This window comes from Mesobaculum littorinae (assembly GCF_004011175.1).
GTDB lineage: Bacteria > Pseudomonadota > Alphaproteobacteria > Rhodobacterales > Rhodobacteraceae > Tranquillimonas > Tranquillimonas littorinae.
The window spans coordinates 561,433-676,775 of sequence record NZ_RQXX01000001.1; the positions used below are offsets into that span (position 1 = coordinate 561,433).

Below are 115,343 nucleotides of genomic sequence, written 5' to 3' on the forward strand. Positions count from 1 at the left end.
GGCGATTGCTCAGTTTTCCATCGCTTCCAGTTCGTCGATCATGCCCGAGATCATCGACAGCCCCTTGTCCCAGAACGCGGGGTCCGAGGCATCGAGGCCGAAGGGCGCCAGAAGCTCCTTGTGGTGTTTCGATCCGCCGGCCTTCAGCATCTCGAAATACTTCTCCTGGAAGTCCGGGTTGCCCTCTTCGTAGACGGCATAAAGCGCGTTCACGAGGCCATCGCCGAAGGCATAGGCATAAACATAGAAGGGCGAGTGCACGAAGTGCGGGACATAGGCCCAGAACGTTTCGTACCCGTCCATGTAGCTGAACGCGGGGCCAAGGCTTTCGGCCTGCACGCTCATCCACAGGGCGTTGATGTCATCCGGCGTCAGCTCGCCGTTGCGGCGGGCGGCATGCAGCTTGCATTCGAAGTCGTAGAACGCGATCTGCCGAACGACCGTGTTGATCATGTCCTCGACCTTGCCGGCCAGCAGCACCTTGCGCTCGGCATCGTCCCTGGCATTGGCCAGAAGCTTGCGGAAGGTCAGCATCTCGCCGAAGACACTCGCCGTTTCGGCCAGGGTCAGGGGGGTCGAGGCCAGAAGCTCTCCCTGGCCCGCGGCCAGCACCTGGTGCACGCCATGGCCCAGCTCATGCGCCAGCGTCATCACGTCCCGCGGTTTGCCCAGATAGTTCAGCATCACGTAGGGATGCGCGTCCGACACCGTGGGATGCGCGAAGGCGCCCGGCGCCTTGCCCGGTTTCACGCCCGCGTCGATCCAGCCCTTGTCGAAAAAGGGCGTGGCGATGTCGGCCATGCGGGGCGAGAAATCGGTGTAGGCGTCCAGCACCATCTTGCGTGCCGAGTCCCATCCGATCGTGCGCGTCTCCTCCATCGGCAGCGGCGCGTTACGGTCCCAGATTTCCAGCGTGTCGAGGCCCAGCCACTTGCGCTTAAGCTCGTAGTAGCGGTGCGACAGCTTGGGGTAGGCCGCGACGACGGCATTGCGCAGAGCCTCGACAACCTCGGGTTCGACATGGTTCGACAGGTGGCGGCCGGTCTGTGGCGTCGGCATGCCGCGCCAGCGATCCTCGACCTCCTTTTCCTTGGCCAGCGTGTTGTGCACGCGGGAAAAGAGCGGAAGGCGGTCGGCAAAGACCCGGGCGAGTTCACGCGCGGCGGCCTCGCGCTTCGACCGGTCCTGTTCGGTGAGCAGGTTCAGCGTGCCCTCGATGCCCAGGATCTCGCCATCCACGTCGAATTCGAGACCCGCGATGGTCTCGTCGAAGAGCTTGTTCCAAGCCGTGGCACCGACCACCGACTGGTCGTGCAGGAATTTCTCAAGCTCGTCGGACAGCTGGTAGGGCCGCATCGCGCGCAGACGTTCAAAGATCGGGCGATAGCGGGCGAGCTCGGCGTTTGCCTCGAAATGCGTTTCGAGCCGGTCGTCGGGGATGCGGTTGATCTCGAGCGAGAAGAACACCAGCGGCGCGGTGTAGGTCGTGATCTTGTCCTGGCAGTCGGACATGAACTTGGCCCGCGCGGGGTCGGTCGTCTGCTGGTAATAGCGCAGCCCCGCGTAGGACATCAGCCGACCCGCCGTCAGGTCGATGCGCTCGTAGCGCAGGACGCAGTCCAGTAGGCCCGCCGCGTCGAGATCGGCCAGCTTGCCCTCGTAATCCGCGGCAAAGCGTTCGCAGGCCTCCTCGACCCAGTCCAGGTCGCGCTTGACCTCGGCCGCGTCGGGCGCGGGGTAAAGATCGCTCAGATCCCATTCGGGCAGATCGCCCAAGGGGCCGGCGCCTGTGTCGGTGGCGGCGTCGCGGGGCAGGTCACTGTCAGGGCGCGCGGGGCTGCGAAGCATACGGGATCTTTCCTGTTGTCGGTTGTCCCTGACATAGGTCTTGGATCGCCCCGCCTCAACCCGCGCGCGCTACCCCTCGGGGCCGTCCTGCGCCCCGAGCGCCCGGGCCTTTTCAAAGGTCGCCTGCGCTTCGGCGGCATCGTCGTTGCGCGGGGGGATGATCTCTTGGGCCGCATCCTGCCCTACGCAAAGGTCGACGCGGAAGGGGAAGTGGTCCGAACCCACGGGGTCCAGTACTGCGAAATCGGCCAGGGCAAGACCCGGCTGCCACAGGATCTGGTCGAGCGGCCAGAGCATCCAGCGGCTGGTCGCGCGGTAGGTGGGGTAGGGACCGCGCCCGGCGCGCGGATCGATCAGCCCGCCCAGCCGCAACGCGCGCCGGGCCGTGCGTTCCCATGGCGTCGCGTTGTAGTCGCCCGCGATCACGCTCGGCAGGTCGCCCTCGGCGGCGGTCAGCGCGGCTTCGAGCACGGTGGCGTCCCGGATGGTCGAGGGCTGACCCGACTGGTGCGGTGGGCGCGGGTGGACGCCGATGAACCGCAACGGGCCCGCGGGATGTTCGACCCGCGTCGTCACCATCGGCGCATCCGAGCCGTAGGGATGCCGCATATCCGTATTTTCCAGTGGGTGGCGGGAGAACAGATGCAAGCCGTAGAAAGTCGCATCTTCCGGAATGTCCTGAACGACATGGGGAAATGCGGCGTCGAGCGGCTGCAACGCCTCGTCCCACCAACCATTCGTCTCCATCACCAGAAACAGATCGGGTTCCTCGCTGCGGGCCAGGTCGATTACCTTCTGCGCGTCGCGGTTGCCGCGCTGGACATTGGCGATCAGAACCCGCAGCCGATTCTCGGAGGCGCATTGCGCGCCGCCCGGATCCATTACCTGCGCAAGCGGCTGGAAGGGCCAGAGCCGCCAGCCGTGGTAGCCCAGCGAGGCCAGCACCAGAAGGCCGGGCAGGATCAAGAGGCGTCCGCGCCGATGCTTGACCAGTGCATAGAGCGCGAAGACCACGATCAGCGCGACCGAGATCTGCATGCGCGGAAAGTCGAGGTAGCGGATCCACCACCGGTCGCTTTCCAAGAGCGGCAGAAGGGATGCCGCACAGAGCGCCAGCAGCACGGCGCCCAGGACCCAGGCCAGGATGGTGCGGATCATGGTGTGGCCCCGCCGTAGGCGGCGAGCATGTCTTTCAGATCGTCCAAGGTATTGGCCTCCTCGACCGGTTTGTCGTGGCGCCAACGGGACATGCGGGGAAAGCGCAACGCGACGCCCGACTTGTGCCGCGGGCTTTCCTGAATGCCTTCGAAGGCGATTTCAAAGACATGCTGCGGCGTGACCGATCGGACCGGGCCGAAGCGTTCCGTCGTGTTGCGCCGGACCCATGCGGTGATGCGGCGGAACTCTTCGTCGGTCAAGCCCGAATAGGCCTTGGTGAAGGGCACGAGCGCGTCGCCGTCGCGCACCGCGAAGGTGAAATCGGTGAACAGGTTGGCGCGGCGACCGTGTCCCTGCTGGGCGTAGATCAGCACCGCGTCGATCACCAGCGGATCGACCTTCCATTTCCACCAGTCGCCCTTGCGCCGCCCGTCGCGATAGGGGCTGTCCCGGCGTTTCAGCATCACGCCCTCGGCGTCCATTTCGCGCGATTTCGCACGCTCGGCCGCCAGATCCTCCCACGTGTCGAACTGCAGGAGAGGCGAGGCGCGCAGCGGTGCCTCGGTCGGCAGGGGGGCGATCAGGTCGTCGAGGATGGCGCGCCGCTCGGCAAAGGGCAGGGCGCGGATGTCCTGCCCTTCCCACTCAAGCAGATCATAGGCCATCAGCAGCACAGGTGCCTCGGTCAACAGCTTTTTCGGCACCGTCTTCCGCCCGATCCGCTTTTGCAGCGCGGCAAAGGCCATGGGCCTGTCGTTCTGGAACGCCAGCACCTCGCCGTCGATCACCGTGCCGGGCGGGACAAAGTCGATCAGGCGGGCGAACTCGGGGAACCGGTCGGTCATCAGTTCCTCGCCGCGCGACCAGAGGTGATGGGCGCCGCCGCGAAGGACGAGCTGGCCGCGGATCCCGTCCCACTTGCGCTCGGCCGCCCAGTCGGCGGGGGCGCCCAGGCTCTCGGGCGGATCGTCCAGCTGGTAGGCTAGGTAGAAGGGATAGGGCTTTGACAAATCCGCCGCCGGATCGTGTTCCAGGATCAGCGCGCGGAAACTGGTGCTTTCGGGGCTCCAGTCGCCCATCAGGCGGTGGGCGAGGTCGGGTTCGTCGATGCCCGTCGCCTGCGACAGCGCGCGGGTCATCAGTTTCTGGCTGACCCCCATGCGAAACCCGCCGGTGATGAGCTTGTTGAAGACGAAGCGTTCGGTTCGATCGAGCTGGTCCCAGGCGTCGAGAACCGCCGCCTTGCGCTCGGCCTCCTCAGCCTTTCCAAGGCCCCGCACAACGCCGATCCAGTCCGCGAGGCTGCGGTCGGATTGGCGGGACGGATCGGGCAGGATCAATGCGATGGTTTCGGCCAGGTCGCCCACGATCGGATAGGCTTCCTCGAACAGCCAAAGCGGGATGCCCGCCCGCTCGGCCGCCCAGGTGCGCAGAAGCGTCGAGGTGACCGTGCGTTTGGGCCGCCGACCGGAGAGGAGCGCAATGGTCCACAGGCGGTCGGGCTCGGGCGCCTCGCGGAAATACTCGGCCAGGGCAGCGACCTTGGCATTGGTCTTGGTCGTCTGGTCGAGCGCCGAGAACAGCGCGGCAAAGCGTTTCATCGCACCTCACCGGGCCGGGGGCGGGGCAGCGCCGGGGGGGCGGACGGGATCACGCCTCGGCCTCGTCGGTTTGGTCGAGGCTCTCGCCCTCCCAAGCCGTTTCCACGATGCCGGCGTCATAGCCCTGTTCGGCCAGCCAACGGCGAAAGATCGCGGTATAGCCGTGGGTGACGAAGATCCGCTCGGCCCCCGTATCCGCGATCGCCGCGTTCAGCCCGTCCCAATCGGCGTGGTCCGACATGACGAAGCCGCGGTCGGCGGCGCGCCGGCGACGCACGCCGCGCATCTGCATCCAGCCCGAGGCGAAGGCGGTGGAAACAGTGCCGAACCGCCGCATCCAGGTGCTTCCCAGTGCCGAGGGCGGCGCCACGACCAGGGCGCCCGGGTGGTCGCGTCCCTTGGTGTCCGGCGTCACCCGGATCGTCGGGGGCAGGGGATAGCCCTGGGCGCGCAGAACCTCGTTGACGTTCTCGACCGCGCCATGGGTCAGGATCGGCCCCGCCTCGGGGTCGAGCGTGGCGAGGACGCGCTGCGCCTTGCCCAAAGAATAGGCCCCCAACAGCGAAATTCGTCCCGCGGCGCGGTTGGCACGCCACCAGTCGTCGATCTGGGCGGCGATTTCCACCTGCGGGCGCCACTGGAAGACTGGCAGGCCGAAGGTGCATTCGCTGATGAAGGCGTGGCAACGCACGGGCTCGAAAGGTTCGCACAGGCCATCGGGTTCGGTCTTGTAATCGCCCGAGACGACCCAGACCTCGCCGGCCTTCTCGACCCGGATCTGGGCCGAGCCGGGCACGTGGCCCGCGGGATGGAACGACACGCGCACGCCACCCACGTCGCGCACCTCGCCGTAGGGAATGGTGTCGATGTCGATCTCGCCCAGCCGGTGGCGGATCACCGGCGCGGCGGCCTCGGTCGCCAGGTAGCGGCGATGCCCGGGGCGGGCGTGGTCGGCGTGGCCATGGGTGATCAGCGCACGATCCACCGGCCGCCACGGGTCGATATAGAAATCCCCCGCAGCGCAATAGATGCCCCGGTCGGTAAAGCTGAGAAGTGGATCGGCCATGGGTTGGGGTGTAGCGCGGCGCGCAGGCGCGACCAGCCTGAGCGACAGGGGCGCAGGGCACAGTCGATGCCCACGGTCGCGCCGTTCCAACGGAGGCATCTCGGAACCTCCGGCCTCACATAAGCTTTACCTTGCCAAGGTCATCGCGTTGAATGACCGTAAAAGACAAAAGCTGACACCAGCAGCCGGGGGGCTATGCCAGACTATTTCAACGAGATGTTCGACGGTTCCAACGTGCGCATGCCCTATCGCGGGCTCGACGATTGGTCCACGGAGATGCCGCTTGAGTTGCGCAACCTCAAGCAGTCCGAGGCCGAGGCGCTGTTTCGCCGCATCGGCATCACCTTCGCGGTCTACGGCGAGGGCGGCAGCCCGGACCGGCTGATCCCCTTCGACATGTTCCCGCGCGTCTTCGGCGCCGAGGAGTGGCGCAGGCTTGAGGCCGGGATCAAGCAGCGGGCCCGGGCCCTGAACGCATTCCTCGTCGACGTTTACGGCCGTGGCGAGATCGTCAAGGCGGGCCGCATCCCGGCCAAGCTGGTCTATTGCAACGAGGCGTATGAGACCGCCGTCGTGGGGTTCACCCCCCCGAAGGGCGTCTACAGCCAGATCGTGGGCATCGACCTAGTTCGGACCGGGCCGGACGAATTCTTCGTGCTCGAGGACAACTGCCGCACGCCCTCCGGCGTCTCCTACATGCTGGAAAACCGAGAGATCATGATGCGGATGTTCCCGCACCTGTTCCAGGCCCTCCGCGTGGCGCCGGTCGAAAACTACCCTGCGCTGCTGAAACGCACCTTTGCCAGCCTCGCGCCCGCGAAGTGCGAGGGCGAGCCGCGCATCGCGATCCTGACGCCGGGGCACTTCAACTCGGCCTATTATGAACACTCCTTCCTGGCCGACATGATGGGTGTCGAGCTGGTCGAGGGGAAAGATCTGTTCGTCGAGGGCGAGTATTGCTGGATGCGCACGACCGAGGGGCCGAAGCGGGTCGACGTGATCTATCGCCGGCTCGACGATGACTTCATCGATCCGTTGTGTTTCCGCCCCGATTCCATGCTGGGCGTGCCGGGTCTGATGAATGTCTACCGCTCGGGCGGGGTAAACATCTGTTCGGCGCCCGGCGCGGGCGTCGCCGACGACAAGGCGATCTATACCTACGTTCCGGACATGGTGCGCTTCTACCTGGGCGAGGAGCCCATGCTGAACAACGTACCCACATGGCAATGCGCGCGAGAGGACGACTGCAAGTACGTGCTCGATAACCTTCCCGACCTCGTCGTGAAAGAAGTGCACGGCTCGGGCGGCTACGGGATGCTTGTCGGCCCGAAATCCAGCAAGGAGCAGATCGCCGCCTTTGCCGACAAGATCCGTGCCGATCCCGACAACTACATCGCCCAGCCGACGCTGGCGCTGTCTACGGTGCCAACCTTCGTCGACGAAGGCGTGGCGCCGCGGCACGTGGACCTGCGGCCCTACTGCCTGGTGGGCGAGACGGTCGAACTGGTCCCCGGCGGGCTGACCCGCGTGGCGCTGACCGAAGGATCGCTGGTCGTGAACTCCTCCCAGGGTGGCGGGGTGAAGGACACCTGGGTCATGGCGGAGTAATCAGATGCTGAGCAGAACCGCCGAAAACCTTTTCTGGACCGCGCGCTATATCGAGCGGGCCGAAACCAATGCCCGCCTGCTGGAAGTGGGGGCGCGCAATTCGCTGATCCCCAATACCGGCGGCGGCTACCGCAACGAATGGGAAAGCGTGCTGCAGGCGGGTGGAACTGCCGGCGGCTTTGCCGAGAAATACGGCGACATGGTGCAGCGCAACGTCGAGACATGGATGTTCTTCGATCGCGACAACCCGTCTTCGGTCGCTTCCTGCATCGAGCAGGCGCGCGAGAACGGGCGCATCGTGCGCACCGCCCTGACCAGCCAAGTCTGGGACGCGCTGAATTCGGCCTCGCAGGACATCCGCGAGTTTGCCCGGACCGAGCGGTCGAAGCTGTCGGTCAGCGATCTTGTCGACTGGACCCTGCGGACCTGCGCTCTGATCCGCGGTGCCTCGCAGTCCACCCAGCTGCGCAACGACGGCTATGATTTCACCAACCTCGGCCATTGCCTGGAACGTGCCGACAGCACGGCGCGGCTGCTCGACGTTAAGTACTGGGTGCTGTTGCCGCAGGTGGCCTTTGTCGGCTCGGGCCTCGACAATTATCAATGGCGCACGATCCTGCGGTCGATGAGCGCACATCGCGCCTTCAACTGGGCCTATGGCGGCGAGATCACGCCGCGCAAGATCGTCGACTTTCTGGTGCTGAACCGTGCGTCACCGCGGTCGCTTCTTACATCGGTCGAAGGCGCGGCGGATCACCTCGACCGACTGGCCCGGGCCTATGGCCGGGCCACGCCGGCGCAGACCGCCGTGCGCGGCATGCTGGGCGAACTGGCCGAAGCGACGGTCGACGACGTGTTCGACGAGGGCCTTCACGAGTTCCTGACGCGCATGATCCTGGACACCTCGCGCCTGTCGGGCGTTATCTACGAGACCTACCTAAGCGGAGACGCGCGATGAGGCTTTCCGTCAGCCATGTCACCACCTACCGGTACGACCCGCCGCGGCGCGGGATGGTGCAAAGCCTCCGCCTGACGCCCGCGGTTTTCGAAGGGCAGCAGGCGATCGACTGGCGGGTCGACGTGCCCGGTGGCTTTCGCGGCGCGGCGTTTCGCGACGGCGCCGGCGACTGGGTAGAGACCGTGTCGCTGCAGGGTCCGATGCCCGAGGTCGCCGTGACCGTGCAGGGCGAGGTCGAGACGCGGGATCTGTCCGGGGTCCTGCGGGGCCACCGCGAAACCGTGCCGCCGGTCGCCTATCTGCGCACGACGAATAGCACCGAGCTCGACCCGCGCCTGCGCGAACTGGCGGGCGACGCGCTGGAGGGGGCGAGCTTGCAGGACCGGCTGGATCAGGCGCATCGCCTGACCTCGGCGGTGCGCGACGCGATCGAGTACCTTCCCGGCCGCACCCATACCGGAACCAGCGCCGCCGAGGCGCTGGAGCAGGGCCACGGTGTCTGCCAGGATCACACCCATGCCCTCATCTCGGTCGCCATCGCCAGCGGAATTCCGGCCCGCTACGTCACGGGCTACCTGTTCGTGGACGACGGCAATGGCCACGAGGCAAGCCATGCCTGGGCCGAGCTGCATATCGAGGGGATGGGCTGGATCGGTTTCGACGCGGCCAACCGCTGCTGCCCGGACGACCGGTATATCCGGCTGGGCTCGGGCCATGATGCGACCTATGCCGCGCCCATTCGCGGACTGGCCGAAGGCACGGGAAGCGAAACCCTGGAGGTCGCCGTGAAGGTTTCGGAGAGCAGCCAGCAGCAACAGCAGCAGTAGCGGCCGGGCTCTGCCTGAAAGGGACTGGCCGTTACGACCACGCGCGGCGTCCGAACCTACGGACTGCCTAATTCACACGGGCCCAGACCCGATCCGGGCGGATCGCGTCTGGGCCCTCAGTTCGGGTGGTTCAGGTTCGGGCGGGTCAGGTTCGGGCGGTGGGCGTCGGTTGCTGCGGGAAATCCGCGAACCACTCGACCAGATGCTTGACCAGTGCGGCGACGGCGGGGCGGCTGGCCTTGGTCCGTGGGACCATCGCCTTGAACCACAGCGGCGGGATCGGGAAATCCTGCATCACCGGAACCAGGCGGCCGGCCTCCAAGCTTTCGGCGACAAGGTGTTGCGGCACGATCGACAGGCCCAGCCCGGCCTCGGTCGCCGCGATCAACACGCGGCTGTCGTTCACCGTCATCCGGGCATGCACATCGACGCTGATCTGCGCGCGGTCGGACTGGAACACCCAGCTCAGCCCGATGGGTACGAAGGCAAGGCAATCGTGCTGGGCGATGTCCCCCGGCACCACCGGAGCGGGGTTGCGCTCGAGGTAAGCGGGCGCTCCGACCAGCATCCTTCGATAGGCACAAAGCGGCGTCTCTTCGACGCTCGCATAGGATTGGGGCAGGGCGCCGAGGGCGATATCCAACCCCTCCTCCAACGGGTTCACCCCCCGGTCCATCAACACGAATTCGATGGCGATGCCGGGGTGTTCGGACTGAAACGCCACCAATGCGGGGCCGACGTAGAGCGTGCCGATCGTGGTGGGCGCCTTGATGCGCAGCTGTCCTGTGATCCCCGCCGTCTGCGCCCCGTCGAGGGTAAGGTCGATTTCGCCCACCAGCTCCTGCAACCGGGGGCGAAGCCTTTCGCCTTCGGCCGTTAGCGACAGCTTGCGGGTCGAGCGGATGAAAAGCGGTGTTCCGACGCGCGTTTCAAGCCGGCCCACACGCTTGGTGATGACCGACGGCGCGACGCCGATACTGCGGGCGGCGCCGGAAAAGCTTCCGGCGCGCGCCGTTGCCAAGAAGGCCCGAACGTCCAGCAGCATCAGCCGATCACTGCTGCGCCGCAGCCCGTTCGAAGCTCTGCCCGTCCAGAAGCGGGCAGGCGCCTTCGCTGTCGTTGAGGGTGAAGCCCCATTCGGCGGAGTCGATACCGCACTGCATCGGGAACTCGGCCCAGCCGGTGTCACCTTTGCCTTCGATCAGCGTCAGGATGCCATCGGTGACCTCGTAGTTGCCCGAAACGGTTTCACCGGTCGACGTCTCCATGGTGAAGCTGCCGTCCTGCTGGAAGGTCGCAGCCACCGGACCCGCATCGTAACGACCGGGCTCAAGCTCGACCGCGGCGGTCTCGTCCTGGGTCGCGCTGTCTTCGCCGGAGGCCTCTTCGTCGGCGGCGCCCTCATCTGCCGCGCTGTCACCTTCGGGCGTGCTCTCGCCGGCCGTGTCCTCATCAGATGCGGAGGCGTCGGATTGGTCGGCGTCATCGGTCCCGGTCGGGGTGGCAGGCTGAGCCTCCTGCTCCTGGTCTCCCTCAGCGGCCTGCGGCTGCGAAGAGACGCCTTCGGCACCGGTCGCGGCGGCGTCGTCGGCCGCGGGTGCGTCCTGCGCCTGATCACCGCCCTGGTCGGCGCTATCGGCCTGCTGCGGCTCGGATCCTTCTCCGCCGTCGCTTGCGCTGTCCGCAGACGACGTCCCGGTTTCGGATGCGGCTTGCGACGCCGTGGAGGTGGTCGTGTCGGCCTCGGGGGTTGCCGACTGTTGCTGCGCGGTGATCCGACGCTCGACCTCGGCCAGCTGCTGCGACCGGCTCGCGACCTCTTCCGACAGCTGGGTTACGAGGCCCTGCAGTTCGTCACGCTGTTCACGAGCGGCACTGACATCCGAAGACAGGGCGTCGCGGCTTTCGGTCAGCGAGGCGACTTCGTCGGACAGGGCGTTCTGCTCTTCACGCAGGCTGGCGACCTCTTCCTGCGCGCTGGCCAGCGCGTCGCGCGACTGGGCTTCGGCTTCGCGCGCGTCCTGGGCGCGCTGCTCCGCCTCGGCGGCCTGCGACGTCAGGCCCGACATCTCCTGGCTGAGGTTCGCGACGTCCTCCTGAAGATCGGCCTCCTGCGTGCGGGCCTCTTCGAGGCGGCTGCCGACCTCGCTCAGCTCGTCAGAGCGGGCGGCGATCTGGTCCTCGATTTCGGACAGGCGCGTTTCAAGCTCCTGCAATTCCTGCTGGCCGGGCTCGATCTGGCTGTTCAGTTCGTCGATGCGGGCCTGCGCCTCGTCCCGGCGGGATTCGAGCGCGGCGACCTCCTCCTGAAGCTGGGTCAGCTGCGGCTGGGTCTCGTCGATCTCGCTCTGGATGCTGTCGCGGTCGGCGGTCAGCGTCTCGCTCTGGCCTTCCAGATCGCTGATCTGGGACTGAAGCTCCTCGACACGGCCCTGGGCCTCCTGCTGTTCGGCCAGCTGCGCCTCGGCCTCGGTCTGCGCGGTCTGGGCGCCTTCCAGCTGGCGGGCAAGCTCGTCACGTTCAGAGCCGGAGTTCACCCAGAGATAGGCGACGAAGAGCCACCCCACCACGGCGACGACGATCACCGCGATCATCCCGCCCCCCATCGAAGATTGTTTCGTGCTGTCGGCCATGTGGTCGTCCCCTTGGCATATCCCCTTGTGCCGGGGTCCGACCCGGACCCGGCTGTAAGGCAGACGCGGGAGGGGGCGGTTCGGTTCCCACGCCCGACTGCGCGCCCCGAAAGGCGCGGCCAGGGGCCGGGCGGGTCAGCCCCGGGCGCCGTCGGTGCCGGGGCGCCCGCGGTCACGCTCGGCGCGCGGCTCGGTCAGCATCAGCATGGCGGGGGTCACCACGAGGGTCAGGATCGTGGCCACGACCAGCCCGCCCGCGATGGCCGAGGAAAGTTCGGTCCACCACTGGGTCGACGGCGCGCCATAGACGACCTTGCGCTGGAAGAAGTCGAGGTTGACGCCGATCACCATGGGCAGAAGACCCAGCGCCGTGGTGATCGACGTCAGGAACACCGGGCGCAGACGCTGGGCCCCGGTGCGCAAGGCGGCCTCGAGCGGGGCTTGCCCGGCGCGGCGCAGGTCGTTGTAGGTGTCGATCAGAACGATGTTGTTGTTCACCACGATGCCGGCCAGCGCGATCACCCCGATCCCGCCCATCACCACGCCGAAGGGGCGGCCGGTGACGAGCAGCCCCAGAAGCACGCCGGCGACCGAGAAGATGATGGCCGACATCACGATCAGCGATTGGCGGAAGCTGTTGAATTGCACCAGCAGGATCGCGAACATCATCAGGATGGCCGAGGCGAAGGCCAGCCCCAGGAACGCCGACGCCTCGGCCTGGTCCTCGGCCTCGCCGCCGAAGGTCCAGGACACGTTGGGCGGCATCTCGGCCTGGTCGAGCGCGGCCGCCAGCGCGGTGATCTGGTCGTTGACCAGAAGGCCGGGGGCGACGTTGGCCTCGATCGTGATGACGCGCTGCTGGTCGATCCGCTTGATCGTGCCGGTCCGCGGCGCGGGGTTGAAGGATACGAAGTTCGACACCGGCACCAGCCCGGCCGAAGTGGGCACGCGCAGGCTTTCCAGCTCTTCCAGCGTCCGGTCGGACGCGGGGAAGCGGACGCGGATATCGACCGCACCCTCGGCATCGGTGGGGCGGTAGTCGGCGACCGTGATCCCCTGGGTCACGAGCTGCACCGCCTGTCCCAGAAGCGACACGTCCGCGCCAAAACGGGCGGCTTCGGACCGGTCGACCTCGACCCGCCACTCGACGCCGGGCAGGGGCCGGGTGTCGGTGACGTCGGTGAAGCCGCCGATGCGGTCCATCGCAGCGAGCGCGCCGTCGACCGCGGCATACTGGGCCACGCGGTCGTTCGAGGCCACGCGCAGAGTAACGGGCTTGCCCGAGCTTGGCCCGTCGTCCGAGGTCTGGACCTCGACCTCGATGCCGGGAATCTGGGCCATCTCGGCGCGGATGTCGGCGCCGATCTGCTCGGCGGGGCGGCGGCGGTCCCAGTCGATCAGCTCAAGCTGGATGGTGCCGATGACGTCCTCGCCAGACTGCCGGTCGGCCGAGGAGCGGGCGTAGACCGAGGCGATTTCGCGGTCGGCCAGCAGCCGCTCTTCGACATCGCGGACCAGCGCGTCGCGTTCGTAGATCGAGAAATCGTCACGCGCCCGAACCGTGACCTGCATGAAATCGGGTTCGATGCTGGGAAAGAAGGACAGCCCGTTGCCAAAGCTCGCATAGGCGGAAAACGCGCCCAGCAGCGTGGCGATGGCCAGGAGGAGCGTGGCGAGAGGGCGCAGGATCGCCCATTGCAGCAGCCGCACATAGGCCCCGGTCATCCCGCCCACATCGCGCGGGTCGCCCACCTCGGACGCATGCAGCGCGCGCTTGGCGGCCGCCGATTGCGGCTGGCGGCGACCGATGATGCCGCCCAGCACCGGGATGAACACCAGCGCCATGAGAAGCGAGGCGGTGAGCGTCAGGATCACGGTGATCGGCAGGAACTTCATGAACTCGCCGACCGTGCCTTCCCAGAACAGAAGCGGGAAGAACACCGACAGCGTCGTCGCGGTCGACGCGATGATCGGCCAGGACATGCGCTTGGCGGCGTGGGCATAGGCGGATTTCGGGTCGTCGCCCTCCTGCAGGCGGCGGTCGGCCAGTTCGACGGTGACGATGGCGCCGTCGACCAGCATGCCGACGACGAGGATCAGGGAGAACAGGACCACGATATTCATCGTGAACCCCATGAGATAGAGCGCCGCGACCCCGGTCAGGAACGCCCCCGGGATCGCCAGCCCGACCAGGATCGACGACCTGAAGCCCAGCGCCCAGACGATGACGATCATCACCAGCAGGATCGCCGCGATGACGTTGGATTCCAGGTCGCTGAGGGTCGTCTGAACCTCGACGCTCTGGTCCTGCTGGTAGTTGATCTGCAGGCTGGCGGGCCAGTCCTGCTGCGCCTGTGCCACGACCTTCTTGACCGCCGCGACCGTGTCGATGACGTTCGCGCCCGAGCTTTTCTTGATCTCCAGCGCGAGGGCGGGCTGGCCGTTGATCCGGGCAAAGCTGGTCGGATCCTCGTAGGTGCGCCGGACCGACGCGACGTCGCCGAAGGTGACGACGGTGTTGTCGCGCACCTTCACCGGCAGCTCCATCACGTCCGAGACGTCCTCGATCAAGCCGGGGACCTTGAGCACGATGCGCCCGGCCTCGGTCTCGATCGCGCCGGCGGCGATCAGGCGGTTGTTGCGGGTGATCTGGTTGATCAGCTCGTCGAAGGACAGGTTGTAGGTCTCGAACACCGTGGGGTCGATCACGACCTCCAGAAGATCGGTGCGGCTGCCGCCGATATCGACCTCGAGCACGCCTTCGACCGCCTCGATCCGGTCGGCCAGGTCGTCGGCGGTCTGGTTCAGCGTGCGTTCGGGCACCGGGCCGGACAGGATTGCCGTCAGGATAGGGAAGAGCGCGGTATTGACCTCATTCACCGAGGGTTCGCTGGCATCCTCGGGCAGGTCGGTCTTGGCGCGGTCGACCGCCTCGCGGACATCCTCCATCGCGGCGTCGGCGTCGAAACCGGCCTCGAAGTTAAGAGTGACCGAGGCGTAGCCTTCGCCGGCCGAACCGTCCATCTGATCCAGCCCGGTCAGCGAGCCCAGCTCGGTCTCCAGCGGTTCGACCAGCAGCCGTTCGGCATCTTCGGGCGAAATGCCGTCGAGCGTGGTGACCACGTATATGATCGGGATCGGGATCTCGGGCGAGCTTTCCTTGGGGATCGACACGTACGACACGATCCCGGTCGCCAGGATGCCCAGGAACACCAGCGCCACGAAGCGGCCGCGCAGGAAGGCCGCGTCGATCAGTCCGGTCATTGCCGTGCCTCCGCGGCGGGGGCGTCGGTTTCGCCAGAAGTATCGGCAGAGGTCCCGGTCGCGGCGTCGATCGGGGCGTCGGTCTCTGACCCCGCATCCGCGGCGCCATCCTCGGCCCCGGGGTCGGCTTCGGGGGCGGGCGTCGCAGCCGATGCGGCGCCGTTCGGGGCGGTCTCCGCACCCGGAGCGGCACCGCCGTCGCCGTTCAGCGGAGAGCGGCCGGGCGTGTCGGCCTCGGCATCCTCGACCGGCAGTCCGCCCTGCGGAGAGGGCATGCCGCCGGTGCCCAGCGCCTCGGCCGACAGCGAGGTGTCCAGTTCATCGGCGGCGCGGGGCGCGACCTCTTCGCCGTCGCGCACGAAGCCCTGTCCGACGGTGATGATCCGCGCCTCTTCCGGCAGGCCTTCGACCCAGATGCCGTCGGTCTGGGCGCTGACGATCTCGATGGCGTGGAACCGGGCGAGGTTCGCGTCGTCCACCGTCTTGACCCCCAGCGTCCCGTCCGAGCCCAGCGACAGCACGGCGGGCGAAAGGAAATGCGCCACAGTTTCGCCGACGGGGATGCTGACCTCGGCACTGATCCCCGCGGGAATAGCCAGATCCTCGTTCGCGACCTCGATCTCGGCAAGGAAGGTGCGGGTGTCGGTCGCGGCGTTGGTGCCGACAAAGGTGACCTCGCCCTGCACGACCTGCCCGGTGATAAAGGACACCTCGGCCGGCTGCCCGACGCCGATGCCGCCCAGCGATTGCTGCGGCACCTGCACGGCCACGGTCAGGGGCGTCGCATCGACGATCGAGGCGGCTTCGGCCCCGGCGCCGATATACTCGCCCACCTCGACCGTCAGATCCTCGAGCGTGCCTTCGAAAGGCGCCTCGATCACCGCGGCGTCCAGAGCCTCCTGCGCCGTGGTGAGACCCGAGCGCGCCTGCGCCAGTGCGGTGCGGGCCTGGCTGACGCGGTCGACGGTGCCCGACCCGCGGTCGAGCAGGGTCTGGGCGTTCTCGAAATCGCGCGCGGCGCCGCGGACCTCTTCCTCGGCCCGGGCGAGCGCGGCGCGCTGTTCGGTATCGTCGAGCCGGGCGATCACGGTGCCGCCCTTTATCCGGTCGCCCTTGGCGACCTCGACCGCCTCGATCGTGCCGCCGACCTCGGCGGCGACCAGGGCGGTGCGCTGCGGCAGGGCCTGACCCTCGGCCCTGAAATAGCGCGTGACGCTTTGCGCCGTCGACTGGCGCACGGCGACGGCGATGGCGCGTTCGGCCTCGGCCACCGGCTGTTCGGCGGGCGGCTCTTCGGCGGGTATCACGAAGCCCGACCCCATCCAGCCGACCACCGCCACCACCAGCGCGGCCGCCAGCCAGCGGGCCCGGGATTCGCCGGGATCCGTGTCGAACCTTAGCGGCCGGGGCGTGTCGTCATCTGTATTCGGCGCCACGCGGCGTCCTCCCGTTAGACAAATCAGTGGGGGCGGGGCGCCTCCGGTCACGCAATCACAACCCACGAGGCAGGCGGAACAGGCCCGCAAAACGGGGTCGGTCTGCGGGTTGGCTGACGAAATAGGGGGCAGGGGCCGATCCGAGAAGGTCTGCCGCCGCAGAAAACCCGAATGTGATTGAAAAATCGTCGACATCGGCGGGGATGGGCGCCCGGGGCCCGTGCCCTTTGCGCCGCACCGCGCTCCATCCGTGGCACAAGTCTTAACAAAACGTTAACTGCACGCCAGAGTGCCGCAAATCGTCGTGAGACCCCATGCCCTCGGAACTTCATTTCGCTGCGCTCTTCTGTGCCGCCCTCGCCGGTGGCGAGACGGAGGTTGCCCATGTCTATCACGCCGCGGGCGCGCCGCACCGCATCCGCGTGGACTGCGAAACGCCCGACGCGGTGATCGAGGTCGGGCTCGACAAGCGGTCGTCGCTGGACAGCGTGCAGCAGGCGCTGTTCGCCGCGGCGCTGACGGGCAAGACGCCGGTGGTGGCGATCGTCGACACCGACGCCACGGAGGGGCCTTACGAGCTGCGCATTCGTACGGCGGCGGCGATGGCGGGGGTGGAGTACCTGGCGCTGGCCGCCCGCGCGATGGCGCCCCCGGTGCCGCGTCCGCCGCATCGCGGCCTGCAGGCCGCCCTGCGCGACACGCAGGCGTCCCGCCTTGGCCGGCCCTGAGGGCCGCCAGAACCGCCGCGCGCGGGGCCGGTCGCGCCCGGCTCTGCCGCCCGCGCAGATCGGCAAGGTCGACAGCCATGTCAGATACGGGATAATCGCAGGGACGACAGGGCGTCTCGTCGGCCCGACGCCCCCAGGGAGGGACATTTTCATGCCGTTCAGACTTGCCTTCGGCTGCGCCGCCATCGCCATGTTGCAGGCCGCGCCCGCCTTGTCCGACAACCTGCGCTACGCGCACTTCATGTCGGGCAGCAGCTGGCAGAACCAGACCATCTTCGAAGACTGGGCCACCGCCGTCGCAGAGGCCTCGGACGGAGAGGCGGATGTCACGATCTTTCCGGCGCAGACGCTCGGCAAGGCCGCGGCGGGCTACGACAATGCGGTGAACGGCATCACCGATATCGCGTGGACGGTGCAGGGATACACCGCCGGACGCTTCCCCCTCAGCCAGATCATCGAGCTTCCGGGGCTGTTCGACACCGGCGCCGTGGGTTCCTGCGCGTTTCAGAAGCTCTACGACTCGGGCGCGCTGGACGCGGAGTACGAGGAGTCCCACGTGCTCTTCGTGCATACCCACGATCCGGGGCACCTGCACACCGCCGACGTGCCCGTCCGCAGCCTGGAGGACCTGGCCGGTCTGAAGCTGCGCCGCCCGACGACGGTGGTGGGCGACATGCTGGATCGCCTGGGGGCCGAACCCGTGGGCCTGCCCGCGCCCCAGACCTACGAGGCGCTGCAACGCGGTACCATCGACGGCTACATGCTGCCTTGGGAATCGGTCGACAGCTTCCGGTTGGACGAGTTGACGGGGTATCATACCGTCTTCGGTTTCTACGCGCTGGCCTTCGTCGCGACGATGAACAAGACGAGCTATGAGAACCTGTCGCCGGGCGTGAAGGCCGCTGTCGACGCGAACTCGGGCATGAAATGGGCGGTGATCGCGGGGCAAGGATACGACGATGCCGGCGCCGAGGTCCTGGCCCGTCTCGAGGACAGCTCGACCGTGATCGAACTCGATCCCGATGAGCGCGCCCGGTGGGAAGAGGCGACGGCCAAGACCACCGACACCTATATCCAGGAGTTGGACGACATGGGCCTGCCGGGGTCCGAGACCTACGACGCGGTTCTGGGCTATGTCGCCGACTGCGAGGACGAGCTGGGCCGCTAGTCCCGAACCACCGGGGTCACATCTCCGGGCCAGAACGACTGGCCCGCACTGCTGGGGCTGAACCCTCAGGCCAGCCCGGGGCGGTCCAGTCGCGGTCCTTGTCCTACACCCGCCGCGCTGCGCCCCGCCACCGGGGGCGCAGCCCGGCGCCGCATGAGGGGGCGGAATGCTCCGACACGATCGCCTTATTCTCTCTCGCGCGCGCCGGGGCCTTTCTCGTATCGCGGCAATGGCCGAGCGCGGGTGTCTCTGGATTGCGGGGGTCTTCACGGCCTATATGCTGATCGTCGTGGCCTTCAACGTGGTCGCGCGGATGCTCTTCGATGCGACCGGGGCGGCTTTGAACCTGATGATCCCGGGAGCCATCGAGCAGGCCTCCTACGCGCTGATCGTCATCGTCCTGGCCGCGATCGCCGCGTCGATGCGGGGCGGGATGATCACCGTGGACCTGTTCACCGGTCGCCTGCCGCGACGGGGGCAGAGGGCGCTGACCCGGGTCTGGTATCTGGTCATGGTGGTCTTTGCCCTGGTGCTGGCGCGGGCCTTCGGGGGCGAGACGGCGACGCTGCTGGCACGGGGGGACGTGACGCAGGATCTGGGCATGCCGCTTTGGACCGTCTACGCCGTCGTCACCGCCGAGACGCTGGCGCTGGCGCTGGTGTGCCTTGGCCACGGTCTGGGCGCCGTCGCGGGGGACCCCGCAGGCCCGGCAGACGACGGAAAGGCGGGGGCGGCCGCCTACCGCGACACGCTGGCATGACCCCGCTTGAGATCGGATACCTGACGATTGCCGGCCTCTTCGCCGCGGTCCTGCTGGGCTGTCCCATCGGGCTGGCCATGGTGCTGGGCGGCTTTGGTGGTTTTGCCGCCATCGTCGGCACCGGCCCGGCGCTGTCGGTGCTGCAGACTGCGACATTTGAGACTGCGACGACCTATTCCTTCACGCTGGTGCCTCTGTTCCTGCTGATGGGGTCACTGATTTCCGGGTCCGGTGTGGCGCGCGATCTCTTCGAGGGCGCGCAGCGGCTGACGCGGGGCTGGTCGGGCGGGCTGGCCGCCGCGGGCGTCACCGCCAGCGCCGTGTTCGCGACCGTTTCTGGATCGTCGCTGGCCACCGCCTCGACCATGACGCGCGTCGCCTACCCGGAGATGGAGGCGCATGGCTACGACCCGCGCCTCGCCACGGGGTCGCTCGCGGCGGGGGGCACGCTGGGCATCCTGATCCCGCCGTCGATAGCGTTGCTGCTTTACGCCCTGATCACCGAACAATCGGTGGGCGAGATGTTCCTGGCCGGGATCCTGCCGGGTGGCCTGGCCTTTGCCCTCTATCTGGTCGCCATCGTGGTCATGGCGCGGGTCTGGCGTGGACGGCCCGACCCTGCGCCGGCGCGCGCGGCCCGGGTCGCGGGGCAGGATGGCCCGCTGCACACGCTGAAGCTGTTCGCGCCTGCGCTGATCCTTTTCGGGCTGGTGATGGGCGGTCTCTACGGTGGCGTCTTCACCCCGACCGAGGCCGGCGGGGCGGGTGCAGGCCTCGCCCTGATCTTCGCGCTGGCCCGCGGAATGCGATGGGCGGGTCTCAAACAGGCCTTCGCCGAAACCGTCGTGACGACCGGCGCGATCTTCCTGATCCTGATCGGGGCCGAGGTCTTTGGTTTCGTGCTCTCGACCTCACAAATCTCCGTCGCGATGGTCGACTTCATCTCGGACAACGATTTCGCCCCATGGCAGGTGATGGCGCTGATCCTTGTCTTCTACGTGATCTTGGGCTGTTTCATGGAAAGCCTCGCCATGATCCTGCTGACGGTGCCGATCTTCTTTCCCGTCGTCATGGCCAACGGGTACGACCCGGTCTGGTTCGGCATCATCGCCGTCGTGACGGTCGAGCTGGGTCTGATTACGCCGCCCGTCGGCATGAACCTCTTCATGGTCAAGGGCGCGGCGCCGCAGCTGCAGCTTCGTACCGTGATGGTGGGGGTGCTGCCCTTCGTGGTCGTCGACCTTGTCCGGCTCGCGATCCTGCTGGCCTTTCCGTCGATCAGCCTGCTGCTGCCCGGACGGCTGTGATGCGGCGCCTGGACGGACCGGCTGAGCCAGAGCCAAGCTTTCGGGCACGGGTCACCGACAGGGAGGCGAGGGGGCAACAGGCTGCGTTGGAAAACGGCCGGTCCGCCCGAAGACCCGTCTTTCGCGATCCTCGTTTCAGGACCAACCGCCTGATCTGGCCTGTCGAGGCTGGCACGCCTTCGCCCGACGCGCTAGGTCATGATTTCGTGATCTTCCTGCCCGTGGCGCAACCGCGCCTGTCGGGCCGCCATCTGACCACGGTGCCCCGAGGGGAGCGCCGGGATTGTTACGGGATTTCTTGATGCCACATATCGTCATCGAACACTTCGCCGCGCTCGACGGGGTCGCGCAGGGGCAGGATCTGATGCGCGCCGCGCTCGATGCCGGGGTCGGCACAGGGCTGATGGCGCGCGACAACGTCAAGGTGCGGCTGGTCCCGGTCGAGGCGGCGCTGCTGGGCGACGGGCGCGAAAGCTTCATGCATGTCACGGTCAAGCTGCTGGTGGGGCGGACGGCCGCGCAGAAGGCGCAGATTGCCGAGGCTGTGCGCGATGCGATCGACACCGTCTGCCCGCGCGTGGCGGCGCTGTCGGTAGATATCCGCGACATGGATCCCGACAGTTACAGAAAGCGTCTGGTGTGATCACCGCGACGCTGCTGACGCCCGAGGTCTTTGCCCCCTATGGCCATGTCGGCCGGGCAGGGCAGGGCGTTGTCGCCGAGGTGCGCGAGGGGCAGGTGCGCACGACCCGGTCCGAGATTCCGTTCCCGCACGACCCCGAGGCCGTCGATCCGTCGCTTGATCTTCACGAGGTCGCACCGGCTGCCGCGCCGCTGAAGCTGCTCCACGCCCAGCGGCATCCCTACTCGACCCAGCTTTTCGTGCCGATGCAGGTGTCGCGCTGGCTGGTGGTGGTCTGGCCCGAAGGGCCCGCCGCGCCGCCGGTGGCCTTTGTCGCCGGACCGCAGGACACCGTCGTCTACGCGCCCGGGGTCTGGCACCACGGGATCCTCGCGCTCGACACGCCCGCGCTGTTCGCGGCCTTCATGTGGCGCACGGGGCGGGGCGACGAAACCGAATCCCTGCCGGTTCTGGACCCGGTGACGGTCGATTGGCCCGCCCCCTGATCCCAACCGATACGGGGGACGGCGTAACGGATACAATCGAAACAATGGCCGGAACAATGTGGATACGCTGCAATCATAGCCGGTACGGTCGGCTAAGCTGCTGCTGCTAGAAGGTAATTATTACGGTAGTGAGGTGATTGTACCATCGACACGGTTGCCGAAGTGAGTACGGGCGTACTGCTACGCTCGTAGTCGCCCGGGGCCTCGACCTTTGGATGGCCCCGGGCACGGAGGGTCAAAGATGACGGAACAGCCGGTTGTATATCTTCCGCGTGTGCCTCGCGCCCAGGGTTTCGGTGTCGAGGGTCTTGGGCTTCACCCGTTCCGCCGCGCTTCCGTTGTCGACGGGGATAAAGCTTTTACGTGCCCCCATGGGCTTGTGCGTGGCGCCCAGCACGACGACCTCGAACTCGTCTATCTGCGCTACGCTGTCGACATCGATGTGGTGCCGCATCCGTTCGACCATCTCCTGAAAGGTGCCCAGGCTGCGATACTTGCCGGATTCCAACGGCCCCTGAAGCGTGCTCTGCAACGGATCGGACAGGTCGGCCGGGTCGTATTCCTCGCGCTCGGTCAGAAAGACGTCATGGATATCGTCCTTCGTGTGCAGCCGCATCAGCACGTCGCGCACCTCGACCGGTTCGTAGCCGAGGTTCGTCAGAAGCAGATGCGCATCGTAGCCGCGCCCGCCCCCGCGACTTATACTCAGCGCAGGCCGGCGTTGGCGCAGTATACCTGACAAGAGAAGCTGCAGGTAGACGAGCCAAATCAGCGACGACACCATGGCCGCCACCGCCTGGATCAGGGTCGAGTTGTCGGCGAACCATGTCATCATGGGCGCACTCCTTCGCGGGTTGGAACCTCGGGGCCGCCGCGCTGGCCCATGGGGCGATGCGACAGGATGGGCCAGATGAGCGCGCCCGGCATCGCCGTCAACACGCGCGGCAGGGCGCCGCGCGCCCATGATAGAAGCACTTTAATGCAGGCGCGAAAAAAGGGCCCGGCGTTGCCGCCGGGCCCCCGTTTCGACCGTGATGGAGCGGGCGCCACGCAGGGGCGGCCCACCCGACCAGGCGCTCCTAGTCCGAAGCCCCTCAGTCCGGCAGGGCGTAGGAGATCACGGCGTCGCTGACACCCGTCTCCATGAAGTGGTGCCCGCCCGGCGCGATCAGAACGTATTGCTTGCCATCGACCTCGTAGGTGATGGGGTTCGCCTGGCCGCCCGCGGGCAGGGTGTCGGTCCACAGAACCTCGCCGGTTTCGATGTCGATTGCGCGGAAAAGGTTGTCCGTCGCGGCGCCGATGAAGACCAGGCCGCCCGCCGTCACGACCGACCCGCCGTTGTTCGGCGTGCCGATCTGGAAGGGCAGGTAGGACGGGATGCCCCATGGCCCGTTGCGCCGCGCGGTGCCGATGGGCTGGTCCCAGAGCGTTTCGCCGGTTTCCAGGTCGATCGCCCGGATGCCGCCATAGGGCGGCTGGGTGCAGGGCATGTTGGTAAGCGGCGACCGCCACCCCGCGTTGACGTCGATCGCGTAAGGCGCGCCGGCCTGCGGATCGCCCTCGCCTTCGGCCTTGGAGCCGCCGGACGCCGTTTGGGTTTCGTCGATCGGGCGCAGGCCGCGTTCGTCAGCCTCCTCCCGCGGGATCAGACGGTTGTGGTTGGGCACGTTGTTGTAGTTCGCGATCAGGATGCCACGCTCGGTGTCGACGGCGACCGACCCCCAGTCCGAGCCGCCGTTATAGCCGGGATACTGGATCCACGGCCGGTCCGAGGTCGGCGGCTGGTAAAAGCCCTGGTATTCGGAGCGGCGGAACTGGATGCGGCACCAGAGCTGGTCGATCGGCGACATGCCCCACATGTCGCGTTCGGTCAGCGGATCGAAGCGCAGCGTGTGATACCCCGACACCGGCTGGGTGGGCGACATGAACTCGGGCTCGACGCCGCTGTCGGTCGGCACCTCGATATCCTCGGCCGGGAACAGGCTTTCCCCGGTTGCGCGGTCGAGGATGTAGATGTCGCCCTGCTTCGAGGGCAGGATCACCGCGGGCCGCGTGCCTTCGTCGACCGGAAAATCCACCAGCGTTGCCTGGCTGCCCAGGTCGTAGTCCCAGACGTCGTGGCGCACGGTCTGGAAGGACCACGCGGGTTCGCCCGTCGTGACATCCAGCGCCACGAGCGAGGTCGCCCATTCGTTCTCGGCCTCGGACCGGTTCGAGCCGTAATAGTCGACCGAGGAGTTGCCCAGGGGCAGGTAGACATAGCCCAGCTCTTCGTCGGCCACGGCGGTGGTCCACATGTTGGGCGTGCCGCGGGTATAGACCTCGCCCTCGGGCGGGCCGTCGCGGTTTTCCTCGGGCGCGGCGAGGTCCCAGGCCCAGGTCAGCGCGCCGGTGCGGGCGTCGTAGCCGCGCACCACGCCCGAGGGCGCATCCTCGGCCTGGCCGTCCTTGACCTGCGCGCCGGTGACGACGACGCCGCGGACGATGGCAGGCGGCGCGGTGACGGCGTACCAGCCGGGCACGCGTTCGCCGATGTCCTGCCAAAGGTCAACGGTGCCGTTTTCGCCGAAGCCTTCGCAGGGCGCGCCGGTCTCGGCATCGACGGCGACAAGCTTGGCATCGATGGTGCCCTCGATCACCCGGGTGGCGCAGGCGTCGCTCGAAGCCGCGTCGGGATCGGTCCAGAGGCTGACACCCCGGCAGGAGGCCGAGTAGGGGATCGCCTCGTCCGGCACGCCGGGATCGAAGCGCCAGTTCTCTTCGCCGGTGGCCGCGTCGATCGAGATCAGCACGTTCTTGGCCGAACACATCAGCAGTGCGTCGCCATATTTCAGCGGCGTGGTTTCGGGGGCGTATTTGCCCTCGGCCTCGGCACTGGGCATGTCGCCGGTATTGTAGACGAAGGCCCGTTCAAGCTGGCCCACGTTTTCGGGCGTGATCTGCGACAGCGGCGAATAGCGCGTCGCATCCGCGTCGCCGCCCCAATAGGGCCAGTCGGCGCCGATCTCGTAATCCGCCTGCGCGGTTTCGGAGGGCGCCGTCTCCGCAGGTCCCGTCTCTGTGGGGGCCGTGTCTGTGGGGGCCGTGTCTGTGGCCTCCGTGTCAGCTGTGGCCGTGTCAGCGGGGGCCATATCGGTGGAGGGCGCCGTCGATGTCGTTCCGGTCGCTGCCGCGGCCGGTCCGCCGTCTTCCGTGCCACCTTCCTCTGCGCCATCATCCGCGTCCGCGTCCGCGTCCGCGTCCGCGTTGGCGGGGGCGTCGGCATCGGCAGGGGGCGGGGGCGGGGCGGAATCGTCCGCGCCGGCGGGCTGCGGCTCATCACCCGTGTCGGCTGCCGCCTCGGGCTCGGACGAGGTCGCAGTGGGCGCGTTTTCGGCGGGGGTCGGCTCGTCCGCCTGGTCCGTGTCTTCGGTGGGCGCGGTATCCTCGGCATTGGATCCGGGGGCGGCCGGGCTCTCTTCGGCGCCAGTGTCGGAGGTCGTGTCCGCATCGGACTCGGCGTCGGCATCCGTGCCCGCGTCGGTCTGCGGGTCCGAGCCGGTCTGGGTGTCCGTCTGCGCCTGGGCGTCGTTGCCGGGGGGAACCACGGTCACCTCGGGCTCGATCACCTCGACCCCGGTGTCGGGATCGGCGGGCGCGTCCTGGGCCAGGGCGGGCAGGGCGGCGGCAAGGCAGGTGGTCAGCAGGAGACCGCCAAGGCCGGTGCGGGTTGTGCGGGTCAGGGTCATCGGATTACGTCCTCCGGCGAAGCGAGAGCATGGGAAGGCAAAGCAGCAGGATTACAAGGATCACGGTCGGCGCGACCATCCGGGGCACCCAGGCCCACCAGTCGGTTCCGACCTCCCAGTAGGTCCAGATCAGCGTGCCGAGCCAGACGACGAGGTAGACCAGCACGCCCTGCGTCAGGTGCCGGAAGAGAGGCCAGGCCGTCAGCAGCAGTCCGATGCCCGCGATGGCGTAGTACCAGCTGCCCCCAAGCGTGATCAGCCAGATCCCCCCGGCCAGCAGCACGAGGCCGATCAGCGTCAGCACGGTGGCGACCCCCATCAGGATCCAGTGGCCCGCGCCGCGATGGGGCGTGGTGTATGTGGTGTGGTCCGCCACGAACTCTCTCCTATCGATTGATCTTGCGGGGGATCGGGGCATGTCCCGCATCGGCCCCCGACCGCCCCGAGACGGATAATGACTAAAAACCGGTCCTTTTGAACAAGCACTTTTTGTCCTCCCGCCGTCAACCCATCGGCCCCGGGTGCGCCGAGGTTCGGGGACGGTCGGGGGCTAGAGCGTCACTTCGATCAGAAGGCGCAGGGCGACGAGGGCCAGAAGGGTCAGGATCAGGCGGTCGAAGACCTGTTTCGACAGCCGCTTTGCCAGGGCCGCCCCGATCGGCATGCCGCCCAGGATCGGCAGAAGCGCCAGAAGGCTGAGCCCCAGCCGGTGCCAGTCGAGGAACCCGTACCACGCCAGAAGCGGGATCTGGATTGCCGCCATGGCGACGAAGAACACCGAGACGGTGCCGACAAAGGCGGCGCGTTCGGGCTTCATCGCGTTGAGGAAGGTGATCGAGACTGGCGCCGACACGCCGCCTGCACCCTGCATCATCCCCGCGAGCGTGCCCACGGGCCAGACGATCCGCCGCGCCAGCGAAAACGGAAGGAACCAGTCGGGCCGCGCGAGGCGGAAGCCGATGTAGACGAAGACCGACATCGCGACCAGCGCGACCAGCAGGTCCGACGGCACGTTGGCCAGGATCACCGTGCCCAGCCCCGCCCCGATCGCGCCTGCCACGGCGAAGCGCCATGTGAAGCCCTCGCCCATCTGGTGGTCGCGGTACTGCCAGCCCTGCCAGAGGTTCGACAAAAGGTTCGGGAAGGAAAACATCACGATGGCAAAGGGCACATCGTAAAGCAGTGCGATCACCGGCACCGCGATGATCGGAGCCCCGGCGCCGGTCGCACCCTTGAGGATACCGCCGGCCAGAAGCGCGATGAATGCCCAGATCATTTACGTGTCTCCGTCATGTGCTTCTGCCCTTGTCCGATGCGGCGGTGCGAAGGTCCAGCCGATAGATGACGAGGGGGATGCGATGTCCTCAGGGCAGGCGCGGACGGGCCGGGCAGGGGGCGTGGGCCCGGGGCGAGACGGGGCCACTCAAGGTTGAGCATTCGCCCGCGGTGTTGGCGAAAATCCCCGGTGACGACGTGTCATGACGACTTAACACTTGAAGGTCCGGCCGCTTTCTCTTCAAAAGAACGCTCTATTCTTTAACCAGAACAAGTTAGGCTCCGGATCGCCACCTCAGCGACAACCCTCCGGCCCGGTCTCGCCGCGCGGTCAACGCCGACCGCCCGGGGGACCACCAGCACGAAAGGTCCTTCGCCCATGCCTGCCGCCGCAGCTTTCCGCGACTCTCTTCTGCGTCACCTGACGTATTCCTTGGGCAAGGCGCCCGAAAACGCCGACATCACCGACTGGCGCATCGCACTGTCGCTGGCCGTGCGGGACCGCATGGTCGACCCTTGGTTCGCCTCGGCCAGGGCCACGCAGGAGGGCGGGCACAAGCGGGTCTACTACCTGTCGATGGAGTTCCTGATCGGCCGGCTTCTGGAGGATGCGGTGGTCAACCTCGGGCTGCTGGATGTCGCGGCCGACACGATGCACGAGCTGGGGCTCAGCCTGTCGGACGTGCTGGCCGACGAACCCGATGCCGCGCTGGGCAATGGCGGGCTGGGGCGGCTTGCGGCCTGCTTCCTCGAATCTCTGTCGACCATCGGCTGCCCGGCCGTGGGCTATGGCATCCGCTACGAACACGGGCTTTTCAAGCAGAGCTTCCGTGACGGGCGGCAGATCGAGTCGCCCGAGGACTGGTTGCAGCAGGACCACGCATGGGAGTTCGAGCGCAGCGGCGTGTCCTTCGACGTGGGCTTCGGCGGTGACGTGGTCGAACGCGGCGGCCACTGCGTCTGGCGCCCCGACGAGACGGTGATCGCCGCCGCCTATGACACGCCGGTCGTCGGCTGGCGCGGCAACTGGGCCAACACGCTGCGGCTGTGGTCGGCCAAGCCCACCACGATCTTCGACCTCGCCCGGTTCAACCGCGGCGAATATGCCGCCGCGGCCGAGCCCGAGACGCTGGCCCGCACGATCACCCGCGTGCTCTATCCCGACGACAGCACAGACGAGGGCAAGCGCCTGCGCCTGAAGCAGGAGTTCTTCTTCACCGCGGCCTCGCTGCGCGACATCCTGCGCCGCTTCGGCAGCGAATTCGACGATCTCAAGCAACTGCCCAAGAAGGCGGCGATCCAGCTGAACGACACCCACCCCGCGATCGCCGGGCCCGAGCTGGTGCGCCTGCTGCACGACGAACGCGGCATGTCGCTGGACTGTGCCATCAAGACGGCACAGGCGACGCTGAACTATACTAACCACACGCTGCTACCCGAAGCGCTCGAACGCTGGTCCGAGGGGCTGATGCGCGAGCTTCTGCCGCGCCACATGGCGCTGATCGAGCGGATCGACGACGCGCATCACCAGGCCTACCCGTCGCGCACCGTGTCGCTGGTCGAGAACGGCGACGTGAAGATGGGCGAGCTGGCTTTCGTCATGGCCAACCGCGTCAACGGCGTCTCGGCGCTGCACACCGACCTGATGAAGCAGACGGTGTTCAAGGACCTGCACGCCCTGCACCCCGAGCGTATCGTCAACGAAACCAACGGCGTGACCCCGCGCCGCTGGGTTCTTTCGGCGAACCCGCGGCTGTCGACCCTGCTGGCGGGTCGGATCGGGCTGGGCTGGGTCGACGATCTGCAACAGCTCGAGCGGATCGAGCCCATGGTCGATGACAAGGCGTTCCGCGACCAGTACGCCGCCGCCAAGCGGGCCAACAAGGCCGGGCTGTCGGACTGGCTGCGCGACACGCAGGACGTCTCGGTCGATCCGGACGCGATGTTCGACGTCCAGATCAAGCGAATCCACGAATACAAGCGTCAGCACCTCAACATCCTCGAGGCGATCGCGCTGTGGCAGGCGATTCACGACCAGCCCAATGCCGACTGGACGCCGCGGGTTAAGATCTTCGGCGGCAAGGCCGCGCCGGGCTACGTCTTTGCCAAGGAGATCATCTATCTGATCAATTCCGTGGCAAAGGTGCTTAATTCCGATCCGGTCACCTCGAAGTTCCTCAAGGTCATCTATCCGCCGAACTACAACGTCAGCCTGGCCGAACAGCTGATCCCCGCGACCGATCTGTCCGAGCAGATCTCGACCGCCGGGAAAGAGGCCTCGGGCACCGGGAACATGAAATTCGCCCTGAACGGGGCGCTGACCGTCGGCACGCTGGACGGCGCCAACGTCGAGATCCGCGATCTCGTCGGGCCTGAGAACTTCTTCCTCTTCGGGATGACCGCGCAGGAGGTGGTCGAGCGGCGCATGATCGAGGACCATGCCGCACAGGCGATCGGCGCCGACACCCGACTGGCCCGCGCGCTGGATGCGATCCGGTCCGGCGCCTTTTCAGGCGGCGACCGCGACACCTTTGCCAGCATCGTCGATAACCTTTCGGGGCCGGACTACTTCCTCGTCTGTTCGGATTTCACCGATTACTGGCGGGCACAGCGCGACGTCGACGCGGCCTTCCGCGACCGAGACGCGTGGATGCGGATGGCGATGCTCAACACGGCACGGTCAGGTTGGCTCTCGTCTGACCGCACGATCCGGGGTTACATGGCGGATATCTGGAAGGCCGACGCGGTTCACACCTAAGTTCCGGGAACGGGGGCGGGGACACGGCGGTTGAGAGATCGTCGCATCGATATAGGTTCCCGCCCATGACTGAGACCAAGCAGACCCCCCGCCCGCTTTCGGATGACGATGCCCGCCGCCTTGATGCCGGCCGGCATGCCGATCCGTTCTCTGTCCTCGGCCCGCACACGGCCGGCCGCAGCACATGGGTCACCGCGCTGGAACCGGGCGCGACCCGGGTTGCCGCGGTGGTCGATGGCAAGGAGCATCCGCTTGAGCGGGCAGGCGCGGGGCTGGTCGTCTTTACCGGCAAGATCCCCGCGGACAAGCCCTATACCCTGCGCGCCTGGGACGATGAGGGCGCTTCGTGGGAGCACGAGGATGCCTATCGCTTCGGCCCGGTGATCGGCGAGCAGGACGAGTACTACCTTGGCGAGGGCACCCACCAGCGCATCTGGAAGGTGCTGGGCGCCCATGTGACCGAGGTCGACGGCGTGTCTGGGACCCACTTCGCCGTCTGGGCGCCGAACGCCCAGCGGGTGTCCATCGTCGGCGGCTTCAATTTCTGGGACGGACGCCGCCACACGATGCGCAAGCGCGGCATGTCCGGCGTGTGGGAAATCTTCGTGCCCGCCGTGGGCGAGGGTGAGCCCTACAAGTACGAAATCGTCGGTCCCGACGGCGAGCTTCAGCCGCTGAAGGCCGACCCCGTGGGCTTCGGCTCGCAGCATCCGCCCGAGAATGCCAGCGTCGTGCGCGACATCCGCGGTTACGGCTGGGACGACGCGAAGTGGATGGAGGAAGAGCGGCAGGGACGCAATGCCCGCACCGCGCCGATCTCGGTTTACGAGGTGCACCTGGGCTCGTGGCGCCGCCGCTGGGCCGAAGGCGGGCGGTCGCTCTCCTACAAGGAGGCCGCCGCCGAGCTGGTCGATTACGCCCACGACATGGGCTTCACCCATATCGAGCTGATGCCGATCAGCGAATTTCCCTTCGACGGATCCTGGGGCTACCAGCCGGTCGGTCTTTTTGCGCCGACCGTGCGCCATGGCCCCCCGCATGAATTTCGCGATCTGGTCGAGGCCGTGCATAACAAGGGCATGGGCCTGATCCTGGACTGGGTTCCGGGCCATTTCCCGACCGACGCGCATGGCCTGGGCAAGTTCGACGGCACGCATCTATACGAGCACGCCGACCCGCGAGAGGGCTTCCATCAGGACTGGAACACCCTGATCTACAACTACGGCCGGACCGAGGTTGCCAATTTCCTCGTGTCCAACGCGCTCTACTGGCTTGAGGAATATCACGTCGACGGGCTGCGCGTGGATGCCGTGGCCTCGATGCTCTACCGCGACTATTCGCGAAAAGAGGGCGAGTGGGTCCCGAACAAGGATGGCGGACGCGAGAACTACGAAGCCATCGCCATGCTACAGAACACCAACACCATCACCTACGGCGCGATGCCGGGGATCATGACCGTGGCCGAGGAATCGACCTCGTTCCCCGGCGTGTCCCGTCCCGTCGATGCAGGCGGCCTGGGGTTCGGGTTCAAGTGGAACATGGGCTGGATGAACGACACGCTCGACTACATGAAGCATGATCCGATCCATCGCCGCTATCATCACCACCAGATGACCTTCGGCATACACTACGCGTTTTCCGAGAACTTCATCCTGCCGATCAGCCACGACGAGGTCGTGCATGGCAAGGGCACCGTGCTGACCCGGATGCCGGGCGACCAGGCCGAGAAGTTCGCCAACATGCGGGCCTATTACGGCTACATGTGGGGCCACCCGGGCAAGAAGCTTCTGTTCATGGGGCAGGAGTTCGCGCAGGAAAAGGAGTGGAACCACAACGCCGAGCTGGACTGGGCGTCGCTGGACAAGCCCGAGCATGCCGGGATGCAGCGGCTGGTGCGCGACCTCAACACGCTCTACCGCCAGTATCCCGCGCTGCACGTCAAGGACTGCGACCCGGCGGGGTTCCAGTGGATCGACGCGAACGACAGCGATGCCTCTGTCTATGCCTGGATCCGGCGCGGCGGACCGGACGACCCCGAGATCGTCGTGGTCTGCAACTTCACCCCGCTCGAACGCACAGGCTATCGCATCGGCATGCCGCAGCCCGGCCGCTGGCGCGAGGTGCTGAACACCGACGCGGGCATCTATGGCGGTGGCGACCGCGGCAACATGGGCGGGATCGATGCGGACGAGACCGGCCATCACGGCCAGCCCGCGGGCGCGGACGTGACGCTTCCGCCGCTGTCGACGCTGATCTTCGTCAGAGAGTCCTGAAGTAAGATCGGGGGCCCGCAGGCCGGGCCCCCGGTCCATACCCTTCGGGTCGCGGGGCTGCGATGCGAAGGGGGCACCCCCGCGTATGATCACATCGCGGGCAATAAACTGGGAGGGACAACGCAATGGTGCAACCGAACGACAGACTATCGCGCAAGAGCATGGCCTTCGTGCTGGCAGGGGGGCGAGGCAGCCGGCTGAAGGAACTGACCGACCGCCGGGCCAAGCCGGCCGTCTATTTCGGCGGCAAGACGCGGATCATCGACTTTGCCCTGTCGAACGCCCTGAACTCGGGCATCAAGAAGATGGCCATTGCGACGCAGTACAAGGCACACAGCCTGATCCGTCATTGCCAGCGCGGCTGGTCCTTCTTCCGCGCCGAGCGGAACGAGTACCTAGACATCCTGCCCGCCTCGCAGCGGGTTTCCGAGGATATGTGGTACCGCGGCACGGCCGATGCGGTGACGCAGAACATCGACATCGTCGACAGTTACGACGTCGATTACGTGCTGATCCTCGCCGGCGATCATATCTACAAGATGGATTACGAGGTGATGATCCAGCAGCATGTCGACAGCGGCGCCGACGTGACGGTGGGCTGCCTGACCGTGCCGCGGCAAGAGGCCTCGGCCTTCGGCGTGATGGCGATCGACGCGCAGGACCGCATCACCAGCTTTCTTGAAAAGCCGTCCGACCCGCCGGGCACGCCGGATGACCCGGACGTCACGCTGGCCTCGATGGGGATCTACGTCTTCAAGTGGTCGTTCCTGCGCGAACTGCTGATCGCGGATGCCGACAATCCCGACAGCAAGCATGATTTCGGCGGCGACATCATCCCCGACATCGTGAAGAACGGAAAGGCAATGGCGCACCGTTTCGAAAACAGCTGCGTGCGCCACTCGGGCGAGGCGCCCGCCTACTGGCGCGATGTCGGCACGGTCGATGCCTACTGGAAGGCGAACATCGACCTGACGAACTTCAACCCCGATCTGGACCTGTGGCACAAGGACTGGCCGATCTGGACCTATTCCGAAAGCGTGCCGCCCGCCAAGTTCATCCATGACGAGGACAAGCGGCGGGGCACCGCGGTGTCCTCGCTGGTCGCGGGGGGGTGCATCATCTCGGGCACTGAGGTGCGCAACTCGCTTCTCTTCACGCTCGTGCATACCAATTCCTACTCGGTGCTGGACCACTCCGTCGTGCTGCCGCAGGCCTATATCTCGCGCCACGCACGCCTGACGAAGTGCGTGGTCGATCACGGGGTCTGCATCCCCGAGGGGCTGATCGTCGGCGAGGATCCCGAAGAGGACGCCAAGTGGTTCCGGGTCTCGGACACGGGCGTCACGCTGATCACGCAGGACATGCTGGACCGGAGGAGCGCCGCGCAATGATCCGCGTTCTGTCGGTGGCATCCGAGATCGCTCCGCTGGTCAAGACCGGCGGTCTGGCCGACGTGACGGGGGCCTTGCCCCACGCGCTCGAAGCCGTGGATGTGGAGATGCGCACGCTCGTTCCGGGCTATCCGCAGATCCTCTCCGCCTGCGATCCCGGGCCGCCGCTGATGGAAGAGGCCGACCTGTTCGGCGGGCCCGCGCGGGTGCGGCCCGCCAAGGCCGGGGACCTGCGGTTGCTGGTTCTCGAGGCGCCGCACCTCTATGATCGCGACGGGACCATCTATCTCGCGCCCGACCGCAGCGACTGGGCCGATAATGCCGACCGCTTTGCAGCGCTGTCATGGATCGCGGCGCGCATCGGGGCCGAGGGCGCCGAGGGCTGGCAGCCCGACATCCTGCATTGCCACGACTGGCAGGCCGGCCTCGCGCCGCTTTACCTGCGCGCGATGGGGGCGGGGGACCGCGTCGCCTCGGTCCTGACGGTGCACAACATCGCGTTCAACGGCTGCTCGCCCGGCGAGCGGCGAGGGGATCTGCGCATCCCCGACTGGGCCTGGCATTCCGAGGGGGCCGAGTTCTGGGGGCAGGTCTCGTCGCTGAAGGCGGGGCTGGTCTATGCCGACCGCGTGACCACCGTCAGCCCGACATATGCGCTGGAACTGATGACGTCCGAATTCGGCATGGGGATGGAGGGCGTCCTGCGCGCCCGTCGCAAGGCGTTCTGCGGCATCCTGAACGGCATCGATACCGATCTTTGGGATCCGGCCCGCGACCGCGACATTGCCGGGCGGTTTAAAACGCCGCAGGGCAAGCTGCGCAACCGCGACGCCCTGCTGGCCGAGTTCGGGCTGGAGCCAGGCGATGGGCCGCTGGCCGTCGTCGTGTCGCGCCTGACACAGCAGAAGGGGCTCGATCTTCTGCTTGAGGCCCTTCCGCACTTCCTCGACCGTGGCGGTCGGCTGGCGCTTCTGGGCACCGGCGACGCTGCTCTGGAGGAGGCGTGGCGCCAGGCGGCCGCGCGCTATCGCGGCGTCGGCGTGTGCATCGGGTATGACGAGGCGATGTCCCACCGGATGATTGCCGGGGGCGACGCGATCCTCGTGCCGTCCCGGTTCGAGCCTTGTGGCCTGACCCAGCTTTATGGCCTGCGCTACGGCGCGATCCCGGTCGTGGCGCTGACCGGCGGGCTGGCCGATACCGTCATCGACGCCAATGATGCCGCGCAGAAGGCCGGCGTCGCCACCGGGATCCAGTTCGCCCCGGTGAATGCGCTGGCCCTGTCGGGTGCGCTGGACCGCCTGATCGACTTGCATGCCGACGCCGCCCAGTGGCGCCGGGTCCAGCGCAACGCGATGCGCCACCCCGTCGGCTGGGAAAGCTCCGCCCGCCAGTACGCCGACCTTTACGAAAGCATGACGACCCGCAGATGACAGCCAGATACCGGATGACTGCCGGCCGCGCCGCCCCCCTGGGCGCGACCTTCGACGGAGACGGGGTGAACTTTGCCGTGTTTTCGGAAAACGCGAGCCGGGTGACGCTTTGCCTGTTCTCCAAGGACGGCGAGACCGAGGTCGCGCGGCTGGACCTGCCCGAACGCGACGGCGACGTCTGGCACGGCTACGTCTCGGGCCTGCGCCCCGGCACGCTTTACGGATACCGCGCGCACGGGCCTTACCGGCCCGACGAGGGGCACAGGTTCAATCCCAACAAGCTGTTGCTGGATCCTTATGCCAAGCGGCTGACCGGTCACCCCGTGTGGCACGACGCCCTGATGGGGTACCGCGTGGGCGAGCGGGGGGGCGACCTGACCTTCGACACCCGCGACAGCGCGCCCTTCATGCCGCGCTGCGCGGTCGAAGATCCGACGTTTTCGTGGGGCGACGACCTGCATCCGCGCAGGCCCCATAAGGACAGCCTGATCTACGAGGCGCACGTCAAGGGGCTGACGATGCGCCACCCGGACGTCGCCGAACCGGGCACCTTTCTGGGGCTGTCGTCGGACCCGATGCTGGAATACCTGACCGATCTCGGCATCACCGCGGTCGAGCTTCTGCCCTCGCAGGCTTTCCTGAACGACCGGTTCCTGGTCGAGAAGGGGCTGACGAACTACTGGGGGTATCAGACCATCGGCTTTTTCGCGCCCGAGCCGCGCTACCTCGACCGTGCGCAGATCGCCGAGTTCCAGCAGATGGTGGCGCGCTTCCACTCTGCCGGGATCGAGGTGTTGATGGACGTGGTCTATAACCACACCGGCGAGGGCAGCGAACTGGGCCCGACGCTCAGCTTTCGCGGGCTCGACAACAAGAGCTACTACCGGCTGTCCCAGGACGCGCGCTACTACGTCAACGACACCGGAACGGGCAACACGCTGAACGTCGACCATCCGATGGTGCTGCGGATGATCATGGATTCGCTGCGCTACTGGGTCGAGGTGATGCATGTCGACGGGTTCCGCTTCGATCTGTGTTCGACGCTGGGGCGGGTCGGCAGCGGCGGGTTCGACCGGGGGGCCTCGTTCTTCGACGCGGTGCGGCAGGATCCGGTCCTGACCCAGGTCAAGCTGATCGCAGAGCCGTGGGATATCGGGCCGGGGGGCTACCAGCTGGGCGCCTTCCCGCCGCCCTTCATGGAGTGGAACGACAAGTATCGCGATACGCTGCGCCGGTTCTGGCGCGGCGATCCGGGGACCGTGCCGGCGCTGGCCGACCGGTTGACGGGCTCCGCTGTGCAGTTCGACCATTCCGGGCGACCCGCGACCTCGTCCGTGAACCTTCTGACGGCGCATGACGGCTTCACGCTCGAGGACGTGGTGTCCTACAACGAAAAGCACAACGACGCGAATGGCGAGCAGGGCAAGGACGGCCACGGCGAGAATTTCTCGCACAACCTGGGCGTCGAGGGACCGACGCGCGACAAGGCGATCCAGGCCGCGCGCGTCCGCCGCAAGCGCAACATGATGGCGTCGCTGCTGCTGAGCCAGGGGACGCCGATGATCCTTGCCGGCGACGAGATGGGGCATTCCCAGTCCGGCAACAACAATGCCTATTGCCAGGACAACGAGGTGTCCTGGATCGACTGGAGCGCCGCGGACCCCGAGTTTCTTGAGTTCACGCGCACGATGATCGCATTCCGCAAGGCCAACCCTATCCTCAGTCAGAAGCTGTTCCTGCACGCGCGCGAGCGGGCGCTGGACGGCAAGGAGGACCTGTTCTGGCGCAAGGCCGACGGCGCCACGATGCGGCAATCCGACTGGGAGGATCCGTCGCTGGCCTGCCTGTGCTGCGAATTGCGCACCGCGTCGGATTCGCCCGATTACGGGACCTCCGAGATGGCGGTATTCGCCGTCTTCAACACCGGGCCCGAGCAGATCATCACCGTGCCCGAGGCGTCCGCCGGACGTTACTGGGCGTGGCATATCGACACCGCCGACCCCGACCGCGACGTGACGCCGATCGAAGGCGCCACGGTGATCGTCCCCGACGACGCGGTCGCCGTCTTCGTTCTGGAAAGGCAAGCATCCGCATGACCACCGCCATCGCAACCCTGGGGCAGAAGCTGGGCATCCTGCCGGATTACCTCGACCAGGCGCAGGAAACCCGGGAAACCTCGGAGCAAACCTACGCCGCACTGCTGCGCGCGATGGGCACCGACCCCGACGCGGCCGAGAGTGCGCTCGACGCGCTGCAGGCCGAAGAGACTGCGCGCCCGCTGCCGCTGTGGCAGGTGATCGCCTGCGACAGCGAGGTCACGCTGGACGGCATCGCGGAAGGTGTCGAATGGCACCTCGACTTTGAGGACGGGGCCAAGCGGCGCGGGCAGGGGCCGCAGCTGGGCCGCCTTCCGCTGGGCATCCACCGCCTGTGGGTCGAGGACGTGTTCTGCTGGTTGCTGACCGCGCCCGAGACGCTGCCGCAGCCCGCGCGCGGCTGGGGCGTCACCCTCCCGCTCTACGGGCTGCGCACCGCCGCTCAGGGGGGCGTGGGCACCTACCACGATCTCGCCGCCGCGGTGGGTTCCCTGGGCGCCGGGGGCGCGGATTTCGCCGGGGTGAACCCGATCCACGCAGGATTCCCGCAAGATCCCCGCGCCTTCAGCCCCTATTCCCCCTCCAGCCGCCGCCGGTTCTCGACCCTGCATATCGCCGCCGGGGCCGAGACAACCGGCGACGACCTGATTGACTACGACACCGTCGTTCCCGCGCAGAACGCCGCGTTGGAGCGGCTTTGGTCCGATATGGCGCCCGATCCCGATTTCGAGGCCTGGCGCGAGGCCGAGGGTGCCTCGCTTCGCCGTTTCGCCCTGCACCAGGCGCTGAGCGAAGAGTTCGGGCCGGTCTGGACCCACTGGCCCGCGGCCTATCGCGACCCGACCCACCCCGAGGTGGCGAGCTTTGCCGAACGCAACGGCCACCGTATTGCCTACCACTCCTGGTTGCAGTGGCTGGCCGAAGGGCAGTTGGCCGATGTTCGACGCGCCGCGGCCGAGGCGGGGATGTCGCTTGGGCTTTACCTCGATCTTGCCGTCGGCACCCATCCCGGCGGCGCCGAGACCTGGGCCAACCCCGAGCTTTTCGCGCGTGGCGTTTCGCTGGGGTCGCCGCCCGACGGGTTTTCGCCGGACGGCCAAACCTGGGCGCTAGCGCCGATGCAGCCCGCCACGCTGGCGCAACAGGGGTTCCGCCCGCTGGCCGCGATCCTGCGGGCCGGGCTGCGCTATGCCAACGTCCTGCGCATCGACCATATCCTGGGCTTCGAACGGGCCTACTGGGTGCCCGAGGACGGCAAGACCCCCGGGGGCTACGTCTCCATGCCCAAGGCCGCGCTGCTGGCCGTCGCAAGGATCGAGGCGGCGCGCGCGGGGGCCGTGGTGATCGGCGAAGACCTGGGCAATATCCCCGAAGGCCTGCGTGCCGACCTCGATGCGTCGGGCGTGCTGGGCTGCCGGGTCGCGATGTTCGAACAGGACTGGGACGCGGGCGAGGGCGCCTTTCTGCCCGCCCGCGCCTATGACACCGGCGCGCTGACGTCGTTTTCCACCCACGACCTGCCGACGTGGGAGGGGTGGCGCGCCGGGCGCGATATCGACTGGCGGGAAAAGCTGGGCTCGCACGGTCCGGAGGCGGCCGACGAACAGCGCCGCCTGCGCGAGGTCGAGCGCGCGTCCCTCGAACGCCTTATCGGCGGCACCTCGGCGCGGGATCTGCACGCTTTCCTCGCGGCAACCCCGTCACGCCTTGTCGCCGTTCAGATCGAGGATATCCTTGGGCTGGAAGAACAGGCCAATCTGCCCGGTACGGTCTACGATCACCCCAACTGGCGGCGCAGGCTGCCCGTGGCGGCGGCGGATCTGGGACAGGTGCCGGGCCTGAAAGAGACTGCCGAGGTCATGGCAGCCGAAGAAAGATAATAGGACAGGACTTATGGAACGCCTGACAGTCAAGACCGCGCCGATCGAGGGCCAGAAGCCCGGCACCAGCGGCCTGCGCAAGAAGACCGAGGTCTTCATGGGGCAGCACTATCTCGAGAACTTCGTGCAGGCGATCTGGGAGGGGATCGGCGGCGCCCGCGGCAAGACGCTGGTCCTGGGCGGCGACGGGCGGTATTTCAACGAACGTGCCGCGCAGGTGATCCTGCGCATGGCCGCGGCCTCGGGCGTGGCAAAGGTGATCGTGGGGCAGAACGCGCTGCTGTCGACGCCTGCCGCCTCGCACCTGATCCGCACGCGCGGTACCGATGGCGGCATCATCATGTCGGCCAGCCACAACCCCGGCGGCCCGGACGAGGATTTCGGCATCAAGTTCAACACCCCCAACGGCGGCCCCGCGCCCGAAGAGGTGACGACCCGGATCTATGAGGCGACGAAGACGATCGAGGCCTACGAGATCCTCGAAACGCAGGACCTGGACCTGAACCGGCTCGGTGAAACGCACCTGGCCGACATGGAGGTCGAGGTTGTCGATCCCGTGGCCGATTATGCGCTGCTGATGGAGAACCTGTTCGACTTCGACGCCATCCGAAAACTTTTCGACGGTGGCTTCACCATGCGCTTCGACGCCATGCATGCCGTGACGGGGCCTTATGCCAAGGCGATCTTCGAAGATATCCTGGGCGCCCCGGCCGGCACCGTGATGAACGGCGAGCCCAAGGCCGATTTCGGCGGCGGCCACCCCGACCCCAACCCGCACTGGGCCAAGGCTCTTTTCAACACGCTGATGGACGAGGGCGGGCCCGATTTCGGCGCCGCCTCGGACGGCGACGGCGACCGCAACATGATCCTCGGTCGCGGGACCTACGTGTCGCCCTCAGACAGTCTTGCGGTGCTTGCCGCCAATGCTCACGTCGCCCCCGCCTACAGCGGCGGGCTGAAGGGCGTGGCGCGGTCGATGCCGACCTCGGGCGCGCTGGACCGCGTGGCCAAAAAGATGGGGCTCGACTGCTACGAGACGCCGACGGGCTGGAAGTTCTTCGGCAATCTGCTGGACGCCGGGCGGGCCACGATCTGTGGTGAGGAAAGCTTTGGCACCTCATCGGACCACGTGCGCGAGAAAGACGGGCTCTGGGCCGTCCTCCTGTGGCTCAACATCCTTGCCAAGACGGGCAGGTCGGTGCGCGAGATCATGCAGGATCACTGGGCCGAGTTCGGCCGGATCTTCTACACCCGCCACGATTACGAGGCGGTCGAAAGCGACGTGGCCAGCGACCTGATGGACGGGCTGCGCGCGCGGTTCGACGATCTGCCGGGGCAGAGCTTTGCCGGGCGGACGGTTATCGGGGCCGACGAATTCGCCTACGACGATCCGGTGGACGGCTCGCACGCGGCGGGGCAGGGGATCCGCATCCTTTTCGAGGACGGCGGACGGATCGTGTTCCGCCTGTCCGGCACCGGCACCGCCGGGGCGACGATCCGCGTCTACATCGAGGATGCGACGGATGATCCCGCGCGGTTTGGGGAGGATCCGCAAGAGGCTCTGGCCCCGATGATCGCCGCCGCCGACGAGGTTGCCGGACTGCATGCCCGCACCGGGCGCACCGGCCCGGACGTACGTAGCTGACCCATTAAAGACGGCCCCCCCCGCGGGGCGGGGCGGCGCCTTCAGGGGCCGCCCCTTTCGACGACAGATGCAAAGGATACTTCATGACGCTGAAGACGCGCGTGATCGCCGACAAGGACATCGCCGACGGTCTGGCCGACCGGTGCAGGCAGATTCTGACCACGGCCGAAAGCGCCTTTGCCGCGCATAGCCAGATCGGCCGGTTTTTGGGCGGACAGGTCGATGGCGACGTGGCGACCTTTGGTTTCTGGACGCCGGAGTTGCTGGATCACCGCATTCCCGACGGTGACGTGTTTCTCGAGGTGATGGCGCCGATCGATCCGCTGGACCTGACCCGCTCGAACCAGGAGGTCCGGTTCGAACGGATCTACCTGCCGGTGGCGCGGTATGAATCGCATGCCTTCGCCGCCGCGCGCGGCATGCGGGCCGGGCAGCGCGACCGGGGTGGCGATTTCTACGCCCTGGTCTGGCGTGACGGCGACAACGTCTGGCACCGCGTGCTGGACCCGCTGGCCGCGTCGCTGCCTTTCGGCGCCTTCGCCCCGGCCGAGCTATACGACATCGAGGCGATGCAGATGCATCGGGGCGACAGCGCGTATTTCGCCGGGTTCCAGACCGGTTCGGAGACGCCTTACAAGTTCGAGCCGCCCACGAACATCCTTCAGATCCACGTGCCCACCGCCACGGCGGGCGGCACGCTGGCCAGCCTGACGCGCCAGTACGCCCGCCTGTCCGAACGGCTTGAGGCCGGGCTGCCGCCCGATCCGCTGGACGAGATCTTTCTGGGCTATGATGCAGTGCAGCTTTTGCCCGTGGAACCCACGACGGTCTACGAGACGGGACCGTCCTTCTGGGCCGAAAGTCCCGGCGAGGACGAAGATCAGGTGTCGGTGACGTTGACGCGGCCCAACACGACGAACTGGGGCTATGACATCGTCATTTCGGGCATGGCGACGGTGAACCCGGTCCTGCTGGAGTCCGGGCGCCCGGACGAACTGGTCGATTTCGCCAGCGTCCTGCACAACTTCCCGCACAAGCCCAAGCGACTGATCCTCGACGTGGTGTTCGGCCATGCCGACAACCAGGGCCTCGACGCGCTGAACTCGCACTTTTTCGCGGGCCCGAACATGTACGGGCAGAACCTCGACTACAAGAACCCCGCGGTGCGGGCGATCCTTCTGGAAATGCAGCGGCGCAAGGTCAATTTCGGCGCCGATGGCGTGCGCGTCGATGGCGCGCAGGACTTCAAGTGGTGGGACTATACCAGCCAGGAGCTCAAGCACGACGACGAGTACCTGCAGCAGATGTCGTCGATCGTGCAGGAGGTCGCCGGCCTCAGCTACCGCCCCTGGTTCGTGTTCGAGGACGGACGCCCCTGGCCCCAGGAGGACTGGGAGCTGTCGTCGAACTACCGCGCGGTGATCGAGGGCCAGACCGACGACGACGTGTTCCAGTGGGGGCCGCTGACCTTCGCGCACAACACGCCGTTCATCTACGGCTTCTGGCTGTCGAAGTTCTGGCGCATCCGCGAGATGCTGGAAGTGGGCGAGAACTGGATCTCGGGCACCGCAAACCACGACACGCTGCGCCGTGGCACGCAGGTGAACCCCAAGCTGAACATCAACACGCGGCTTGGCGACACCAAGATGGAGATCCTTGAAAAGGCTTATGACAACCCGGCGGTGTCGATGCTGACCTACGCGGCGTTCCCGGGCGTGCCGATGGATTTCATCAACGCGACGTCGCGGTCGAACTGGGGCTTCATCCGCAACCAGGACGACAAGTATGGCGTGAAAGTCGTCGCCGAAGAGGCGATCAGCCTCAAGTGGCAGGTCGACGAATACTCCTACTCGGTCCCGGGCAATTTCCGGAGGTTGAAGGAGCTTGGCTTCGAGACGCGCGAGGATCTGGCGCGGTTCTTCGAATTCCTGCCGGCCCTGGTCGACGTGACCGACTACGACCTTGACCATATCGCCAAGCTGCTGAACGGGGTTGAGCCTCCGCTTGCGGGTCCCGGCACGATGACGGTCGGCGCGCTCAAGCGTATCGCGCGGGCGTGGATGGACGACATGCACGAATACTGTAACGTGTCGAACTCGGTCTCGATGCTCGATCCGCGGCAGACGGGCTACATGCATCGCCTGCGCGAATTCCGGCGTGAAAACCCTTGGCTGCGGCGCAATCTGGGGCCGGAAGATCACTTTGACTACGTACGTCCCGTGGATGGCCGGGTGCTGTTCACCTGTTACCGCAAGGGGCCGGACGGCAAGCAGGTCTATACCATCACGCACATGGAGGGTGGCGATACCAGCGACTTCGATCCGTTGCGCCTGCCCATCCAGGGGCTGGAGGGGGCCGGCTGGCGCTGCCGCCTAAGGACGCCCAATATCGGTGAGGACTACATCAGCGGACCCATCGTGATGCGCGATTCCATGGGACTGGTCTTCGAACGCGACGGCTGAGCCGCGCGCGCTCCGCGGCCGCCCGCATCCGGGCGGCCGGGTCGGGGCCTCGGGCCAGCTCTCGCCCAGCCTCAGGCCAGTCCGTCCAGATGACAGGCGCAGCCGGTAAGCGCGGCGTAATCGTCCTCGACAATCGAAACGCCGAAATTCCCCATGAACTGCGAAAACCGGCCCTTGTCGCGCAGGGCCTGCTCGAAACCGAACCGGCCGAGATAGGGCTGCATGGCGCGGGCGACGCCCCCGATCAGGTAGATCCCGCCGAAGGGCAGGTGGATCAGCGCCAGGTTGCCCACGACCGTCCCCAGCAGTCGGACGAAGACCTCGACCGCCTGCGCGGCGCGCGGGTCGCTGTCATCGATCATTCCCGCCATGATCTGGGTGGCACTGGCCGGGCGGGGATCGCCCGCCTCTTCGCCCAGCCAGGCATAGACACGCTCGAGCCCGCGGCCAGACAGAACGTCCTCGATCGAGGGGAAGCCATGCGCGGTTTCCACGAATCCGCACAGCCGCAGGTCGGCCTCGGTCCGGATCGGCAGGTTGATGTGTCCCGCCTCGGACGGCGGGACATAGCGGCCGGTATCGGTGCGGAACACGGGGCAGCAGTTGAACCCGGTGCCCACGCCGACCACCAGCTCGGCCGCGCGCGGGTTGCGGTCGTGGTTGATCACGACCTCGGCGATGTTCTCGGGCGCGATATGGTCCAGCGCGTGGCCCTGTGCCTGAAGGTCGTTCAGCAGGGCGACGTTTTCGGCGCGGGTGGCGCGCGCCAGCGTTTCGCGGTCGAGCGTCCAGTCAAGGTTGGTCATCGATGCGCAGCCATCATGCACGGGTCCCGCGACGGCGGCGCAGGCCCCCGCGAAATCGATGTCGCCGGTGTCGTCCAGGTAGCGCCGCAGGACGGCCTCGAGCCCCGGAAACTCGGCATTGCTATAGCGTTTGATGGTGTCGGTCAGAACCCGCGGGCCCTCGGCCAGGGCCACGCGGGTGTTGGTGCCGCCAATATCGGCGACAAGCGAATAGGTGTCTGCGGCAAATGCCATGTTGTCGTCTTCCTTAGCGGCCGAGAGCCTTGGCCATCTGGTGATACGAGGCCTTCGGCGTGCGTTTGAGGCTTTGGAAATCCACGTGCACCAGCCCGAAGCGCTTGTCGTATCCCAGCGACCATTCGTAGTTGTCCATGAGTGACCAGAGGTAATACCCCTTGACGGGGATACCCTCGTCTGCGGCGCGCTTCACACGTGCGACGTGGTCGTTGATGTAGTCGATGCGTTGCTGGTCGTGAACCTCGCCGCCCGATACCTTGTCATAGCTGGCAAGACCGTTTTCGGTGACGTAAAGCGGCAGGCCACGGGTATAGCCTTCGTGAACGCGCTTGAGGAAATGGTAAAGCCCGTCGGGATAGATCTCCCAGTCCATCGCGGTCTTGGGTAGCGGGCCTTCGACCTCTTCCAGCGCGGGCCAGGGGCCATCGGTGGGGGCGATGATCTTGCGGGTGTAGTAGTTGATGCCGCACCAGTCGACGGGCTGGCCGATGATGTCGAAATCGTCCTGGTAATTCTCGGGCATGTGGGGGCCGAGCCCTTCGAGCACGTCGGAGGGATAGCTCTTGTTGAACAGCCCCGAGATGAAGAAGCGGTTGTAGTAGCCGTCATAGGTGCGCGCGGCCTTCGCGGCCTCGGGGCTGTCGTCGACGGGGATGGCGTATTCGAAGTTGCACACGGCGCCCAGGTTCTTCATCCCCAGATCGCGCATCACGCCGATCGAGCGGCCATGCGCCAGCAGCACGTGATGCATCGCGCGGGCCGTGGCGCGGATATCGCGAAGGCCGGGGGCTTGCAGGCCCAGGAAGTGGCTCATGAAGGCCACGCACCAGGGTTCGTTGATGGGGGCTGCGGACCAGACGCGGTCGCCGATCCGCTCCATCACCACCTGCGTGAAATCGGCGAACCAGTCGCCGATGTCGCGGTTGGTCCAGCCGCCGCGGTCGGCCAGCTGCGAGGGCAGCTCCCAGTGATAAAGGGTCGCGGCGGGCTTGATCCCGCGCTCCAGCAGGCCGTCGACAAGGCGGTCGTAGAAATCCAGCCCCTCTTCGTTCACCGGGCCGCGTCCCTCGGGCAGTACCCGCGCCCAGGACGTGGAGAAACGGTAGACATCGACGCCAAGCCCCTTGAGCAGGTCGAGGTCCTCGTCCAGCCGGTTATAGTGGTCGCAGGCGATGCGCCCGTTTTCGGCCCGGGCGACATTACCCGGCGTCGCGGCGAAGGTGTCCCAATGCGTCTGCCCTGCGCCGCCCTGTCCGTGGCCTTCGATCTGGTAGCTCGAGGTGGCGGTTCCAAAGAGGAAATCCTCGGGGAAATCTGCGCGGGAGAACTTCATGCGACATGCCTTCCTGGATGTTGGTTCGGGCGTGAACTTAGCCGCAGGGCGCGCGGCGTCAAAGCGGTTGATCGGCGGTAACTGCCACTTGGGCGGGAAAAAATTCCCGCAGGACGCGAACCTTGCCAAGTCGGGAAGACAGGCTTTATTGATAAACAGCAGGCGGAGGAATTCCGCGGCCGACCCCCGGCGGCGGAGGATTCGCCGGAGGTCGGTAAACATCCAACGATGGCGGCCCCAAGGCTGCCGCACGACGGGAGGGACTACATGAAACGCGTATTCTATGCAGGTGCCGCGACGCTCGCGCTTACGGCCGGAATGGCGCCGGCCCAGGATCTGCAATTCCCCATCGGCGAGGGCGAATTCAACTGGCAAAGCTACGAGGATTTTGCCGCCGACCACGATTTTTCCGGCCAGTCGATGGACATGACGGGCCCCTGGACGGGCCGTGACGACGAACTCGTTTCGTCGGTCATCGCCTATTTCGAAGAGGCCACGGGCGCGACGGTGAACTACTCGGGCTCGGACAGCTTCGAGCAGGACATCGTGATCTCGACCGAGGCGAATTCGGCCCCCAACATCGCCGTCTTCCCGCAGCCCGGCCTCGCGGCGGATCTGGCGCGCCGCGGCGCGCTGACGCCACTGCAGGACGGTATCGGCGAGTGGATCGCCGAAAACTACGCGGCGGGCGACAGCTGGGTCGACCTGGGCACCTACGAGAATGCCGAAGGTGAAGAGACCCTGTTCGCCTTCCCCTACAAGATCGACCTGAAGTCGATCGTCTGGTACGTTCCCGAAGCCTTTGAAGAGGCGGGTTACGAGGTGCCCGAGACCTACGAGGATCTCAAGTCACTGACCGAGACCATCGCGGCCGACGGCGGCACGCCGTGGTGCATCGGCCTGGGGTCCGGCGCCGCGACTGGCTGGCCCGCGACCGACTGGGTCGAAGATCTGATGCTGCGCACGTCCGAGCCCGAGGTTTACGACCAGTGGGTGTCGAACGAGATCCCGTTCGACGATCCGGCCGTCGTCGCCGCTATTGAGGAGTTCGGCTGGTTCGCGAAGAACGACGATTACGTCTCGGGCGGGGCCAACGCGGTCGCGTCGACCGACTTCCGCGACAGCCCGGCCGGGCTCTTCGCCTTCCCGCCCGAATGCTACATGCACAAGGCCGCGACCTTTATCCCGACCTTCTTCCCCGAGGGGACCGAGGTGGGCACGGACGTGGATTTCTTCTACTTCCCCGCGCCTGAAAGCGGCGATCTGGGCACCCCGGTCCTGGGCGCCGGCACGCTGTTCGGCATCACCAACGACAGCGAGGTCGCGCACGGGTTCATCGAGTTCCTGCAGACCCCCATCGCGCACGAGATCTGGATGGCGCAGTCGGGCTTCCTGACGCCCTTCACCGAGGCCAACCCGGCTGTGTTCCCGTCGGACACGCAGCGGGCGCTGAACGACATCCTGACCAGCGCGACGACCTTCCGCTTCGACGCCTCGGACCTCATGCCGGGCGAAATCGGCGCGGGCGCCTTCTGGTCGGGCATGGTCGACTTCGTGACCGGTGACGACGCAGAAACCGTCGCCTCCGAGATCCAGTCGCGCTGGGACCAGATCCAGTAATCCGGGTGATGGCGGTGGCGCCATTGAATGCGCCGCCGCCCTCGCATCACCCCGCGGAGGGCGACGCGCTCGCCCTCCGGCTGGTCCTGACAGGGAAGGATACCGGAGATGAACCCGCTGCTTCAGGGCGCCGCGACGATTCTGATCGGCGTCGGGCTCTGCATCGCCTACTTCTACTTCTCGAACCTAATTCTGGATAAGGTGATCTTTCCGGCCCGCGGCAAAAATCCCGGCCGGAACATCAATCGCGCCAATGCGGTGCGTCCGTGGCTCTTCATGGGGCCCGCGATCTTTGCGCTGGGGCTCTACCTTGCCTACCCGGTCGTCGGGTCGTTCATCCGGTCGCTTTACAACCGGTCCGGCGACCAGTTCATCGGGTTCGGCAACTACACCAACCTGTTCGCGTCGCAGGGCTTTCAGACGGCGTTCTTCAACAACGTGCTCTGGATCATCTTCGTGCCCGCCGCCTCGACCTTCATCGGGTTGGTCGCGGCACAGCTGACCGACCGGTTGCGCTGGGGATCGGTCGCCAAGTCGCTGATCTTCATGCCGATGGCGATCAGCTTCGTCGGCGCTTCGCTGATCTGGAAATTCGTCTACGCCAATGATCCCGACATCGGCATCATCAACGCGGTGCGCGACAGCTTCGGACTGGCGCCGGTCGACGTCCTTCAGATCCCGTTCTGGAACAACTTCTTCCTGATGGTCATCCTGGTCTGGATCCAGACCGGCTTTGCCATGGTGATCCTCTCCGCGGCGCTGCGTGGCATCCCCGAAGAGACCATCGAGGCGGCGATCATCGACGGGGCGGGCCCGTTCCAGCTGTTCTTCAGGATCATGGTGCCGCAGATCATGGGCACGATCGTGGTGGTCTGGACGACGATCACAGTGCTCGTGCTCAAGGTTTTCGATATCGTCTATACCATGACGGGGGGGAACTTCGGCACTGATATCCTGCCCAGTTACATGATGACCTTCATGTTCCGCGACGACGGGCGCGCCACGGCGGTCGCCTTCGTCATCATGGTCGTGGTGCTGCCGGTGATGTGGTGGAACATCCGGCAGGCCCGCAAGGAAATGCGGTAGGGGGCACGGACATGGATAATATCGTCGGCAAGAAATCCGGGCTCACATGGGCGGTCAACATCACCGTCCTTCTGCTCGTCATCCTTTGGCTTATCCCTACCGTGGGACTGCTGGTCTCATCCTTCCGCGACCGCGACCAGATCTCGGAATCGGGATGGTGGCGGGCGCCGTTCCCGGTCGAGCTGACCGCGCGCGGACGCACCTCGGCCGAGGCTGCGGCGGATGGCGATGTCTTTGTCGTTACAGGCAACATCTACGATGACCCCGAGGCACAGAGCTTCTTTCCCTCGGGTGGTGGCGACGTCGTGGCGTTCGGGACCCGGGGCGTGAACCCGACGGAGTTCGAGGCCGGTGCGACGGCCGATCTGGGCGACGGCGAAAGCCTGACCGTCAACGGCGACGGCACCTATCGCTGGGTGACGCCCGAGGATCCGGGCGACCGCGGGCAGCGGGTCTATTTCGCGGCGGAAAGCCCGCCGCAATTCACCACGGCGAACTACGAGCAGGTGCTGACGGCGGACAACATGGACCGGGCGTTCATCAACACCCTGACCGTGTCGATCCCCGCCACGGTCATCCCGATCCTCATCGCAGCCTTTGCCGCCTATGCCCTGGCTTGGATGGAGTTTCCCGGACGGGGATTGTTGATCGCCGCGGTGGTCGGGCTGCTGGTGGTGCCTTTGCAGATCGGCCTCGTGCCGCTGCTTCGGCTGCACCAGAACATCGGCATCGGGCAAAGCTTCCTCGGCATCTGGCTGGCGCATACCGGCTACGGGCTGCCCCTGGCCGTCTACCTGTTGCGCAACTACATGGTCGGACTGCCCAAGGACATCATTGAAAGCGCGCGCGTGGACGGGGCGACCGATTTCCAGGTCTTCATGCGGATCATCCTGCCGCTCAGCTTTCCCGCGCTCGCGGCCTTTGCGATCTTCCAGTTTCTGTGGACCTGGAACGACCTGCTGGTGGCCAAGGTGTTCCTGCCGTCCGATGACTATTCCAAGGTGATGACCGTGAAGATCGCCGACGACCTTTTGGGGTCGCGCGGGGGCGACTGGGGGATCCTGGCCACCGCCGCCTTCGTCTCGATCGCGGTCCCGCTGGTTGTGTTCTTCGCGATGCAGAAATACCTCGTCCGGGGCCTCCTTGCGGGGTCGGTCAAGTAATATCGGGCAGGGCAGAATGACGGCACAGTCGCGAGAAGAGCAGAAAGTCACGCTGACGGTCGATGGCGACTGGTGGCGCGGCGCGGTGATCTACCAGATCTATCCGCGCAGCTTTCAGGATTCGAACGGGGACGGCATCGGCGATCTGGCGGGCATCATCCACCGTCTGCCGCATGTCGCCAAGCTGGGTGTCGACGCGATCTGGATTTCGCCCTTCTTCCGTTCACCGATGCTGGATTACGGCTATGACGTCTCGGATTATCGCGATGTCGATCCTCTGTTCGGAAGCCTTGGCGATTTCGATGCGCTTATCCAACGCGCCCACGAACTGGGGGTGCGGGTCCTGATCGACCTCGTCATCAGCCACACCAGTGAACAGCACGCCTGGTTCAAGGAAAGCCGCAAGAGCCGCGACAACGCCAAGTCGGACTGGTACGTCTGGGCCGAGGCCAAGCCCGACGGCTCTCCGCCCAACAACTGGCTGTCGATCTTCGGCGGCTCGGCGTGGGAGTGGGACGGCGAGCGGATGCAGTACTACATGCACAACTTCCTGTCCGAGCAGCCAGACCTCAACTTCCACAACATGGCCGTTCAGGACGAGCTTCTGGACATCGCGCGGTACTGGCTGGATCGCGGGGTCGACGGCTTCCGCCTCGACGTCGTGAACTTCTATTTCCATGACGAGCTGTTGCGCGACAACCCGCCGCTGGCGCCCGAGCATCGCAACGATAACACGGCACCCTCGGTGAACCCTTATAACTTTCAGGACCACCTCTACGACAAGACACAGCCCGAAAACCTTGCCTTCCTCCGGCGTCTGCGGGCGGTGATGGAGGAGTATCCCGCTATCACCAGCGTGGGCGAGGTGGGCGAAAGTCAGCGCGGCATGGAAACCCAGCGTGATTACACCGCGGGCGACGACCTGCTGCACATGGCCTATGACTTCGATTTCCTCGCCTCGGCCTATCCCTCGGGCAGCCGGATCCAGCACGTGCTGGAACGCTTCGACAGGATCGTCACCGAAGGCTGGGCCTGCTGGGCGTTTTCCAACCACGACGTGGTGCGCCATGCCTCGCGCTGGAACCTGGGCGAAGAGGCCCGGCGTCTCTACGCGGGGGTGCTGCTGTGCCTCAAGGGCACCGTGTGCCTCTACCAGGGCGAGGAGTTAGGCCTGACCGAAGCCTATGTCGCCTACGAGGATCTGCAGGATCCCTATGGCAAGCGGTTCTGGCCCAAGTTCAAGGGCCGCGACGGCTGCCGCACGCCGATGCCTTGGGAAAAGGGCTCGGTAAACGGCGGATTTTCGGATGCCAAGCCCTGGCTGCCCGTCGCTGTCGAACATCTCGACCGGGCGGTGGGCGTGCAGGAGGGGGCAGACGGGTCCACGCTGGCCTTTTACCGCGACATGATCGCCTTTCGGCGCACCCACCCGGCCTTGGTCAAGGGCGACATCACGGTGGTCGAGGCCAATGACCAGATGATCAGCCTGATCCGCGACGACGGGACGGAACAGGTCTTCGTCACCTTCAACCTGACCAACCAGGCGATCGCGGTCCGCCTGCCGGACGAGGGACACTGGCAGCAGGATACCGCCGCGCCATTTGTCACCAACAAGACCGCGCACGAAATCCAATTGCCGCCCTGGCAGGCCTATTTTGCAGTGGCCCAGCCAGACGAGGCGGCCGCATAAGACCCGGAACGAGGGGGAGGGATCATGGCCGATCTGACGATGACGGATGTCGCGAAGTCCTATGGCAGCGTCGAGGTGCTGTCCGACATCGACCTGGATATCAAGAAGGGCGAGCTGATCGTGTTCGTCGGCCCCTCGGGCTGCGGCAAGTCCACGCTTCTGCGGATGATCGCGGGGCTGGAAAAGATCACCCGTGGCGATCTGACGATCGATGGCGTCCGGGTGAACGAAATGCCGCCCGCGCAGCGGGGCATCGCGATGGTGTTCCAAAGCTACGCGTTGTATCCGCACATGACCGTGCGCGACAACATGGCGTTCGCCCTGAAGATCGCGAAGAAATCCAAGTATGAGATCGACGCCGCCATCAACAAGGCCGCGAAGATCCTGCAGCTCGAGCCCTATCTCGACCGGCTGCCCAAGGCGCTTTCGGGCGGGCAGCGGCAGCGGGTGGCCATCGGCCGGTCGATTGTGCGCGACCCCAAGGTCTATCTTTTCGACGAGCCGCTGTCGAACCTCGACGCCGCGCTGCGCGTGGCGACGCGGATCGAGATCGCCCAGCTGAAAGAGGCGATGCCGGAGTCGACGATGATCTATGTCACCCACGACCAGGTCGAGGCGATGACGCTGGCGACCCGCATCGTCGTGCTGGCGGGCGGCGGCATCAGCCAGGTCGGCACGCCGCTGGAGCTGTACCAGAAGCCGCGCAACGAGTTCGTGGCGCAATTCATCGGCTCGCCCGCCATGAACCTTTTTCCGGGTGAGGTGGTCGAGACCGGAGAGCGCACGCGCGTCGCCTTGGCCGGTGGCGGCATGGCCTGGTCCAACTATCCCACCGGGGCCGAGGACATGGGGCTCAAGGTCAATGTCGGCGTCCGGCCCGAGGACCTGACCGAAACCGACGGGGACGACCATCTCTATGCCGGCCGGGTCGACATCACCGAAGCCCTGGGCGAGGTCACTTTGCTTTACTTCACGCCGGAGGGCGACGCCGATCCGGTCATCGCCAAGCTGCCCGGCATCCATGCCGACCTGCGCCACAAGGACGTGCGCCTGATGGCCGCCCCCGAGGCGGTGCACCTCTTCGCGGACGGGCAGTCGCTGCTCTACCGCTAAGGCCCGGGCGGGCGTACGTCACAGCGCCGCACGCCCGCCGCGGGGTCTTTCCTTTCTTCCCGACCCGTGAAATAGGGAAGCGCCAAACGAATTCTTCGCCAAGGAGCCACCCCATGGAGATTCGCGAGGCCCTGACCTTCGATGACGTCCTACTCGTTCCCGCTGCCTCGACGGTGCTGCCGTCAACGGCGGATACCCGAACGAGGGCGACCCGCGACATCTCGATGAACATCCCGCTGCTGAGTTCTGCCATGGATACGGTGACGGAATCGCGCATGGCGATCACCATGGCCCAGGCCGGCGGGATCGGGGTGATCCACCGCAATCTCGATGTCGAGGCGCAGGCCAACGAGGTCCGGCGCGTCAAGCGGTTCGAAAGCGGCATCGTCTACAACCCGATCACCCTGTCCCCCGATCAGACGCTGGCCGACGCCAAGGCGCTGCAGGAGCGGTACCGTGTCACGGGCTTTCCCGTCGTCGACGAAGCGGGGCGCGTGGTCGGCATCGTCACCAACCGGGACATGCGCTTCGCCGAAGATGACCGCACGCCGGTGCGGGTGATGATGACGCATGACAACCTCGCCCTTCTGACCGAACCCGCGGATCTGGACGAGGCACGCAGCCTGATGAAGGCACGGCGCATCGAGAAACTGCTGGTCACGGACGGGCAGGGCAAGCTTACCGGCCTTCTGACGCTGAAGGACAGCGAACAGGCCGTGCTCAACCCGAACGCCTGCAAGGACCGGCTGGGTCGGTTGCGGGTCGCGGCGGCCACCACGGTCGGCGATGCCGGGTTCGAAAGGTCCGAGGCGCTGGTCGACGCCGGCTGCGACATCATCGTGATCGACACGGCGCACGGCCATTCCGCCGGCGTGGCCGAGGCGGTGCGCCGCGCCAAGAACCTGTCGAACGAAGTGCAGATCATGGCTGGCAACGTCGCCACGGCCGAGGCGACCCGCGCCCTGATCGACGCGGGCGCGGACGCGATCAAGGTGGGTATCGGCCCGGGCTCGATCTGTACCACCCGCGTCGTCGCCGGTGTGGGCGTGCCGCAGTTGACCGCTATCATGGACTGCGCCGCAAGCGCGGGCGATGTGCCGGTCATCGCCGATGGCGGCATCAAGTTCTCGGGCGACTTCGCCAAGGCGATCGCCGCGGGCGCGTCCTGCGCCATGGTCGGCTCGATGATTGCCGGCACGGATGAAAGCCCGGGAGAAGTCATTCTCTATCAGGGCCGTAGCTTCAAAAGCTATCGTGGCATGGGAAGCCTGGGCGCGATGGCCCGCGGTTCGGCCGACCGGTATTTTCAGAAAGACGCAGCTTCGGACAAGCTCGTGCCCGAGGGGATCGAGGGGCAGGTGCCCTACAAGGGGTCTGCCGGGGCCGTCGTGCATCAGCTGGTCGGCGGTCTGCGCGCGGCCATGGGCTATACCGGCTGTGCCACGGTCGAAGAGATGCGCCAGAACTGCAATTTCGTGCGGATCACCGGCGCGGGGCTTAAGGAAAGCCACGTCCACGACGTCGCCATCACCCGGGAAAGCCCGAACTACCGCGGCATCTGATGACCCCGGGTGCGCGCATCGCCGCGGCGATCGAGATCCTCGATGCCTGGCTGGCCGGAGAGCCGGCGGAAAAGGTGTTGACGACCTGGGGGCGACGCAATCGCTTCGCCGGGTCGAAGGATCGCGCCGCCATTCGGGATCATGTCTTCGATGCGATCCGCTGCAAACGCTCCTTCGCGGCGCTTGGCGGGGCGATGACGGGCCGTGGGCTCATGCTGGGCGCCTTGCGCGCGCAAGGAACGGATCCCTCGACGTTGTTCACCGGGACGGGCTACGCGCCCGAGCCACCCTTGGACACCGAGACGGGGCATGAGCCCGCCCGCGGCAGTGCCGAGGCGCTCGATTGTCCCGACTGGCTGTTCGACGATCTTTCGCGGTCGCTCGGGGCGGATTTCGCGGCGGTGATGGAGACGCTGCGCAGCCGCGCCCCTGTGTTCCTGAGGGTCAATACCCGCAAATCCGACGTCCACACGGCCATGCGCCGTCTGGCTGACGAGGGCGTAGATACCCGGTCGGGCCCATTGTCATCCACGGCAGTGGAGGTCGTTTCCGGCGCGCGACGGATCGCCGCCAGCCGCGCCTATGCGGATGGCCTTATCGAGCTGCAGGATGCCGCAAGCCAGGCGTTGGCGGATCGCCTGGCTATCGCTCCGGGCGCAAGGGTTCTGGACTACTGCGCCGGTGGCGGCGGCAAGAGTCTGTCGATGGCAGCCCGCGTCGATGCCGATTTCACCGCCCACGACATCTCGCCAGCCCGCATGCGCGACTTGCCCGAGCGCGCGCGAAGGGCAGGGGTCGAGATAGCGGTCACGACCGCCCTTGCGGAGGAGGACAGATTCGACGTCGTCCTCGTGGATGCGCCGTGTTCGGGAAGCGGCGCGTGGCGGCGATCCCCTGCCGGAAAATGGTCGCTGAATTCAGATGGTTTGCAAGGCGTGATGCAGGCGCAGGACGAGGTGCTTCGTCAGGCATCGCGCCATGTCGCTTCGGGTGGGGTACTCGCTTACGCGACGTGTTCGCTGCTGGATCTCGAAAACGGACAGCGGATCAAGGACTTCCTTGCAGAAGCTCAAGGCTGGACCACCGAGGATGCGGGCTCCTGGACGCCCCTGGACGGCGGGGATGGTTTTTATCTGTGCATACTGCGCCGTGAGGGTTAACCTTCTTGCGGGCGATTATCCCTCGGCACCGATGGATTTGCGTCGTTAACGCGGCATTTACCATCAATAGCTGACATCGTCCCAGTGAGTGTAGTGACGGGGACGATGGTGCAAGACAGTGCGGCGCAGAGCAAATCTAGATCGATTTTTCGTGACGCGGGAGCGAACGAAACAGTCGTGCTGCTGATCCTGGCGGGGGTCGTGACAGGTGCGGCCCTGTTGCTGCGACCGGCCGCACTGACGCCGACGCTCATCGGCGCCGGCGTGGGGCTTGCCCTGCTCGCGCTGTTGCGCCGCTGGCTTGCCATTCGGCGCTCAGGCGTATCTGGGCGCCTGATGCAGACCGTGACCGATCTGTTCGAAGCTGATCCGGCCACGATCTTCGTGACCGACGACGAGGGCCGCATCCTCCGTCAGAACCCCGCTGCACGCGGCCGGTTCGGCGATCGGGACGGTGCATCGCTGATCCGCGCGCTGTCGACGCTTTTCGCGTCCCCTTCTTCGATCATCTACCGTCTGCAGGAGAGGGCGAGCGCCTTCAACTACGCTGCCGAGGACGTTTCGCTGAAACGCGGGGTGGCGCGACTATCCACGCAACGTCTGGGGCACACCCTGTTTCTCTGGCGGCTGGAAGAGATCGGTCAGTCACTGCCGGCACAGGCCGCTCCGAATATAACGGTCCCGATGCTTGTCGCGGCCGAGGGGGACGCCGTCCTGGCGCAGAACGACGCGATGCGGGCCATGATCGGCGGCCGTGCGAGCGTGCTGGACGACGTGATCTCCGACCTGCCCCTGCGGCCCGGGCGGCTGCATCACCTGCGGCTGCGCCACGGCATCGGGCAGGGCGTGGTGGTCGAGAACGTGACCGACGGCGGCGCGCGGGAGATCTTCGTCCTGCCCCGCGGTGAAGAAGTTGCCTCGCCCGTCGCGATCACCTTCGAGACGCTTCCCGTACCGATCCTCCGCCTCAACGCGATGGGCGAGGTGCGCGAAGCCAATCGGCTCGCGCGCGAGATTCTCGGCTTCGAAGAGGTCGTGGATCACCCCCTGTCGTCCTTCATCGAGGGGCTGGGGCGGCCGATCAGCGACTGGCTGGCCGAATCGCGCAGTGGCGGGTTCCACCGGTCCGAGGTCGTGCGCGCCAAGCGACCCGATGCCGAACTCTTCGTTCAGATCACGGTCGGACCGGTCGAAGGCGGCTCGACCGACGAAATCGTGGCCGTGCTGCATGACGCGACCGAGCTCAAGACGCTCGAAGCTCAGTTTGTGCAAAGCCAGAAGATGCAGGCGATCGGTCAGCTGGCCGGGGGTGTCGCGCACGACTTCAACAACCTGCTGACGGCGATCAGCGGACACTGCGATCTTCTTCGGTTGCGCCACGATGACGAACGCGATCCCGATTATTCCGACCTCGAACAGATCAACCAAAACGCCAACAGAGCGGCGAGTCTCGTCGGGCAGCTTCTGGCCTTCTCGCGGAAACAGAACCTTCAGCCGGAACTTCTGGATCTGCGCGATATTCTGGCCGATCTTACACACCTGCTCAACCGCCTGGTGGGCGAGCGCATCACGCTCAGCTTCGACCACGATCCGGGGCTGAAGCTGGTGCGCGCCGACCGCCGCCAGCTTGAGCAGGTCATCATGAATCTCGTGGTCAATGCGCGCGACGCGATGCCCGATGGCGGCGTGATCGAGATCGAGACCCGGGGAGAGATCCTCAAGGTCCCCATGGTGCGCGACCGGGTCGAGATCCCGGCCGGGACCTATGTGAAGGTCAGGGTCAAGGATTCGGGTACCGGCATCCCCGCCGACAAGCTGCCGAAGATTTTCGAGCCCTTCTACACGACCAAGAAGCAGGGCGAGGGGACAGGCCTGGGACTTTCGACCGCTTACGGCATCGTCAAGCAGACCGGCGGCTTCATCTTCGCCGACAGCGTGGTCGGTCACGGCACCATCTTCTCGTTCTACTTCCCCGCGCATGAACGCCCGCTTCCTGTCCGGCGCGATCCAACTCCGTCCGCGGCTGTCCCTACCCCTGCGCTATCCCGAGACGAGGGCGTGATCCTTCTCGTCGAAGACGAGGCGCCGGTGCGGGCCTTTGCGGGCCGGGCCTTGCGTATGCGGGGATATACAGTGATCGAGGCCGCCAGCGCGGAGGAGGCCCTGGATATCGTGGAGGACGTCGACCTTCATATCGATGTCTTCGTGACCGATATCATCATGCCCGGCCTCGATGGGCCGACATGGGTGCAGAAGGCAATTGCCGACCGGCCCGGCGCCAGAGTGGTTTTTGTTTCGGGCTATGCCGAAGAAAGCTTTGCGGACGACCAGGCGAGAATTCCCAACTCGGTCTTCCTGCCCAAGCCGTTCTCGCTGTCCCAGCTGACCGAGACGGTCCAGCGCCAGATGCGCTGAGGCCGGCCGGCAGTAAGAGAAATTTAACCGTTTTCGTAGGAGGCTATTAACTGACAGTTGTAATGTTCTTCTTTTTCCCCCATAACCCAGTTGCGGAACATGAGGCGAACATACGCAGTCATTGCCGCCCCGTTACGGGTATGAAATAAGGAGCGCGACACACATGGCGACGGCAAACCTCCTCGATATGGCAGACAAGCGCACGGCAGATAAACAAAAGGCGCTGGATTCGGCGCTGGCCCAGATCGAACGTCAGTTCGGTAAAGGGTCGATCATGAAACTCGGCGGTGAAAACCAGATCGCCGAGATCGAATCGACATCGACAGGATCCCTTGGGCTCGACATCGCGCTCGGGATCGGCGGCCTGCCTAAGGGTCGGATCATCGAGATCTATGGGCCCGAAAGTTCGGGCAAGACCACGCTGACGCTGCATGTGGTCGCGGAAGAGCAGAAGAAGGGCGGCGTATGCGCCTTCGTAGACGCCGAGCATGCGCTCGATCCGCAATATGCCCGCAAGCTGGGCGTCAATCTGGATGAGCTGCTGATCTCGCAGCCCGATACGGGTGAGCAGGCGCTTGAAATCACCGACACGTTGGTGAGGTCGGGGGCGGTGAACCTCGTTGTCGTCGACTCGGTCGCGGCCCTGACGCCGAAAAGCGAGCTTGAAGGCGACATGGGCGATTCGAGTGTTGGCGTGCAGGCCCGCCTGATGAGCCAGGCGATGCGCAAGCTCACGGGCTCGATCCACCGGTCGAACTGCATGGTCGTGTTCATCAACCAGATCCGGATGAAGATCGGCGTGATGTTCGGCAGCCCCGAGACGACCACGGGCGGCAACGCGCTGAAGTTCTACTCGTCTGTCCGTCTCGATATCCGCCGCATCGGCTCGGTCAAGGACCGTGATGAGATCGTGGGCAACGCCACGCGGGTGAAGGTCGTCAAGAACAAGGTTGCGCCGCCGTTCAAGCAGGTGGAATTCGACATCATGTATGGCGAAGGCATCTCGAAGACCGGCGAGCTTCTGGACCTCGGGGTGAAGGCCGGCGTGGTGGACAAGTCCGGCTCGTGGTTCTCCTACGGGGACGAACGCATCGGGCAGGGGCGCGAGAACGCCAAGACGTTCCTCAAGGAAAACACTCAGATCGCGAACGAGATCGAGGACAAGATCCGGGCCGCCCACGGGCTGGACTTCGACATGTCCGGAAACGACGGAGAGGACGCGGTCCTCGACGACTAAGCTCATGCTGGGGCCGGACCTAGGGTTCGGCCCCTGTCGACGTCGTGCGCTACCTCTTTGGGGGGCGTCGTTTGCAGTCGCGTTCCTTCGAATTCCTATGGAAATTGCAGCGCAGTCCCCGCATCGGGCGGGACGGCATGGACAGAACCAGTGCAGGGTTCTAAAGGGTCATGACGCGCCGAACGCCCTAGAAGGACCTGCCGCACACCATGCCCAGCCTCAACGATATCCGCAGCACCTTCCTGAACTACTATGCTGCGAATGGACACCGCATCGTGCCGAGCTCGCCGCTCGTGCCGCGCAACGACCCATCGCTGATGTTCACTGCGGCCGGGATGGTCCAGTTCAAGAACCTTTTCACGGGCGTCGAGACACGGGATTACTCGCGCGCGACGACCGCCCAGAAATGCGTGCGCGCTGGCGGCAAGCACAACGATCTGGATAATGTCGGATATACGGCCCGGCATCACACCTTCTTTGAAATGCTGGGCAATTTCAGCTTTGGCGACTACTTCAAGGACGAGGCGATCCCCTTTGCCTGGGACCTGATCACCAAGGAGTTCGGCATCGACCCGAGCCGTCTGTTGGTGACCATTTACCACGATGATGACGAAGCCGCGCGGATCTGGAAGAAGCACGCGGGCCTGAGCGACGACCGCATCATCCGCATCGCGACCGACGACAATTTCTGGTCCATGGGCGCGACCGGCCCCTGCGGCCCCTGCACCGAGATTTTCTACGATCATGGCGACCACATTCCCGGCGGCCCTCCGGGCAGCCCGGACGAGGATGGCGACCGGTTCATCGAGATCTGGAACCTCGTCTTCATGCAGTTCGAGCAGTTCGAGGACGGCAGCCGCACGGCGCTGCCCAACCCCTCGATCGATACTGGCATGGGACTTGAGCGTATCGGCGCCTTGCTGCAGGGCAAGCATGACAACTACGACACCGACCTGTTCCGCGCGTTGATCGAGGCGTCGGCCCATGCGACCAATACCGATCCGGACGGCACGGGCAAGACGCATCACCGGGTCATCGCAGATCACCTGCGCTCGACCTCGTTCCTCATCGCCGACGGTGTGATGCCGTCGAACGAGGGGCGCGGCTACGTGCTGCGCCGGATCATGCGCCGCGCCATGCGCCACGCCCACCTGCTGGGCGCGCAGGATCCGCTGATGCATCGTCTGGTGCCCGAACTGGTACACCAGATGGGGCAGGCCTATCCCGAACTGGGCGAGGCGCGCCCGCTGATCGAAGAGACCTTGAAGCTTGAGGAGACGCGGTTCCTGCAGACCCTGGACCGGGGCCTGCGCCTGCTGGATGACGAACTTGACCGTCTGCCCGAGGGCGGCGCGCTACCGGGCGAAGTGGCGTTCAAGCTTTATGACACCTTCGGCTTCCCGCTCGACCTGACGCAGGACGCGCTGCGCGAACGCGGTCGCGAGGTGCAGATCGCGGGCTTCAACGCGGCGATGGACGAACAGAAGGCCAAGGCGCGCGCCGCCTGGGCCGGTTCGGGCGATACGGCCGATGCCGCGATCTGGTACGATCTGGCCGACCGCGAGGGCTCGACCGAGTTCCTGGGCTACGAGACGGAAACCGCAGAGGGCCAGATCCGGGCGCTGGTGCGGGACGGCGCCGAGGTGAAGGAAGCCGTGGCCGGAGAGCAGGTCATGATCGTTCTGAATCAGACCCCGTTCTATGCCGAGGCCGGGGGTCAGGTGGGCGATACCGGCACGCTGCGCACGCCCGAGGGGCGGGCGCAGATCACCGACACGCGCAAGGTCGCCAATGTCTGGATCCATGTGGCCGAGGTCGAAGAGGGCCGGATCGCACCGGGGCAGGGCGCCGAGCTGGCCGTGGACCATGTGCGCCGCGGGGCGATCCGGGCCAACCACTCGGCCACGCACCTGCTGCACGAGGCGCTGCGCGAGGCCCTGGGCGCCCATGTGGCGCAACGCGGCTCGCTCAACGCCCCCGACCGGTTGCGCTTCGACTTTTCCCACGCCAAGGCGCTGACGACCGAAGAGCTGGCCCGGGTCGAGGCCGAGGTCAACGATTACATCCGGCAGAACACGTCGGTCGAAACCCGCATCATGGCCCCCGACGACGCACGCGGGCTGGGCGCACAGGCGCTCTTCGGCGAAAAGTACGGCGACGAGGTCCGCGTGGTGTCGATGGGCCGCGCCCCGACCGGCAAGGGCGCGGACGGCCAGACCTATTCGATCGAGCTTTGCGGCGGTACACATGTCCGCCAGACCGGCGATATCGGGATCTTCACCCTTCTGGGCGACAGCGCCTCGTCCTCCGGCGTGCGCCGGATCGAGGCGCTGACCGGCGCTGCCGCCTATCGGCATCTGAGCGACCAGTCGCGGCGGATGGATGAGCTGGCCGGAACGCTCAAGGCACAACCGGAGGAGGTGGGAGCCCGCGTCAAGGCGCTGATGGACGAACGCAAGGCCCTGCAGGCTGAGGTTGCGCGGTTGCGGCGTGACGCGGCGATGGGCGGGACCACGGGCGATGGCCCGTCGGTGCGCGAGGTTGGTGGCATCTCCTTTGTCGGGCAGTTGTTGACCGGTGTCAGCGGCCGCGATCTGCCCGCCCTGATCGATGCCCAGAAGGACCGCCTTGGCTCGGGCGTGGTGCTGTTCATTGCCGAGGCCGGCGGCAAGGCCGCGGTGGCGGCCGGCGTGACCTCGGACCTCACGGGTAGTGTCTCGGCGGTGGATCTCGTCCGGGCGGCGGTGGCCGAGCTGGGCGGCAAGGGCGGCGGTGGCCGGCCCGACATGGCCCAGGGCGGCGGACCCGATGCCGCCAATGCCGAGGCGGCGATCGCCGCGGCCATCGGCGTGATCGAGGCGGCCACTGCATGAGCGCGCTTTGGATTTCGCATCTAGATGTGACGGATAGCGAAGAGTTCGCGAAGTATGCGGCACTCGCCGGCGACGCCATTGCGGCCTATGGCGGCGTCTTCCTCGCACGCAGGGGGCGGTTCGAGCAGCTTGAGGGGAAGGGCCGCGCCAGCCACGTGGTGATCCGGTTTCCGTCGCTTGAGGCCGCGCGCGACTGCTATGACTCGGCCGCTTACCAAGCGGCGCTGAAACATGCCGCCGTCGCGTCCGAGCGCGACCTCACTATCCTGGAAGAGCTCTGATCTGGAGCGGATGGCCGACCTGCTGGCGCGCCACGCCTTGACGGGCCGGGTCGACTGGATCGGCCTGCGTCCCGCTCGGCGGGCGCCCATGCGTGCCGTTCCGGAGTCAGAGGTGACCCATGATGGCCTTGTCGGCGATCATGGCCGTCCGGGGAAACGCGCGCTGACGCTGATCCAGGCCGAACACCTTCCGGTCATCGTGGCACTTTCAGGCGTGGCTGTGTCGCCCGACCTCTTGCGCCGCAATCTGCTGATCTCTCGGCTCAACCTGTCGGCCCTGCGTGGGCGGGAGATCGCGATCGGTGCGGTCCGGCTTCGCATCACCGGTCCCTGTGCGCCGTGTTCGCGGATGGAAGAGGCGTTGGGGCCGGGTGGCTACACCGCCGTCCGTGGCCATGGCGGGATCACAGCCGAGGTTCTGACGCCCGGAATGATCCGCACTGGGATGGCGGTTGAACCGCTCTAGCCCGCGATCTTCGCCCAGATCTCCGTGATCTCCTCGGGCGTCAGCGGCATCGCCAGCTGATCGCACAGGACCTCGGCGAGGTGATCTCGGTCCGGGATCCGGCTTTTCGTCGTCTCGGATCCTTCACGGGTGATCGCCCGGTCGAAGATTCCGATGCGCGTGTCACCCGACCATCCTGCGACGAAGAGGTGGGTCGAGAAAGGCTGTTCGTGCCAGGTCGCACAGAGATGGTTGGCTGCGCGGAGATCGATCTGGGCTACGTGCACCTCGTCGAATCCGTAGAGCTGCAGCCACCCATCCGGAGTCTGGCGTTCGACCACGTGTTCGCCGCCCACCGCATCCCAGGTCAGCCGATAGATGCCGTTCGGCGCCACCTGATCGCGGTCGGTATCCAGCCGAAGCGGGACCAGCGAGCCGGGCCCGCCGAAGCCCGCATCAACCAGCCAGCGCGTGCCGCTGCAGGTCACCAGCCAAGCGGCGTGGGTGCGCGGCCCGCGCGTCGGTCGGCCCATCCGCACGCGGCCAAGAACCGGCACGATGGAAAATCCCAGTGCGAGAAGCGCCTGCCCAAGCAGCGCGTTCTGTTCGAAGCAATATCCGCCGCGCTTGCGCCGGATAAGCTTGTCGCGCAGCGCGCTGGCCTTCAATGATGGGGTGCGTCCGAGCAGAGGATCGATGTTCTCAAACACGATCATCCGCATCTGGGCTGTCTGCAGACGCGCCAGCCCGTCGGCATCGGATGCGACGGCGGACAGGCCAAGTCGGGTCAGATAAGCCTGAAGGTCAATTTCGGACATGGCATCGCACATGGATGCGTCCCTTCTCCGGTTCGCGCCGAAGGGTGTCGCAGCCCGAACCGCCGGGTAAGCGGTTCGGACTGCCCGTTGGCTTAGGCCGAGGCGCGCGACTGGCGCTTGCGCTCATGCGGGTCGAGGAACCGTTTGCGCAGACGCACGGCGTTGGGCGTGACCTCGACCAGTTCGTCGTCGTCGATATAGGCGATGGCCTCTTCCAGCGACATCCGGACAGGGGTCGTCAGGCGGACGGCTTCGTCGGTGCCCGAGGCCCGCACGTTCGTCAGCTTCTTGCCCTTCAGCGGGTTCACCTCGAGATCGTTTTCGCGGCTGTGTTCGCCGATGATCATGCCCTCGTAGACGTTTTCCTGGGCACCGATGAACATCTTGCCGCGGTCTTCGAGGTTGAAGAGCGCGTAAGCCACGGACACGCCGTTCTCCATCGAGATCAGAACGCCCGCGCGCCGGCCCGGGATCGCTCCGCGATGCGGCGACCATTCATGGAAGACGCGGTTCAGGACGCCTGTGCCCCGTGTGTCGGTCAGGAACTCGCCGTGATAGCCGATCAGGCCGCGCGACGGTACATGCGCGATGATCCGCGTCTTACCGGTGCCCGCGGGCTTCATCTCGACCAGATCGCCCTTGCGCGCGCCGGTCAGTTTTTCGATCACCGCGCCGGAATAGTCGTCGTCGACGTCGATGGTGACCTCTTCCACGGGCTCCATCTGCTGGCCGTCGATATCGCGGAACAGCACCTGCGGACGCGAGATCGAGAGTTCGAACCCTTCGCGCCGCATGTTCTCGATCAGAACGCCCATCTGAAGTTCGCCGCGACCCGCGACCTCGAACGCTTCGCCACCGGGTGTGTCGGTGACGCGGATCGCGACATTGACCTCGGCCTCGCGCATCAGACGTTCGCGGATGACGCGCGACTGAACCTTTTTGCCGTCACGGCCGGCCAGCGGGCTGTCGTTGATCCCGAAGGTCACCGAGATCGTCGGAGGATCGATCGGCTGGGCGGGCAGGGGCGTATCCTCGGCCAGGGCCGAGATCGTGTCGGCCACCGTCGCCTTGGACATGCCGGCGAGTGTGACGATATCGCCCGCCACGGCCTCGTCGATGGGCTGCTGACCCAGGCCACGGAAGGCGAGGATTTTCGAGACGCGGAATTGTTCGATCTTCTCACCGTGCCGCGACAGGGCCTGCACCGTGGCGCCGGCCTTGAGCGTGCCGGATTCGACGCGGCCGGTCAGAATGCGGCCGATGAAGGGGTCGGCGCCAAGCGTCGTCGCCAGCATCTGGAACGGTGCGTCCTTTTTCGTCGTCTGACGCGGGCGCGGCACGTGGTTCACGACCAGCTGGAACAGCGCCGACAAGTCCTTTCGTGGACCGTCGAGTTCGCTGTCGGCCCAGCCCGACCGCCCCGAGGCGTAGAGATGCGGAAAGTCGAGCTGGTCGTCATCGGCGCCGAGGTTCGCGAAGAGGTCGAAGACCTCGTTCAGGGCGCGGTCGGGCTCGGCATCGGGCTTATCGACCTTGTTCAGCACGACAATGGGGCGAAGGCCGAGCGCCAGCGCCTTGGAGGTCACGAACTTGGTCTGCGGCATCGGACCTTCGGCCGCGTCGACCAGCAGCACCACGCCGTCGACCATCGACAGGATGCGCTCGACCTCGCCGCCGAAATCGGCGTGGCCCGGCGTGTCGACGATGTTGATCCGCGTGTCCTTCCACTCGACCGACGTCGCCTTGGCCAGGATCGTGATCCCGCGCTCGCGTTCCAGGTCGTTGGAATCCATCGCCCGTTCGGCGACGGCCTGATTTTCCCGGAACGCGCCGGATTGCTTGAGAAGCTCGTCGACGAGCGTGGTTTTGCCATGGTCGACGTGAGCAATGATGGCGATGTTTCGCAAATCCATGAGACAGCCTTTTCCGGGGTTGGGCAGCGATTACCGTGCAGTCGCAGAAAAGGCCAGCCTGAAACGGCCGGCCTGCTGAACGTCCCGGGGCGTCGTGGTTCAGTTACTGCGCTGGATCGGTGCGTCGGGCTGATTATCGTCGCCGAACTCGCGGTCATCGGAGTAGACATCCTCGCCGGTCGGGATGTGGCGGGCGCTTTGGCGGATGTTGGTGTTGTCCATGTGGTCGTCCATGCGGACGTCAGAGGGCACGGCGCCTTCCAGCCATTCGTCGATTTCCTCGCGTGCCTCGCTGCTGGTCAGCTCGCGCTTTTCCGAAAGGTACTGGGCAAACCGGGCCTTGTCGCCGTCGATGTCCATAAGCTCGGAGCTTTCGACCTCGGGCCAGCGTTGTTCGATGGCTTCGAAAAAGGCGGGCCAGTTCTGCTCTACGGTCTGCCACTGCATTCTGAAATCTCCTTATCGGCTGTCGTCGTCGCCTGTTCCGGGCGTCAATGCCGCGGCAAAGCACCGGGTTCCGCCAGCGTCGGGGATCGTGCCGTCATGCGCGGGGCCCCGCCTGCGCGCCCCCGAAGGAAATCTGACGGGAACAGGGTTAGCGCAAGGTTAAGACGGGCCGCTTTCGGGGATCTCCGGGTCCGGCGCAAAGGTCCGGATCACCGCGCCACCGGCGGCATCGACCGCCCGCACGGGTAGCCGCAGCAGGGCACAGCCGGGCAGCGTGGTCAGCATGGCAAGGCACAGGATCGCCATGCGTGGGGCCGTCATTCCTCGACCCACCAGACGTCGGGCAGGAACCCGATCCAGTCGCCATACATCGGCAGCCGGTCGGGATGCGTAAGCCGGGCGTCGTGGGCCAGCCGCGACACGTCGGAATACCAGACCGGGATCACGTATCGCCCAGCGGTCAGCACCCGGTCGAGCGCCTTGACCGCGGCAACATACTCCTCGCGGCTTTGCGAATTCAGCATGGCGTCGATCATCGCCTCGGCGGCAGGGCTCTTCATGCCCATCCAGTTGCGCGACCCGGGGGTGTCGGCGGCGTCCGAGGACCAGTAGAGGCGCTGTTCGTTCCCCGGCGACAGTGACAGGCCACGATAGTAGTACGCCATGTCGAAATCGAAATCGGTCGTCCGTTCGGTGTATTGTGCGGGGTCGATGTTGGTGATGCGGGGGCGGATCCCCACGCGTTCCAGGGCCGCGGCGAAGATGTCGACGATCTGGGTCACGTCGGTCGCGCCCTGGTTTTCGCTGGCCCCCTGGCTGAGCACGATCTCGAAGGTCATGGGCCGCCCCTTGGCATCCTTCATCTGTCCGTCCTGCACGGTCCATCCGGCCTCGGCCAGAAGATCGATGGCCCGGCGGAGGTTGCGGCGGTTCCTTTCGGTGCCGTCGCCCTCGGGCAGGGTGTAGCCGTCGAGCGTGCCGGGGGGCAGGTCGTCCGCGAAGGGGCTGAGCAGGTCGCGCACCCGCCCCTCGGCCGGGCCGGGATCCATGGCGAGGACCGAGTTCGAAAAATAGGATGAGATGCGCGGATCGCGCCCGCCGTTCAGCGTCTGGCTGATGAACTCGTAATTGAAGACATGCATCATAGCCGACCGCACGCGCCAGTCATCGAAGGGGGCGTGGCGTGTGTTCATCACCAGCCCCCGGATGCTGGATGGGCGTTGGTGCGGGATCTCGGCCTTCACGACCTCGCCTGACCGCACCCGGGGAAAATCATAGGCGATATCCCAGTGCGCGGCGTTGGTATCGCGATAGACGTCCACCGTGCCGGCCTTGAACGCCTCGAACAGGACGTCGCCGTCGCCGAAATAGTCGTAGCGCAGGGTCCCGATGTTGTGCTGGCCCTGCATGACCGGCACATCGGCACCCCACCAGTCGGGATTGCGATCCAACTCGATATACCGCCCGGGCTCGTAGTCGCCGATCACGTAGGGGCCCGATCCGATTGGCACAACGGAAAGCCCCGAGGCGCCGAAATCCTCCGCCTCCCACTGCGCCTTTTTCAGGACGGGGCGCAGCCCGAGAATGAGAGGAAGTTCGCGGTCTTGCGTCTTGAAGGTAAAGCGCACGCTGTCGGGTCCGGTCTGTTCGGCCGAGGATACCTGGTCATAGGCTGTCCGAAAGCTCGGGTGCCCTTCGGTTCCCAGGATCTCGTGGCTGAAGAGCACATCCGCGACCGTCACCTTGCTGCCGTCGGAAAACTTCGCCTCGGGCCGCAGCGTGAATTCCACCCATGACCGGTCGTCGGCCACTTCTACGGTTTCGGCCAAGAGCCCATAGAGAGTGAAGGGTTCATCCCAGGACCGCGCCATAAGCGATTCGAAAACATAGGCCCGTACGCCGTACGGGTAGCGACCTTTCAGGATGAACGGGTTGAGGCTGTCGAATCCCCCCACCTCGCCGAAGACGATTCGCCCCCCTTGGGGGGCATCGGGATTGGCGTAGGGCAGGGCGTCGAACCCGGGGGCGAGCGCCGGTTCACCATACATCGCGATACCGTGCCGTGGCTCGGCAAAAAGGGGGGAAACCGTGCAGGAGGCGGCCGCAAGCGCTGTTACAAAGGATTTTGCGTAGAAACTGAAGGTCATGCTTGCGGGGGTCCTTTGCGGCTGTCCGGGGGAGATTGTCGCCAGCCTATGGGGCTATGTGTGGGTTTTCAAACTTTTACGTTGGACAACGACGACGGGGGGTATATATAGGGCTTACTGCTCGATAGGTTTCTTGCCTGTATGAAACCTGCCTCAATAACTTGACGCCCGCCTTCGTGCGGGCGTTTTTTTTGGCCAGCCGTCCCGCTGGCCGAGCAGGCCCCTCCACGCAACCCGAGAAGCTGTTGAGGCGTTGCCTTTGCATGTGCAGCATGCACTGATCCCGGCAACAGCAGGAAAGGCAGAACCGATGAACCTGAAAGGCAAGACAGCGGTGGTCACGGGGTCCAATTCGGGGATCGGGCTAGGGGTCGCGACCGAGCTCGCCCGCGCCGGGGCCGACATCGTGCTGAACTCCTATACCGACCGGGAGGAAGACCACCAGCTGGCCGAGCGGCTATCGGCGGAACATGGCGTATCGGTGCGCTACATCGCCGCCGACCTGTCCAAGGGCGCGGCCGCCCGTGGCCTGATCGAAGAGGCCGGTGCCTGCGATATCCTGGTGAACAACGCGGGTATCCAGCATGTCGCCCCGATCGAGGAATTCCCGGTCGAGAAATGGGATGCGATCATCGCCATCATGCTGTCGGCCGTGTTCCACACCACGGCGGTGGCGCTGCCGATGATGCGCAAGGCGGGCTGGGGCAGGGTGGTCAACATCGCCTCGGCGCACGGGTTGACCGCGTCACCCTACAAATCCGCCTATGTCGCGGCCAAGCATGGCGTTGTGGGCATGACCAAGGTCGTCGCGCTGGAAACGGCGGAAGAGCCGATCACCGCGAACGCCATCTGCCCGGGCTACGTGATGACGCCCTTGGTCGAATCGCAAATCCCCGACACGATGAAGAAGTACGACATGGACCGCGAAACCGTGATCCGTGAGGTGATGCTGGAGCGGCAACCGTCGAAGCAGTTCGCGACGGTGGAAGAGCTGGGTGGCGTCGCCACGTTCCTCTGTTCGGACGCGGCGCGTCAGATCACCGGCACCACGATCAGCGTCGATGGCGGTTGGACCGCGCTTTGAGCGCGAAGCCGATCAACCTTGCCCTTCAGGGAGGTGGCGCGCATGGCGCCTTTACATGGGGCGTGCTCGACGCATTGCTGGAAAGCGGCGCGGTTGAAATTGTCGGCGTTTCGGCGACGTCGGCGGGTGCGCTGAATGCCGCCGCTCTGAAGGCGGGACTGGCCGCGGGGGGCGCATCCGCCGCCCGCGACAACCTCGACTGGCTGTGGGGGCAGGTGGGTGCGCTGGACGACATGCGGCTGGCGCATTGGATGACGGCGTTTTCGCCGGCCCCGGGCCTCGTGTCGAAAACACTGGAATACTCCCTGCCGTTCTCGATCGCAGATGCCATGAGCCGGTTGTTCAGCCCTTACGCCTACGGCCCATTCTACCAGAACCCGCTTGAGCGGATCGTGGAGCATTTCGACTTTGCGAACATCAGGACAGGGGCCGGCCCGGCCCTGTTCATCTGCGCCACGAACGTGCGCAGCGGCAAGATCCGCGTGTTCCGCGACGAGGAGATCGTGCCAGAGGCCATTCTTGCCTCTGCCTGCCTGCCCACCATGTTCCAGGCTGTCGAGATCCCGGACAAGGCAACCGGCCGCGTCGAGGCCTACTGGGACGGTGGTTATACCGGCAATCCGGCGTTGTTTCCCCTGTTTGACGCGGACCTGCCCGCCGACATCGTGATCGTCAACATCAACCCCCTGACACGACCGGATCTACCCACGACAGCACCGGAGATCCTCAATCGGATCAACGAGATCAGCTTCAACACGTCGCTTCTACGTGAGCTTCGTGCGATAAGTTTCGTGCAGGATCTGATGGCGTCGGGACGTATTCCCGAGGGGGCAATGAAGTTCTCACTTGTCCACATGATCGCCGACGATGACCTGATGCGTGACCTTAGCGTCGCGACGAAACTCGTTCCCACACCGTCGGTTCTGGCCGGGCTGAAAGCGTCGGGGCGACAGGCGGCCAAGTCATTTCTGGATAATCATCTCGAGGATATCGGCGAGCGCAGCAGCGTCGATCTGCCGACGATGTTCGGATAGGCGGCGGGCCTATTCCGCGGCCCTTGGCAGATCTGGCGCCGGGGCTTTCGTCGGCGGATAGACGAGGCCCGCGGAAATCACCAGTTTTGCGGCATCCTCGATCGTCATGTCCAGCTCGATCACTTCGCTTTCGGGCAGGAACAGCAGAAAGCCCGAGGTCGGGTTGGGCGTGGTCGGCAGAAACACCGTCAGCTTGCGGTCGCCCACCGGGATGGTTGCGTCGATCTCGCCCTTGGCGGCGGTCGAGATGAACCCGATCGACCAGATCCCGCGCCGCGGATATTCGATCAGGCACGCGCGGTCGAACGACGTCTCGGTCTGGGCGAATACAGTTTCCGCAAGCTGTTTCAGGGCGTTGTAGATCGATCTTACGACGGGGACAGAATCCACCACGCTTTCGCCCCAGCGCAAGAGCGACCGTCCGATCAGCCCCTTTGCCAGCCAGCCCACGATGACGGTGAAGAGCAGGCCAAAGATCACACCAACGCCGCGCAGGTTGATCCCGATATACTGCTCGGGCCGGAAGCGCAGCGGAACGAAGGGCATGACCCAAGAGTCGATCCAGCCGACCAGCGTCCAGAGCAGCCAGACGGTCAACGCGATGGGCGCAATGACCACGATGCCAGTCAGGAAGCTGGCGCGCAGCCCGCCCAGCAGCGTGTTGCGGCGGCGCCGCGGGTCGCGAGGATCGGTCCTGTGAGTGCTCATTGTCGCCGATGACTATTCCACGAGAGAAAGTCTAGGCCGGTGCGCGCCCGGCCACAACGTCCGCGCCACAGATGCCTAGGCCGTGCCGCGCTGTTTGACGATTTCCTGAGCGATCTCTGCGGCCAAGCGTGCATTGTTCAGCACCAGCGCGATGTTCGAGGTCAGCGACCGGCCCTCGGTCAGCTCGAAAATCCGCGACAGGAGGAAGGGCGTGACGTCCTTGCTCGCGATGCCCTGCGCCTCGGCCTCGCCGATGGCCTGCGCGATGACAGGGGCCAGCTCCTCCGCCGAGATCTCGTCCACCTCGGGGATCGGGTTGGCGATCAGTTGGCCGCCGGGAATACCCATCCGCCCCCGCATCAGATGTGCACCTGCGATGCCGCGTGCGGTGTCCACACGCAGCGGCGCCGGCATGCCCGAGCTGCGCGACCAGAACGCCGGAAACTCGTTCTGACCATAGGCGATGACCGGAACGCCAAGAGTTTCAAGAACCTCCAGGGTTTTCTTGAGGTCGAGGATGGCTTTTGCCCCAGCGGCCACGACGGTAACCGGGGTCTGGGCCAGCTCCTGCAAATCGGCAGAGATGTCAAAGCTCTGTTCGGCCCCGCGGTGCACGCCGCCGATGCCGCCCGTCGCAAAGACGTCGATCTCCGCCGCGCGGGCCGCGATCATCGTTGCGGCGACGGTGGTCGAGCCGGTGCCGCCGGCCGCGAGACAGGCCGCCAGATCCGCGCGGGACAGCTTTGCCACGTTCTCGGCCCGCGCAAGGTCGCGCAGCGTCTCGGCCGTCAGGCCGATCTTCAGCCGTCCGCCCATCACAGCCAGGGTGGCGGGAACGGCGCCTGCCGCGCGCACCGTCTCTTCGACCGCTTCGGCGGTTTCCACGTTCTGCGGCCAGGGCATTCCATGGGTGACAATCGTGGATTCCAACGCAACGATCGGGCGCCCGGTCGAGCGGGCTTCGGCGACCTCGGGCGAGAAATCGAGGGGCAGGGTCATGTGGCAACGTCTCCTGATACGTAGTCTGCCGCAGCGCCGAGCGCCGTGGCCAATGCCGCCTCACCTGTTTCGCCGCGCGTCTCCGCGGCGATATGGGCGGCCATGAAGGTGTCTCCGGCTCCGGTGACGCGGGTCACCATCACCTCGCGCGGGGCGGCTTCGATCACGCCCGTCGCGTCAGCCAGGGCGGCCATCTGCCCGCCATTGGTGACCAGAACGCGCTGCGCGCCCTGGTCGATAAGTGCCCGCGCGGCGGAACGCGATGTGTCGTGCGGGCGGTGCAGCAGCAGCCCGGCCTCCTCGAGGTTCACGTAAAGCGTGGCGCGGGGGTGGGCGAGCAGCGGCAAGAGGCGCTCGGCCTTGCCCGGCGAGGCGGGCGCGAGGCGAAGGTCTGTCGCGCGGAAGGCCGGGCTGTCCGCGATCTCGGACAGCAGCGCGAGCGTCAGATTGCCGTCGACGGCCGCAGGGCCCTGCCAGGGAGTTTCGGAAGTTCCAAGCGGCCCTTCGGCAAGTGCGCGCAGGATCTTTCCGCCGGCAGCCTCGAGCGAATGGGCATCGGCGACGGCGGCGATCAGGCCATTGGCGCCTTCGATCGCCATGTAGCGGTCGGTCGGCAGATCTTCGGAGCGGTAGACATGATCGGTGATCATCCCGCGCAGGCGACATTCCTCGATCAGCTCGTCGCCCACCGGATCGCGTCCAACGGCAGTCAGGAGCGCGGGCGTCAGGCCGAAGCGGCGCAGCGTCATCGCGATGTTCATCGCGACCCCGCCGGGAATGCGCGTGATCCGGCCCGGCACGTCCGAGCCCACGCGCATATGCGCATTGGCGCGACCGATCACGTCCCACAGGACCGACCCGATGCAGAGGATATCCGGCGTCGTCATGGTCGGGCTTTTGACAAGCCCGCGCGCCCGCGGCAAGGGGATATCGGCGCGATACCGGCGCCGGGACCCGAGGGCAGCGGCGGTGAGCGGATCCGCGGGGCAGGGCGGTCGGGCTTGCATCCCCGACCGGGGTGGTGTACTGGGCGCGCACTTCACAGGCAAAGCTTGGGCCCGGCGGGGAGACATCCCGCCCGCGTCCGCCGGTTGAACCAGCAGGTTCTCAAGGCTTTGCCGAGGCGCGAAACCGGAAAAGGATATGGACATGGCGCTCCCCGATTTCTCGATGCGTCAGCTTCTCGAGGCTGGCGTTCACTTTGGTCACCAGACCCAGCGGTGGAACCCCCGCATGGGCGAGTACATCTATGGTGACCGCAACGGCATCCACATTGTCGACCTGACGCAGACCGTCCCGATGCTGGACCAGGCGCTGCAGGTGATCCGCGACACCGTCGCCAAGGGCGGCCGGATCCTGATGGTCGGCACCAAGCGCCAGGCGCAGAAGCCGATCGCCGAGGCCGCCGAAAAATCGGCGCAGTTCTACATGAACCACCGCTGGCTCGGCGGCACGCTCACCAACTGGAAGACGGTGTCGCAGTCGATCAACCGTCTCAAGGAAATCGATGAGCGCATGGCCGAAGGCGCCGAGGGCCTGACCAAGCGCGAACGTCTTTCGATGGAGCGTGACCAGACCAAGCTGAACGCGTCGCTGGGCGGGATCCGCGAAATGGGCGGCGTGCCCGATCTTCTGTTTGTCATCGACGTGAACAAGGAAGACCTCGCCATCGCCGAAGCCAAGAAGCTCGGCATCCCGGTCGTCGCCGTTGTCGACACCAACTGCTCGCCCGACGGCGTGGACTTCATCATCCCGGGCAACGACGACGCTGCGCGCGCCATCTCGCTTTACTGCGATCTGGTCAGCCGCGCTGCGCTCGACGGGATGAGCGCCCAGCTGGGTGCCGCCGGTGTCGACCTCGGCGCTTTCGAAGAGGTCTCCGAGGAAGAGGCGACCGAGGAAGAGGTTGTCGAGACCCCGGCCAACGCCGAAGACACCGTCGCGGTGTCCGACGAAGCTGTGTCGAACGACGCGGTTGCGAAGGACGCGCCCTACGATCTTGATAACAAAGAGTGATTTCCTGAATGGCCGGCGGCCCCGCACCATGGGGCCGCTGCGCTGTCGGAAAACTGTTACCGGGGCCGCTTAAAGCGACCCGGACCCCCGGAATAATCGAGGAGAGCCAGGATCATGGCAATCACCGCCGCACAAGTGAAAGAGTTGCGCGACAAGACCGGCGCGGGCATGATGGACGCCAAGAAGGCGCTGACCGAGAATGACGGCGACATGGAAGCCGCCGTCGACTGGCTGCGCACGAAGGGTCTTGCCAAGGCCGCCAAGAAATCGGGCCGTACCGCCGCCGAAGGCCTCGTCGCCGTCAAGGTCGAAGGCAACAAGGGCGTTGTCGTCGAGGTGAACTCGGAAACCGACTTCGTCGCCAAGAACGCGGAATTCCAGACCATGGTCGGCCAGATCGCCGGCGCCGCTCTGGCAGCCGACGACGTGGCCGCCCTGGTCGAGTCGCAGATCGGCGACAAGAAGATCAAGGACGTGATCACCGACAAGATCGCCACCATCGGCGAAAACATGTCGGTCCGTCGGATGGCGTCGCTGAGCGGTGAAAACGTCGTGGCCTACGTCCACAACGCCGCCACCGACGGCATGGGCAAGATCGGCGTGCTGGTGTCCTACACCGGATCGGACGATGCCTTTGCGCGCCAGGTCGCGATGCATGTCGCCGCGGTCAACCCCGCGTCGCTGTCCGAGGCCGATCTGGATGCCGCCCTGGTCGAGCGTGAGAAAACGGTTCTGACCGAGCAGGCCCGCGAAAGCGGCAAGCCCGAGCAGGTGATCGAGAAGATGATCCAGGGCCGCATGCAGAAGTACTTCTCGGAAGTCACGCTGCTGAATCAGGCGTTCGTCGTGAACCCGGACCTGACGGTCGGCAACGCCGCCAAGGAAGCCGGCGTCGAGATCACCGGTTTCGTGCGCCTGGAAGTTGGCGAAGGCATCGAGAAAGTCGAAGAAGACTTCGCAGCCGAAGTCGCTAAGGCCGCCCAAGGCTGATCCTTCGGATACTCGGTAAAAGAACGGGCGGCCCAAGCGGGCCGCCCGTTTTCGTTTTAAAAGATGCCTTGGAACAACGACTTCTGAAGGCAGCCTCAGGTTCTGTTCGAACAGATCACCCTGACAAGAACCATCAAATATTTACATAATACAGATTATAAGACTTACGTATTAGCCATGAATGCTGTCCCCGCACGCCGAATCCGTTCGATCCCGTGCGCAAGCACATTCATCCCAGCGCGTAGCCGGCCCCGCGCACCGTGCGGATCGGATCACCGCCGCCGTGCACGCCAAGAGCCTTGCGCAGCCGTCCGATGTGAACGTCGACCGTGCGCGTGTCGACATAGATGTCGCGGCCCCAGACGCGGTCCAGCAGTTGCTCGCGGCTCCAAACCCTGCCGGGCTTCTCCATGAATGTCGCCAGCAGCCGAAACTCCGTCGGACCCAGCTTCAGCGGTTCGCCCTGTCGCATCACCCGGTGGCTTTCGCTGTCGAGCGTGATGTCGTCGAATTCAAGCTGCTGACCTACCGACGACGGCCGCGAACGCCGCAACTGCGTCCGCACGCGCGCCATCAGCTCGACCACGGAATACGGTTTGACGACGTAATCGTCGGCACCGGTTTCCAGTCCACGGACGCGATCAACCTCTTCCGAACGCGCGCTCAGCATGATGATCGGCACCGACCGGGTGTCCTGCCGCGTCTTCAGGCGTCGGCAAACCTCGATCCCCGAGACGCCGGGCAGCATCCAGTCCAGAACGATGATGTCGGGCGCATCCTCGTCCACCAGCAGCAAGGCGTCGTCGCCGGTCTCGGCGCGGCTGACGGCAAACCCCTCGGCCTCGAGGTTGTAGGCCAGAACTTCGCGCTGCGCGGGCTCATCCTCGACCAGCAGGACGCGGGGCTGATCTGCGGCCATGGTTACTGCTCCTCGACGATATAAGGTGTGCTGTCGCCCTTGGGCCGGTCATCGGTCGGCATCTTGCCCGAGACCAGATAGACGACCTGCTCGGCTATGGACGTCACGTGGTCGCCCATGCGCTCGATGTTCTTGGCGATGAAATGCAGATGCATGCAGGCGGTGATGTTGCGCGGGTCTTCCATCATGTGGGTCAGGAATTCGCGGAACAGCGCATTGTACATCTGGTCGACATCGGCGTCGCGCATGCGCACGTCCTCGGCCAGTTCGGCATCGCGCTGGATGTAGGCGTCCAGCGCGTCTTTCATCATCAGCTCGACCTCGCGCGCCATCCGGCGGATCGACCGCGGCGCACCGCCAACGGGCTGCATCTGCACCAGGACGCTGGTCCGCTTGGCCATGTTCTTGGCATAGTCGCCGCAGCGTTCCAGGTTGGCCGAAATCTTCAGGACCGACAGCACCGTGCGCAGGTCCGACGCGACGGGCCCGCGGATGGCGATGACACGCGCGCATTCCTCGTTCACCCGCTCTTCCAGATCGTCGATTTGAGCGTCGTTTTCACGGACCTTGCGCGCAAGATCGTCGTCACGCTCCTCAAGCGCCTTGGCTGCATCGAGGATCGCGGCCTCGGTCAGGCCGCCCATCTTCATGATCAGCGCCTGCACCGCTTCAAGATCGCGGTCGAAAGCACTGGAAATATGGCGATCATTCATGAAATTATCCAATCCGTCCGGTGATGTAGCTTTCGGTGCGGCTGTCGTGGGGGTTCTGGAAGATCTGGTCCGTCGTGCCGTACTCGACCAGGTTGCCGAGGTGAAAGAACGCCGTCTTCTGGGAGACGCGCGCCGCCTGCTGCATCGAGTGCGTGACAATCACCACCGAGTAGTTTTCTCGCAACTCGTGAATCAGGTTTTCAACCTGGTCCGTGGCAATGGGATCGAGCGCCGAGCAGGGTTCGTCCATCAACAGGATCTCGGGTTCGGTCGCGACGGCACGGGCGATGCACAGCCGCTGTTGTTGTCCCCCCGAGAGCCCGGTACCGGGCGCGTGCAGGCGGTCCTTGACCTCGTCCCAGATGGCCCCGCGGCGCAGCGCATTCTCGACGATGTCGTCGAGGTCGGCCTTGTTCTTGGCCAACCCGTGAATCTTGGGCCCGTAGGCCACGTTGTCGTAGATCGATTTCGGAAACGGGTTCGGCTTCTGGAAGACCATGCCGACCTTGGCGCGCAGCTGCACCGGATCGACCTTACGGTCATAGATATCCTCGTCATCGATCAGGATTTTCCCTTCGATACGGGCGACATCGATGGTGTCGTTCATGCGGTTCAGGCACCGCAGAAACGTCGATTTGCCGCAGCCCGACGGGCCGATGAAGGCGGTGACCGTCTTGTCCTTGATCTCGACGTCCACGTCCTTGATCGCGTGGTTGTCGCCGTAATAGACCTGCACGTTGCTGGCCTTGATCTTGGTGTCCTGCATCGTGGTGTCCCGTTCCTCTAGGCGTCCGTCTTTCATAATCTGTCCCTCCGTTACCAACGACGCTCGAAGCGGCGGCGCAGGACGATGGCAATGATGTTCATCACGAGCAGGAAGCCCAGCAGAACGATGATCGCACCTGACGCGCGTTCGACAAAGGCCGGGTCGGCCCGCTGGGTCCAGTTGTAGATCTGCACGGGCAGCGCGCTGGCTGGATCGAAAAAGCCTTCGGGCGGAGCGTCGGGAAATTCGCGTACGAAGGCGACCATGCCGATCAGCAGCAGCGGCGCGGTTTCTCCAAGCGCCTGAGCCAGGCCGATGATGGTGCCCGTCAGGATTCCCGGCATCGCCAGCGGCAGGACATGGTGGAACACCGCCTGCATCTTCGAGGCCCCTACCCCCAGCGCCGCATCGCGGATCGACGGAGGCACCGATTTCAGCGACGCGCGGGTCGAGATGATGATCGTGGGCAGCGTCATCAGCGTCAGCACGAGGCCCCCCACGATCGGCGCCGACTGCGGCAGCCCGAGGAAGTTGATGAAGATTGCTAGGCCCAGGATACCGAACACGATCGACGGCACGGCGGCGAGGTTCGAGATGTTGACCTCGATGATATCGGTCAGCCGGTTCGTCGGCGCGAATTCCTCGAGGTAGATAGACGCCGCGACGCCGATGGGCAGCGCAAGCACCAGCACGATCAGCATCATGTAGGCCGAGCCCAGGATCGCCACGCCCAGGCCCGCGACCTCGGGCCGGTTTTCCGAGGCGTCCGGTGCGGTCAGGAACCGCCAGTTCAGACGCTTCTCGAGCAGCCCGTTGCCCTCCATCACGCCCGCCAGCCGCAATTGATCCGGGGTGACGTTGCGGTCCAGCTCGGCCGAGGCCATGGTGACCCTGCCCTTGAGATAGCCGTCGATCCGGCCGCCGGCGAGGATTTCGACCGTCTCTTCGGTGCCGATCATCTTGGGGTCGGCCAGCACGCGGTCGCGCAACTGGGCGGCGGCGTCGTTCGACACCATCGCCGCGATCTCGGCGTCGGGCATGCCCTCTGGGCGCATGTTGCCTGCGTCCACCGCTTCGATCAGCGCCTCGCCGATCAAGGGCTTGTAGCTGAAGGTCGTGACCTTCTGCATCTCGGCGCGGTTGCGGTTGCCCTCGGGGTCCAGCGTCTCTTCGGCAAAGGCGACGGGGATCGTGATGTAGGTCTGGCTGAACGACGAAAGCCCGTTCGAGAGGATCGTCGTCAGCAGCCAGATCAGGGCGAAGACGCCGAAGGCGATGGCGGCCATTCCATACATCTCGAACCGCCTCTCGGCCGCGTTGCGCTTTCGCGTGCGCGCGGTCTGCCGCATGATCGAGCCGCCCTGGCGCGCGCCCGGGCCCTCGTGGTCGGGGGTGATGTCGGTCATTCGTACTGCTCCCGGTAGCGGCGCACGATGTAGAGTGCGAAGACATTGAGCCCGAGCGTCAGGACGAACAGCGTCAGGCCAAGGGCGAAGGCGACGAGCGTCTCGGGCGAATTGAAGTCGGTGTCACCGGTCAGCTGGCTGACGATCTTGACTGTGATCGTCGTCATCGCCTCGAACGGGTTGAGGTCCATCCGGGCCGAGGCCCCTGCCCCAAGCACCACGATCATCGTCTCGCCGATGGCGCGACTGGCGGCCAGCAGGACCGCGCCCACGATGCCCGGCAGGGCCGCGGGCAGGATCACCTGCCGGATGGTTTCGGATTTCGTGGCACCCAGCCCGAACGAGCCGTCGCGCAGCGACTGTGGCACCGCGTTGATGATGTCATCGCTGAGCGAGCTGACGAAGGGGATCAGCATGATCCCCATGACCAGCCCCGCGGTCATCACCGACGAGCCCGAGTTGCCCAGGCCCAGCGGCTGGGCGAACCAGTCGCGCAGCAGCGGCCCCACGGTGATCAGCGCGAAAAGACCGTAGACGATGGTGGGAATGCCGGCCAGGATCTCGATCATCGGCTTGGCCACGGCGCGGATCCGGCCGGTCGCGTATTCCGACAGGTAGATGGCCGAGAAAAGGCCCACCGGTACCGCCACGATCAGCGCGATGATGGAAATGTAGAGCGTGCCCCAGAGAAGCGGCAGGAACCCCAGGTCCGATCCGCCGCCGAAGCGCGGCTGCCAGTTCGTCGAGAAAAAGAACTCGGTCCACGGATACTGCGAGAAAAAGCGCCCCGTCTCGGTCAGCATCGACAGGACGATGCCGATCGTCGTCAGGATCGCGATCGAGGCGGCGCCCAGAAGCAGCAGCGACATACCGCGTTCGACGGCATTGCGGGCGCGAAATTCATGGGTGGTGCGGCGGTAGGCCAGCCCTGCCCCGGCAAGCGCGATCAGCACGACGATCACGTTGCGCGCCAGGTCGCCGCGGCCCGTCAGTAGACGATAGCGCTGCGCTGCGCGCAGGACCTCGGGCCGCACGTCCGAGCCGAGCGCCACGCCCACCTCGGCCATGCTGGCGCGGATGTCGTCGCTGTCGGTCGACAGGTCGCGGGCCTCCTGGGCGGACATCCGGCCGGCGTCGACCAGCGCGTCGAGCCCGTTCGACACGCGGCGCACGTCGGACATCACCAGGCCACGGTTCGACGCATCGGGAATGGCCTCGTCCGGGATCATCCGCGTCACGGTCGCGTCGACCAGCAGGGGCTGTGCAAGAAGCCAGACGAAAAGGACGATCAGCGCGGGCGCCAGCGACAGCATCGCCGCGTTCATGCCATAGTAGTTCGGCAGGGAATGCAGCTTCCGGACATCGCCTCCGGCCGAGGTCATGGCCCTGCGTCGGGTCATCCAGTAGCCCGCGACGGCGAGCGCCAGCAGGATCGCGAAGAGCCAGATCAATGACATGTGGGCCTCGGGCTGGGAAGGTATGTCAGGGTCGGAAAAGCGGCGCCCGTGGGGGCGCCGCCAAGTGTCGGAAGGACGTGTCTTACATCGTCTCTTCGTTTTCGATCATCGACTGGGTCGCGGCCAGTTCCGGATCGGGGACCAGGCCGTAGTTGGCCAGCGGGCCGCCGGCGCCGGCGATCTCGTCGGAGACGAAGAACGAGGCGTATTCCTTCAGGCCGGGGATGACGCCGATATGGGCCTTCTTGAGGTAGAAGTAGAGCGGACGCGACACCGGGTAGTCGCCCGCGGCGATGGTTTCGGTGGTGGGTTCGACGCCCGACATGGTCGCCACTTTCAGCGTGTCGGTGTTGTTTTCGTAGAAGGCCAGACCGAAGACGCCGACGCCGTTGGGGTTCTGGTTCAGACGATTCAGGGTCTCGGTGTAGTCGCCCTGGATCTCGACGGCGGCGCCGTCGTTGCGCACCGACATGCACGCCTCTTCGGTGGCGTCCTCGTCCATGCCCGCATCCATCATCGCCTGCATGGCGCCCGAGTCTTCGCAGCCCTGCAGCAGGACCTTTTCTTCGAAGACTTCACGCGTGCCGTGGTTGGTGGCGGGGATGAAGGCCAGGATCTCGGCGTCGGGCAGCGATTCGTCGATCTCCGACCAGTTCATCGCGTCGTTGGCGACCATCTCGCCGTCGACCATCTTCTCGGCGGCGAGGGCGTTGTACCACTGCTCGGGCTCGAAGGCGGTGAATTCGGGGCCGTCGATCTGGCTGGCGAAGACGATGCCGTCATAGCCGATGCGGACTTCGATGATCTCGTCCACGCCGTTTTCGGCGCAGGTTTCGACTTCGCTGTCACGGATCGCGCGCGAGGCGTTGGCGATGTCGATCTGGTTTTCACCGACACCCTCGCAGAACTGGGCGAGACCGGCCGACGAGCCGCCCGACTGGACGACGGGGGTGGGGAAATCGAAGTTTTCGCCAAAGGCTTCGGCGACGATCGAGGCGTAGGGCAGCACGGTCGACGAGCCGGCGATCTGAACCTGGTCGCGGCTTTGGGCATTGGCGCCCGTCGCGGAAACGGCAGCGATCGCCAGGGCAGAGGCGGTCAGTTTCACGGACATGGAATTCTCCTGAGTCTGGGTTGTGGCCGCGGCAGCGACCTCAGGTCCCGCTCCTAGTTCTCTCAGGCTTAGCTTTTGTGACAGGTCTGTAACGCTTTTATGACAGACGCCCGCCCGATGTGGTTCCGTAGGGGCAGCGGCCCTGCCCGGCCCCTGCGCCGCGGCTGCCGCCGTTACGCGCGCGGCAGGATCACCGAAAACGTCGTGCCCTCACCCGGCGTGCTGTCCACCCGCAGCCGCCCGCGGTGGCGGCTGATGATGTGCTTGACGATGGCCAGCCCCAGCCCCGTCCCGCCCAGGGCACGCGAGCGATGGCTGTCGACCCTGTAGAACCGCTCGGTCAGACGTGGCACGTGCAACGGGTCGATCCCCTCGCCCCGGTCCCAGACATCGACGCGCAAAGCCGGGCCGCGCAGGGCCGGATCACGCTCTTTCTGGATCACGCTCACACCGATGACCTTGCCGGTGCCGCCATACTTGATCGCGTTCTCGACAAGGTTGGTGAAGACCTGTCGCATCTGGTCGGGGTCGCCCGTTACCATCAGCCCCGGGTCGGTCCCCTCCGTCTCGATCGTGACGCCCGCCTCCGTGGCCAATTCCGAGAAGGTGTTGACGACCGAGTGCAGCAGCCCCCCGAGGTCGATCGCCTCGGTCGGGCGGATCCGTTCCTCGGACTCAACCCGGCTGAGCGACAGCAGGTCGGCGACAAGCCGGTTCATCCGCGCCGCCTCGCGCTCCATGATCTCGAGAAACCTCTCGCGGGCCACCGCATCATCGCGCGCCGCACCGCGCAGGGTTTCGATGAACCCGGACAGGGCCGTCAGGGGGGTGCGCAACTCGTGGCTGACATTGGCCACGAAATCGCGCCGCATCTGCCCGGCCTCAAGCATCGCGGTCGTGTCTTCGAGAGAGACCAGAACCCCCCGCCCGGCAGGCACCCCCAGCGGTGCGGCGTGGGCCTTCCAGATCGTATCGCGCCCCGATTCCGAGGTCTGGAAGGTCGTCGCGACCGGCTCGTCGCGAGCGAACGCCCCCTCTATCGCCTCCATCATCGCAGGCTGTCTCAGGACGGTCACGTAATGGCGATCCAGCATCGCGGCACCGAACAAGGCCCTTGCAGGACCGTTCGCCACCGTGATGCGTTCGCTTTCGTGGACGAAGAAGGCGGGACTGGCCAGGGCGCCCAGAACGGCGTCAAGCGTGGTGGAATCGTCTGTCACGGGCTGTCTGGCCTCCCCCTTTGATCGAAGCGTTCGGCCTAGATGACGACTCCACATATCAGCTTTATGACACCCGCCGCGTCAGAGCGTCGCCTGCACGGCGGTCGCGATCTCGTCGATTAGCACCTCCGCGGGTTCGACGCCGACCGAGATGCGAAACGTGCCCTCGGTGATCCCGAGCGCCGCCCGCGCCTCGGGGCTGAGCGCGCGGTGGGACGAGGTCGCCGGGTGGCTGATCGTCGTGCCGATGTCCCCCAGCGTCGGGGCAAAGGGAATGTCGCCCGCGGCCCGGACGAAGGCATTGGCCGCCTCGCGTCCGCCATCCAGCTCGAACGTCACCATGTTGCCGCAGCGCGACCCCAGCAGGATCTCGGCCCGCATGTGATCGGGATGGTCGGTCCGTCCGGGATAGAGCACGCGGGCAACGCCATCGAGCCCGGCCAGCGCGTCGGCCAGCTTCGCCGCCGTGGCCTCGGCCCGGTCGTAGCGCAGCTCGAAGGAATAAAGCCCGCGCTCGGCCAGCCAGCAATCGAAGGGGCTGGGCGTCAGGCCGGTCGTCACGGCGAAATCGCGGATCTTCTGGCGCAGGGCAGGATCCTGCGCCGCAACATAGCCCAGCGTCGCGTCCGAGTGCCCTGCCAGCAGCTTCGTGACGGAATGCAGGACGATGTCGGCGCCATGTTCGAACGGCCGGATCGCGCGCGGGGTGGTAAAGGTGTTGTCGACGACCAGAAGGATGCCCCGCTCGCGGGCCAGCCTTGCGATGCCCTCGATATCGGCGACCCGCAGCGTCGGGTTCGACACGACCTCCAGCAGGATCATCCGCGTCGTGGGCCGCAGTGCCGCGGCAAAACGCGCAGCGTCGGTCACGGGGGCGAACCCGGTGGTCACCCCGAACCGCGGCAGGTCCTGGGTCAGAAGCCGCAGCGACCGACCGTAAAGCTGATCGCCCCCGACCACGTGGTCGCCGCTCTTCAGCACGCCCATCAGCGCCGCCGTCACCGCCGCCATGCCCGAGCCCAGGACGATCCCGCCTTCGGCCCCTTCTAGCGCGTCGATCTTCTGCGCCAGGACGTCGGCGTTGGGATGGCCTTCGCGGGCGTAGGAATAGCCGCGTGTGCGGCCCTCGTACTGCGCGTCCAGCGCGTCGGGGCTTTCCGAGGCATAGACGACCGAAGGCTGCAGAGGCGTGCCAACCGGGCGGCTGGCCGTTTCAGGCCACGGGGTGCGGCGCACCAGTGTCTTGGGGTTTTTCATGCGCCCTGCCCTCCGTCCGTCAGCGTGTCGCCGAACCGTTTCGCATTGTCCTGGTAGTGCAGCGCGCTGGCAAGCAGCGCCTGCTTCTGCTGTTCGCTCAGTTCGCGCACGACCTTGCCCGGCGCTCCCATCACCAGCGATCCGTCGGGAATCTCCTTGCCCTCGGTCACCAGCGCGCCGGCGGCGATCAGGCAATTGCGGCCGATCCGGGCGCCGTTGAGGATCGTCGCCCCCATGCCGACCAGGCTTTCATCGCCGATGGTACAGCCGTGCAGCATCGCCTTATGCCCGATCGTGCAGTTCGCGCCGATCGTCAGCGGAAAGCCCATGTCGGTGTGACAGACGACGTTTTCCTGCAGGTTGGTCCCGGCGCCGACCTCGATCGCCTCGTTGTCGCCACGCAGGGTCGCGCCGAACCAGACCGAGCTGCGCGCGCCCAGGACCACGTTGCCGATCACGTTGGCATCGGGCGCAACCCAGGCCGAGCCGTCTTCGGGCAGGACGGGCGCAACATCGCCCAGACTGTAAAGGGTCATTGCCTCTCCTCGAATTCGTGGTTCAGCCGGCGCACCGTGTCCGACAGCGCGGGCTGCTGCGAAATGCGCAACCGCTCGGCCGTGACGATGGTCTTCAAGCGGTCCTCCGTCTCGTCGAGATCGTCGTTCACCAGGACATAGTCGTATTCCGGCCAGTGGCTGATCTCGTCGCGGCTTTTCCGCATCCGGGCCGCGATCACCTCGTCGCTATCCTGCCCGCGCGACCGCAGGCGGCGTTCGAGTTCGTGGATCGACGGCGGCAGGATGAAGATCGACAGCGTGTGCTTGCCCAGAAGCGAGGTGCGGATCTGCTGACCGCCCTGCCAGTCCACGTCGAACAGCACGTCGCGACCCGATGAGATCGCCGCCTCGACCGGCGCTATGGGCGAGCCGTAGAGCTGGCCGAAGACCTCGGCATGTTCCAGCATCTGCCCCGCATCGACCATGGCGCGGAACGCGTCATGGGTGCGGAAGAAGTACTCGCGCCCCTCCTCCTCGCCCGCGCGGGGCGCGCGGGTGGTGGCCGAGACCGAGAAGCTGAGCGCCGGGTCCCAGGCCATGAGCCGCCGGGCCAGCGTGGATTTTCCGGCCCCCGAGGGCGAGCTGAGAATGATAAGAAGACCGCGCCGCGCCAAGGGGTTACTCCACGTTCTGAATTTGCTCGCGCATCTGATCAATGACCGTCTTGAGGTCAAGCCCGAGCCGCGTCAGCTCAGCATTCTGCGCCTTGGAACACAAGGTGTTGGCTTCGCGGTTGAACTCTTGGCTGAGGAAATCCAGCTTGCGGCCCACCGCGCCGTCTTCGGCCAGAAGCGTGCGAGCCTGTGCGACATGCGCGCTCAGCCGGTCCAGCTCTTCGGTGACGTCGGCCTTGACCGCCAGCAGCGCCAGTTCCTGCGCCACCCGGTCGGGGTCGGCATCGGCCTGGTCCATTACCGCGGTTAGGTTAGCCTTCAGCTGGCCCGCACGTTCGGCGGTGCGCGCCTCGGCCAGCGCGCCGGCGTCGCGCGTCAGCCCGGCAATGGTGTCAAGCTGGCCCGAGAGGATCGCTGCGAGGGCCTGCCCCTCATGCGCGCGCATCTGCGCGAAGGCGTCCAGCAACGCGGGCAGATCGGCCAGGACGGCGCGCGCCATCGCCTCGGCATCGGCCTCTTCCGGCGCGGCATCCAGCACGCCGCGCATCGCCATCACCTCGGTCGCGGATACCGGCCGCAGCGCAAGGCCCTGCGCCGCGGCGTTGGCTTCGACCGTGCGGATCTGCTGCAGCACGGCGGTCAGGCGGTCGCCGTCGATCTCGGTCGCGGCGGGGCCGCCGCTTCGGGCCAGTCGCAGCGAGACGGTGACATTGCCGCGCCGTGCCACCTGGCCCACCGCCTTGCGCACGGGCTGGTCCAGCGCACCCAGCCAGTCAGGCACCCGCAGACGCAGATCCAGCCCGCGTCCGTTGACCGAGCGGATTTCCCATGTCCAGGCCCAGCCTTCGGTGCCGCCCTGAATTGTGGCAAAACCCGTCATGGAATGTGGCATGTCCGTTAACCCCTTTGCACATTTTTGCCAGATTTCCACCCTATGCCATGCTATGGCCGTAATCGGGGGCAGAGAGAGGCCGCATTCGGTTAGCAGCCCGTTAAGGTTGCTACAACAATGCGGCGAGATATGAGAGGGGTCCGGCCATGGACAGCGAAACCAAGGAGATGACGAACATCGTTTCGATCCTGACCCGGCAGCAGGTCGAGCCAGGGGACGCGTTCGTCGAGGTGGAAACCTACTGGCAGGCCCTGTGCGACGGCCGCCTGATGCCGCAGCGGTCCGAGGTCGATCCGCGGGGCATCGCCGGCGCGCTGGACCATGTGTTCCTGATCGAGCGGATTTCGCGTGGCGAGGCCAAGCTGAGGGTCGCCGGTGGTCACCTGACCGAGATTATCGGCCATGATTGCCGCGGTCTTCCGCTCAGCCTGCTGTTCGACACCGCGTCGCGCGCGGAGCTGGCGCAGGCGGTGGACGCGATGTTTTCGGGTCCTGCGCGTCTGGAATTCGGGCTGACCGGCCAGGCGCCGCGCTGGCGGGGCAAGGTGACGGGGCGGATGCTGCTGTTGCCGCTGCGCGACGAATGGGGCGAGACGACCCGGGCCATCGGCGTTCTTCGGCTTGAGGGCCCGGTGACCGCCCCACAGCGGCTTACCATCGCCGGGCAGTTGCGCCGCGGCCTGTCGGGCGGTCTGCCGGCCCCCGTGGCGTCGCCGTCGGCCGAGGCCGACCCGGTAGCTGCCGCTGCGCCTGCGGACCACCCGGTCGCCGACCGCGTGGTCGACCCCGTGCCGGCGGCGGAACGGGCAGAGGTGCCCCACCCCGCCGCCGACACGCCCTCGCGCCCTGCGGGACGGCCGCACCTGCGCCTCGTCCGGACCTCCGAGGACGCCTGACAGGCGTCGTCGAAGGTCCGGGCGCGATGACCGCATGTTCGCGCCCCGCCTGGCAGCGCGCTGGCTGTCGGTACAGAGCTTGTGACCGGGTCGTGGTGCGGCGGGCCGAACGGTCCCCAGACCTAACAGCCGTGTGCGCATCCGGGCGCCGGGCATAACCCCGGGATGCCCGCATCTGTCAGCCAGATAGGATCATTCCAAATGCAACGCGCCCCCGCAGGTCTCTGCGGGGGCGCGTTGCATTTGGTGGCGACTGCCGCCGACATCGCGTCGTGGCGGACCGGACCGACGTTTGGTGCCCGCGATCAGCCGACCGCGGATTGGCGTTGGGCGACCTGCCGTCCTGAAAGCTCTTCGGCAACGAGGAACGCCAGTTCGAGCGCCTGCGAGGCATTGAGCCGCGGATCGCAGGCCGTGTGGTAGCGGTCTGCCAGGTTCTCTTCGCTCACCGCGTGGACGCCGCCGGTGCATTCGGTCACGTCGCGGCCCGTCATCTCGAAATGCACGCCACCGGGGATCGTGCCCTCGGCGTTGTGGACGGCGAAGAACTCCTGCACCTCGCGCAGGACCGACTCGAAGGGCCGGGTCTTGTACCCCGTGGCCGACTTGATGGTGTTGCCGTGCATCGGATCACAGGTCCAGAGCACCTTCGCGCCCTCTTCCTCGACCGCACGGACCAGCTTGGGCAGGTGGTCGCCCACCGTTCCCGCGCCGAAGCGGGCGATCAGCGTCAGGCGCCCGGCCTCGTTCGACGGGTTGAGCTTGTCCAGCAATCGCTTGAGATCGTCGACCTCCATCGAGGGGCCGCATTTCAGGCCGATGGGGTTGGCCACGCCGCGGGCGAATTCGACATGCGCGCCGTCAGGCTGACGGGTGCGGTCGCCGATCCAGATCAGGTGGCCCGATCCCGCGATCGTCTGGCCGGTGGTCGAATCGATCCTGCACAGCGCCTCTTCGTATTCCAGCAAAAGCGCTTCGTGGCTGGTGTAGAAATCGACGGTGTTCAGCTCGTGGTTCGACTGGCTGGTCAGTCCCGCGGCGGACATGAAATCGAGCGAATCCTGGATCCGGTTCGCCATGTCGCGGTATTTCTCGGCCTCTTCCCGGTCAGTGAACCCCAGTGTCCAGGCGTGCACCCGGTGCAGATCGGCAAAACCGCCCTTCGAGAAGGCGCGCAGAAGGTTCAGCGTCGCCGCCGCCTGGGTGTAGGCTTCGAGCATACGCTCGGGCGCGGGAATGCGGGCCTCGGGCGTGAAGTCGAAGCCGTTGATGATGTCGCCGCGATAGGACGGCAGCTCGACATCACCGACCTTTTCGGTGGGGGCCGACCGCGGTTTGGCGAATTGCCCGGCCATGCGGCCGATCTTAACCGTCGGAACCTTGGCGCCGTAGGTCAGCACCATCGCCATCTGCAACAACACCTTGAAGGTGTCGCGGATGCCGTCGGCCGAAAATTCGGCAAAGCTTTCGGCGCAATCGCCGCCCTGCAGCAGAAAGGCCCGGCCCTCGGCCGCTTCGGCCAGCTCGGCCTTCAGCGTGCGTGTCTCACCGGCAAAGACGAGCGGCGGAAACTTGGCCAGTCGGGTTTCGACCGCGGCCAGCCGCTCGGCATCGGTATAGTCGGGCATCTGCACCCGCGGTTTCGCGCGCCATGCGGCCTTCGTCCAGTCGCTCATCACTCTCTTCTCCCCTGTCACGAGGTGAGCTTCGGTTATATGCAGGTATTGAGACCTTGGAAACCACCCTCGGTCGAATTCGGATCGCCATCTTGATCCACCTCGTCAAATTTGCTTCGCTCGCTCAATCAACCTGAGGGTGGCCGCCCATGAGCCCAAGTCGCCAGACGCCGAGCCCGGAGCTCACCGAGGTCAAGCCGCGTCGGTTCGTGTTCGTCCTGCTCGACAAGTTCACGTTGCTGTCGTTCTCCTGCGCGGTCGAGGCGCTGCGCTGTGCCAACCGTGTCGCCGGGCGCACGCTTTATACGTGGGTGCTGACGGGCGATGGCGAGGGGCGCAACGACGGGGATCCGGGGCGCGTCTTCTCCTCGGCCGGGCTGGGGGTCGAGCTGGACTGCGACCTGCCCGGGCTTGGGCGCGACGATACAATCCTAGTCTGCGGCGGGCTGGACGTGGGCGAGGCGTCGTCGAAGCGGATCGTGGGGTGGTTGCGTCGCGAGGCACGGCACGGGCCGGTGATCGGCGGGCTTTGCACCGCCGGCTGGACCCTCGCAAAGGCCGGGTTGCTGGACGGGCGCCGCGCGACCATCCACTGGGAGAATCACGACAGTTTCCTCGAGGAATTCGAAGAGGTGACGCTGACCAAGTCGGTCTTTGTCGTCGACGGCCCGCGGTATACCACGGCGGGCGGCACCTCCTCCGTGGACCTGCTTCTGAAGTTGATCGCCGACCATCATGGCGAGGATCTGGCGAACGCGGTGGCGGACCAGCTGATCTATTCCGCGATACGTACCGATCAGGATGTGCAGCGGCTGTCGGTGCCGACCCGGATCGGCGTGCGCCACCCCAAGCTTGCCCAGGTCATCCAGAAGATGGAGGCCTATATAGAAGAGCCGATCAGCCCCGCGATCCTGGCGCAGGACGTGGGGATGTCGACCCGCCAGCTGGAACGGCTGTTTCGCCGCTATCTCAGCCGCAGCCCCAAGCGGTACTACATGGAACTGAGGCTGCAGAAGGCGCGCAACCTGTTGATGCAGACGGACATGAGCGTGATCAACGTGGCGCTTGCCTGTGGTTTCACAAGCCCCTCGCATTTCTCGAAATGCTACCGCGCGCATTATGCCACGACGCCATATCGCGAACGCGGCTCCCACGCCGCCCGCGACGCGGTCTAGACCCTCGGCCCGCGGGCACGCTGCCCAGCCTTAGACAGTTGCCGCGATGGTCGGCTCCTGCGACCGGCAAGGAACGTGCAGTCCCGCCCCGTGCGATCCCGCCCCCTGCTCAACCGCGCGAGGTATGGCGCGCCGTAGCGTCGCCTGCCCTTCCCAATCCTTTCCACGCAATATAACGTCCCCCGCGGACGACGCGGCCGCTTTATGGACCGCCGTCGCAGACAGGGAGAGTTCAGAATGAAAAAACTGCTGCTTGCAGGCGCCGCAATCACCGCCGCCTCCGGTGCCCTCGCCCAATCCGGCGACCCGGTGAAGATCGGCGTGATCCTCGGCTACACGGGCCCGATCGAATCGCTGACGCCGAACATGGCAGACGCGGCCGAACTGGCGCTGAACGAAATCAACGACGCGGGCGGCATCCTCGACGGGCGCATGCTGGAATCCGTGCGCGCCGATTCGACCTGCATCGACAGTGCCGCGGCGACCGCCGCCGCCGAACGTCTGGTGACCTCGGACGGCGTGGCCGGCATCATGGGTGCCGACTGCTCGGGCGTGACCGGCGCGGTGCTGGCCAACGTCGCCGTGCCGAACGGCGTCGCGATGATCTCGCCCTCGGCGACTTCGCCGGCGCTTTCCTCGGCCGAGGACAATGACCTGTTCTTCCGCACCTCGCCCAGCGATGCGCGTCAGGGCGAAGTCATCGCCGAGGTCCTGAACGACAAGGGCATCGAAGAAGTCGCGGTCACCTATGTGAACGCCGACTACGGCAAGGGTCTTTCCGACGCCGTCACGCAAGCCTTCGAAAAGCTGGGTGGCACCGTGACGCTCGCCTCGCCGCACGAAGACGGCAAGGCCGACTATTCGGCAGAGATCGGCGCGCTGGCCTCGGCCGGCGGTGAGGCGCTGGTGGTGCTGGGCTACGCCGATGCCGGCGGCAAGGGCATGATCCAGTCCGCTCTCGACACCGGGGCCTTCGACACCTTCGTCATGGGCGACGGCATGTTCGCGCAGACCCTGATGGATGATCTGGGCGCCGACATGGAGGGCTCCTTCGGCACCGTGCCATGGTCGGAAGGCGAAGGCGCCGAGGCGTTCATGGCCGCGACCGAGGCCGCCGGCATCAACGGCGACAGCACCTTCACCCGCGAAAGCTATGACGCCGCCGCCCTGCTGGCCCTGGCGATGGAGGCTGCCGGATCGACCGACGCCGCCGACTACAAGGCCTCGATCACCGAGGTTGCGAACGCGCCGGGCGAACAGATCCTTCCGGGCGAACTGGCCAAGGCGCTGGAGATCCTCGCCGAGGGTGGCGACATCGACTATGTCGGCGCCACCAATGTCGAGCTGATCGGCCCGGGCGAAGCGGCCGGCACCTTCCGCGAATACGAGGTGACCGACGGCGCCTATTCGACGGTCAAGATGCACTGAACTTCGGGGCGTCGGCCCGGGCCTTCGGCCCCGGGCGGCGCCAGACGAAAAAAACAGCCCGGTGCGGGGATGAGGCACCGGGCTGCTCTTTCAAAACGACAGAAACCGCGGCCGGTCCGTTAGGCGGGGACGCTTGCCTGAAACCGGCGGCCTGTGGAGGGATGGGGATGATCGTCGTCGATGACGTCCACAAGCATTTCGGCGGCTTCCGTGCCGTTGATGGTGCAACACTGGAAATCCGCAAAGGTTCCATCACCGGTCTCGTCGGACCGAACGGGGCCGGCAAGACCACGCTGTTCAACGTGGTGGCGGGGGTTCTGCCGCCCACGTCGGGGCGCGTCGTCATGGATGGCGAGGACATCACCGGCCTGCCGCCGCATGCGCTGTTCTCAAAGGGGCTTCTGCGCACCTTTCAGATCGCACACGAGTTTTCGTCGATGACGGTGCGCGAGAACCTGATGATGGTGCCGGCCGATCAGTCGGGCGAGACGCTGTGGAACGCGTGGTTCGGCCGCGGCCGCATCGCCCAAGAGGAACGCGCGCTGGCTGCCAAGGCCGATGAAGTGCTCGATTTCCTGACCATCTCCCACCTGGCCGACGAACGCGCCGGCAACCTGTCTGGCGGGCAGAAGAAGCTGCTGGAACTCGGCCGGACGATGATGGTCGATGCCAAGATCGTGTTCCTCGACGAGGTGGGCGCGGGCGTGAACCGCACCCTGCTCAACACCATCGGCGATGCGATCCTGCGGCTGAACCGCGAACGCGGCTACACCTTCTGCATGATCGAGCACGACATGGATTTCATCGGCCGCCTCTGCGATCCGGTGATCGTCATGGCCGAAGGCCACGTGCTGGCGCAGGGCACCATTGACGAGATCAAGGCCAACGAGCAGGTGATCGAGGCCTATCTCGGCACCGGTCTGAAGAACAAGGTCGCCGAACCGGCCGTCTGACGGCCCGACACTGGTACGGTCCGGAACGACGCCCCGGCCTGCCCCGCCCTTTCGCAATATTCGCAAATTCCCGCAGGTGACGACATGGCCCAGACCTTCGCCCCCGAGACACCCCGCACCGTTGCTGCAGACCATGTTGGTGCAGCCTCTGCCGAAGCACCGGGCGCCGGAATCCCGGCGCTGATCGGCGACGCGATGACCGGCGGCTATGGCGGTGGTGGCGACATCCTGAACGGGTGCACGATCTCGATCGATCCGGGCCAGATCGCGGTGATCGTGGGCCCGAACGGCGCGGGCAAGTCGACGGCGATGAAGGCGGTTTTCGGCATGCTGTCGCTGCGCAAGGGCGCGGTTCGGCTGGCAGGGCGCGACATCACCGCCCTGACGCCGCAGGCGCGGGTTGCCCAGGGCATGGCCTTCGTGCCGCAGACCCACAACATCTTCACCTCGATGACGGTCGAAGAGAACCTCGAGATGGGGGCCTTTCTCCGGCGCGACGATATCGCGGACACGATGGCGCAGGTTTACGATCTGTTTCCGATCCTCAGGGACAAGCGGCGCCAGCCGGCCGGCGAATTGTCGGGCGGCCAGCGTCAGCAGGTGGCTGTCGGACGGGCGCTCATGACCCGCCCCACCGTCCTGATGCTGGACGAACCCACCGCCGGTGTCAGCCCCATCGTCATGGACGAGCTGTTCGATCGGATCATCGAAGTCGCGCGCACCGGCATCTCGATCCTGATGGTCGAACAGAACGCGCGCCAGGCGCTCGAGATCGCCGACCGCGGCTACGTGCTGGTGCAGGGACGCAATGCCTTTACCGATACAGGCCGCGCGCTGCTGAACGACCCCGACGTGCGCCGGTCCTTCCTTGGTGGGTAGGCCGGCCCCTACCCGCCGGAAGCGGCGCGGCGTGCAGTCCGGGGCGGACCCGCGGCCCTGCGACCACAGGGTGAGCCGCAGCGGCAGGTTCGCGTTGACCATGTGCCGGGGGAATGGCACCCCGCACGGACCGAAACATCAGATTTCGAAGGAACTTAGATGGACGCGCTGAACGCTCTGGTGGCGCTTGCAAATTTCGTCGTTATCCCGGCGACCGCCTATGGCGCACAGCTCAGCCTCGGCGCGCTCGGCGTCACGCTGATCTACGGCATCCTGCGGTTTTCGAACTTCGCCCACGGCGACACCATGGCCTTCGGCACCATGGCGACGATCCTGTTCACCTGGGTCCTGCAGGGCGCGGGCATCAGCTTCGGCCCATTGCCAACCGCCCTTCTGGCGCTGCCCGTAGGCATCGCGATCACCGCGCTTTACGTGCTGGCGACCGACCGGGTGGTCTATCGTTTCTACCGCAAGCAACGCGCGGCACCCGTGATCCTGGTCATCGTCTCGATGGGCGTAATGTTCGTCACCAATGGCGTGGTCCGCTTCATCATCGGGGTCGACGACCGTAACTTCGATGACGGCACGCGGTTCCTGATCTCGGCCCGCGACTTCCGCAACTGGACGGGGCTGGACGAGGGGCTTGCGCTGCGCTCCAGCCAGGCGATCACCGTGGTTACCGCGGTCCTGGTCGTGGCGTTGCTCTTCTGGTTCCTGACCTGCACCCGTACTGGCAAGTCGATGCGCGCGTTTTCGGATAACGAGGACCTGGCGCTTCTCTCGGGCATCAACCCCGAGCGTGTCGTCGCCATCACCTGGATCATCGTCGCGGCGCTGGCGACGGTGGCGGGCGTGCTCTACGGTCTCGACAAGTCGTTCAAGCCCTTCACCTATTTCCAGTTGCTGCTGCCCATCTTCGCCGCCGCCATCGTGGGGGGGCTAGGCTCGCCCCTGGGGGCCATCGCGGGCGGCTTCATCATCGCCTATTCCGAGGTTGCAGTGACCTACGCCTGGAAGAAGGTGGCGAACTACGCCCTGCCCGAGCGGTTCGAGATCGACGGTCTGGGGCAGCTTCTATCCACTGACTACAAGTTCGCGGTGTCCTTCGCGATCCTCGTGATCGTCCTGTTGTTCCGGCCCACGGGCCTTTTCCGGGGGAAATCGGTATGAGCAATTCCGTCCGGGCGCCGCTGTTCTTCGGTGTCGTCGTCGTGCTGTTCCTTCTGACCGGCGTCATGCAAAGCTGGAACGTCGCTCTGGGTGTGCTGAACATGGGGCTGATCTCGGCCATCATGGCGCTTGGCGTGAACATGCAGTGGGGCTACGCGGGCCTCTTTAACGTGGGCGTGATGGGCTTCGTCGCGCTTGGCGGGCTGGGCGCCGTTGTCGTATCGATGCCCCCGGTGGACGAGGCCTGGGCCGCGGGGGGCCTTCGGGTTCTGGCGGCCCTCGTCGTGGGCGCGCTGGCGATCGTCGCCGCAGTACAGACTTGGAAGCGGATGCCGCATGGCTGGGCGCGCAGCCTGTCGATGATCGCGATCCTGCTGGTGGGCTTCATCGCCTTCCGCTGGACCTTCGACGTGGCGGTCGAGGCGATCGAGGATGTCGATCCCTCGGCAACCGGATATCTGGGCGGGCTGGGCCTGCCGGTGCTGGTGGCATGGCCAATAGGCGGGCTTTTGGCGGCGGGCGCGGCGTGGATCGTGGGCAAGACGGCGCTTGGCCTGCGTTCGGACTATCTGGCCATCGCGACCCTCGGCATCGCCGAGATCATCATCGCCGTGATGAAGAACGAGGACTGGCTGAGCCGTGGCGTCAAGAACGTGATCGGATTGCCCCGCCCCGTTCCTTACGAGGTCGACCTGCAGAATTCGCAGGCCTTCGTGGATCGGGCGCAGGGGCTCGGGATCGATCCGGTCACGGCCTCGTCGCTGGCGGTCAAGCTGGCCTACACCGGGCTGTTTACCGTGGTCCTTCTGGTCGTTCTGTGGCTGGCGCAGGCCGCGCTGGCTTCGCCATGGGGACGCATGATGCGCGCGATCCGCGACAACGAGGTCGCGGCCGAGGCGATGGGCAAGGATGTCACCAAGCGGCACCTGCAGATCTTCATCATCGGCAGCGCGGTCTGCGGACTGGCGGGCGCGATGATGACCACGCTTGACGGTCAGCTTGTGACCTCTGCCTACCAGCCGCTACGCTTCACCTTCCTCGTCTGGGTGATGGTGATCGTCGGCGGGTCGGGCAATAACTGGGGCGCGGTGCTGGGCGGCTTCCTGATCTGGTTCCTCTGGGTTCAGGTCGAACCGCTGGGCCTGTGGCTGATGTCGGTCATCACCTCGGGCTTGCCCGAGGGGTCGGGCCTCAGATCGCACCTGATTGCCGGGGCTGCACATATGCGCCTTCTGACCATGGGGATCGTGCTGCTGGTCGTGCTGCGCTTCTCGCCGCGCGGGCTGATCCCGGAACGCTAGGGGCGCAGGGCTGCCTAGCAGGCGCAGCCCGGCCCCTTGCGGCAGGTATAATCGCGGCGAATGCAGCTGTTTCCGCAGGGCTTGCCCTTTGAGCAGACCTTGCAGCACGCGGCCGAAACGACGGGTCCCGCCGTTCCCCGCAACCGGTCGAGCATCTGGACAACCGCGGGGCTGGTACCTTGGGTGTCAACGGTGGCGGCAGACTGTGCCGCTGCGGCGTCAGCGAGGAGTGCGAGCGCAATACCGAGCCCAAAGGCGGTCAGCCGGGTTTGCAAGATGTCTGCTCCGCGAAGAGGTTAAGATATGGTTAAATCTAGGCTTCAAATTCGTCGCGCACCACAGCCTTTTCGTCCGCAGTTTTACCGCGCGGCAGTCGGGTGAGAGACAGGGTCGCCATCCTCCTCCTCGCCGCCGGGTTGTCGCGTCGGATGCGCGGACGAGACAAGCTGTTGGAGCTTGTGGCGGGGGCGCCGCTTCTGCGCTGTCTGGCCGAGAGGGCGCTTGGGGCGTCAGCGCCGGTCTATGTCACCCTGCCGCCCGAGGTGTTGCGCCCGGGCCGGCATGCCGCCCTCGACGGGGTGCCCGTGACGCGGGTGGTCGTGCCGGATCCGGCCGAGGGCATGGCGGCGTCCTTCCGGGCCGGTGTCGCCGCAATCGGGGATGACCCTTCCGGCCTGATGGTGATGCTGGCCGACATGCCCGAGATCGTGACCGCCGACCTGGCGCGGATGATAGCGGCCTTCGGCGCGGCGCCGAACCTGCCGTTGCGGGCGACGACGGCGGACGGCTTACCCGGGTTCCCGGTGATCTTTCCCCGCCGATTGTACCCGGCCCTGTCGCGCCTGTCGGGCGATGTCGGCGGAAAAGAGGTTCTGACAGGCGAGAGGGTCGCCACCCTGTCCCTGCCCGGCCAGCGCGCGCGACTGGACCTGGATACGCCAGAGGCCTGGGCGGCCTGGCGCGGAACGGAAAACGGCGCCCGCTAGGGACGCCGTTGACCGCAGTTCAGTAGCTCGGCCCTCCCGCAGGTGCTCAGACCAGCAGCCGCGCCTCGTGCCTTTTGAGGGTCTGGCGCGCCGCGGCAAAGCCCTGCGCCCCCTCCTGATCGGCCAGCTCGGGGAAAAGCATCAGGATCTCCTGCCGCTGCTCCGAGCCGATGCCGCGCAGGGAGTAGTCGCCCGGCTGGAAGCTTTCGGTCCAGGCTCCGTTGCCAAGGATGATTTCGTGCCGGTCGAAGAGGATATGGTGATAGGTGACCGATCCGGTGCGCACCTGATCGACCCCCTGCATCTCGGTCAGGTGCTTGGCGGCGGCCAGAACTTCGCGTTCGTCGAAATACATCGCGGCGCGGTCGGAATTGATCAGCATGCGATGGCAGGGCGACACCATCATGTCGCGCTCGGGCAGGCCGTTGCCGAGGGCGCCCGCCCGGATCAGCACGGGGTTCAGCCGCGCATCAGCCTCCAGATCCGCCGCAGCCAGGTTTTTCTTTCCGGCCCAGCGGATCCGCTGCACGCCGTTGTCGCGGGTGAAGACCCGGTCGCCTTCGCGCAGATCCTCGACCAGGCGCTCGCCCTGGGGCGTTGCGATGCTGGTGCCGGGCGTGAAGCAGATCACGACCTTCTCGATTTCCCTGAACTGCACGGTGCGGCTGAAGTTGCCCCAGTCGTCGCGCACCCGGAGCCACCCGCTTTCGCAGTGGGGGTCGTAGTGCAGGATGTAGTCGTCGGGCGACATGTTGCTCAGGTCGAGCGTGTCGAAATCGTCTCCTCCTTCGCCGCCCCAGATGTAGGCGTTGCCCGCGCCCTTCTGGATGACGAAGGTGTCGCGGTCGTCGTCACCGTAAAGATGGTCGCCGTCGGTCGCGCCGTAGATCGTGTCGTTGCCCGATCCGCCATGCACAATGTCCGGGTCTGCGCCGCCGGCCAGCAAATCATTGCCCGATCCGCCGTCAATGAAATCAGTCCCCTGGCCACCAAGGATCGTATCGTCGCCGCACCCGCCCAGCAGTGTGTCGACGCCATCGCCGCCGTCGATGTAGTCATTGCCGCTGCCGCCCTTGATGTAATCCTGCCCGCTGCCGCCGCTCAGGCTGTCGTGGCCGCTGCCCCCGTCGATGTAGTCGTCACCATCGCCACCCTCGATCGTGTCGTTCCCGCCCTTGCCGTACAGCTTGTCCTGCCCGTTGTAACCGCGGAGGGTATCGTCATCCTCGGTGCCGACGATCGTGTCGTTGTTCGAGGTACCATTGCGCGTCGCCATTCCAGTGCATCTCCAGACGGGCCCGGATTGGCCGGGTCGATTCACGTCGTATCCATACGCTCTTATGGATCTGACGTATAGGAAGCGGATTATCCCGCAGGGCTGTTCTAGAGCACAGCATTGGTGCGGGATGTGGCCCGGTAGGGCTTAAACAGCAGAAAAATCCGGGCATTGTTGTGGCAAGCAAGAATTAACCGCTTTTCAGGGCCGGACCGTATCCGTCTCAGGAACAAACGTCGCCGCTGCAGCGACGGGCTGTTTCCCCCCGCACCGGGGCCGATTCTGGGATCTCCGCGCCCGGACCGTGCCAGCGGTGGGGTGAGAAGGACAAAGGGCGAGGGCCGCCCCCGGCCCTCGCCCTTCCGTGTCGGACCCCGGGGCGGTCTTTGGCCGCCGCGGTTGTAGCCTTGGTCCGGATGCCCCCTTGCGCGATCAGTCGACCAGCAGCCGGGCCTCGTGCCGTTTCAGGGTGCGGCGGGCAGCGGCATAGTTCTCGATCCCCTCCGGCGCGTCCAGCTCGGGGAAAAGTTCGAGGATCTCGGCCCGCTGTGCATTGCCGATCCCACCCAGGGTGTAATCGCCCGGCTGGAAGCTTTCGGTCCAGGACCCGTCGGACAGCACGACCTCGTGCCGGTCGAACATGAAGTGGATGTAATGCGTGCCCAGTGTCTCGACGCTGCGGATGGTGTCGGCGTTGACCAGGTGCTTGGCAGCAACCAGCACCTCGCGCTCTTCGAAATAGAGCTGCGTGCGGTCGCTGGCGACCAGCACCCGGTGATTGGGGCTGACCAGCATGTCACGCTCGGGAAGGCCGTGACCAAGCGCCCCGGCCTTGATCAGGACCGGCTTCAGATGCCGGTTCTGTTGAAGCTCCTGATAGCCCAGCTGCTTTCGTCCGACCCAGCGGATCTCCTGGATGCCGTTGTCCCGGGTGATGATCCGGTCGCCTTCACGCAGATCCTCGACCAGACGTTCGCCCCGGGGCGTCGCGATGCGGGCGCCGGGGGTGAAGCAGGGGATGATCTCTTCGATGTTCTCGAAATGCAGGCGGCCGGTCTCGTTTCCGTGGTCGTCGAAATAGACGACGTCGCCATCGATGCCGTTGCCGTCGCTGTCCGTGGTGACCCCGTCCAACCGGTAGCTGTTGCCGCCGAGCGATCCGCTCAGGTCAAGCACATCGTGGTCCGCGGATCCCGCGTTGAAGCCCGAGCCGCCCAGGATTGTGTCGCCGGCATTGACCCCGCCGATATAGTCGGCGTCAAAGCCTGCATCGACATGGTCATTGCCACGTCCGGTCGTGATCCGGTCCTCGCCATCGCCGCCCAGGATCGTGTCATCGCCCGTGCCGCCATCGAGGCTGTCATTCCCCGCGCCACCGTCAATGTAGTCATCCGCGCTGTCGGCAATGATCGTGTCGTCGCCGTCTTCGCCATAAAGCTCGTCCGGCCCGGAGGCCCCGATCAGGCTGTCGTTGCCCGCGCCGCCATAGACGAAATCGCCGCCGCGCCCGGCCTCGATCGTGTCGTTGCCTTCATCGCCGTAGAGGTAGTCGAGCCCGTCGCCGCCGGTGATCTGGTCATCGCCGCAGCCACCGTGGATCGTGTCGATGTCCTGGCCGCCGATGATGGTGTCGTTGCCGTCGCCGCCCTCGATGCTGTCGCCGCCGTCTCCGCCATCGATCCAGTCATTTCCGGCACCACCATAGATGGTGTCGCTGTCGGCCCCGCCGGTGATGCTGTCGTCGCCTGCGCCGCCGTCGATCAGGTCGCGCCCGGCGCCGCCGTCAACGCTGTCGTTGCCACCGCCCGCATCGATGCTGTCAGCGCCCTCGCCGCCAAAAATCAGGTCGTCGCCGCCGACGCCCTCGATCGCGTCGTTGCCTGCGCCGCCGAGGATCGTGTCGTTGCCCTCGCCCCCGTCGAGCGTGTCGTCACCGTCGCCGCCGTCAATGTAGTCGTCGCCCAGCTCGCCCGCGATCAGGTCTCCGCCGTCGGCCGAATAGCCGGGCCCGCCGATGGTCGAGTCGTAATCGTAGTGGGCGTTGTCGAACCGCGCGCCCGAGTCGCCCAGGTTGATCGTCAGGCGGGCATCGTCGAAGTCGCGGTCGCCGCCGTACCTCAGGTCTTCGAACCCGATGTTGACCGACCCATCGGGGTTCACGCCCTCGCCGCGGGTGTGCAGCAGGCCATCGCGGTTCAGCCCAAGGTTATCGCCGTAGCCCGAGCTGTAGTAATGGTCGCCACGGTCAGTGACGATGCCCACACCGATCACCGCGCCGGGCGTCACGGAGACGCTGTAGCTTTCGCCGTTGTCGCGGCCCTCGGTGCCCAGCATCTGCACGTTGGAGATACGCCCGGTGTCGGGGTCGATCTCGTAGACGAAGACGTCGTTCGAATAGGCGCTGTTGCCGCCGTTGATGGTGATGGTGACCGGGCCGCCCTGCCCCAGATTGTCGGGTCCGCCGCCGATCAGCGTGTCATTCTGGTCGCCGCCGTCGATCGTGTCCGAGCCGCCGCCGCCATAGACCGTGTCGAAGCCTTCGGCCGAGTCGAGGTAGTCGTCGCCGGCGCCGCCGTAGATTTCGTCGTCGCCCGCGTCGGCAAAGACGGTGTCGTCGCCATCGCCCGCCAGCACCACGTCGTCATTGGGCGCGTCACCCGGCAGGATCGCGTCGTTCGCGTCGATGCGGTCGCCTTCGGGGTCGCCCAGGTAGGCGTCGTCGATCAGGTCGTCGCCGTCGGTCCCTTCGACATACCCGTCGAGATCGGCGCAGGCGCGGTCGAACGAGATGTCGGAGACGCCGATCGTCCCGGTATGCGACGCGGCGGAGCCGTCTTCGAACACGATCTCGAGGCTGGTGATCTCGCCCGGGATGGTCACGGTGACGCTGTCTGCCGCGCCAGGGCCGTCAACGCCGTAGCCGACAGCGCCGGTGGCATCGACCGTGCCGCCGTTGACGACGTGGTGCGACGCGAGGTCCGAGAACTTGACCTCGACCGGATTGCCGTGGGCATCCTTGGCGATGACCGTGACCCGCTCATCCCAGAGGCAGGGGCGCGAGTCGACGTCGAAAAGCTCGAAGCTGACGTTGTCCACCGGCTGGTCGAAGGTGATGCAGGCGCGCACCGGCTCGTCCACGCAGGAGGCCTTGAGCGCGTCGTCACAGTCCCACGCCCGGGCCGAGGCCTTCTCGAATTCGTCGCCGTCGTGGTTGCGCGGCGTGCTGACGGTGACGTTCACGTCCGATCCGTCATGCGACAGGGTGGTGGTTCCGTCCGCGCTCGCGTGCGTCCAATCGAGAAGGTAGTCCGACATCGTTACGTCTCCCGTTACCGTTGGCGCATGGCTGAGCTGTGCTCGCGCCCGGGCCCTGTTATCTTTTTCGACACCCGCCGCCGGATCCGGCGGCGCAAAGCGATGTCGTCCCGGCCCCTGGGAGCCGACCAATCCCTGTTGTCATGTCGGTGGAGTTCCCTCCCCCAGACCTCTTCGGGCGGCGTGGCCGTCGTGTAGCCCCGGTCGCGCCGCTCCGGTCGTCCCCCAACGACCGTGTCGCACCTTGTCGACAGGCTTAGGTAGCCATGCAGGGTGCCCTACGGGAAGCAAAAAGTGTCCGAAAAGCGGCGAAGATCAGACCGGCCGGTGGCGCGTTCGCGTCTGAGTTGCGGGGTGCCCGGATGGGGGAAGAATGGAGTGGTTGGCCACTTAGAAGAACTGCCGACCAAACGCAAGGCGCTGATTTCTTGAGAAAAACCGTGCTGATGCTGGTTGAGCTCAGGTAAGCTGAGTGGTCACCGAAGTTTCTATGATTCCCGGCAAATCGCGCAATCAGGGCTGCTACTGTCGGGGATTGGAAGACAATGCATGGCGCCATGAAAACGCAAATTTTATTGACCCTAGTGTCGCAATGACCGCGTTGGTTGTTCCCGTTTTCGGGCCAAACTACTGAAGGGAGACGTTCCGTTTCGCGTTATCGCAGGTCCGATGGCGAATCACTCACGAATCGGCGGGCGAATGCGGCGGAAATACGGCTGCGCGCGGCGTCGGCAGGGGGGCACGGCAGAAACTCGTTGCGGCGCGGGACACTCGAACGTTGCACGTCTTGCAATCGGGGTCACTCGGAGGGGCTTCGCGCCGCGGTCCGGGCCTGCGGTCTGCACCTCTGGGTGAGCCCCGGGGTGACGCGTAGGAGCCTTGCCGATCGGGTCTGGCGCTTGAGTTCGGCGCTGCCGTCCGCAAGGTCGGTTTGCCTGTCGAAAGGTCGGTGCGGCGACAGAAAGGCCGGGACGCGGCATCCCGCGTCCCGACCTGAAAATAGGCGCCCGGGTAACCGGGCGCCCGGGGCTTATTGCCAGGACTGGACGAGTTCGTCGTAGGACACCGTCTGGGGCTCTTCATCCTCGTTTTCGAGGGCGGGTTTCGGCGCGCCGGGCTGGTCGAACCAGTACTCCGCACTCTCCTCCTCGTTCAACGCCGGGCCCTGGTCACCCTGCACCCCGGCCCGTTCGAGACGCATCATCACGTCCTCCATGTCCGAACAGAGCTGGTCCAGCGCCTCCTGGCTGGATTTCGCACCGGACATGGCGTCGCCGATGTTCTGCCACCAGAGCTGCGCCAGCTTGGGGTAGTCCGGCACGTTGGTGCCAGTGGGCGACCACCGCACGCGGTCGGGCGAGCGGTAGAACTCGACCAGGCCGCCAAGACGCGGCGCACGTTCGGTGAAGTGTTCGGAGTTGATGGTGCTGTCGCGAATGAAGGTCAGTCCGACGTCGGCCTTCTTCACGTCCACGGTCTTGGAGGTGACGAACTGCGCGTAGAGCCAGGCGGCCTTGGCGCGGTCGGTGGGGGTGGACTTGAGGATCGTCCAGGATCCCACGTCCTGATAGCCGACCTTCATCCCCTCTTCCCAGTAGACGCCATGCGGCGACGGGGCCAGCCGCCACTTTGGCGTGCCGTCGTCGTTCATCACGGCGGGGCTGTCGACGAGCGGGGCCACGAAGGTCGTGTACATGAACATCTGCTGGGCGATGTCCCCCTGCCCCGGCACCGGGCCGGCCTCGGAGAAGGTCATGCCGGCGGCCTGCGGCGGCGAGTAGTTCTGCAGCCACTCGATCGCTTTGTCCACGGCATAGACGGCGGCGGGCGAGTTCGTCGCGCCGCCGCGGTCCACGCAGGCGCCGACGGGCTGGGACTGCTCGTTGACCCGGATGCCCCATTCGTCGACAGGCAGGCCGTTCGGCTCGCCCTTGTCGCCCATGCCGGCCATCGACATCCACGCGTCGGTGTAGCGCCAGCCGAGCGAGGGGTCCTTCTTGCCGTAGTCCATGTTGCCCCAGACCGACGTGGGCTCGCCTTCGATATAGCTCATGTCGCGGCCGGTGAAGAACGCGGCGATGTCCTCGTAGGCGGCCCAGTTCACCGGAACGCCCAGCTCGTAGCCGTATTCCTCCTGGAAATCGGCCTTGGTCTGTTCGTCGTTGAACCAGTCGTAACGGAACCAGTAGAGGTTCGCGAACTGCTGGTCGGGCAGCTGGTAGAGATTACCGTCGGGGCCCGTGGTGAACTGAGTTCCGATGAAGTCGTCGAGATCGAGCGTGGGCGAGGTGACGTCGGCGCCGTCGCCCGCCATCCACTCGGTCAGGTTGCGCGCCTGTCCGTACCGCCAGTGGGTGCCGATCAGGTCGCTGTCGTTGACGAAGGCGTCATAGACGTTCTGTCCCGATTGCATCTGCACCTGCAGACGCTCGACCACGTCGCCCTCGCCGATCAGGTCGTGGGTGAGGTTGATGCCGGTGATCGCGCTGAAGGCGGGGGCCAGCACCTGCGCCTCGTATTCATGGGTGGTGATGGTTTCGGACACCACGTTGATGTCCATGCCCTCGAACTCGGCCGCGGCATCGATGAACCACTGCATCTCGGCTTCCTGCTCCTCTCGGGTCAGGGTCGAGACGTCGCCGATCTCGGCGTCGAGGAAATCCTGCGCCGCCTGCATGTCGGCGAAGGCCGGGGCGGCCAGCCCCACCATCATCGACAGCGCGGTGGTCGATCTGAGTAACACGTTCATAAGTTCCTCCCTTATATGTCGAACGTCCGTCTTTTCGGGCCCCTCTGTCAGACGAGCCGGAAGATCGCCGCGGCCAGGATGGCGCAGGCCACCAGCGCGGCCCATTGCGGGCCAAGCCCGAGCGCCAGCCAGGCGAGGTTCACGAAGCCCGCGACCAGCAGCGCGATGAACAGGCGGTCGCCGCGCGTGGTCTCGATCCGCAGAATGCCCCGCCGGGGCGTTTCGGGGGCGCGGATCGCGAGGATCGAGAAAAGGACCAGCAGGCCGGCGACGATCCAGAAGAACAGCGCCGTCGGAAAGACCCAAGCCATCCATCCCCCGGGGTTGAGGCTTTGCGTCCAGGCAAAGGCGCTGTCCTCGCCGCTGGCGCGCAGCGCCGCCCAGAGGATGACGCCGCCGACCGCGAGCCATGGCGCGACCAGCCCGGCGATCAGCCCCGCGCCGCCACGTTTGTGCGAACTTTGCGCCATCACACCCTCCCCAGGGCAAAGCCCTTGGCGATGTAGTTGCGAACGAACCAGATCACGAGCGCGCCGGGAATGATCGTCAGCACGCCGGCCGCGGCCAGCACGCCCCAGTCCACTCCGGCCGCGCCCACCGTCCGCGTCATCGTGGCGGCGATCGGCTTGGCCTCGACCGAGGTCAGGGTGCGCGACAGCAGAAGTTCGACCCAGGAGAACATGAAGCAGAAGAAGGCCGCGACACCGACGCCGGACGAGATGAGCGGCATGAAGATCTTCACGAAGAAGCCGGGGAAGGAATAGCCGTCGATATAGGCGGTTTCGTCGATCTCCTTCGGAACGCCGCGCATGAAGCCTTCGAGGATCCAGACCGCAAGCGGCACGTTGAAAAGGCAATGCGCCAGCGCCACGGCGATATGCGTGTCGAAAAGGCCGACCGACGAGTAAAGCTGGAAGAACGGCAGCGCAAAGACCGCGGGCGGCGCCATGCGGTTCGTCAGAAGCCAGAAGAACAGGTGCTTGTCGCCCATGAAGCGGTAGCGCGAAAAGGCATAGGCCGCCGGCAGCGCCACGGCGATCGAGATCACCGTGTTCAGGACCACGTAGGTCAGCGAATTGATGTACCCCATGTACCACGACGGGTCGGTCAGGATCGTCTCGTAGTTCTGCAGCGTCGGCGCCTCGGGCCAGAGCGATACGCCGCCCAGGATCTCGCGGTTGGTCTTGAGGCTCATGTTGATGAGCCAGTAGATCGGCAGCATCAGGAACAGGATGTAAACCGTCATGACCACGGCCGAACCGCTGAACCGGCTACCGCGGCGCAGCCGGGTGTTCGCGTCCTCGTGGCTGACATCGCCGGGCAGGACGGCGGCGCCCGGCGCGCTGTCGGGCACCGTGGCTGTCCGGGTGGCTGTCCGGTCGGTCATTCCCCTCCCTCCTCTTTGTCGAGATTGGTCATGACGATGTAGAAGACGTAGGAGATCACCATGATGACCAGGAAATACATCAGCGAAAACGCGGCGGCGGGGCCAAGGTCGAACTGTCCCAGCGCCATCTTAACGAGGTCGATGGACAGGAAGGTCGTCGCATTGCCCGGGCCACCGCCCGTCAGCACGAAGGGTTCCGTGTAGATCTTGAAGCTGTCCATGAAGCGCAGAAGGATCGCGATGGTCAGCACGCCACGCATCTTGGGCAGCTCGATGTAGCGGAACACCGACCAGCGGCTGGCCTGGTCGATCTTCGCGGCCTGGTAATAGGCGTCGGGGATCGACTGCAGCCCCGCGTAGGCCAGAAGCGCCACGAGGGATGTCCAGTGCCACACGTCCATGACAATGACGGTGGCCCAAGCGGCGTAGAAGCCCTGCGTGTAGTTGTAGTCGACCCCGAGCGCATCCAGCGTGTAACCCAGAAGGCCGATGTCGACCCGGCCGAAGATCTGCCAGATCGTCCCCACCACGTTCCACGGGATCAGCAGCGGCAGCGCCATCAGGACGAGGCATACACTGGCCCAGACACCCTTCTTGGGCATGTTGCGCGCCACCAGCACGCCCAGCGGCACCTCGATGGCGAGGATGATTGACGAGAACACGATCTGCCGGCCAAGCGCGTTCCACATCCGCTCGGAATGCAGCATGTCGTCGAACCATGCGAGGCCGGCCCAGAAGAACTGGTTGTTCCCGAACGTATCCTGAACCGAGTAGTTGACGACCGTCATCAGCGGGATAACCGCCGAAAATGCGACGAGGATGAGCACCGGCAGGACGAGAAACCATGCCTTCTGGTTTTCGGTCTTCATTACGCGGCGTCCTCCCTGATCCGTCCGCCGGGGCGGTCGCCACCCTCGGGCGTGACGCGCCAGTCGTTTTCGTAGACGTTGACGCCGCCCTCGGCGAACTGCACATGCGTGGCCCCGTCGGGCACGCCTTGCCCCTCGCCCGCGATCGCCGCCACCGGGTGGCCGTCGACGTCAAGACGCACGATCTTGTGGCGACCGACATCCTCGACCCGGGTGACACGTGCGGGGATTCCGGTTTCGCCCATGCGGATGTATTCCGGACGCACCCCGATCTTGAGAGTGCCGCCTGACGTTGGATAGCGCGCCCCGAGTTCGACCCGCGTGCCCGCGATGCGGGCCGCAGTGCCCTCGATCTCGGCGTCGAACAGGTTCATGCCCGGCGAGCCGATGAAATAGCCGACGAAGGTATGCCCCGGCCTTTCGAACAACTCGTCCGGCGTCCCGATCTGGACGACGCGGCCGTCATACATCACCACCACCTTGTCGGCGAAGGTCAGCGCCTCGGTCTGGTCGTGGGTGACGTAGATCATCGTGTGGCCGAACTCGCGATGCAGCGTCTTCAGCTGGGTCCGAAGCTCCCACTTCATGTGCGGGTCGATCACCGTCAGCGGCTCGTCGAACAGCAGCGCGTTCACATCGTCGCGCACCATGCCGCGCCCCAGGCTGATCTTCTGCTTGGCATCCGCCGTCAGACCCGAGGCCCGCCGGTCCAGCGCATCCTCCATATCGATCATCCGCCCGACGCGGGCGACGCGATCGCGGATCTCGTCGGCCGGCAGGCCGCGGTTCTTCAGCGGAAAAGCCAGATTCTGGCGGACGGTCATCGTATCGTAGACGACCGGGAACTGGAACACCTGCGCGATATTGCGCTCGGCCGTGGGCAGATGCGTGACGTCCCGGCCGTCGAAGAGGACGCGCCCGTGGCTGGGGATCAGCAGGCCCGAGATGATGTTGAGAAGCGTGGACTTGCCGCATCCCGACGGACCCAGAAGCGCATAGGCCTCACCATCGGTCCAGTCGTGGTTCAGCTCCTTCAGGGCGAAATCCTCGGGCGATTGCGGCGCGTCGAGGTAACTATGGGCGAGAGTGTCGAGGGTGATCTTGGCCATCACGCGGCCTCCGCATAGGGGGCAGGCTGGACCAGCCGGCCGTCCGTGCCGAAGACGTAGACATGGCGTGGATCGATATGCACCCGAAGCGGCCTGCCGGCATCGAGGTCGCGCACGCCATGCACCAGCCCCACCCAGCGGGTGCCCTGATGGTCGACATGGACGAAGGTCTCCGACCCCGTGATTTCGGTCACCACGAGCGTCGTGTCGAAGTTTAGCGCGCCGTCCGCCCCTTCCAGCGTCATGTGATTGGGGCGGAAACCGGCGGTATAGGTGCCGTCGTCCAGATCCTGCCAGCGCGCGCCCGCGGCGACGTCGTCGCCGGTGCCGAAACGGATGCGATCGCCCGTCTTGTGGATCTCGATGAAGTTCATCGGCGGGTCCGAGAAGACGCGCGCCGTCGTCGCATCCGCGGGCTGGCGATAAACCGACGGCGTGGGCCCGAACTGCGTCACCCGTCCCTGCCAGAGCGTCGCGCAGTTGCCGCCAAGCAGCAGCGCCTCTTCTGGTTCCGTCGTGGCGTAGACGAAGATCGAGCCCGATTTTTCGAAGATGCGCGGGATCTCGGCGCGCAATTCCTCGCGCAGCTTGTAGTCGAGGTTCGCGAGCGGCTCGTCCAGCAGGACAAGCCCCGCGTTCTTTACAAGAGCCCGAGCGAGGGCGCAGCGCTGCTGCTGCCCGCCCGAGAGTTCAAGCGGGCGCCGCTCGATCTGGGGCGTCAGCTGCATCAGCTCGGCCGTTTCCCGTACGCGGGTGTCGATCGTGGCCTTGTCCAGTCCCATCAGCCGCAGGGGCGAGGCGATGTTGTCATAGACGCTCATCGACGGGTAGTTGATGAACTGCTGGTAGACCATCGCGACCTTGCGGTCCTGCACCCGCTGGCCGGTCACGTCTTCGCCCTGCCAAAGCACCTGGCCCGACGTCGGAACGTCAAGCCCGGCCATCAGCCGCATGAGTGTCGTCTTTCCCGCGTTCGTCGGGCCGAGAAGCACGTTCATCGTGCCTTTCTCAAGCGTCAGGTCGGTCGGATACACGTGGGTCCGGCCCCCGACGACCTTGGACACATCTTTAAGGGTAAGCGTCACAAGACCGGGCCTCCCCTCCCGCTGACCTCCTGCAAACGTGATGAGGTTAGGAGATTCGTAACTCCGTGGGAAGGACAGTTTTCGTTTATTTTCGTTTTCACGTTCCGCGAACGGGCGTTAAGTGTCCGTTAACCGGGAGGTAATGGGACGGCTTTCATGGAATGTCGCCCTTGCGCGGCCCGGCTTGCGGTTAACCGCACGATTGCGAACTGAAACCTGTTATAATCGAAAACCGAGGGCGCATTTTCGGCGCGGAGCATGATGTCGCAGACAATCAGACACCCCGAGATCATCGAGATTGCGCGCCGCGACGGCAAGGTGACGGTCGAGCGGTTGTCGGCGCATTTCGGTGTTACGCACCAGACGATTCGACGCGATCTGGCGGATCTGGCCGAGGCAGGGCGGCTTGAACGGGTGCATGGCGGGGCCGTGCTGCCCTCGGGCACCACGAATATCGGTTACGCGGATCGTCGCCAGATCAACGCCGCTGCCAAGGACGCGATCGCGGCCGCCTGTGCCGAAGCGATCCCGAACGAAAGCTCGGTCTTTCTCAATATCGGCACCACGCCCGAGGCCGTGGCGCGGCACATGCTGGCGCATCGCAACCTGCTGGTGGTCACGAACAACATGAACGTGGGTCAGATACTCGTCGCCAATCCCGACTGCGACGTCGTCGTCACGGGGGGCGCCCTGCGTCCCTCGGATGGCGGCCTGATCGGGGACGTCACCACGACGACAATCCGCCGGTTCAAGTTCGACGTCGCGGTGATCGGCTGTTCCGCGCTCGACGAGGACGGCGACCTTCTGGATTTCGACATGCAGGAGGTCGGGGTGACGCGGGCCATCCTGCAGCATGCCCGAAAGGTCTTCCTCGTCTCCGACGGCTCGAAGTTTCAGCGCAAGGCGCCGGTGCGCGTCGCCTCGGTGGCCGATCTCGATGCGTTCTTCACGGATGTCCCGCCTCCACCGGGCTTCGTCAGCCGCTGCAAGGACGAGGGCGTGGCCGTCACGGTCGCCGCGTGCGCTAACCCCGCCGACTAGTCCGACCGACGCTCCCCGTTCGGCGACGCAAGATCGCCGACCTTGAGAGGAGGTAAGGTGCAGTAAGGAAGACGGTAATCGGCTGGTCCATCCCCCCTGCCCCCACGTGCAAGCCTGACAACTGTCCGCTGCGTCGCACGAAGTTGTAGTCGCTGCCGCGGAGGGTGACCGGGGTGTTTGGCATCCGTGACCACGGACCCGCGAGCTCCCTTGCGACCATTTCCGGTTCGGCGCGGTTCCGTTTCGCGCTTAGACCACCGGCTTCCTCGCCAGGCCCTTGCCCAGGATCGGTCCGGTCGGAAGGTCGGTGGGGGATCCCCCGGCGGGCTCAACGGTGATCTCGTAAAGTTGCTGCGGATGCGGAGCGGGAAGCCCGTCGATCGTCAGCGTCTCGGACCGGCCGGTGGGGAGCAGCCCCAGTGAAACGGGTGGGCCGTCCTCGTCGGGTTTCGTCCAGACCTGCATCACCCGTTCCGTCGGAACCTCCGCCTGTTCGAGCAGGGTGACCAGCGTGGTGTTGTCGGGGCGTCCTTCGACCAACGCGATCGCCTCGCCGTCGTCGTTCAGCAGAACCGCAATCACTGCGGGGGCGACCGGGGTCAGGACCGACCATCCAAGGATCAGGGCCAGAAGGACCGTGGCCGCGATGCTTCCCAGCGCCATGCCGCGCCAGCGCGACATCGCCCGGCGGACCGTCGAAAGATCCACGATCTCGGCCGATGCCACGTGGCCGTCGACGGGCGCGTCATCCAGACCGGATTCGACCCGCGACCAGAACCCGTCAGGCAGGACGAGCGTTTCGGCGGTTTCGTCCAGGGCGAGGAAGCCATCGCGCGCCCGGGCCAGCTGAAAGGCCACATCCGGGTCCTGCGCGGCCATCGTTTCAAGCCGTGCAACCTCGGCATCGTCGGCAAGGCCCAGGATTACTTCGTCGATCAGGAGATGCAGGGAGCGTTCGGTCATGACAGGCATTCCCTCAGCTTGCCGAGCCCGCGCCGGACCCAGGATTTGACCGACCCGAGCGGCGCCCCCAGTCGCCCCGCGATTTCTCCGTGACTATGGCCCAGGACGTAGGACGAGACGATCGCACGCCGGGTTGGTTCGTCGAGCCCTGCAAGGCAGCGCCGCAGATCGGAACTGGCGGCCAGCCGATCGAAGGCCTGATCCACGACGATGCGATCCTCGGCTCGGTCGAACTCGGCGGGCTCGGTTGCCACCTCACGGTCCTCACGACGCAGAAGGGTCAGGCAGCGGTTGCGCAGGATGGTATAGATCCAACCCTTGGCGCTTCCCCGCGTCGGATCGAACTGGTCCGCGCGGCGCCATACCAACACAAGACATTCCTGAACCGCATCCTCGGCCAGATCGGCCCGACGCAGCATCCGCCGCGCCACGCCCAGCATGCGCCCGCCCTCGGCGTCCATCAACGCCCGCAACGCGGCGCGATCGCCGCCGGCACAGGATTTCAGCAGTCTTGCATGATCTGTCACGGTGCGGCCTGCCCGGGCGTCTCGGTCCCGTCCCGGCACCGCATCGCAGCACGTGCTAGGGATGCCTGCGACCGCTGTCAAATGCGGCGAGAGATCCAAGACAGCGGCGCGATGGTCCGAGAGCATTCTCATCGTGCGAAACTTCGGCTGGTGCGGCCCGAAGACCGCACCAGCCTGCTTTTATCCTTGGATCAGTCGGCGGTCATGAAGGTGATGTCGCGAAGGACGGCATCGCCGGCCTCCTTGATCTCCCAGCTTTCCTGGACCGAGCCGTCTTCCAGCGACACGGTGTGCAGCATCCCGCCGGCTGCGAGCCAGGCGGTATTGGTGCCATCGGCGTCGGTGGCGATGTCGAAGGCATAGGTGTCGGCCGCGTCGATGCCGAGCTTGCCGATCGCCGCCAGCGTTCCGTCATTGGGCGAGGTCTGCTGGATGACGGCGACGATGGTGCTGTCGATATCGTACATCGCCGTGCTTTCGGGCGATCCGTACGAGTTGATGTAGGCCGCGGCGGCAATCGCCGGGGTTTCGCCCGCATGCATGTCCGCCCCTTCGAAGGCGAGCGAGCCGTCGACGGTCACGGCGCCGGTTTCGATGTCGACGCGGTGATTGGTGGTGCCCGACATGAAGCGAAGCTTGTCCGCCATCGGGTTGAAATCGACAATCACGGGCGCGTCGGCCTCGATCGGCAGGTCCGTGTCCATGGCCGAGATGACGGTCGCGGCGCCGGACATCGGGTCGATCTCGACGATGTCGAAGCTGTCGGTCACGCCGATCAGCGTGCCGTCCGAAGGGCGCAGGTCGATCCCGAGCAGACGGTCGATGCCCTCGACCTCCATCGACGCGGTGACGGTCGCGGTGCCCGCATCGATCTGGTGCAGTGTCTTGTCGCCCGAGAGGCCGATGGCCATCAGGTCGGCGTCGTCCTGGGCCAGCGCACCGGCAGCAGGGACCATCAGGGCGACGGTGCTCAGGGCAGTCAGGGTCTTGGTCATGAAGTGTGTCCTTTCAGGTGCATGGCCGCGGATGCTCCGCAGCCTCGATACCCCTAGGACTCGGCCACGCAGCCGCTTGGATGCACGGACCCCCGAAAAAAGTTTAAAAAGCCTTTCCGAGCGGCCGATAGCCCCTGCCCGCCTTCCTTTCGAAAGGGTTGAACAGGGCCAGACCGGCATCCCTGGAACGCGGATTGTGGAAAGGGCTGTCGGCGTTGGCCGCAAACCGTGGGCCCCCGCCCAGCGTTGCTGAAGAGACCACGCCGAGGCACGGGGTGCATCGAGTTCGGTCGCCTTGTGCAGGCTACGGCGTCAAGGACGAAGCGGTAATACAAGCGATTTTTCAGGGAGTGCCACCGAGCCGATCGCGCCTTTGACCCCACCTTTGGCCGAAGTTGCAACGGATACTCCGGTATTGATGCGAGGGGGGGGGGCGTCCAGGCTCACGCCATTTCGTCGAAGTGGCTTAAGCAGGTTCACGTCACCCAAGGCCTGAGACGCTTGTCAGACAGTCCCAAGCCAGCGGATACGTCGAAGCGAGAGAGACATCCCTTCCCGCATGATCGCCGGGCTGACCGGCGCGCGTCTAAGGTATGTGACCCTGTCAGATGAGGTGGACCGGTACACGCCATGCGATCGCGAGCAAGCTGCCGAGGCGACGCGGCGTGGTACGCAATGGCGAGGTCCAGACGACACGCTGAAGGCCCGGGCGTTGGCGGCCGAGATCGTGAAGAGGCGATGCCATAGCAGGTCCATCGCGTCGTTGGCCGAGGTCAGGCTGTTGGCCAGCCGTTCANGCCATTTCGTCGAAGTGGCTTAAGCAGGTTCACGTCACCCAAGGCCTGAGACGCTTGTCAGACAGTCCCAAGCCAGCGGATACGTCGAAGCGAGAGAGACATCCCTTCCCGCATGATCGCCGGGCTGACCGGCGCGCGTCTAAGGTATGTGACCCTGTCAGATGAGGTGGACCGGTACACGCCATGCGATCGCGAGCAAGCTGCCGAGGCGACGCGGCGTGGTACGCAATGGCGAGGTCCAGACGACACGCTGAAGGCCCGGGCGTTGGCGGCCGAGATCGTGAAGAGGCGATGCCATAGCAGGTCCATCGCGTCGTTGGCCGAGGTCAGGCTGTTGGCCAGCCGTTCAAGTGTCGCCGCCGCGCCCTCGCCTTCGGCCGCGAAGGCGGCGAGCCCGGGGATCATCTCCGCCATGTCATCGGCGACGGCCAGCCCGATCACCGGAATGGCGGCGCCGAGCGTCGCGGCGAAGGGCGCCGTCTCGGCCCCGGCCAGCGCCACGTTCAAGACCGCCCAGATCGGCATCTGCCAGTGGACGGGATAGCCCAAGCTATCGACTGGGTGAACATGGCTGCCGGTCTTGTCCGGCTCGCCGTTGCGGTCTCTGGCCTGCTGCTCCAGCGCTTCCGCCAGTCGTGGGCAGGCTCGGTCGTTCACCCACAGGTCGCCCGGTGAAAAGGCGCAGTTGACCTGCAGGACGCGGTCCTTCACCGGCGGGTTGCTGTCCTTGGCGCGGACCGTGAAGCCCGCCTGCCGCAGCAGCGCTATATCCGACGTACTCGCGTTCACCTTCTTGCGGCCCATGCTGGTGGCGTCGGGGTGGATCGTGATCCGATGGCCGGGCCACTTCGATTGCACCGCCTCGATCAGGTCCGGCGGGTCCGTGATGCCGGCCAGCTCGGCCACCGCGTGCCAGCCGCTTGGCCGTTCGACCAGGATCTCGGACGCCATCTCGCCGACGTTGAAGTCCTGCCCGATGTGCAGCGCCCCGCCCGGGCGGATCGTTTCGGCCGTGCGAGACCGCTCGCGGCTGTAGTTGCGGCGGACCGTGTCGATCGCCGGGTTGACGAACTCGCCCGTCAGATAGGCGTCGATCAGTTACTGCGGGTATTGCAGGCGCGCATCCCGTTTCGCGTGCCGTGGTAACCGACTATCGGCAAGCCTACTGGCTGGGCGAGGTGCGCCACCAGATACCGTGGCTATTCTCACCGCCCGGGGGGCGGACGAGGCAGGCGGAAGCTTCTTTCTGATCAGGGTTAACCCGAAGGATTTCACGCCACGCTACGAAGCCGCAGGAGCTGATAGGGTGACGCTGATGAAGGCGACCGATAACGCTTTTGGGCAAAACGACGAGCCTCCTGCAGAGGTTTGCCAAGCCGACGACCTTGGAACTACTCTATGCTCGGAGCAGCACAGAGGGTTCGTCTAAGGGATCAGCGACAAAGCCGAGCATCTGCCTTCGGACCCGGCCTTGGTGCTTGAGCGCGCCCAAGTGATTTTCGACAGTTTCGTCGTTCCCTCGTGAGCCGTACCGCTGAGAATATCCGACGTCTTTCGTTGCGCCAGACTTTCCTACACCTCGCAGCCTTCGGTGCGATGGTCTCATAGCGGACCTTGCCGGCCGCCGCGACCACTGGGCATTCTCGCCTTGGTTTGCGAGATGCCGTCGGTCTCAGTCAAGAATTGCATCTGTGGTCGAGCGGTGTTTCTGCGGTTCTGGCCAATCGCCTCAAGTTGTGCTGCAAGGCTCTTGCCTTGAGCTGACCCGAAAATCGAAAGAGGCAGTTATGAAAACCCTTCCCTTTGCCCTCCTGGTCTTGATCGGAACACCTGCGGTAGCGCAGACTGGCCCCAGGGATGTCTCTGACTGCGAATGGTTGAAGGACGTGGCGACAGCGGCAATGGAGGCGCGCCAAGCTGGAGCAAGCTACTCGACTGTGACCGAGTCCATGGACGCGCGTCACGGACGGAATGCTACCCTTCATGCTATCGCACGCTCGGCGTTCACGGACTACGACTTCCCGGACCGTGACGGCGGTGACGAGATCATCGTGGCCTTCAGTTCCGACATAATGGACATGTGCATGATCGCGCTCGAGAAGGGTGCTGCACAGCCGGGCGAGAGAGAGTGAAAGCGCGAAAGCTGATTGTCGACGCCGCACCTTAGTTCATGAAACAGCTCGTTTCGACCCTCGCTAACCTTGGCGCTGAACGCGAGCGAGAGGGCGATCGGCCTGCGGCAGACCGCCACGTGTCTCGCCCACGCCGAAATGCAGCTTCGCCAAGAGGGGGCATTGCTACGCCCAAGCGGCATCCGCTATCTCGCGGAGGTCAGTTGTGCGGAGTTTACCGCCATTGAGATACCGCGTATCATGGCCCCATCAGAAACGGAGCCTTGATGCTGGAGATTGTAAGAAACCTGCGCCGCTGACGACTGCTGTCAGTGAAGCGCAAGCAGAACCGGCCTTGCGAACCGCGGGTCGGTTCGGTTCGTTACGTCTTCACGAAAGGCTCGATGATAAGCACCTTATTTACCTTCTCTTACCGCTCGGACGGCATCGAAGGATCTTCGGATGTCCTCTGAAAATTCCGCAGTCATGGAGGCAATGGTCGCGCTTCACGGCGCAATGGAGCGGCAGGGTCCGGGATCGGACGCCATTACGCGTCGTTTGCTGAACCGGCTTCCGCCACTTCCGTCCGAACCGAAGGTCGCCGACCTGGGATGCGGAACCGGTGCCTCAGCCCTTGTCCTCGCAGAAGCACTCGGCACACCGATTGACTGCGTCGATACCGCTCCCGCGTTCATAACGATCCTCAAGGACCGGGCCCAGGCACGTGGTCTGGATCACCTCATCCGAGGACATGTCGGCGATATGGCGCAGTATAGCCATGCTGACGGCCCATTGGACCTACTTTGGTCGGAAGGTGCGGCCTACAATCTGACCTTCGCCGGAGCCCTGTCTGCGTGGCGGCCTATCCTGAGGGCAGGCGGCCATGCCGTCATCTCGGAGTTGACTTGGTTCCAAGCGGAAAGGCCGCAGAAGGTCGAGGCGTTCTGGGCCGAAGCGTATCCGGAGCTCGCGGATGAGGCGGGCAATATCGCCACCGCCGAGACATGCGGTTTCGAGGTGCTCTTCACCGAACGTCTGCCCATTGAGGCGTGGCGCTCAGGCTACTACGCGCCACTAAAGGCTCGGGCGGATACCCTCTACGAGGACGCTTCCGACGCGATGCGGAGCGTGATCGAAGAAACCCGCCGCGAAATCACCCTGTTCGAGGAAGCCGACAATTCTCTCGGCTACACATTCTACGGAATGAGCGCGCTCTGAAATCGCGGGCGGCCGAGACCCGGCCGCCCGTTTGACCAGGAAGGGCTTGAAGCTGACCTGCGGCGACGCAGCGGGGCGTGCGCCAGGCATGCAGCAGCGGCCGTCGCTGACGGATCTTTTCGGACATTCGGCAAGCTGGCCCCCCTGCAGCGCAGCCGCCCCAAAGCGGACATCGGTGGCATTGTGCAGCATGATCGGCAGGCCAAGGTCAGCAATGCGGACGTACCAAGCTTTCGCTGCGCCCGCACGAACGTTCGGTTCAACTGGAAATACCGCTCCCGCCACGGCGAACGCAAAGCGCGGACCGCGTGGTCGTGCGTGTGGTCACTCCTGTCCCCATCTCGCCGCGCTTCCGCGGGAAGTTTCGTTCCTCCGAAGGCCCGATTCATGCACCGCCGGGAATGGCTGGCACCCGCCCCCGACGGATGCCGGCGACGCGGGCGTTCATCCAGTGGCGGATTGCGCGGCGGTAGAGGAGCCCGCGCACGATGCCGAATGCTTGGGTGTGCTCGGCGTAGAAGGCGTCCGGGTCGTCGTAGAGGCCGAGGTCTCGGTCGATGCCCATCCGCTGGATGTAGGTATCGGCGCCGGTCCACGCGACCGGAGGATCGGCCAGGCAATCGGTCCCCGCACCGTATGCGCAAAGCGACGCGCGGCTTTCAAACGCTGTCTGGAGCGCCGCCAGGAAGGGCGTATCAAGGATGAACCCTTCGAGGTTCACCCACGCTTCGTCCCGTTCCACCTCCACCCAGGAATGCAATATGCTGTCGGGCGCCAAGCGGTAGGCAATCTCGGGCACCACCCCGCGTTGGAGCGCCTTGTGGATTGTGAATCCGTGCAGGCGGCAGGGAATATCCAAAGAGCGCAACAGCGCCATGAGCAGCGTCGCCTTAGTGTTGCACTGCCCGTAG

Annotated in this window: 91 protein-coding genes (1 of these 91 running past the window's edge); 44 read left to right on the forward strand and 47 right to left on the reverse strand. The window is 65.8% G+C overall.

The genetic code is table 11. The features are described 5' to 3' along the window. Positions 1 to 9 precede the first annotated feature (9 nt). From EKE94_RS02610 to EKE94_RS02625, 4 genes are all read right to left on the reverse strand, one after another. Positions 10 to 1,848: a M3 family oligoendopeptidase gene (locus tag EKE94_RS02610; RefSeq protein ID WP_127905034.1), complete on the reverse strand. Its 1,839-nt coding sequence runs from the start codon at positions 1,846 to 1,848 to the stop codon at positions 10 to 12. A gap of 69 nt (positions 1,849 to 1,917) precedes the next feature. Beyond that, positions 1,918 to 3,006, reverse strand: a complete 1,089-nt coding sequence (locus tag EKE94_RS02615) for an endonuclease/exonuclease/phosphatase family protein (RefSeq protein ID WP_127905035.1) — start codon at positions 3,004 to 3,006, stop codon at positions 1,918 to 1,920. Further along, complete coding sequence (locus EKE94_RS02620) at positions 3,003 to 4,607, reverse strand: ATP-dependent DNA ligase (protein ID WP_127905036.1); 1,605 nt, start codon at positions 4,605 to 4,607, stop codon at positions 3,003 to 3,005. Before EKE94_RS02620 ends, EKE94_RS02615 begins: the two co-directional genes overlap by 4 nt. A 49-nt stretch (positions 4,608 to 4,656) precedes the next feature. Next, positions 4,657 to 5,673: a ligase-associated DNA damage response exonuclease gene (locus EKE94_RS02625; RefSeq protein ID WP_127905037.1), complete on the reverse strand. Its 1,017-nt coding sequence runs from the start codon at positions 5,671 to 5,673 to the stop codon at positions 4,657 to 4,659. Positions 5,674 to 5,868: 195 nt separating this feature from the next. Here EKE94_RS02625 and EKE94_RS02630 point away from each other — a divergent pair, with 195 nt between their 5' ends. Genes EKE94_RS02630 through EKE94_RS02640 form a run of 3 tightly spaced genes read left to right on the forward strand, consistent with a single transcriptional unit; the run spans position 5,869 to position 9,066 of the window. After that, complete coding sequence (locus EKE94_RS02630) at positions 5,869 to 7,281, forward strand: circularly permuted type 2 ATP-grasp protein (RefSeq protein ID WP_127905038.1); 1,413 nt, start codon at positions 5,869 to 5,871, stop codon at positions 7,279 to 7,281. A gap of 4 nt (positions 7,282 to 7,285) precedes the next feature. Further along, positions 7,286 to 8,239 carry an alpha-E domain-containing protein gene (locus EKE94_RS02635; protein WP_127905039.1) on the forward strand — a complete coding sequence of 318 codons (954 nt, stop codon included), beginning with the start codon at positions 7,286 to 7,288 and terminating at the stop codon, positions 8,237 to 8,239. Next, on the forward strand, positions 8,236 to 9,066 hold the full coding sequence (locus EKE94_RS02640) for a transglutaminase family protein (protein WP_127905040.1): 831 nt from the start codon (positions 8,236 to 8,238) through the stop codon (positions 9,064 to 9,066). Before EKE94_RS02635 ends, EKE94_RS02640 begins: the two co-directional genes overlap by 4 nt. Positions 9,067 to 9,211: 145 nt before the next feature. Here the strand turns inward: EKE94_RS02640 and EKE94_RS02645 are convergent, their stop codons facing one another. From EKE94_RS02645 to EKE94_RS02660, 4 genes are all read right to left on the reverse strand, one after another. Then, the gene (locus EKE94_RS02645; RefSeq protein ID WP_127905041.1) at positions 9,212 to 10,111 is read right to left on the reverse strand and encodes a LysR family transcriptional regulator; all 900 of its coding nucleotides are present in this window, start codon (positions 10,109 to 10,111) and stop codon (positions 9,212 to 9,214) included. A 7-nt stretch (positions 10,112 to 10,118) separates the two neighbouring features. Continuing rightward, a complete protein-coding gene (locus EKE94_RS02650; RefSeq protein ID WP_127905042.1) occupies positions 10,119 to 11,699 on the reverse strand; it encodes a hypothetical protein in 1,581 nt (526 codons plus the stop codon). 135 nt (positions 11,700 to 11,834) lie between these two features. Beyond that, positions 11,835 to 14,963: an efflux RND transporter permease subunit gene (locus tag EKE94_RS02655; RefSeq protein ID WP_127905043.1), complete on the reverse strand. Its 3,129-nt coding sequence runs from the start codon at positions 14,961 to 14,963 to the stop codon at positions 11,835 to 11,837. Further along, complete coding sequence (locus EKE94_RS02660; protein ID WP_235855869.1) at positions 14,960 to 16,399, reverse strand: efflux RND transporter periplasmic adaptor subunit; 1,440 nt, start codon at positions 16,397 to 16,399, stop codon at positions 14,960 to 14,962. The genes EKE94_RS02655 and EKE94_RS02660 overlap by 4 nt, the downstream gene beginning before the upstream one ends. Before the next feature lie 314 nt (positions 16,400 to 16,713). Here EKE94_RS02660 and EKE94_RS02665 point away from each other — a divergent pair, with 314 nt between their 5' ends. From EKE94_RS02665 to EKE94_RS18555, 6 genes are all read left to right on the forward strand, one after another. Then, positions 16,714 to 17,127 carry a hypothetical protein gene (locus EKE94_RS02665; RefSeq protein ID WP_235855870.1) on the forward strand — a complete coding sequence of 138 codons (414 nt, stop codon included), beginning with the start codon at positions 16,714 to 16,716 and terminating at the stop codon, positions 17,125 to 17,127. Between the two features lie 151 nt (positions 17,128 to 17,278). After that, a complete protein-coding gene (locus tag EKE94_RS02670) occupies positions 17,279 to 18,295 on the forward strand; it encodes a TRAP transporter substrate-binding protein (RefSeq protein ID WP_127905045.1) in 1,017 nt (338 codons plus the stop codon). A gap of 166 nt (positions 18,296 to 18,461) precedes the next feature. Next, positions 18,462 to 19,055, forward strand: coding sequence for a TRAP transporter small permease (locus EKE94_RS02675; protein ID WP_127905046.1), 594 nt, complete (start codon positions 18,462 to 18,464; stop codon positions 19,053 to 19,055). Further along, a complete protein-coding gene (locus EKE94_RS02680; protein WP_127905047.1) occupies positions 19,052 to 20,362 on the forward strand; it encodes a TRAP transporter large permease in 1,311 nt (436 codons plus the stop codon). Before EKE94_RS02675 ends, EKE94_RS02680 begins: the two co-directional genes overlap by 4 nt. A 301-nt stretch (positions 20,363 to 20,663) precedes the next feature. Next, complete coding sequence (locus EKE94_RS18550; protein WP_164870799.1) at positions 20,664 to 21,005, forward strand: 5-carboxymethyl-2-hydroxymuconate Delta-isomerase; 342 nt, start codon at positions 20,664 to 20,666, stop codon at positions 21,003 to 21,005. After that, complete coding sequence (locus tag EKE94_RS18555) at positions 21,002 to 21,490, forward strand: ureidoglycolate lyase (RefSeq protein WP_164870800.1); 489 nt, start codon at positions 21,002 to 21,004, stop codon at positions 21,488 to 21,490. Before EKE94_RS18550 ends, EKE94_RS18555 begins: the two co-directional genes overlap by 4 nt. A 235-nt stretch (positions 21,491 to 21,725) precedes the next feature. Here EKE94_RS18555 and EKE94_RS02690 read toward each other — a convergent pair whose 3' ends face one another. From EKE94_RS02690 to EKE94_RS02705, 4 genes are all read right to left on the reverse strand, one after another. Next, positions 21,726 to 22,325, reverse strand: coding sequence for a hypothetical protein (locus EKE94_RS02690; RefSeq protein WP_127905049.1), 600 nt, complete (start codon positions 22,323 to 22,325; stop codon positions 21,726 to 21,728). Positions 22,326 to 22,584: 259 nt separating this feature from the next. Further along, positions 22,585 to 25,221 carry a pyrroloquinoline quinone-dependent dehydrogenase gene (locus tag EKE94_RS02695; RefSeq protein ID WP_127905050.1) on the reverse strand — a complete coding sequence of 879 codons (2,637 nt, stop codon included), beginning with the start codon at positions 25,219 to 25,221 and terminating at the stop codon, positions 22,585 to 22,587. Between the two features lie 4 nt (positions 25,222 to 25,225). Then, positions 25,226 to 25,597 carry a glucose dehydrogenase gene (locus EKE94_RS02700; protein ID WP_235855871.1) on the reverse strand — a complete coding sequence of 124 codons (372 nt, stop codon included), beginning with the start codon at positions 25,595 to 25,597 and terminating at the stop codon, positions 25,226 to 25,228. 174 nt (positions 25,598 to 25,771) lie between these two features. Next, positions 25,772 to 26,497 (reverse strand): sulfite exporter TauE/SafE family protein, encoded by a 726-nt coding sequence (locus EKE94_RS02705; protein WP_127905051.1) that lies wholly within the window; start codon positions 26,495 to 26,497, stop codon positions 25,772 to 25,774. Between the two features lie 378 nt (positions 26,498 to 26,875). On the opposite strand from EKE94_RS02705, the gene EKE94_RS02710 reads away from it, so the two are divergent. From EKE94_RS02710 to gghA, 8 genes are all read left to right on the forward strand, one after another. After that, the gene (locus tag EKE94_RS02710; protein WP_127905052.1) at positions 26,876 to 29,254 is read left to right on the forward strand and encodes a glycogen/starch/alpha-glucan phosphorylase; all 2,379 of its coding nucleotides are present in this window, start codon (positions 26,876 to 26,878) and stop codon (positions 29,252 to 29,254) included. Between the two features lie 65 nt (positions 29,255 to 29,319). Then, on the forward strand, positions 29,320 to 31,527 hold the full coding sequence (gene glgB, locus EKE94_RS02715) for a 1,4-alpha-glucan branching protein GlgB (RefSeq protein ID WP_127905053.1): 2,208 nt from the start codon (positions 29,320 to 29,322) through the stop codon (positions 31,525 to 31,527). 125 nt (positions 31,528 to 31,652) lie between these two features. Continuing rightward, on the forward strand, positions 31,653 to 32,918 hold the full coding sequence (gene glgC, locus EKE94_RS02720; RefSeq protein ID WP_127905054.1) for a glucose-1-phosphate adenylyltransferase: 1,266 nt from the start codon (positions 31,653 to 31,655) through the stop codon (positions 32,916 to 32,918). Beyond that, positions 32,915 to 34,351, forward strand: coding sequence for a glycogen synthase GlgA (gene glgA, locus EKE94_RS02725; protein ID WP_127905055.1), 1,437 nt, complete (start codon positions 32,915 to 32,917; stop codon positions 34,349 to 34,351). The genes glgC and glgA overlap by 4 nt, the downstream gene beginning before the upstream one ends. Then, positions 34,348 to 36,447, forward strand: a complete 2,100-nt coding sequence (gene glgX / locus EKE94_RS02730) for a glycogen debranching protein GlgX (protein ID WP_235855872.1) — start codon at positions 34,348 to 34,350, stop codon at positions 36,445 to 36,447. The genes glgA and glgX overlap by 4 nt, the downstream gene beginning before the upstream one ends. Next, the gene (malQ, locus tag EKE94_RS02735; protein ID WP_127905056.1) at positions 36,444 to 38,327 is read left to right on the forward strand and encodes a 4-alpha-glucanotransferase; all 1,884 of its coding nucleotides are present in this window, start codon (positions 36,444 to 36,446) and stop codon (positions 38,325 to 38,327) included. The genes glgX and malQ overlap by 4 nt, the downstream gene beginning before the upstream one ends. A gap of 13 nt (positions 38,328 to 38,340) precedes the next feature. Then, on the forward strand, positions 38,341 to 39,972 hold the full coding sequence (locus EKE94_RS02740; RefSeq protein ID WP_127905057.1) for an alpha-D-glucose phosphate-specific phosphoglucomutase: 1,632 nt from the start codon (positions 38,341 to 38,343) through the stop codon (positions 39,970 to 39,972). Positions 39,973 to 40,055: 83 nt separating this feature from the next. Then, positions 40,056 to 42,434: a glucosylglycerol hydrolase gene (gene gghA / locus EKE94_RS02745; protein ID WP_127905058.1), complete on the forward strand. Its 2,379-nt coding sequence runs from the start codon at positions 40,056 to 40,058 to the stop codon at positions 42,432 to 42,434. 71 nt (positions 42,435 to 42,505) lie between these two features. Here gghA and EKE94_RS02750 read toward each other — a convergent pair whose 3' ends face one another. Continuing rightward, positions 42,506 to 43,474, reverse strand: a complete 969-nt coding sequence (locus tag EKE94_RS02750; RefSeq protein ID WP_127905059.1) for a glucokinase — start codon at positions 43,472 to 43,474, stop codon at positions 42,506 to 42,508. A 13-nt stretch (positions 43,475 to 43,487) separates the two neighbouring features. Further along, a complete protein-coding gene (locus tag EKE94_RS02755) occupies positions 43,488 to 44,810 on the reverse strand; it encodes a GH1 family beta-glucosidase (RefSeq protein ID WP_127905060.1) in 1,323 nt (440 codons plus the stop codon). Positions 44,811 to 45,077: 267 nt separating this feature from the next. Between EKE94_RS02755 and EKE94_RS02760 the strand changes: the two genes are divergently transcribed. The 12 genes from EKE94_RS02760 to EKE94_RS02815 all read left to right on the forward strand — a co-directional run bounded on the left by EKE94_RS02760 (position 45,078) and on the right by EKE94_RS02815 (position 61,476). Then, on the forward strand, positions 45,078 to 46,430 hold the full coding sequence (locus EKE94_RS02760; protein WP_127905061.1) for an ABC transporter substrate-binding protein: 1,353 nt from the start codon (positions 45,078 to 45,080) through the stop codon (positions 46,428 to 46,430). Positions 46,431 to 46,538: 108 nt separating this feature from the next. Continuing rightward, complete coding sequence (locus tag EKE94_RS02765; protein WP_127905062.1) at positions 46,539 to 47,516, forward strand: carbohydrate ABC transporter permease; 978 nt, start codon at positions 46,539 to 46,541, stop codon at positions 47,514 to 47,516. Between the two features lie 11 nt (positions 47,517 to 47,527). Next, complete coding sequence (locus EKE94_RS02770) at positions 47,528 to 48,679, forward strand: carbohydrate ABC transporter permease (RefSeq protein ID WP_127905063.1); 1,152 nt, start codon at positions 47,528 to 47,530, stop codon at positions 48,677 to 48,679. Between the two features lie 16 nt (positions 48,680 to 48,695). Continuing rightward, positions 48,696 to 50,369, forward strand: a complete 1,674-nt coding sequence (locus EKE94_RS02775) for an alpha-amylase family glycosyl hydrolase (RefSeq protein ID WP_127905064.1) — start codon at positions 48,696 to 48,698, stop codon at positions 50,367 to 50,369. 24 nt (positions 50,370 to 50,393) lie between these two features. Next, positions 50,394 to 51,482 carry an ABC transporter ATP-binding protein gene (locus EKE94_RS02780; protein WP_127905065.1) on the forward strand — a complete coding sequence of 363 codons (1,089 nt, stop codon included), beginning with the start codon at positions 50,394 to 50,396 and terminating at the stop codon, positions 51,480 to 51,482. 113 nt (positions 51,483 to 51,595) lie between these two features. Further along, positions 51,596 to 53,044: an IMP dehydrogenase gene (guaB, locus tag EKE94_RS02785; RefSeq protein ID WP_127905066.1), complete on the forward strand. Its 1,449-nt coding sequence runs from the start codon at positions 51,596 to 51,598 to the stop codon at positions 53,042 to 53,044. Beyond that, positions 53,044 to 54,204 carry an RsmB/NOP family class I SAM-dependent RNA methyltransferase gene (locus EKE94_RS02790; protein WP_127905067.1) on the forward strand — a complete coding sequence of 387 codons (1,161 nt, stop codon included), beginning with the start codon at positions 53,044 to 53,046 and terminating at the stop codon, positions 54,202 to 54,204. Before guaB ends, EKE94_RS02790 begins: the two co-directional genes overlap by 1 nt. A gap of 177 nt (positions 54,205 to 54,381) precedes the next feature. After that, positions 54,382 to 56,619, forward strand: a complete 2,238-nt coding sequence (locus tag EKE94_RS02795; protein WP_235855873.1) for an ATP-binding protein — start codon at positions 54,382 to 54,384, stop codon at positions 56,617 to 56,619. Positions 56,620 to 56,782: 163 nt separating this feature from the next. After that, positions 56,783 to 57,856: a recombinase RecA gene (gene recA / locus EKE94_RS02800; protein WP_127905069.1), complete on the forward strand. Its 1,074-nt coding sequence runs from the start codon at positions 56,783 to 56,785 to the stop codon at positions 57,854 to 57,856. Between the two features lie 209 nt (positions 57,857 to 58,065). Next, the gene (gene alaS / locus EKE94_RS02805) at positions 58,066 to 60,729 is read left to right on the forward strand and encodes an alanine--tRNA ligase (protein ID WP_127905070.1); all 2,664 of its coding nucleotides are present in this window, start codon (positions 58,066 to 58,068) and stop codon (positions 60,727 to 60,729) included. Next, positions 60,726 to 61,010 (forward strand): DUF1330 domain-containing protein, encoded by a 285-nt coding sequence (locus tag EKE94_RS02810; protein WP_127905071.1) that lies wholly within the window; start codon positions 60,726 to 60,728, stop codon positions 61,008 to 61,010. The genes alaS and EKE94_RS02810 overlap by 4 nt, the downstream gene beginning before the upstream one ends. 10 nt (positions 61,011 to 61,020) lie before the next feature. Further along, a complete protein-coding gene (locus EKE94_RS02815) occupies positions 61,021 to 61,476 on the forward strand; it encodes an MOSC domain-containing protein (protein ID WP_127905072.1) in 456 nt (151 codons plus the stop codon). Here the strand turns inward: EKE94_RS02815 and EKE94_RS02820 are convergent. The 5 genes from EKE94_RS02820 to EKE94_RS02835 all read right to left on the reverse strand — a co-directional run bounded on the left by EKE94_RS02820 (position 61,473) and on the right by EKE94_RS02835 (position 66,780). After that, positions 61,473 to 62,285 carry an arylamine N-acetyltransferase family protein gene (locus EKE94_RS02820; protein WP_127905073.1) on the reverse strand — a complete coding sequence of 271 codons (813 nt, stop codon included), beginning with the start codon at positions 62,283 to 62,285 and terminating at the stop codon, positions 61,473 to 61,475. The genes EKE94_RS02815 and EKE94_RS02820 overlap by 4 nt on opposite strands. A gap of 80 nt (positions 62,286 to 62,365) precedes the next feature. Continuing rightward, a complete protein-coding gene (gene typA / locus EKE94_RS02825) occupies positions 62,366 to 64,186 on the reverse strand; it encodes a translational GTPase TypA (protein ID WP_127905074.1) in 1,821 nt (606 codons plus the stop codon). 99 nt (positions 64,187 to 64,285) lie between these two features. Further along, a complete protein-coding gene (locus tag EKE94_RS02830) occupies positions 64,286 to 64,633 on the reverse strand; it encodes a hypothetical protein (protein ID WP_127905075.1) in 348 nt (115 codons plus the stop codon). A gap of 159 nt (positions 64,634 to 64,792) precedes the next feature. Continuing rightward, positions 64,793 to 64,954 (reverse strand): hypothetical protein, encoded by a 162-nt coding sequence (locus EKE94_RS18560; protein WP_164870801.1) that lies wholly within the window; start codon positions 64,952 to 64,954, stop codon positions 64,793 to 64,795. Next, on the reverse strand, positions 64,951 to 66,780 hold the full coding sequence (locus EKE94_RS02835; RefSeq protein WP_127905076.1) for an extracellular solute-binding protein: 1,830 nt from the start codon (positions 66,778 to 66,780) through the stop codon (positions 64,951 to 64,953). Before EKE94_RS02835 ends, EKE94_RS18560 begins: the two co-directional genes overlap by 4 nt. A gap of 310 nt (positions 66,781 to 67,090) precedes the next feature. Here EKE94_RS02835 and EKE94_RS02840 point away from each other — a divergent pair, with 310 nt between their 5' ends. Then, complete coding sequence (locus tag EKE94_RS02840; protein ID WP_127905077.1) at positions 67,091 to 67,864, forward strand: 3-hydroxybutyrate dehydrogenase; 774 nt, start codon at positions 67,091 to 67,093, stop codon at positions 67,862 to 67,864. Beyond that, a complete protein-coding gene (locus EKE94_RS02845; RefSeq protein ID WP_127905078.1) occupies positions 67,861 to 68,898 on the forward strand; it encodes a patatin-like phospholipase family protein in 1,038 nt (345 codons plus the stop codon). Before EKE94_RS02840 ends, EKE94_RS02845 begins: the two co-directional genes overlap by 4 nt. Before the next feature lie 9 nt (positions 68,899 to 68,907). On the opposite strand, the gene EKE94_RS02850 is transcribed toward EKE94_RS02845, so the two are convergent. From EKE94_RS02850 to EKE94_RS02860, 3 genes are all read right to left on the reverse strand, one after another. Continuing rightward, positions 68,908 to 69,606 (reverse strand): DUF502 domain-containing protein, encoded by a 699-nt coding sequence (locus EKE94_RS02850; protein ID WP_127905079.1) that lies wholly within the window; start codon positions 69,604 to 69,606, stop codon positions 68,908 to 68,910. Positions 69,607 to 69,681: 75 nt separating this feature from the next. Further along, positions 69,682 to 70,605 carry a pseudouridine-5'-phosphate glycosidase gene (locus tag EKE94_RS02855; RefSeq protein WP_127905080.1) on the reverse strand — a complete coding sequence of 308 codons (924 nt, stop codon included), beginning with the start codon at positions 70,603 to 70,605 and terminating at the stop codon, positions 69,682 to 69,684. Further along, positions 70,602 to 71,492 carry a PfkB family carbohydrate kinase gene (locus EKE94_RS02860; RefSeq protein WP_127905081.1) on the reverse strand — a complete coding sequence of 297 codons (891 nt, stop codon included), beginning with the start codon at positions 71,490 to 71,492 and terminating at the stop codon, positions 70,602 to 70,604. The genes EKE94_RS02855 and EKE94_RS02860 overlap by 4 nt, the downstream gene beginning before the upstream one ends. A gap of 262 nt (positions 71,493 to 71,754) precedes the next feature. Here EKE94_RS02860 and rpsB point away from each other — a divergent pair, with 262 nt between their 5' ends. Then, on the forward strand, positions 71,755 to 72,621 hold the full coding sequence (gene rpsB, locus EKE94_RS02865; RefSeq protein ID WP_127905082.1) for a 30S ribosomal protein S2: 867 nt from the start codon (positions 71,755 to 71,757) through the stop codon (positions 72,619 to 72,621). 114 nt (positions 72,622 to 72,735) lie between these two features. After that, positions 72,736 to 73,611, forward strand: coding sequence for a translation elongation factor Ts (gene tsf / locus EKE94_RS02870; protein WP_127905083.1), 876 nt, complete (start codon positions 72,736 to 72,738; stop codon positions 73,609 to 73,611). A 229-nt stretch (positions 73,612 to 73,840) separates the two neighbouring features. Here the strand turns inward: tsf and phoB are convergent, their stop codons facing one another. From phoB to EKE94_RS02925, 11 genes are all read right to left on the reverse strand, one after another. Then, positions 73,841 to 74,530, reverse strand: coding sequence for a phosphate regulon transcriptional regulator PhoB (gene phoB, locus EKE94_RS02875; protein ID WP_127905084.1), 690 nt, complete (start codon positions 74,528 to 74,530; stop codon positions 73,841 to 73,843). Between the two features lie 2 nt (positions 74,531 to 74,532). Further along, positions 74,533 to 75,243, reverse strand: coding sequence for a phosphate signaling complex protein PhoU (gene phoU / locus EKE94_RS02880; RefSeq protein WP_127905085.1), 711 nt, complete (start codon positions 75,241 to 75,243; stop codon positions 74,533 to 74,535). 4 nt (positions 75,244 to 75,247) lie between these two features. Beyond that, the gene (pstB, locus tag EKE94_RS02885) at positions 75,248 to 76,045 is read right to left on the reverse strand and encodes a phosphate ABC transporter ATP-binding protein PstB (protein ID WP_127905086.1); all 798 of its coding nucleotides are present in this window, start codon (positions 76,043 to 76,045) and stop codon (positions 75,248 to 75,250) included. A gap of 14 nt (positions 76,046 to 76,059) precedes the next feature. Further along, entirely contained in the window at positions 76,060 to 77,415 is a 1,356-nt protein-coding gene (gene pstA / locus EKE94_RS02890) for a phosphate ABC transporter permease PstA (protein WP_127905087.1), read from the reverse strand. Further along, a complete protein-coding gene (gene pstC, locus EKE94_RS02895; RefSeq protein ID WP_127905088.1) occupies positions 77,412 to 78,872 on the reverse strand; it encodes a phosphate ABC transporter permease subunit PstC in 1,461 nt (486 codons plus the stop codon). Before pstC ends, pstA begins: the two co-directional genes overlap by 4 nt. 82 nt (positions 78,873 to 78,954) lie before the next feature. Continuing rightward, the gene (locus EKE94_RS02900; protein ID WP_127905089.1) at positions 78,955 to 79,986 is read right to left on the reverse strand and encodes a PstS family phosphate ABC transporter substrate-binding protein; all 1,032 of its coding nucleotides are present in this window, start codon (positions 79,984 to 79,986) and stop codon (positions 78,955 to 78,957) included. Positions 79,987 to 80,159: 173 nt separating this feature from the next. After that, positions 80,160 to 81,206 carry a sensor histidine kinase gene (locus EKE94_RS02905; protein ID WP_235855874.1) on the reverse strand — a complete coding sequence of 349 codons (1,047 nt, stop codon included), beginning with the start codon at positions 81,204 to 81,206 and terminating at the stop codon, positions 80,160 to 80,162. An 81-nt stretch (positions 81,207 to 81,287) separates the two neighbouring features. Beyond that, entirely contained in the window at positions 81,288 to 82,463 is a 1,176-nt protein-coding gene (locus tag EKE94_RS02910; protein ID WP_127905091.1) for a trans-sulfuration enzyme family protein, read from the reverse strand. Next, entirely contained in the window at positions 82,460 to 82,999 is a 540-nt protein-coding gene (locus EKE94_RS02915; RefSeq protein ID WP_127905092.1) for a gamma carbonic anhydrase family protein, read from the reverse strand. Before EKE94_RS02915 ends, EKE94_RS02910 begins: the two co-directional genes overlap by 4 nt. Then, positions 82,996 to 83,634, reverse strand: coding sequence for a guanylate kinase (gmk, locus tag EKE94_RS02920; protein ID WP_127905093.1), 639 nt, complete (start codon positions 83,632 to 83,634; stop codon positions 82,996 to 82,998). The genes EKE94_RS02915 and gmk overlap by 4 nt, the downstream gene beginning before the upstream one ends. 4 nt (positions 83,635 to 83,638) lie before the next feature. Continuing rightward, positions 83,639 to 84,526 carry a YicC/YloC family endoribonuclease gene (locus EKE94_RS02925; RefSeq protein ID WP_127905094.1) on the reverse strand — a complete coding sequence of 296 codons (888 nt, stop codon included), beginning with the start codon at positions 84,524 to 84,526 and terminating at the stop codon, positions 83,639 to 83,641. A 146-nt stretch (positions 84,527 to 84,672) separates the two neighbouring features. Between EKE94_RS02925 and EKE94_RS02930 the strand changes: the two genes are divergently transcribed. Beyond that, positions 84,673 to 85,422: a PAS domain-containing protein gene (locus EKE94_RS02930; RefSeq protein WP_127905095.1), complete on the forward strand. Its 750-nt coding sequence runs from the start codon at positions 84,673 to 84,675 to the stop codon at positions 85,420 to 85,422. Positions 85,423 to 85,727: 305 nt separating this feature from the next. Here EKE94_RS02930 and EKE94_RS02935 read toward each other — a convergent pair whose 3' ends face one another. Beyond that, on the reverse strand, positions 85,728 to 87,098 hold the full coding sequence (locus tag EKE94_RS02935) for a class II 3-deoxy-7-phosphoheptulonate synthase (protein ID WP_164870802.1): 1,371 nt from the start codon (positions 87,096 to 87,098) through the stop codon (positions 85,728 to 85,730). 149 nt (positions 87,099 to 87,247) lie between these two features. Here EKE94_RS02935 and EKE94_RS02940 point away from each other — a divergent pair, with 149 nt between their 5' ends. The 7 genes from EKE94_RS02940 to EKE94_RS02970 all read left to right on the forward strand — a co-directional run bounded on the left by EKE94_RS02940 (position 87,248) and on the right by EKE94_RS02970 (position 94,990). Beyond that, positions 87,248 to 88,273 (forward strand): GlxA family transcriptional regulator, encoded by a 1,026-nt coding sequence (locus EKE94_RS02940; protein ID WP_127905097.1) that lies wholly within the window; start codon positions 87,248 to 87,250, stop codon positions 88,271 to 88,273. A 237-nt stretch (positions 88,274 to 88,510) separates the two neighbouring features. Beyond that, positions 88,511 to 89,701, forward strand: coding sequence for an ABC transporter substrate-binding protein (locus tag EKE94_RS02945; protein ID WP_127905098.1), 1,191 nt, complete (start codon positions 88,511 to 88,513; stop codon positions 89,699 to 89,701). Between the two features lie 167 nt (positions 89,702 to 89,868). Beyond that, on the forward strand, positions 89,869 to 90,654 hold the full coding sequence (locus EKE94_RS02950) for an ABC transporter ATP-binding protein (RefSeq protein ID WP_127905099.1): 786 nt from the start codon (positions 89,869 to 89,871) through the stop codon (positions 90,652 to 90,654). Positions 90,655 to 90,849: 195 nt separating this feature from the next. After that, a complete protein-coding gene (locus EKE94_RS02955; protein ID WP_127905451.1) occupies positions 90,850 to 91,533 on the forward strand; it encodes an ABC transporter ATP-binding protein in 684 nt (227 codons plus the stop codon). A 159-nt stretch (positions 91,534 to 91,692) separates the two neighbouring features. Beyond that, positions 91,693 to 92,703, forward strand: coding sequence for a branched-chain amino acid ABC transporter permease (locus EKE94_RS02960; RefSeq protein ID WP_127905100.1), 1,011 nt, complete (start codon positions 91,693 to 91,695; stop codon positions 92,701 to 92,703). Next, positions 92,700 to 94,004, forward strand: a complete 1,305-nt coding sequence (locus tag EKE94_RS02965) for a branched-chain amino acid ABC transporter permease (protein ID WP_127905101.1) — start codon at positions 92,700 to 92,702, stop codon at positions 94,002 to 94,004. The genes EKE94_RS02960 and EKE94_RS02965 overlap by 4 nt, the downstream gene beginning before the upstream one ends. A gap of 377 nt (positions 94,005 to 94,381) precedes the next feature. Beyond that, the gene (locus tag EKE94_RS02970; RefSeq protein WP_268878269.1) at positions 94,382 to 94,990 is read left to right on the forward strand and encodes a nucleotidyltransferase family protein; all 609 of its coding nucleotides are present in this window, start codon (positions 94,382 to 94,384) and stop codon (positions 94,988 to 94,990) included. Between the two features lie 46 nt (positions 94,991 to 95,036). Here the strand turns inward: EKE94_RS02970 and EKE94_RS02975 are convergent, their stop codons facing one another. The 8 genes from EKE94_RS02975 to EKE94_RS03010 all read right to left on the reverse strand — a co-directional run bounded on the left by EKE94_RS02975 (position 95,037) and on the right by EKE94_RS03010 (position 106,780). Continuing rightward, the gene (locus EKE94_RS02975) at positions 95,037 to 96,266 is read right to left on the reverse strand and encodes a Hint domain-containing protein (protein ID WP_127905103.1); all 1,230 of its coding nucleotides are present in this window, start codon (positions 96,264 to 96,266) and stop codon (positions 95,037 to 95,039) included. Positions 96,267 to 96,698: 432 nt separating this feature from the next. Continuing rightward, entirely contained in the window at positions 96,699 to 99,581 is a 2,883-nt protein-coding gene (locus tag EKE94_RS02980) for a Hint domain-containing protein (protein WP_127905104.1), read from the reverse strand. Between the two features lie 1,030 nt (positions 99,582 to 100,611). After that, positions 100,612 to 102,330, reverse strand: a complete 1,719-nt coding sequence (locus EKE94_RS02985; RefSeq protein ID WP_127905105.1) for an ABC transporter substrate-binding protein — start codon at positions 102,328 to 102,330, stop codon at positions 100,612 to 100,614. A gap of 47 nt (positions 102,331 to 102,377) precedes the next feature. Further along, positions 102,378 to 102,800: a DUF2160 domain-containing protein gene (locus tag EKE94_RS02990; protein ID WP_127905106.1), complete on the reverse strand. Its 423-nt coding sequence runs from the start codon at positions 102,798 to 102,800 to the stop codon at positions 102,378 to 102,380. Further along, the gene (locus EKE94_RS02995; RefSeq protein WP_127905107.1) at positions 102,800 to 103,717 is read right to left on the reverse strand and encodes a carbohydrate ABC transporter permease; all 918 of its coding nucleotides are present in this window, start codon (positions 103,715 to 103,717) and stop codon (positions 102,800 to 102,802) included. The genes EKE94_RS02990 and EKE94_RS02995 overlap by 1 nt, the downstream gene beginning before the upstream one ends. Then, positions 103,714 to 104,586, reverse strand: a complete 873-nt coding sequence (locus EKE94_RS03000; RefSeq protein ID WP_127905108.1) for a carbohydrate ABC transporter permease — start codon at positions 104,584 to 104,586, stop codon at positions 103,714 to 103,716. Before EKE94_RS03000 ends, EKE94_RS02995 begins: the two co-directional genes overlap by 4 nt. Continuing rightward, positions 104,586 to 105,695 carry an ABC transporter ATP-binding protein gene (locus EKE94_RS03005; RefSeq protein ID WP_127905109.1) on the reverse strand — a complete coding sequence of 370 codons (1,110 nt, stop codon included), beginning with the start codon at positions 105,693 to 105,695 and terminating at the stop codon, positions 104,586 to 104,588. The genes EKE94_RS03000 and EKE94_RS03005 overlap by 1 nt, the downstream gene beginning before the upstream one ends. Continuing rightward, entirely contained in the window at positions 105,695 to 106,780 is a 1,086-nt protein-coding gene (locus tag EKE94_RS03010; RefSeq protein WP_127905110.1) for an ABC transporter ATP-binding protein, read from the reverse strand. Before EKE94_RS03010 ends, EKE94_RS03005 begins: the two co-directional genes overlap by 1 nt. Positions 106,781 to 107,041: 261 nt before the next feature. Here EKE94_RS03010 and EKE94_RS03015 point away from each other — a divergent pair, with 261 nt between their 5' ends. Next, the gene (locus tag EKE94_RS03015) at positions 107,042 to 107,821 is read left to right on the forward strand and encodes a DeoR/GlpR family DNA-binding transcription regulator (protein WP_127905452.1); all 780 of its coding nucleotides are present in this window, start codon (positions 107,042 to 107,044) and stop codon (positions 107,819 to 107,821) included. A gap of 249 nt (positions 107,822 to 108,070) precedes the next feature. On the opposite strand, the gene EKE94_RS03020 is transcribed toward EKE94_RS03015, so the two are convergent. The 4 genes from EKE94_RS03020 to EKE94_RS03035 all read right to left on the reverse strand — a co-directional run bounded on the left by EKE94_RS03020 (position 108,071) and on the right by EKE94_RS03035 (position 112,054). Further along, on the reverse strand, positions 108,071 to 108,784 hold the full coding sequence (locus tag EKE94_RS03020) for an anti-sigma factor (protein WP_127905111.1): 714 nt from the start codon (positions 108,782 to 108,784) through the stop codon (positions 108,071 to 108,073). After that, positions 108,781 to 109,311 (reverse strand): sigma-70 family RNA polymerase sigma factor, encoded by a 531-nt coding sequence (locus tag EKE94_RS03025; RefSeq protein ID WP_127905112.1) that lies wholly within the window; start codon positions 109,309 to 109,311, stop codon positions 108,781 to 108,783. The genes EKE94_RS03020 and EKE94_RS03025 overlap by 4 nt, the downstream gene beginning before the upstream one ends. Positions 109,312 to 109,502: 191 nt before the next feature. Beyond that, complete coding sequence (locus EKE94_RS03030) at positions 109,503 to 110,306, reverse strand: DUF4394 domain-containing protein (RefSeq protein ID WP_127905113.1); 804 nt, start codon at positions 110,304 to 110,306, stop codon at positions 109,503 to 109,505. 854 nt (positions 110,307 to 111,160) lie between these two features. Continuing rightward, entirely contained in the window at positions 111,161 to 112,054 is an 894-nt protein-coding gene (locus EKE94_RS03035) for a phage terminase large subunit family protein (RefSeq protein WP_127905114.1), read from the reverse strand. A gap of 836 nt (positions 112,055 to 112,890) precedes the next feature. On the opposite strand from EKE94_RS03035, the gene EKE94_RS03040 reads away from it, so the two are divergent. Both EKE94_RS03040 and EKE94_RS03045 read left to right on the forward strand, forming a co-directional pair. Then, the gene (locus tag EKE94_RS03040; RefSeq protein ID WP_127905115.1) at positions 112,891 to 113,235 is read left to right on the forward strand and encodes a hypothetical protein; all 345 of its coding nucleotides are present in this window, start codon (positions 112,891 to 112,893) and stop codon (positions 113,233 to 113,235) included. Positions 113,236 to 113,676: 441 nt separating this feature from the next. Then, on the forward strand, positions 113,677 to 114,432 hold the full coding sequence (locus tag EKE94_RS03045) for a class I SAM-dependent methyltransferase (protein ID WP_127905116.1): 756 nt from the start codon (positions 113,677 to 113,679) through the stop codon (positions 114,430 to 114,432). 385 nt (positions 114,433 to 114,817) lie between these two features. Here EKE94_RS03045 and EKE94_RS03050 read toward each other — a convergent pair whose 3' ends face one another. Further along, positions 114,818 to 115,343: the 3' portion of a transglutaminase-like domain-containing protein gene (locus EKE94_RS03050; RefSeq protein WP_127905117.1), read on the reverse strand. It continues 200 nt past the right edge of the window; 526 of the gene's 726 nt are visible here — the last part of the coding sequence; its start codon lies off the right edge, out of view — the gene reads right to left on this strand; its stop codon occupies positions 114,818 to 114,820.

Excerpts from the sequence above, each read along its gene's own strand:
- EKE94_RS02610 (WP_127905034.1), bottom strand. The coding sequence starts at position 1,848 with ATGCTTCGCAGCCCCGCGCGCCCTGACAGTGACCTGCCCCGCGACGCC.
- EKE94_RS02615 (WP_127905035.1), bottom strand. The coding sequence starts at position 3,006 with ATGATCCGCACCATCCTGGCCTGGGTCCTGGGCGCCGTGCTGCTGGCG.
- EKE94_RS02620 (WP_127905036.1), bottom strand. The coding sequence starts at position 4,607 with ATGAAACGCTTTGCCGCGCTGTTCTCGGCGCTCGACCAGACGACCAAG.
- EKE94_RS02625 (WP_127905037.1), bottom strand. The coding sequence starts at position 5,673 with ATGGCCGATCCACTTCTCAGCTTTACCGACCGGGGCATCTATTGCGCT.
- EKE94_RS02630 (WP_127905038.1), top strand. The coding sequence starts at position 5,869 with ATGCCAGACTATTTCAACGAGATGTTCGACGGTTCCAACGTGCGCATG.
- EKE94_RS02635 (WP_127905039.1), top strand. The coding sequence starts at position 7,286 with ATGCTGAGCAGAACCGCCGAAAACCTTTTCTGGACCGCGCGCTATATC.
- EKE94_RS02640 (WP_127905040.1), top strand. The coding sequence starts at position 8,236 with ATGAGGCTTTCCGTCAGCCATGTCACCACCTACCGGTACGACCCGCCG.
- EKE94_RS02645 (WP_127905041.1), bottom strand. The coding sequence starts at position 10,111 with ATGCTGCTGGACGTTCGGGCCTTCTTGGCAACGGCGCGCGCCGGAAGC.
- EKE94_RS02650 (WP_127905042.1), bottom strand. The coding sequence starts at position 11,699 with ATGGCCGACAGCACGAAACAATCTTCGATGGGGGGCGGGATGATCGCG.
- EKE94_RS02655 (WP_127905043.1), bottom strand. The coding sequence starts at position 14,963 with ATGACCGGACTGATCGACGCGGCCTTCCTGCGCGGCCGCTTCGTGGCG.
- EKE94_RS02665 (WP_235855870.1), top strand. The coding sequence starts at position 16,714 with ATGCCCTCGGAACTTCATTTCGCTGCGCTCTTCTGTGCCGCCCTCGCC.
- EKE94_RS02670 (WP_127905045.1), top strand. The coding sequence starts at position 17,279 with ATGCCGTTCAGACTTGCCTTCGGCTGCGCCGCCATCGCCATGTTGCAG.
- EKE94_RS02675 (WP_127905046.1), top strand. The coding sequence starts at position 18,462 with ATGCTCCGACACGATCGCCTTATTCTCTCTCGCGCGCGCCGGGGCCTT.
- EKE94_RS02680 (WP_127905047.1), top strand. The coding sequence starts at position 19,052 with ATGACCCCGCTTGAGATCGGATACCTGACGATTGCCGGCCTCTTCGCC.
- EKE94_RS18550 (WP_164870799.1), top strand. The coding sequence starts at position 20,664 with ATGCCACATATCGTCATCGAACACTTCGCCGCGCTCGACGGGGTCGCG.
- EKE94_RS02690 (WP_127905049.1), bottom strand. The coding sequence starts at position 22,325 with ATGATGACATGGTTCGCCGACAACTCGACCCTGATCCAGGCGGTGGCG.
- EKE94_RS02695 (WP_127905050.1), bottom strand. The coding sequence starts at position 25,221 with ATGACCCTGACCCGCACAACCCGCACCGGCCTTGGCGGTCTCCTGCTG.
- EKE94_RS02705 (WP_127905051.1), bottom strand. The coding sequence starts at position 26,497 with ATGATCTGGGCATTCATCGCGCTTCTGGCCGGCGGTATCCTCAAGGGT.
- EKE94_RS02710 (WP_127905052.1), top strand. The coding sequence starts at position 26,876 with ATGCCTGCCGCCGCAGCTTTCCGCGACTCTCTTCTGCGTCACCTGACG.
- glgB (WP_127905053.1), top strand. The coding sequence starts at position 29,320 with ATGACTGAGACCAAGCAGACCCCCCGCCCGCTTTCGGATGACGATGCC.
- glgC (WP_127905054.1), top strand. The coding sequence starts at position 31,653 with ATGGTGCAACCGAACGACAGACTATCGCGCAAGAGCATGGCCTTCGTG.
- glgA (WP_127905055.1), top strand. The coding sequence starts at position 32,915 with ATGATCCGCGTTCTGTCGGTGGCATCCGAGATCGCTCCGCTGGTCAAG.
- glgX (WP_235855872.1), top strand. The coding sequence starts at position 34,348 with ATGACAGCCAGATACCGGATGACTGCCGGCCGCGCCGCCCCCCTGGGC.
- malQ (WP_127905056.1), top strand. The coding sequence starts at position 36,444 with ATGACCACCGCCATCGCAACCCTGGGGCAGAAGCTGGGCATCCTGCCG.
- EKE94_RS02740 (WP_127905057.1), top strand. The coding sequence starts at position 38,341 with ATGGAACGCCTGACAGTCAAGACCGCGCCGATCGAGGGCCAGAAGCCC.
- gghA (WP_127905058.1), top strand. The coding sequence starts at position 40,056 with ATGACGCTGAAGACGCGCGTGATCGCCGACAAGGACATCGCCGACGGT.
- EKE94_RS02750 (WP_127905059.1), bottom strand. The coding sequence starts at position 43,474 with ATGGCATTTGCCGCAGACACCTATTCGCTTGTCGCCGATATTGGCGGC.
- EKE94_RS02755 (WP_127905060.1), bottom strand. The coding sequence starts at position 44,810 with ATGAAGTTCTCCCGCGCAGATTTCCCCGAGGATTTCCTCTTTGGAACC.
- EKE94_RS02760 (WP_127905061.1), top strand. The coding sequence starts at position 45,078 with ATGAAACGCGTATTCTATGCAGGTGCCGCGACGCTCGCGCTTACGGCC.
- EKE94_RS02765 (WP_127905062.1), top strand. The coding sequence starts at position 46,539 with ATGAACCCGCTGCTTCAGGGCGCCGCGACGATTCTGATCGGCGTCGGG.
- EKE94_RS02770 (WP_127905063.1), top strand. The coding sequence starts at position 47,528 with ATGGATAATATCGTCGGCAAGAAATCCGGGCTCACATGGGCGGTCAAC.
- EKE94_RS02775 (WP_127905064.1), top strand. The coding sequence starts at position 48,696 with ATGACGGCACAGTCGCGAGAAGAGCAGAAAGTCACGCTGACGGTCGAT.
- EKE94_RS02780 (WP_127905065.1), top strand. The coding sequence starts at position 50,394 with ATGGCCGATCTGACGATGACGGATGTCGCGAAGTCCTATGGCAGCGTC.
- guaB (WP_127905066.1), top strand. The coding sequence starts at position 51,596 with ATGGAGATTCGCGAGGCCCTGACCTTCGATGACGTCCTACTCGTTCCC.
- EKE94_RS02790 (WP_127905067.1), top strand. The coding sequence starts at position 53,044 with ATGACCCCGGGTGCGCGCATCGCCGCGGCGATCGAGATCCTCGATGCC.
- recA (WP_127905069.1), top strand. The coding sequence starts at position 56,783 with ATGGCGACGGCAAACCTCCTCGATATGGCAGACAAGCGCACGGCAGAT.
- alaS (WP_127905070.1), top strand. The coding sequence starts at position 58,066 with ATGCCCAGCCTCAACGATATCCGCAGCACCTTCCTGAACTACTATGCT.
- EKE94_RS02810 (WP_127905071.1), top strand. The coding sequence starts at position 60,726 with ATGAGCGCGCTTTGGATTTCGCATCTAGATGTGACGGATAGCGAAGAG.
- EKE94_RS02815 (WP_127905072.1), top strand. The coding sequence starts at position 61,021 with ATGGCCGACCTGCTGGCGCGCCACGCCTTGACGGGCCGGGTCGACTGG.
- EKE94_RS02820 (WP_127905073.1), bottom strand. The coding sequence starts at position 62,285 with ATGTGCGATGCCATGTCCGAAATTGACCTTCAGGCTTATCTGACCCGA.
- typA (WP_127905074.1), bottom strand. The coding sequence starts at position 64,186 with ATGGATTTGCGAAACATCGCCATCATTGCTCACGTCGACCATGGCAAA.
- EKE94_RS02830 (WP_127905075.1), bottom strand. The coding sequence starts at position 64,633 with ATGCAGTGGCAGACCGTAGAGCAGAACTGGCCCGCCTTTTTCGAAGCC.
- EKE94_RS18560 (WP_164870801.1), bottom strand. The coding sequence starts at position 64,954 with ATGACGGCCCCACGCATGGCGATCCTGTGCCTTGCCATGCTGACCACG.
- EKE94_RS02835 (WP_127905076.1), bottom strand. The coding sequence starts at position 66,780 with ATGACCTTCAGTTTCTACGCAAAATCCTTTGTAACAGCGCTTGCGGCC.
- EKE94_RS02840 (WP_127905077.1), top strand. The coding sequence starts at position 67,091 with ATGAACCTGAAAGGCAAGACAGCGGTGGTCACGGGGTCCAATTCGGGG.
- EKE94_RS02850 (WP_127905079.1), bottom strand. The coding sequence starts at position 69,606 with ATGAGCACTCACAGGACCGATCCTCGCGACCCGCGGCGCCGCCGCAAC.
- EKE94_RS02855 (WP_127905080.1), bottom strand. The coding sequence starts at position 70,605 with ATGACCCTGCCCCTCGATTTCTCGCCCGAGGTCGCCGAAGCCCGCTCG.
- EKE94_RS02860 (WP_127905081.1), bottom strand. The coding sequence starts at position 71,492 with ATGACGACGCCGGATATCCTCTGCATCGGGTCGGTCCTGTGGGACGTG.
- rpsB (WP_127905082.1), top strand. The coding sequence starts at position 71,755 with ATGGCGCTCCCCGATTTCTCGATGCGTCAGCTTCTCGAGGCTGGCGTT.
- tsf (WP_127905083.1), top strand. The coding sequence starts at position 72,736 with ATGGCAATCACCGCCGCACAAGTGAAAGAGTTGCGCGACAAGACCGGC.
- phoB (WP_127905084.1), bottom strand. The coding sequence starts at position 74,530 with ATGGCCGCAGATCAGCCCCGCGTCCTGCTGGTCGAGGATGAGCCCGCG.
- phoU (WP_127905085.1), bottom strand. The coding sequence starts at position 75,243 with ATGAATGATCGCCATATTTCCAGTGCTTTCGACCGCGATCTTGAAGCG.
- pstB (WP_127905086.1), bottom strand. The coding sequence starts at position 76,045 with ATGAAAGACGGACGCCTAGAGGAACGGGACACCACGATGCAGGACACC.
- pstA (WP_127905087.1), bottom strand. The coding sequence starts at position 77,415 with ATGACCGACATCACCCCCGACCACGAGGGCCCGGGCGCGCGCCAGGGC.
- pstC (WP_127905088.1), bottom strand. The coding sequence starts at position 78,872 with ATGTCATTGATCTGGCTCTTCGCGATCCTGCTGGCGCTCGCCGTCGCG.
- EKE94_RS02900 (WP_127905089.1), bottom strand. The coding sequence starts at position 79,986 with ATGTCCGTGAAACTGACCGCCTCTGCCCTGGCGATCGCTGCCGTTTCC.
- EKE94_RS02910 (WP_127905091.1), bottom strand. The coding sequence starts at position 82,463 with ATGAAAAACCCCAAGACACTGGTGCGCCGCACCCCGTGGCCTGAAACG.
- EKE94_RS02915 (WP_127905092.1), bottom strand. The coding sequence starts at position 82,999 with ATGACCCTTTACAGTCTGGGCGATGTTGCGCCCGTCCTGCCCGAAGAC.
- EKE94_RS02925 (WP_127905094.1), bottom strand. The coding sequence starts at position 84,526 with ATGCCACATTCCATGACGGGTTTTGCCACAATTCAGGGCGGCACCGAA.
- EKE94_RS02930 (WP_127905095.1), top strand. The coding sequence starts at position 84,673 with ATGGACAGCGAAACCAAGGAGATGACGAACATCGTTTCGATCCTGACC.
- EKE94_RS02935 (WP_164870802.1), bottom strand. The coding sequence starts at position 87,098 with ATGAGCGACTGGACGAAGGCCGCATGGCGCGCGAAACCGCGGGTGCAG.
- EKE94_RS02940 (WP_127905097.1), top strand. The coding sequence starts at position 87,248 with ATGAGCCCAAGTCGCCAGACGCCGAGCCCGGAGCTCACCGAGGTCAAG.
- EKE94_RS02945 (WP_127905098.1), top strand. The coding sequence starts at position 88,511 with ATGAAAAAACTGCTGCTTGCAGGCGCCGCAATCACCGCCGCCTCCGGT.
- EKE94_RS02950 (WP_127905099.1), top strand. The coding sequence starts at position 89,869 with ATGATCGTCGTCGATGACGTCCACAAGCATTTCGGCGGCTTCCGTGCC.
- EKE94_RS02955 (WP_127905451.1), top strand. The coding sequence starts at position 90,850 with ATGACCGGCGGCTATGGCGGTGGTGGCGACATCCTGAACGGGTGCACG.
- EKE94_RS02960 (WP_127905100.1), top strand. The coding sequence starts at position 91,693 with ATGGACGCGCTGAACGCTCTGGTGGCGCTTGCAAATTTCGTCGTTATC.
- EKE94_RS02965 (WP_127905101.1), top strand. The coding sequence starts at position 92,700 with ATGAGCAATTCCGTCCGGGCGCCGCTGTTCTTCGGTGTCGTCGTCGTG.
- EKE94_RS02975 (WP_127905103.1), bottom strand. The coding sequence starts at position 96,266 with ATGGCGACGCGCAATGGTACCTCGAACAACGACACGATCGTCGGCACC.
- EKE94_RS02980 (WP_127905104.1), bottom strand. The coding sequence starts at position 99,581 with ATGTCGGACTACCTTCTCGATTGGACGCACGCGAGCGCGGACGGAACC.
- EKE94_RS02985 (WP_127905105.1), bottom strand. The coding sequence starts at position 102,330 with ATGAACGTGTTACTCAGATCGACCACCGCGCTGTCGATGATGGTGGGG.
- EKE94_RS02990 (WP_127905106.1), bottom strand. The coding sequence starts at position 102,800 with ATGGCGCAAAGTTCGCACAAACGTGGCGGCGCGGGGCTGATCGCCGGG.
- EKE94_RS02995 (WP_127905107.1), bottom strand. The coding sequence starts at position 103,717 with ATGACCGACCGGACAGCCACCCGGACAGCCACGGTGCCCGACAGCGCG.
- EKE94_RS03000 (WP_127905108.1), bottom strand. The coding sequence starts at position 104,586 with ATGAAGACCGAAAACCAGAAGGCATGGTTTCTCGTCCTGCCGGTGCTC.
- EKE94_RS03005 (WP_127905109.1), bottom strand. The coding sequence starts at position 105,695 with ATGGCCAAGATCACCCTCGACACTCTCGCCCATAGTTACCTCGACGCG.
- EKE94_RS03015 (WP_127905452.1), top strand. The coding sequence starts at position 107,042 with ATGTCGCAGACAATCAGACACCCCGAGATCATCGAGATTGCGCGCCGC.
- EKE94_RS03020 (WP_127905111.1), bottom strand. The coding sequence starts at position 108,784 with ATGACCGAACGCTCCCTGCATCTCCTGATCGACGAAGTAATCCTGGGC.
- EKE94_RS03030 (WP_127905113.1), bottom strand. The coding sequence starts at position 110,306 with ATGACCAAGACCCTGACTGCCCTGAGCACCGTCGCCCTGATGGTCCCT.
- EKE94_RS03035 (WP_127905114.1), bottom strand. The coding sequence starts at position 112,054 with ATGGCGTCCGAGATCCTGGTCGAACGGCCAAGCGGCTGGCACGCGGTG.
- EKE94_RS03040 (WP_127905115.1), top strand. The coding sequence starts at position 112,891 with ATGAAAACCCTTCCCTTTGCCCTCCTGGTCTTGATCGGAACACCTGCG.
- EKE94_RS03045 (WP_127905116.1), top strand. The coding sequence starts at position 113,677 with ATGTCCTCTGAAAATTCCGCAGTCATGGAGGCAATGGTCGCGCTTCAC.